At 64.2% G+C, this 112,765-nt stretch carries 106 protein-coding genes, 5 tRNA genes and 3 pseudogenes; 45 read left to right on the top strand and 69 right to left on the bottom strand.

Going from position 1 to position 112,765, the window contains the following annotated elements; genetic code table 11:
- Window positions 1-289 precede the first annotated feature (289 nt).
- The 18 genes from HBF26_RS18205 to HBF26_RS18120 form a co-directional block, all read right to left on the bottom strand.
- Window positions 290-979, bottom strand: a complete 690-nt coding sequence (locus HBF26_RS18205; protein WP_167129484.1) for an SOS response-associated peptidase — start codon at window positions 977-979, stop codon at window positions 290-292.
- 230 nt (window positions 980-1,209) lie between these two features.
- Window positions 1,210-1,857, bottom strand: a complete 648-nt coding sequence (locus HBF26_RS18200) for a hypothetical protein (protein WP_167129482.1) — start codon at window positions 1,855-1,857, stop codon at window positions 1,210-1,212.
- 369 nt (window positions 1,858-2,226) lie between these two features.
- Window positions 2,227-2,718, bottom strand: coding sequence for a helix-turn-helix domain-containing protein (locus HBF26_RS18195; protein WP_167129481.1), 492 nt, complete (start codon window positions 2,716-2,718; stop codon window positions 2,227-2,229).
- Between the two features lie 394 nt (window positions 2,719-3,112).
- Window positions 3,113-3,319 carry a helix-turn-helix transcriptional regulator gene (locus tag HBF26_RS19815; RefSeq protein ID WP_167129480.1) on the bottom strand — a complete coding sequence of 69 codons (207 nt, stop codon included), beginning with the start codon at window positions 3,317-3,319 and terminating at the stop codon, window positions 3,113-3,115.
- A gap of 107 nt (window positions 3,320-3,426) precedes the next feature.
- The gene (locus tag HBF26_RS18185) at window positions 3,427-4,026 is read right to left on the bottom strand and encodes a hypothetical protein (protein WP_167129478.1); all 600 of its coding nucleotides are present in this window, start codon (window positions 4,024-4,026) and stop codon (window positions 3,427-3,429) included.
- 63 nt (window positions 4,027-4,089) lie between these two features.
- Window positions 4,090-4,353, bottom strand: a complete 264-nt coding sequence (locus tag HBF26_RS18180) for a hypothetical protein (RefSeq protein WP_167129477.1) — start codon at window positions 4,351-4,353, stop codon at window positions 4,090-4,092.
- Between the two features lie 307 nt (window positions 4,354-4,660).
- Window positions 4,661-5,887, bottom strand: coding sequence for a tyrosine-type recombinase/integrase (locus tag HBF26_RS18175; RefSeq protein ID WP_167129476.1), 1,227 nt, complete (start codon window positions 5,885-5,887; stop codon window positions 4,661-4,663).
- Between the two features lie 183 nt (window positions 5,888-6,070).
- Window positions 6,071-6,157 (bottom strand) — tRNA-Leu (locus tag HBF26_RS18170).
- A 50-nt stretch (window positions 6,158-6,207) separates the two neighbouring features.
- A tRNA-Cys gene (locus HBF26_RS18165) sits at window positions 6,208-6,281 on the bottom strand.
- Between the two features lie 80 nt (window positions 6,282-6,361).
- Window positions 6,362-6,437: transfer RNA gene (locus HBF26_RS18160), tRNA-Gly, on the bottom strand.
- A 38-nt stretch (window positions 6,438-6,475) separates the two neighbouring features.
- On the bottom strand, window positions 6,476-7,090 hold the full coding sequence (gene pgsA / locus HBF26_RS18155; RefSeq protein WP_167129474.1) for a CDP-diacylglycerol--glycerol-3-phosphate 3-phosphatidyltransferase: 615 nt from the start codon (window positions 7,088-7,090) through the stop codon (window positions 6,476-6,478).
- 49 nt (window positions 7,091-7,139) lie between these two features.
- Window positions 7,140-8,966 (bottom strand): excinuclease ABC subunit UvrC, encoded by a 1,827-nt coding sequence (gene uvrC, locus HBF26_RS18150; RefSeq protein ID WP_167129472.1) that lies wholly within the window; start codon window positions 8,964-8,966, stop codon window positions 7,140-7,142.
- A 212-nt stretch (window positions 8,967-9,178) separates the two neighbouring features.
- Complete coding sequence (gene kdsB / locus HBF26_RS18145) at window positions 9,179-9,970, bottom strand: 3-deoxy-manno-octulosonate cytidylyltransferase (protein ID WP_167129471.1); 792 nt, start codon at window positions 9,968-9,970, stop codon at window positions 9,179-9,181.
- A gap of 92 nt (window positions 9,971-10,062) precedes the next feature.
- Window positions 10,063-11,352 carry a 3-phosphoshikimate 1-carboxyvinyltransferase gene (gene aroA / locus HBF26_RS18140; RefSeq protein ID WP_167129504.1) on the bottom strand — a complete coding sequence of 430 codons (1,290 nt, stop codon included), beginning with the start codon at window positions 11,350-11,352 and terminating at the stop codon, window positions 10,063-10,065.
- Between the two features lie 14 nt (window positions 11,353-11,366).
- Window positions 11,367-12,479 (bottom strand): histidinol-phosphate transaminase, encoded by a 1,113-nt coding sequence (gene hisC / locus HBF26_RS18135; RefSeq protein WP_167129469.1) that lies wholly within the window; start codon window positions 12,477-12,479, stop codon window positions 11,367-11,369.
- The gene (gene pheA, locus HBF26_RS18130; RefSeq protein ID WP_193569962.1) at window positions 12,476-13,633 is read right to left on the bottom strand and encodes a prephenate dehydratase; all 1,158 of its coding nucleotides are present in this window, start codon (window positions 13,631-13,633) and stop codon (window positions 12,476-12,478) included. The genes hisC (HBF26_RS18135) and pheA overlap by 4 nt, the downstream gene beginning before the upstream one ends.
- Before the next feature lie 24 nt (window positions 13,634-13,657).
- Entirely contained in the window at window positions 13,658-14,743 is a 1,086-nt protein-coding gene (gene serC / locus HBF26_RS18125; protein WP_167129467.1) for a 3-phosphoserine/phosphohydroxythreonine transaminase, read from the bottom strand.
- A gap of 123 nt (window positions 14,744-14,866) precedes the next feature.
- Window positions 14,867-15,634, bottom strand: a complete 768-nt coding sequence (locus tag HBF26_RS18120; RefSeq protein ID WP_167129465.1) for an FHA domain-containing protein — start codon at window positions 15,632-15,634, stop codon at window positions 14,867-14,869.
- Between the two features lie 156 nt (window positions 15,635-15,790).
- Between HBF26_RS18120 and HBF26_RS18115 the strand changes: the two genes are divergently transcribed.
- Together HBF26_RS18115 and infA are read left to right on the top strand one after the other, a co-directional pair.
- Window positions 15,791-16,066, top strand: a complete 276-nt coding sequence (locus HBF26_RS18115; protein ID WP_167129464.1) for a polyhydroxyalkanoic acid system family protein — start codon at window positions 15,791-15,793, stop codon at window positions 16,064-16,066.
- Between the two features lie 102 nt (window positions 16,067-16,168).
- Complete coding sequence (infA, locus tag HBF26_RS18110; RefSeq protein ID WP_019466733.1) at window positions 16,169-16,387, top strand: translation initiation factor IF-1; 219 nt, start codon at window positions 16,169-16,171, stop codon at window positions 16,385-16,387.
- 154 nt (window positions 16,388-16,541) lie between these two features.
- Here infA and clpA read toward each other — a convergent pair whose 3' ends face one another.
- Window positions 16,542-18,809, bottom strand: a complete 2,268-nt coding sequence (gene clpA, locus HBF26_RS18105; protein WP_167129463.1) for an ATP-dependent Clp protease ATP-binding subunit ClpA — start codon at window positions 18,807-18,809, stop codon at window positions 16,542-16,544.
- A 78-nt stretch (window positions 18,810-18,887) separates the two neighbouring features.
- On the bottom strand, window positions 18,888-19,220 hold the full coding sequence (gene clpS, locus HBF26_RS18100) for an ATP-dependent Clp protease adapter ClpS (RefSeq protein WP_167022891.1): 333 nt from the start codon (window positions 19,218-19,220) through the stop codon (window positions 18,888-18,890).
- A 118-nt stretch (window positions 19,221-19,338) separates the two neighbouring features.
- On the opposite strand from clpS, the gene HBF26_RS18095 reads away from it, so the two are divergent.
- Genes HBF26_RS18095 through hflD form a run of 3 tightly spaced genes read left to right on the top strand, consistent with a single transcriptional unit; the run spans window position 19,339 to window position 21,588 of the window.
- Window positions 19,339-19,824, top strand: a complete 486-nt coding sequence (locus HBF26_RS18095) for an NUDIX hydrolase (RefSeq protein ID WP_167129461.1) — start codon at window positions 19,339-19,341, stop codon at window positions 19,822-19,824.
- Complete coding sequence (gene mnmA, locus HBF26_RS18090; protein WP_167129460.1) at window positions 19,821-20,918, top strand: tRNA 2-thiouridine(34) synthase MnmA; 1,098 nt, start codon at window positions 19,821-19,823, stop codon at window positions 20,916-20,918. Before HBF26_RS18095 ends, mnmA begins: the two co-directional genes overlap by 4 nt.
- 43 nt (window positions 20,919-20,961) lie before the next feature.
- Entirely contained in the window at window positions 20,962-21,588 is a 627-nt protein-coding gene (gene hflD / locus HBF26_RS18085; protein WP_167129459.1) for a high frequency lysogenization protein HflD, read from the top strand.
- Window positions 21,589-21,693: 105 nt separating this feature from the next.
- On the opposite strand, the gene HBF26_RS18080 is transcribed toward hflD, so the two are convergent.
- Window positions 21,694-22,623, bottom strand: a complete 930-nt coding sequence (locus HBF26_RS18080) for a LysR family transcriptional regulator (protein ID WP_167129457.1) — start codon at window positions 22,621-22,623, stop codon at window positions 21,694-21,696.
- A gap of 224 nt (window positions 22,624-22,847) precedes the next feature.
- Here HBF26_RS18080 and acnA point away from each other — a divergent pair, with 224 nt between their 5' ends.
- On the top strand, window positions 22,848-25,592 hold the full coding sequence (gene acnA, locus HBF26_RS18075) for an aconitate hydratase AcnA (RefSeq protein WP_167129455.1): 2,745 nt from the start codon (window positions 22,848-22,850) through the stop codon (window positions 25,590-25,592).
- Window positions 25,593-25,764: 172 nt separating this feature from the next.
- Here the strand turns inward: acnA and HBF26_RS18070 are convergent, their stop codons facing one another.
- Window positions 25,765-26,175 (bottom strand): nuclear transport factor 2 family protein, encoded by a 411-nt coding sequence (locus HBF26_RS18070; RefSeq protein ID WP_167129453.1) that lies wholly within the window; start codon window positions 26,173-26,175, stop codon window positions 25,765-25,767.
- A 146-nt stretch (window positions 26,176-26,321) separates the two neighbouring features.
- Between HBF26_RS18070 and HBF26_RS18065 the strand changes: the two genes are divergently transcribed.
- Window positions 26,322-28,013 carry an AMP-binding protein gene (locus HBF26_RS18065; protein ID WP_167129452.1) on the top strand — a complete coding sequence of 564 codons (1,692 nt, stop codon included), beginning with the start codon at window positions 26,322-26,324 and terminating at the stop codon, window positions 28,011-28,013.
- Window positions 28,014-28,158: 145 nt separating this feature from the next.
- Here HBF26_RS18065 and HBF26_RS18060 read toward each other — a convergent pair whose 3' ends face one another.
- Together HBF26_RS18060 and dinB are read right to left on the bottom strand one after the other, a co-directional pair.
- Window positions 28,159-28,515 carry a PilZ domain-containing protein gene (locus HBF26_RS18060; RefSeq protein WP_167027593.1) on the bottom strand — a complete coding sequence of 119 codons (357 nt, stop codon included), beginning with the start codon at window positions 28,513-28,515 and terminating at the stop codon, window positions 28,159-28,161.
- A 130-nt stretch (window positions 28,516-28,645) separates the two neighbouring features.
- Window positions 28,646-29,833, bottom strand: coding sequence for a DNA polymerase IV (gene dinB, locus HBF26_RS18055; protein ID WP_167129451.1), 1,188 nt, complete (start codon window positions 29,831-29,833; stop codon window positions 28,646-28,648).
- 391 nt (window positions 29,834-30,224) lie between these two features.
- On the opposite strand from dinB, the gene HBF26_RS18050 reads away from it, so the two are divergent.
- From HBF26_RS18050 to HBF26_RS18040, 3 genes are read left to right on the top strand one after another with little or no spacing between them, the layout of a single operon-like run.
- The gene (locus tag HBF26_RS18050) at window positions 30,225-31,031 is read left to right on the top strand and encodes a segregation and condensation protein A (RefSeq protein ID WP_240151418.1); all 807 of its coding nucleotides are present in this window, start codon (window positions 30,225-30,227) and stop codon (window positions 31,029-31,031) included.
- Window positions 31,032-31,072: 41 nt separating this feature from the next.
- On the top strand, window positions 31,073-31,939 hold the full coding sequence (gene scpB, locus HBF26_RS18045) for an SMC-Scp complex subunit ScpB (RefSeq protein ID WP_167129448.1): 867 nt from the start codon (window positions 31,073-31,075) through the stop codon (window positions 31,937-31,939).
- Window positions 31,936-33,405, top strand: coding sequence for a pseudouridine synthase (locus tag HBF26_RS18040; protein WP_167129447.1), 1,470 nt, complete (start codon window positions 31,936-31,938; stop codon window positions 33,403-33,405). The genes scpB and HBF26_RS18040 overlap by 4 nt, the downstream gene beginning before the upstream one ends.
- Before the next feature lie 22 nt (window positions 33,406-33,427).
- Here HBF26_RS18040 and hisIE read toward each other — a convergent pair whose 3' ends face one another.
- The 9 genes from hisIE to HBF26_RS19675 are packed head-to-tail and all read right to left on the bottom strand — an operon-like array spanning window position 33,428 to window position 40,769.
- Window positions 33,428-34,033, bottom strand: a complete 606-nt coding sequence (gene hisIE, locus HBF26_RS18035; RefSeq protein ID WP_167129446.1) for a bifunctional phosphoribosyl-AMP cyclohydrolase/phosphoribosyl-ATP diphosphatase HisIE — start codon at window positions 34,031-34,033, stop codon at window positions 33,428-33,430.
- Entirely contained in the window at window positions 34,030-34,800 is a 771-nt protein-coding gene (hisF, locus tag HBF26_RS18030; RefSeq protein WP_167129444.1) for an imidazole glycerol phosphate synthase subunit HisF, read from the bottom strand. The genes hisIE and hisF overlap by 4 nt, the downstream gene beginning before the upstream one ends.
- Window positions 34,794-35,546: a 1-(5-phosphoribosyl)-5-[(5-phosphoribosylamino)methylideneamino]imidazole-4-carboxamide isomerase gene (locus HBF26_RS18025; RefSeq protein ID WP_167129443.1), complete on the bottom strand. Its 753-nt coding sequence runs from the start codon at window positions 35,544-35,546 to the stop codon at window positions 34,794-34,796. Before HBF26_RS18025 ends, hisF begins: the two co-directional genes overlap by 7 nt.
- Window positions 35,543-36,133 (bottom strand): imidazole glycerol phosphate synthase subunit HisH, encoded by a 591-nt coding sequence (gene hisH / locus HBF26_RS18020; protein ID WP_167129442.1) that lies wholly within the window; start codon window positions 36,131-36,133, stop codon window positions 35,543-35,545. The genes HBF26_RS18025 and hisH overlap by 4 nt, the downstream gene beginning before the upstream one ends.
- A complete protein-coding gene (gene hisB, locus HBF26_RS18015) occupies window positions 36,133-37,197 on the bottom strand; it encodes a bifunctional histidinol-phosphatase/imidazoleglycerol-phosphate dehydratase HisB (RefSeq protein WP_167129441.1) in 1,065 nt (354 codons plus the stop codon). The genes hisH and hisB overlap by 1 nt, the downstream gene beginning before the upstream one ends.
- Window positions 37,194-38,258 carry a histidinol-phosphate transaminase gene (hisC, locus tag HBF26_RS18010; protein ID WP_167129439.1) on the bottom strand — a complete coding sequence of 355 codons (1,065 nt, stop codon included), beginning with the start codon at window positions 38,256-38,258 and terminating at the stop codon, window positions 37,194-37,196. The genes hisB and hisC (HBF26_RS18010) overlap by 4 nt, the downstream gene beginning before the upstream one ends.
- Entirely contained in the window at window positions 38,255-39,565 is a 1,311-nt protein-coding gene (hisD, locus tag HBF26_RS18005) for a histidinol dehydrogenase (RefSeq protein ID WP_167129437.1), read from the bottom strand. Before hisD ends, hisC (HBF26_RS18010) begins: the two co-directional genes overlap by 4 nt.
- Window positions 39,562-40,425, bottom strand: a complete 864-nt coding sequence (gene hisG, locus HBF26_RS18000) for an ATP phosphoribosyltransferase (RefSeq protein ID WP_240151417.1) — start codon at window positions 40,423-40,425, stop codon at window positions 39,562-39,564. The genes hisD and hisG overlap by 4 nt, the downstream gene beginning before the upstream one ends.
- Window positions 40,426-40,451: 26 nt before the next feature.
- Entirely contained in the window at window positions 40,452-40,769 is a 318-nt protein-coding gene (locus HBF26_RS19675; protein WP_167129434.1) for a YerC/YecD family TrpR-related protein, read from the bottom strand.
- A 147-nt stretch (window positions 40,770-40,916) separates the two neighbouring features.
- Here HBF26_RS19675 and HBF26_RS17990 point away from each other — a divergent pair, with 147 nt between their 5' ends.
- Window positions 40,917-41,627: a response regulator gene (locus tag HBF26_RS17990; RefSeq protein WP_167129433.1), complete on the top strand. Its 711-nt coding sequence runs from the start codon at window positions 40,917-40,919 to the stop codon at window positions 41,625-41,627.
- On the opposite strand, the gene HBF26_RS17985 is transcribed toward HBF26_RS17990, so the two are convergent.
- Both HBF26_RS17985 and hisS read right to left on the bottom strand, forming a co-directional pair.
- The gene (locus tag HBF26_RS17985) at window positions 41,624-43,513 is read right to left on the bottom strand and encodes an HAL/PAL/TAL family ammonia-lyase (protein ID WP_167129431.1); all 1,890 of its coding nucleotides are present in this window, start codon (window positions 43,511-43,513) and stop codon (window positions 41,624-41,626) included. The two genes, HBF26_RS17990 and HBF26_RS17985, sit on opposite strands and share 4 nt — an antisense overlap.
- Before the next feature lie 34 nt (window positions 43,514-43,547).
- Window positions 43,548-44,933, bottom strand: a complete 1,386-nt coding sequence (gene hisS / locus HBF26_RS17980; protein ID WP_167129430.1) for a histidine--tRNA ligase — start codon at window positions 44,931-44,933, stop codon at window positions 43,548-43,550.
- Window positions 44,934-45,087: 154 nt separating this feature from the next.
- Between hisS and HBF26_RS17975 the strand changes: the two genes are divergently transcribed.
- Window positions 45,088-45,164: transfer RNA gene (locus HBF26_RS17975), tRNA-Pro, on the top strand.
- Window positions 45,165-45,287: 123 nt separating this feature from the next.
- On the opposite strand, the gene HBF26_RS17970 is transcribed toward HBF26_RS17975, so the two are convergent.
- Window positions 45,288-45,545, bottom strand: a complete 258-nt coding sequence (locus HBF26_RS17970; protein ID WP_167129429.1) for a hypothetical protein — start codon at window positions 45,543-45,545, stop codon at window positions 45,288-45,290.
- Between the two features lie 10 nt (window positions 45,546-45,555).
- Window positions 45,556-46,404, bottom strand: a complete 849-nt coding sequence (locus tag HBF26_RS17965; protein WP_205287670.1) for an MlaA family lipoprotein — start codon at window positions 46,402-46,404, stop codon at window positions 45,556-45,558.
- A 161-nt stretch (window positions 46,405-46,565) separates the two neighbouring features.
- Between HBF26_RS17965 and HBF26_RS17960 the strand changes: the two genes are divergently transcribed.
- The 3 genes from HBF26_RS17960 (at window position 46,566) to HBF26_RS17950 (ending at window position 50,747) form a co-directional block, all read left to right on the top strand.
- Window positions 46,566-47,273 carry a response regulator gene (locus HBF26_RS17960; RefSeq protein WP_167129427.1) on the top strand — a complete coding sequence of 236 codons (708 nt, stop codon included), beginning with the start codon at window positions 46,566-46,568 and terminating at the stop codon, window positions 47,271-47,273.
- Complete coding sequence (locus tag HBF26_RS17955) at window positions 47,273-48,643, top strand: sensor histidine kinase (RefSeq protein ID WP_167129426.1); 1,371 nt, start codon at window positions 47,273-47,275, stop codon at window positions 48,641-48,643. Before HBF26_RS17960 ends, HBF26_RS17955 begins: the two co-directional genes overlap by 1 nt.
- 112 nt (window positions 48,644-48,755) lie before the next feature.
- Complete coding sequence (locus HBF26_RS17950) at window positions 48,756-50,747, top strand: beta-L-arabinofuranosidase domain-containing protein (RefSeq protein WP_167129425.1); 1,992 nt, start codon at window positions 48,756-48,758, stop codon at window positions 50,745-50,747.
- A gap of 49 nt (window positions 50,748-50,796) precedes the next feature.
- Here HBF26_RS17950 and HBF26_RS17945 read toward each other — a convergent pair.
- The 6 genes from HBF26_RS17945 to HBF26_RS17920 form a co-directional block, all read right to left on the bottom strand.
- Window positions 50,797-50,889, bottom strand: a tRNA-Ser gene (locus tag HBF26_RS17945).
- 49 nt (window positions 50,890-50,938) lie between these two features.
- Window positions 50,939-51,136 carry a carbon storage regulator CsrA gene (gene csrA, locus HBF26_RS17940; protein ID WP_167022805.1) on the bottom strand — a complete coding sequence of 66 codons (198 nt, stop codon included), beginning with the start codon at window positions 51,134-51,136 and terminating at the stop codon, window positions 50,939-50,941.
- A 303-nt stretch (window positions 51,137-51,439) separates the two neighbouring features.
- The gene (gene alaS / locus HBF26_RS17935) at window positions 51,440-54,073 is read right to left on the bottom strand and encodes an alanine--tRNA ligase (RefSeq protein ID WP_167129424.1); all 2,634 of its coding nucleotides are present in this window, start codon (window positions 54,071-54,073) and stop codon (window positions 51,440-51,442) included.
- 71 nt (window positions 54,074-54,144) lie between these two features.
- On the bottom strand, window positions 54,145-54,657 hold the full coding sequence (locus HBF26_RS17930; RefSeq protein WP_167129422.1) for a regulatory protein RecX: 513 nt from the start codon (window positions 54,655-54,657) through the stop codon (window positions 54,145-54,147).
- Entirely contained in the window at window positions 54,638-55,684 is a 1,047-nt protein-coding gene (recA, locus tag HBF26_RS17925; protein ID WP_167129420.1) for a recombinase RecA, read from the bottom strand. Before recA ends, HBF26_RS17930 begins: the two co-directional genes overlap by 20 nt.
- 97 nt (window positions 55,685-55,781) lie before the next feature.
- A complete protein-coding gene (locus tag HBF26_RS17920) occupies window positions 55,782-56,291 on the bottom strand; it encodes a CinA family protein (RefSeq protein ID WP_167129418.1) in 510 nt (169 codons plus the stop codon).
- A gap of 1,042 nt (window positions 56,292-57,333) precedes the next feature.
- Here HBF26_RS17920 and HBF26_RS17915 point away from each other — a divergent pair.
- From HBF26_RS17915 to HBF26_RS17855, 13 genes and pseudogenes are all read left to right on the top strand, one after another.
- A pseudogene (locus HBF26_RS17915) lies at window positions 57,334-57,720 on the top strand (hypothetical protein); the annotation flags it as partial.
- Window positions 57,721-57,869: 149 nt separating this feature from the next.
- Entirely contained in the window at window positions 57,870-58,922 is a 1,053-nt protein-coding gene (locus tag HBF26_RS17910) for a VirB8 family type IV secretion system protein (RefSeq protein ID WP_167129417.1), read from the top strand.
- Between the two features lie 95 nt (window positions 58,923-59,017).
- The gene (locus tag HBF26_RS17905; RefSeq protein WP_167027590.1) at window positions 59,018-59,728 is read left to right on the top strand and encodes a TrbG/VirB9 family P-type conjugative transfer protein; all 711 of its coding nucleotides are present in this window, start codon (window positions 59,018-59,020) and stop codon (window positions 59,726-59,728) included.
- Entirely contained in the window at window positions 59,725-60,993 is a 1,269-nt protein-coding gene (locus HBF26_RS17900; protein WP_167129416.1) for a TrbI/VirB10 family protein, read from the top strand. The genes HBF26_RS17905 and HBF26_RS17900 overlap by 4 nt, the downstream gene beginning before the upstream one ends.
- 7 nt (window positions 60,994-61,000) lie before the next feature.
- On the top strand, window positions 61,001-62,044 hold the full coding sequence (virB11, locus tag HBF26_RS17895) for a P-type DNA transfer ATPase VirB11 (protein ID WP_167129414.1): 1,044 nt from the start codon (window positions 61,001-61,003) through the stop codon (window positions 62,042-62,044).
- A gap of 41 nt (window positions 62,045-62,085) precedes the next feature.
- A pseudogene (locus tag HBF26_RS19670) lies at window positions 62,086-62,500 on the top strand (lytic transglycosylase domain-containing protein); the annotation flags it as partial.
- 824 nt (window positions 62,501-63,324) lie between these two features.
- A complete protein-coding gene (locus HBF26_RS17885) occupies window positions 63,325-63,750 on the top strand; it encodes a TrbC/VirB2 family protein (protein WP_167129412.1) in 426 nt (141 codons plus the stop codon).
- Window positions 63,743-64,054, top strand: coding sequence for a VirB3 family type IV secretion system protein (locus HBF26_RS17880; RefSeq protein ID WP_167129410.1), 312 nt, complete (start codon window positions 63,743-63,745; stop codon window positions 64,052-64,054). Before HBF26_RS17885 ends, HBF26_RS17880 begins: the two co-directional genes overlap by 8 nt.
- A 58-nt stretch (window positions 64,055-64,112) precedes the next feature.
- On the top strand, window positions 64,113-66,578 hold the full coding sequence (locus HBF26_RS17875; RefSeq protein ID WP_167129409.1) for a VirB4 family type IV secretion/conjugal transfer ATPase: 2,466 nt from the start codon (window positions 64,113-64,115) through the stop codon (window positions 66,576-66,578).
- 36 nt (window positions 66,579-66,614) lie between these two features.
- The gene (locus HBF26_RS17870) at window positions 66,615-67,412 is read left to right on the top strand and encodes a hypothetical protein (protein ID WP_167129408.1); all 798 of its coding nucleotides are present in this window, start codon (window positions 66,615-66,617) and stop codon (window positions 67,410-67,412) included.
- 56 nt (window positions 67,413-67,468) lie between these two features.
- Complete coding sequence (locus HBF26_RS17865) at window positions 67,469-68,560, top strand: TrbL/VirB6 family protein (RefSeq protein WP_167129406.1); 1,092 nt, start codon at window positions 67,469-67,471, stop codon at window positions 68,558-68,560.
- A 2-nt stretch (window positions 68,561-68,562) separates the two neighbouring features.
- Complete coding sequence (locus tag HBF26_RS19985; RefSeq protein WP_167129405.1) at window positions 68,563-69,063, top strand: DUF4189 domain-containing protein; 501 nt, start codon at window positions 68,563-68,565, stop codon at window positions 69,061-69,063.
- A 198-nt stretch (window positions 69,064-69,261) separates the two neighbouring features.
- Entirely contained in the window at window positions 69,262-69,759 is a 498-nt protein-coding gene (locus HBF26_RS17855) for a DUF4189 domain-containing protein (protein ID WP_167129403.1), read from the top strand.
- Window positions 69,760-69,772: 13 nt separating this feature from the next.
- Here HBF26_RS17855 and HBF26_RS17850 read toward each other — a convergent pair whose 3' ends face one another.
- The gene (locus tag HBF26_RS17850) at window positions 69,773-69,976 is read right to left on the bottom strand and encodes a hypothetical protein (protein WP_167129401.1); all 204 of its coding nucleotides are present in this window, start codon (window positions 69,974-69,976) and stop codon (window positions 69,773-69,775) included.
- A gap of 321 nt (window positions 69,977-70,297) precedes the next feature.
- Between HBF26_RS17850 and HBF26_RS19980 the strand changes: the two genes are divergently transcribed.
- From HBF26_RS19980 to HBF26_RS17795, 11 genes are all read left to right on the top strand, one after another.
- Window positions 70,298-70,798 (top strand): DUF4189 domain-containing protein, encoded by a 501-nt coding sequence (locus HBF26_RS19980; RefSeq protein WP_167129400.1) that lies wholly within the window; start codon window positions 70,298-70,300, stop codon window positions 70,796-70,798.
- A gap of 85 nt (window positions 70,799-70,883) precedes the next feature.
- Window positions 70,884-71,477, top strand: coding sequence for a DUF4189 domain-containing protein (locus tag HBF26_RS19975; protein ID WP_167129399.1), 594 nt, complete (start codon window positions 70,884-70,886; stop codon window positions 71,475-71,477).
- Between the two features lie 61 nt (window positions 71,478-71,538).
- Window positions 71,539-72,189: a hypothetical protein gene (locus HBF26_RS17835; RefSeq protein WP_167129397.1), complete on the top strand. Its 651-nt coding sequence runs from the start codon at window positions 71,539-71,541 to the stop codon at window positions 72,187-72,189.
- Window positions 72,190-72,265: 76 nt separating this feature from the next.
- Window positions 72,266-73,549 (top strand): XVIPCD domain-containing protein, encoded by a 1,284-nt coding sequence (locus HBF26_RS17830; RefSeq protein WP_167129396.1) that lies wholly within the window; start codon window positions 72,266-72,268, stop codon window positions 73,547-73,549.
- A 109-nt stretch (window positions 73,550-73,658) separates the two neighbouring features.
- On the top strand, window positions 73,659-74,195 hold the full coding sequence (locus tag HBF26_RS17825; protein ID WP_167129395.1) for a hypothetical protein: 537 nt from the start codon (window positions 73,659-73,661) through the stop codon (window positions 74,193-74,195).
- A gap of 166 nt (window positions 74,196-74,361) precedes the next feature.
- Complete coding sequence (locus HBF26_RS17820) at window positions 74,362-74,949, top strand: hypothetical protein (protein ID WP_167129393.1); 588 nt, start codon at window positions 74,362-74,364, stop codon at window positions 74,947-74,949.
- A 229-nt stretch (window positions 74,950-75,178) separates the two neighbouring features.
- Entirely contained in the window at window positions 75,179-75,658 is a 480-nt protein-coding gene (locus HBF26_RS17815; RefSeq protein ID WP_167129392.1) for a hypothetical protein, read from the top strand.
- A 68-nt stretch (window positions 75,659-75,726) separates the two neighbouring features.
- Window positions 75,727-76,245 carry a hypothetical protein gene (locus HBF26_RS17810; RefSeq protein WP_167129391.1) on the top strand — a complete coding sequence of 173 codons (519 nt, stop codon included), beginning with the start codon at window positions 75,727-75,729 and terminating at the stop codon, window positions 76,243-76,245.
- Between the two features lie 2 nt (window positions 76,246-76,247).
- The gene (locus tag HBF26_RS17805) at window positions 76,248-77,690 is read left to right on the top strand and encodes an XVIPCD domain-containing protein (protein ID WP_240151416.1); all 1,443 of its coding nucleotides are present in this window, start codon (window positions 76,248-76,250) and stop codon (window positions 77,688-77,690) included.
- A gap of 106 nt (window positions 77,691-77,796) precedes the next feature.
- Window positions 77,797-79,485: a type IV secretory system conjugative DNA transfer family protein gene (locus HBF26_RS17800; RefSeq protein WP_167129387.1), complete on the top strand. Its 1,689-nt coding sequence runs from the start codon at window positions 77,797-77,799 to the stop codon at window positions 79,483-79,485.
- Window positions 79,486-79,536: 51 nt separating this feature from the next.
- Window positions 79,537-80,076 carry a hypothetical protein gene (locus HBF26_RS17795; protein ID WP_167129386.1) on the top strand — a complete coding sequence of 180 codons (540 nt, stop codon included), beginning with the start codon at window positions 79,537-79,539 and terminating at the stop codon, window positions 80,074-80,076.
- Window positions 80,077-80,124: 48 nt separating this feature from the next.
- Here the strand turns inward: HBF26_RS17795 and HBF26_RS17790 are convergent, their stop codons facing one another.
- On the bottom strand, window positions 80,125-81,912 hold the full coding sequence (locus HBF26_RS17790; protein WP_167129385.1) for an XVIPCD domain-containing protein: 1,788 nt from the start codon (window positions 81,910-81,912) through the stop codon (window positions 80,125-80,127).
- Between the two features lie 27 nt (window positions 81,913-81,939).
- A complete protein-coding gene (locus HBF26_RS17785; protein ID WP_167129383.1) occupies window positions 81,940-82,602 on the bottom strand; it encodes a lysozyme inhibitor LprI family protein in 663 nt (220 codons plus the stop codon).
- Window positions 82,603-82,852: 250 nt separating this feature from the next.
- Here HBF26_RS17785 and mutS point away from each other — a divergent pair, with 250 nt between their 5' ends.
- A complete protein-coding gene (mutS, locus tag HBF26_RS17780) occupies window positions 82,853-85,438 on the top strand; it encodes a DNA mismatch repair protein MutS (RefSeq protein ID WP_240151413.1) in 2,586 nt (861 codons plus the stop codon).
- Window positions 85,439-85,604: 166 nt separating this feature from the next.
- Here mutS and hslR read toward each other — a convergent pair whose 3' ends face one another.
- The 4 genes from hslR to htpX all read right to left on the bottom strand — a co-directional run bounded on the left by hslR (window position 85,605) and on the right by htpX (window position 90,032).
- A complete protein-coding gene (gene hslR, locus HBF26_RS17775; RefSeq protein ID WP_167129382.1) occupies window positions 85,605-86,003 on the bottom strand; it encodes an Hsp15 family ribosome-associated heat shock protein in 399 nt (132 codons plus the stop codon).
- A 91-nt stretch (window positions 86,004-86,094) separates the two neighbouring features.
- Window positions 86,095-87,000 carry an AEC family transporter gene (locus tag HBF26_RS17770; protein WP_193569960.1) on the bottom strand — a complete coding sequence of 302 codons (906 nt, stop codon included), beginning with the start codon at window positions 86,998-87,000 and terminating at the stop codon, window positions 86,095-86,097.
- Window positions 87,001-87,150: 150 nt separating this feature from the next.
- On the bottom strand, window positions 87,151-89,016 hold the full coding sequence (gene htpG / locus HBF26_RS17765; RefSeq protein ID WP_167129380.1) for a molecular chaperone HtpG: 1,866 nt from the start codon (window positions 89,014-89,016) through the stop codon (window positions 87,151-87,153).
- 125 nt (window positions 89,017-89,141) lie between these two features.
- Window positions 89,142-90,032 carry a protease HtpX gene (gene htpX / locus HBF26_RS17760; protein WP_167129379.1) on the bottom strand — a complete coding sequence of 297 codons (891 nt, stop codon included), beginning with the start codon at window positions 90,030-90,032 and terminating at the stop codon, window positions 89,142-89,144.
- Between the two features lie 193 nt (window positions 90,033-90,225).
- Between htpX and gluQRS the strand changes: the two genes are divergently transcribed.
- Together gluQRS and phbB are read left to right on the top strand one after the other, a co-directional pair.
- The gene (gene gluQRS, locus HBF26_RS17755; RefSeq protein WP_167129378.1) at window positions 90,226-91,110 is read left to right on the top strand and encodes a tRNA glutamyl-Q(34) synthetase GluQRS; all 885 of its coding nucleotides are present in this window, start codon (window positions 90,226-90,228) and stop codon (window positions 91,108-91,110) included.
- Window positions 91,111-91,165: 55 nt separating this feature from the next.
- Window positions 91,166-91,906, top strand: a complete 741-nt coding sequence (gene phbB, locus HBF26_RS17750) for an acetoacetyl-CoA reductase (protein WP_167129376.1) — start codon at window positions 91,166-91,168, stop codon at window positions 91,904-91,906.
- A 101-nt stretch (window positions 91,907-92,007) separates the two neighbouring features.
- On the opposite strand, the gene HBF26_RS17745 is transcribed toward phbB, so the two are convergent.
- From HBF26_RS17745 to HBF26_RS17675, 15 genes are all read right to left on the bottom strand, one after another.
- Window positions 92,008-93,117: a catalase family protein gene (locus HBF26_RS17745; protein WP_167129375.1), complete on the bottom strand. Its 1,110-nt coding sequence runs from the start codon at window positions 93,115-93,117 to the stop codon at window positions 92,008-92,010.
- Between the two features lie 57 nt (window positions 93,118-93,174).
- Window positions 93,175-94,839: a ShlB/FhaC/HecB family hemolysin secretion/activation protein gene (locus tag HBF26_RS17740; protein ID WP_167129374.1), complete on the bottom strand. Its 1,665-nt coding sequence runs from the start codon at window positions 94,837-94,839 to the stop codon at window positions 93,175-93,177.
- Window positions 94,840-94,908: 69 nt separating this feature from the next.
- Window positions 94,909-96,396, bottom strand: a complete 1,488-nt coding sequence (locus tag HBF26_RS17735) for a collagen-like triple helix repeat-containing protein (RefSeq protein ID WP_167129371.1) — start codon at window positions 96,394-96,396, stop codon at window positions 94,909-94,911.
- A 286-nt stretch (window positions 96,397-96,682) separates the two neighbouring features.
- A complete protein-coding gene (locus HBF26_RS17730; protein WP_193569959.1) occupies window positions 96,683-96,988 on the bottom strand; it encodes an STAS domain-containing protein in 306 nt (101 codons plus the stop codon).
- 11 nt (window positions 96,989-96,999) lie between these two features.
- A complete protein-coding gene (locus HBF26_RS17725; protein WP_167129370.1) occupies window positions 97,000-98,178 on the bottom strand; it encodes a methyl-accepting chemotaxis protein in 1,179 nt (392 codons plus the stop codon).
- Window positions 98,179-98,194: 16 nt separating this feature from the next.
- The gene (locus HBF26_RS17720) at window positions 98,195-99,292 is read right to left on the bottom strand and encodes a protein-glutamate methylesterase/protein-glutamine glutaminase (RefSeq protein ID WP_167129368.1); all 1,098 of its coding nucleotides are present in this window, start codon (window positions 99,290-99,292) and stop codon (window positions 98,195-98,197) included.
- An 83-nt stretch (window positions 99,293-99,375) separates the two neighbouring features.
- Complete coding sequence (cheD, locus tag HBF26_RS17715) at window positions 99,376-100,035, bottom strand: chemoreceptor glutamine deamidase CheD (protein ID WP_167022701.1); 660 nt, start codon at window positions 100,033-100,035, stop codon at window positions 99,376-99,378.
- Window positions 100,032-100,907, bottom strand: coding sequence for a CheR family methyltransferase (locus HBF26_RS17710; RefSeq protein ID WP_167129367.1), 876 nt, complete (start codon window positions 100,905-100,907; stop codon window positions 100,032-100,034). Before HBF26_RS17710 ends, cheD begins: the two co-directional genes overlap by 4 nt.
- Before the next feature lie 3 nt (window positions 100,908-100,910).
- Window positions 100,911-102,623 (bottom strand): methyl-accepting chemotaxis protein, encoded by a 1,713-nt coding sequence (locus HBF26_RS17705; protein WP_167129366.1) that lies wholly within the window; start codon window positions 102,621-102,623, stop codon window positions 100,911-100,913.
- 83 nt (window positions 102,624-102,706) lie between these two features.
- Window positions 102,707-103,222, bottom strand: a complete 516-nt coding sequence (locus tag HBF26_RS17700; protein WP_167129364.1) for a chemotaxis protein CheW — start codon at window positions 103,220-103,222, stop codon at window positions 102,707-102,709.
- A 296-nt stretch (window positions 103,223-103,518) separates the two neighbouring features.
- Window positions 103,519-105,492 (bottom strand): chemotaxis protein CheA, encoded by a 1,974-nt coding sequence (locus tag HBF26_RS17695; protein WP_167129363.1) that lies wholly within the window; start codon window positions 105,490-105,492, stop codon window positions 103,519-103,521.
- Window positions 105,493-105,528: 36 nt separating this feature from the next.
- A complete protein-coding gene (locus HBF26_RS17690; protein ID WP_166697679.1) occupies window positions 105,529-105,891 on the bottom strand; it encodes a response regulator in 363 nt (120 codons plus the stop codon).
- A 10-nt stretch (window positions 105,892-105,901) separates the two neighbouring features.
- Entirely contained in the window at window positions 105,902-106,219 is a 318-nt protein-coding gene (locus tag HBF26_RS17685) for an STAS domain-containing protein (RefSeq protein ID WP_167129362.1), read from the bottom strand.
- Window positions 106,220-106,468: 249 nt separating this feature from the next.
- Complete coding sequence (locus HBF26_RS17680) at window positions 106,469-106,864, bottom strand: hypothetical protein (RefSeq protein WP_167129360.1); 396 nt, start codon at window positions 106,862-106,864, stop codon at window positions 106,469-106,471.
- A 131-nt stretch (window positions 106,865-106,995) separates the two neighbouring features.
- On the bottom strand, window positions 106,996-107,247 hold the full coding sequence (locus tag HBF26_RS17675; protein WP_167129359.1) for a hypothetical protein: 252 nt from the start codon (window positions 107,245-107,247) through the stop codon (window positions 106,996-106,998).
- Window positions 107,248-108,187: 940 nt separating this feature from the next.
- On the opposite strand from HBF26_RS17675, the gene HBF26_RS19970 reads away from it, so the two are divergent.
- Window positions 108,188-108,343 (top strand): GHMP family kinase ATP-binding protein, encoded by a 156-nt coding sequence (locus HBF26_RS19970; protein ID WP_425483009.1) that lies wholly within the window; start codon window positions 108,188-108,190, stop codon window positions 108,341-108,343.
- 463 nt (window positions 108,344-108,806) lie between these two features.
- On the opposite strand, the gene HBF26_RS17670 is transcribed toward HBF26_RS19970, so the two are convergent.
- A complete protein-coding gene (locus HBF26_RS17670; protein WP_167129357.1) occupies window positions 108,807-109,280 on the bottom strand; it encodes a hypothetical protein in 474 nt (157 codons plus the stop codon).
- Between the two features lie 211 nt (window positions 109,281-109,491).
- A complete protein-coding gene (locus tag HBF26_RS17665) occupies window positions 109,492-109,839 on the bottom strand; it encodes a hypothetical protein (protein ID WP_167129355.1) in 348 nt (115 codons plus the stop codon).
- 600 nt (window positions 109,840-110,439) lie between these two features.
- Between HBF26_RS17665 and HBF26_RS17660 the strand changes: the two are divergent.
- Window positions 110,440-110,982 (top strand): annotated as a pseudogene (locus tag HBF26_RS17660) (RNA 2'-phosphotransferase).
- Between the two features lie 48 nt (window positions 110,983-111,030).
- Here the strand turns inward: HBF26_RS17660 and HBF26_RS17655 are convergent.
- The gene (locus HBF26_RS17655; protein WP_167129354.1) at window positions 111,031-111,420 is read right to left on the bottom strand and encodes an SMI1/KNR4 family protein; all 390 of its coding nucleotides are present in this window, start codon (window positions 111,418-111,420) and stop codon (window positions 111,031-111,033) included.
- A 78-nt stretch (window positions 111,421-111,498) separates the two neighbouring features.
- On the opposite strand from HBF26_RS17655, the gene HBF26_RS17650 reads away from it, so the two are divergent.
- Window positions 111,499-111,717, top strand: a complete 219-nt coding sequence (locus tag HBF26_RS17650) for a hypothetical protein (protein WP_167129352.1) — start codon at window positions 111,499-111,501, stop codon at window positions 111,715-111,717.
- Between the two features lie 823 nt (window positions 111,718-112,540).
- Here the strand turns inward: HBF26_RS17650 and HBF26_RS17645 are convergent.
- On the bottom strand, window positions 112,541-112,765 hold a 225-nt coding region (locus HBF26_RS17645), incomplete at its 5' end, for an integrase core domain-containing protein (protein WP_167129351.1).

Genomic DNA, 112,765 nt, shown 5'->3' with positions numbered 1-112,765 from the left:
TGCGCTCGATCGTCATCAAGTTTTGGACGCGTTGCGGGCGCCAGATCTTCGGGCCGTAGATCCAGATCAACTCGTAATGGGCGCCTTGGACGCCCTTCACCATGCGCGCTCGTGCGAACGCCTTGCCGTATGGAGTGAGCCTCGCCTCGTACCCGTAGGCGTAGTGCTTCCAGTAGACCAGAGCGGTATCGCGGCGTGACATGCCGGCTAGGGTACGCGGCCGGAATCTCAGAAATGTGGACGAAGCGCGCGTGCCTCGCGAGGTTTCCCTAGTAACCCGGCAGCCTGTCTACAGTTCGATGGACTCGACCAGTTTGGGGCCATCGTTCTTCGGAGAGCCTACGGCCTTCGGCACGGGGTGGTACACGAGATCTGCCTCGGGAACTGCCGCGAGCACGCCCTCGGCGTCCGCCGGCGGTGCTTCGCACCAGATGGCCCACAGGTCGGGCGGCAGGATGACCGGCTGCCGGTCGTGGATGTCCCCAGAGACCCTTCCGGGCTCGCCGGTGATGACCGCATAGGTGTGGACCCACTCAGCGTCCGGGGACTCGCGCCAGCCCTCCCATAGCCCGGCGAACATGAGCAGGTCGCCGGCGGGGTCGTGGATGAAGTAGGGCTGCTTGTTCGGGGTCTCGCCCTTCCACTCGAAGTAGCCGGACGCCGGCACGAGGCAGCGGCGTTTCTTGAATGCCTCGCGGAAAGAGGGCTTGGTGGCCACCGTGTCGGCACGGGCGTTGATGGTTTTCGCTCCGAACTTCAGATCCTTCGACCAGTGCGGGACAAGCCCCCAGCGGTACGCCCGGACGTGGTAGCCGCCCTCCCCGTGCACGACCACGGGCGCCTTCTGGGTCGGCGCAATGTTGTACTGCGGCTCCCGCTGGTTTATCTCGCTGATGATGTCCAACTCCATCTCTTCCAGGGCTTCACGCGCCTGGCGGGAGACGGTTACTGGTCCGAACGTGGCGTAGCGACCGCACATGGCCGCAGCATACCGCTGGCGCGTGACGGCGGTGTCGCCTAAAGTTGGGCTACCGCTTGAACCAACGGCTTGGCGAACTGCTCCGCTAGGTAAGCCGACAACTCGCCCCACGTACCGAACACGATAGATTCGCTCTCCGGGTCAGCGGGGACACGCTCGACGGTAAAACCATTGCGGTTCCTGACGATGCAAATTGCGTCGCCGGCAGTCCAAATCGGGCCATCCTGCATTTAAGCCGCCTCCGCCGTTTTGTGGCCGACTTCCATTGCGTTCAAGAAGTCCTTAGCGGCCCGTAGTAGCCACCGCCTGAGCATCGCCTCAGCCTCCCTTGTCGCGCCTCGGTATGAGCTGGCCCTAATTCCAAGCTGCTTCGCCCTGTCATCCTGGGCGACTGCTGCCCTCCGGTACATGATTCGTGCCATGGCGTCGTTGAGCGCTTCTGGTGCAAACGCATTGCGAAGGCATGCCAGACCGAACCGTTCCACAACCGGCCAGAACCGTTTCGTGTCGCCAGTGGCGTACAGAAGAAGGATGGCCTCTAGCGGCCCGTCGAGTTTCGCAAAGCTGAGGCAGGCTATTGCCTCATCGTCGCGGCGGAATGCCGGAACTGCTACCACCGCCCTAGACGAAGACCATCGATGCTGGCGTTTGACCTTGCTAGACCCATTGATTGACCAGGCTGCTTGCTCAGCCACCCTGCCCCTGCGAGCCACGGTCAGAGCAGACGCCATCACCCCGTCCTCTCGCGAACAATCGCGAATGTTCTCGACGGTGGTATCGGCGAACCAGCTATGCCCCATACCTAGGGCCTGGGCAAGTCTCCGTGCCGCCCGCTCGATGACCGCGTCGTCATAATCGGCCCGCCTGCCGATTGTCATTAGGCTTCCTTTCGTCGCTGTGCCGCGACCCGCTGCTCGTAGCGACGCCACGCCCAACGGCGGTATGGGACCGCTAGCAGTGTGCAAGCACCCAGCTGCACTCGGTGGATGTCTGGCTTGCGGTTGTTCCAGCCTGGCGAGCGCTGAGTAACGGCGAGGGCGTTACTAACAGCGTTACGCGTTACGTCACTTCCTACACTCGCCCGATTCGACGGGTTCTCTGAGGTCGTCGGGCGGTTTCCGGGGAGATAGTGGATGCTCATAAACCGTAGAGCCCTTGGTAAATATTAAAGGAGCCCGATAGTCGGGGCACCAGGAGCACCAAGACGGGTGAAACTGGCCCGATAGTCGGGGCGATTACGGCGGCGGTCATGCGACTTTCTTCGTAATTGACCCGATGTCCGGGGTAGATTGCCCCGATAGTCGGGGTGGCGCTTCTGTTTTTGGTGTGGCGATCTGAGTTCGCCATTTCCCGGAAGCCACCCTGGTGAATGGCACGTCCAGCGCCACCTTGGTTTCGTGGATCTCGACCCACGTGTATGCGTAGAGACTTGGAGCATGCATCCCGCCTTGGCGAGTAAGTTCGATGATGCCCGCGCTCAATAGCTCTCGGATCGCGCGTTGCAACGTGTCCTTAGATTTCCATCCCTGGAGCTTCATCCACGACCAAGGAAGGGCAAGGTTGCCGTTGTTAAAGCCGTTGTACCGGGCCCCCATGTCGAGAATGAGGGCCTTTGCCTTGTGACTAAGGCCGCGATAGCTGGGTGAGTTCAATACCGCTGCTGGCACAACGAGACGATGCCCCTCGCCGGCCGCTCCCTTCCCTGTTTGCCTGGCTCGCTTGTCGTATCTCGGCTTCATGACGCGCCCCCAGATGCGGTGCTGGCTGGCACTGCATGAGACGAGTGGGAGTTGGGGGATACCGAAGCCAGGGGCGGGCCCTCCGTGCTCGACAGTGAGTCATGGAAATTGGCCCTAGCGCGGTCGATACGTGAACCCGTCTTAGCCGATGCACGCAGCCGTGAACGGACATCACTCCATCGAGCCTCGACCTTCGGCCACTCCCTGACTAGGGTAGCGAGCTGGCCGCTCGACAGTACCCCCTCCAGACGGCGGCTACCGCCGATCTTGACTAGCTCCGAGAGTAGGCCGCAAACCCTTTCACTCTTAAGGTGCTGTGCACGGGGCCACAGCGGGTCCAGGGGGCATATGGGGGCGTTGCAGGAGCCGAAGCGAGGACAACGAGGGGCGGTGCTCATGCAGCCACCCGCGAAGCCGCAATCCGTTCAGCGCACCACTGCTGCACCTCGGTCTCTACCCATACCGTGGTGGCTTCCGAGAGGTGGACCCGCTTCGGAAATCGGCCCTTGGCCTCCATGCGGTAGATATGGGTTCCGCTAAGGCCGGTCCGCTGGCATACATCCTTGAGTCGGAGAAAGGTAATAGGTTCTTGCGTAGACATGACATCACCTCGTGTTGGGTGATGCTTAAGCTATACGCGAGCGGGACTTTTCGCGCTCCTCTCAGCGCAGCAGAAGCCCCGTTCTCCTACGGAGAATCCCCTCTCTGCTAAGCGTGGAGGGAACCTCCTCGGGTCCACTCTATAACCCACCTCTCGGCGGTCTTATAGCTGACATGAAACTCCTTCTCGATTGCCCGTGCCGCATCCGCCTTGAAACGCCATTGACGCGAGAGGAACAAAGCGTGAGCTTCCTCCTTCTTCTGTACATTGCCAATGTGCCTCGCATTCGCAGCGCGTGACGCTTGGTTCTTGCGCCGTTCCTCTGCGACTAAGTCCAAAGCAAGCTCAACCTCGCTGATGACGTCAACCGAGCGGATGAATGCAGAAAAGAAATCGCCTTGGTTCGCGGCCTCTAATGCGAGGTTCAAACTCCGCTCGCTCTTTGCGAGGAACGCCTCTCCAAGCGACATTCCGTTGAAGGGGCCGTCGATATCGAGCTGTTCGATGTCTTCGGGAATTTCGTTGGTTTCCCGAAGGTCTTTTACCTTACGGAGGATCTGATCCAATCCAGCCCCGGCAAGAAGGGCTTGGCGGGCTTGGGGTTCCGTGAGGTTGTGAGCTTCTGAAAACGCTCGAACTTTTCCGGCGAATGCGGCAGCCTCTCGGGCGAGTTCCGCCTTGTATTTCTCAACTTTGTCTTTGTCCATGGCTCCGCCTGCACATGGTGAGCGGGAGGGGTTTGACCTCCCGCATTGTTTAGTCGCCAGGGGTTACTTGAATGCCTTCCGCTCCCCTAGCTCGTCCCAAGCCGCCTTGACCTCATCGAGCATACCGCTCAGTGCCCACATGAACTCGTCGCGGACATCGTGAGAGAGGTTCCGGAAAGACTCCCCCTGATCCGCCCAGGTCATCATGGAGAGCGCCCGTGCCTTGCTGACGTATTCGCCGATACGGTCGCGGAGATCCACGACTTCCAGGCTCGCAAGGTCAGTAAGTTTTCCGGCCGCATTCAATGCAATGTGTTCGTTACCCATGGCGGCGACCCTCAGTGCGTCACGCTTGAGGTACTAAGGAGCGCTGTTGCGGCAAGGGGTGCCAAGGCAGCAAGGATAGCCGCCCTATCTCCCGGGGACAGGCGGCGGTACAAGTCTAGTAATTCGCGCTCCTGGGCCGTTTCAGCGAAAGGCACGAATGAGTCCCCAGGAAGGCTCGCCGCAATGGACGAACGTGCAGCTACAATTTCGTTACCCATGATCTCGACTCCCATCGTCGTGGTTGTGGTTAGGCGGGCGGGGTGCTGCTACACCCTGTCCCGCCGCTTCCGACATAGCGCCGGAATTCTTACGCCGCAGACCCCGCCTGCGGTTTGAATGCAACGACCTTGCCACCAGCCTTGAGACTGTCCAAATAATCCGCCCATGCTTGCATCATCTTCGTGCGCTCCTTGAGGTACTGAGCGGCGTGCGTGTAGGCATCACGGACCTTGTTCGATTCTGCGTGGGCTAGCTGGCGCTCTATGGCGTCCGCATTCCAGCCCATTTCGTTGAGGCGGGTCGCTGCCAGGCTCCGGAACCCGTGGCCTGTCATTTCTTCGCCGGAGTAGCCCAAGCGACGCAACGCAGCGTTGACGGTGTTCTCGCTCATAGGGCGGTGCGCTGACCGGAGGCTCGGGAAGACATAGCGACCGTGGCCGGTGAACTCGTGAAGCTTCCGGAGGATCGAAACTGCCTGTTTCGACAGCGGCACTACGTGAGCCGCTTTCATCTTCATGCGCTCGCCGGGAATTCGCCACACATGCCCATCAAGGTCGAACTCTGCCCACTCAGCCGCCCGAAGTTCGCCGGGACGCACGAATACGAGGGGAGCCAATTGGAGGGCGGACAGCGTAACGAACTGTCCTGAGAACCCGTCGATGGCCCGCAGCAAACCGCCAATCTTCACCGGGTCCACGATGGCCGCGTGGTGTTTCACCTTCGGGGCCTTGAGCGCCCCCCGGAGGGGCTGCGTAGGATCGACGTCCGTAAGGCCCTCAATCACCGCAAAGCGGAATACCTGCCCCACCCTGATTTTCGCGCGACGAGCCGTTTCCAGCATGTCCGCCCCCTCGATCTTCCGGAGGCAGTCCAACACGACGCGGGAGGTGATTTCGCGCAGAGGTAGTTCACCGAGATCCGGATACAGGAACTTGGTGAATATCCAGCGGGACTTGTTAGCCGTGGCTTCGGAAACGTCCTGCCGGGACATCCAAATTTCGGCAACGGAACGGAAGGTAGGAACAGGTGCGAGAGCCAGGGAACGGGAGCGTTTTTCCTCTTGGCGATTCGCACTCGGATCAATGCCATTCGCTAACTGCGCCCTAGCCGCGTCACGCCGCAGGCGGGCCTGCGCAAGAGATACGCTGGGATATGTACCGAGGCTGAGCATCTTCGCTTTGCCGTCGAAGCGGTAGCGGAAGCGCCAGCGGGGAGCGCCAGTTACGGGCACTTCGACCGCAAGACCCGCCGAGTCCGTAACTCGGTAAAGCGTCTCTCGGTGCTTTAGGCCCCTCAATTTGGCGTCGGTGAGCATGGTGAGTAACTACCGCCTCGATGTGAGTAGGTGCAGTTATACTCACAAAGTTACTCACATGCAAGTGGTGATGCCATGTTGATGTGAGTAGGCACCAGCCAGCGCTCCGTGCCTTGAACTAAGGCAGATTACGGAGTTTCGGGGCCGGGAGGGTTGGGCATGTTATGCCCTATCGATGCTAGATGGTGCCCGGAGTGGGACTCGAACCCACATACCCTTTCGGATGAGGGATTTTAAGTCCCTTGCGTCTACCGGTTTCGCCATCCGGGCGGAAAGAAAAAAGGCGCCTCCGCCGTCGGCGGGTGCGCCTTGGAATGCGATGGAGGCCGAGGTCGGAATCGAACCGGCGTACGCGGATTTGCAGTCCGCTGCATGACCACTCTGCCACCCGGCCATCGCTTGCGCAGCGCGAAGAGTATCCGCGAAGCGCTTAAAAAACAAAACCTCGGGTGACCGAGGCTTTGTGGAATTACTTGGAGCGGGAAACGAGACTCGAACTCGCGACCCCGACCTTGGCAAGGTCGTGCTCTACCAACTGAGCTATTCCCGCGTCGTTGTCCGGCTATTTTAGATCAGATGGCGAATGTGTCAACCACTTTGCACCGAATTTTTTTCACTTTCCTTCACTTCGTCTGAATCTCCGCGCAGGCTCGGCCATGCGGCCCGCAGGTAGTCGAGACCGGACCAGATCGTGAGGATGCCGGCCACCACCAGGAGGGCTTCGCCGATGTGGTAGAGCCGCAGGGTTTCGGCGTCGTGCTGGAGCAGCAGCACCACCAGGGCCACCATCTGCATAGCTGTCTTCAGTTTGCCGAGGAAGGCGACCTTAACCTTGGAGCGCGCCCCGATCTGGGCCATCCACTCGCGCAAGGCCGACACGCTGATCTCGCGTCCCACGATGATGGACGCGGTCACCGCCATGAGGATGCCCGGCCATCCACCCCGGTGGGATTCCACCAGCAGGAACAGGGTCACGGCGATCATGAGCTTGTCGGCCACCGGATCCAGGAAGGCACCGAAGGCCGACGTGAGGTTCAACCGGCGGGCCAGGTAACCATCGAGCCAGTCGGTGACCCCGGCTAGGACGAAAACCACCGCCGCCGTGAGGTTCGCGCCACGAAACGGCAGGTAGAAGACGATCACCATGACCGGGAGCAGGAGCACTCGGAACAGGGTGAGCCAAGTAGGAAGATTGATTCGCATAAGTCAGCCGGTGCGGGATGCGAAGCGTGTCGGCCTCGCCTCCTCTCGATCAGGGATGCAGCATGGCATAGATGCGTTCGGCCAGCCCGCGATCAATGCCCTTCACGCTCATCAGTTCCTCGACGCCCGCGGCTTCCACGCCGGTCAGGCCGCCGAAGGCCTTGAGCAGGGCCGCGCGGCGGCGCGCGCCAACGCCTGGCACGTCCTCGAGCGTACTCCGCTCGCGTGCCGCTTCGCGACGGCGGCGATGGCCACTGATGGCGAAACGGTGCGCTTCGTCACGAACCGCCGCCACGAGGTGCAGCGCCGGCGACGACGTTCCCGGGTGCAGCGTCTTGCCGCTGTCGGCGAGGACGAGTGTTTCTTCGCCGGCTCGCCGGCCGGGCCCCTTGGCCACGCCGACCACGCGGATGCCCTCTTCCACACCCAGCTCGCGCAGGACGTCCACCGCCTGGGCCACCTGCCCCATGCCGCCGTCGATCAGCAGGATGTCGGGCCTGGCGCCGCCCTCCACCACCTTCTTGAAGCGACGGGTCAGCGCCTGGTGCATGGCGGCATAGTCGTCGCCGGGGGTGATGCCCGTGATGTTGAAGCGCCGGTAGTGCGACTTCTCGGGCCCCTCAGGCCCGAACACCACGCACGAGGCCACGGTCAGTTCGCCACGCGTGTGGCTGATGTCGAAACACTCGATACGCCGCGGCGTGGTTTCCAGTTCAAGAACCTTCTGCAGGTCGTCGAAGCGCGCCAGCAAGGTGTGCCGGCTGGCCAGCCGCGACGTGAGTGCCGCACTGGCGTTGCGCTGGGCCATCTCCAGGAAGCGCGCACGCTCGCCGCGAACGCTCGGCTTGAGCGACACGACGTATCCCGCATGGTCCGACAGCACGGACGCAAGCACGTCCATGTCCTCCACGGGATCGCTGAGCACCAGCTCGCGCGGCACCTGCCGCTCCAGGTAGTACTGGGCGATGAACTGCGACAGCACGTCGGAGACGGAGGCGTCCGTCGGCAGCCGGGGGAAGAAATCGCGCGACCCCAGGCTCACGCCGTTTCGGAAGAAGAGCACGCTCACGCAGGCCATGCCGCCCTCCATGCAGCACGCGATCACGTCCATGTCCGCGCTGGCACCCTGGACGAAGTGCTGGGCCTGCAACTTGCGCAGCGCCGCCACCTGATCGCGCAGGTTCGCCGCGCGCTCGAAATTCAGGTCGCGCGATGCCTGCTCCATCGACGACGCCAGCTCGTCGATGACGGCACTGCTGCGCCCTTCCAGGAACATCTCGGCGTGGCGCACGTCGCTCTTGTAGTCGTCCACGTCGATGAGGCGAACGCACGGCGCACTGCAACGACCGATCTGATGCTGGAGGCAAGGACGCGAGCGGTTCCGGAAGTAGCTGTCCTCGCACTGGCGCACCTTGAACAGCTTCTGCATCAGGCCGAGGCTTTCGCGCACCGCGAAGGTGCTCGGATACGGGCCGAAGTAGCGGCCCGGCCCCGTCTTGGCGCCACGATGGAACGCCAGCCGCGGATAGTCCTCGCCGCCGGACAGGTAGATATACGGATAACTCTTGTCGTCGCGAAGCACGATGTTGTATCGCGGCTTCAACGACTTGATCAGCTGGGATTCCAGCAGCAGGGCCTCGCCCGCCGTGCGCGTGAGGGTCACCTCCGCGCGGGCGATCTGCGACACCATGGACGCGATGCGCGGATCCATGGGCGGCTTCAGGAAATAGTTGCCTACCCGCTTCTTGAGGTTAGCCGCCTTGCCGACGTACAGAAGCTCGTCTTCCGCATCGAAATAGCGATAGACGCCGGGCGAGGTGGTGAGATGGCGGACGAAGGCCTTGCCGTCGAACGGATGCGACTCGGTGTGCTCCATTCCGGCATTTTACCGCGTCGGCGGATCGCAGACGCGAAGACGCCGGCATGGGATGGGCCATGCCGGCGGGGACCTTCCTTGGGAGTGTCGCCGTCCTGCAGAGGAGTGAAGTTTGGCGACGGAGTTAGATTACGTCGCGGCCCGCGCTCGCGCGCCCGGCCGCTGCCTGCGCGGCCTGTGGGGTTCTCCCGCAGGCCCTTGCAGGGGAACCCTTACGACCGCTCCCCGAGCGTTCCAGCGAGCCAGCGCTCGGCCCGGGCCAGATCGTCCGCGGTGTCGATACCGGGGGGAAAGGGCTCCGGGGTGGGACTCACCGAGATCGCATAACCGTGCTCCAGGGCCCGCAACTGCTCCAGGGACTCCGCCTGCTCCAGGGGCGTCCGAGGAAGGGCCGCCAGGCGGCGCAGGAACCCCGCGCGGTACGCATAGATGCCGATGTGACGCAGGAAAGGCACGCCCGCCGGAAGCGATTCGCGATCCTGCGCGAACGCGTCACGGGCCCACGGCGCTGGGGCTCGCGTGAAGTAGAGGGCGCGGCCGTTTCCACCCCGAACGACCTTCACCACGTTCGGGTCGAAGAGCTCATCCGCGTGCTCGATGGGGGCGGCCAGGGTCGCCATGGGCGCCTCGTCGCCCGCCAGCGTTGCCACCACCGCCCGTATGCCGGCCGCGGGAGCGAAGGGTTCGTCGCCCTGGAGGTTCACCACCACCGTGTCGTCGGGCCAGCCGAAGTGACTCGCGGTCTCGGCGATGCGGTCGCTGCCGGAGGCGTGGTCCGGCCGGGTCATGCAGACCAGGATGTCGCCGCATCCGCGAAGTTCGCGCACCACCCGCTCGTCGTCGGTGGCGACCACCACCTGGGCGGCACCCGCCTCCCCCGCCCTCGCCGCCACGCGGCGGATCATGGATTCCCCGCCGATCTTGAGCAGTGGCTTGCCCGGCAGCCGCGTGGAACCGAAGCGCGCGGGCACGACAACGACGAATGGGGGAAGCTTCACGACCATTGGCTTGTGTCTGGCTCAGGGGACGTGAAGCGTAACGCCTTCCCGGCACGTACGTCATGGCGGAACCCGCCTTGCCGTGACGCGCGATGGAATCAGTTCGCCGGTTCGAGTCGAAAGCCCACGCCGTTGGCCAGTTCCATGAACCCCGGGAACGACGTGGCCACGTTGGCGCAGTCGCCGATGGCGATGGGGCCTTCGGCCACGAGTCCCGCAACGGCAAAACTCATGGCGATGCGGTGGTCGCCATGGCTGTCGATGCTGCCGGAACGAAGCCCGCCGCCGCGGATGACGGCGCCGTCGGGCAATTCATCCACCGACGCGCCGCATGCCTTGAGGCCGTTCGCCATGCTCGCGATGCGGTCCGATTCCTTGACGCGCAGTTCGGCCGCGCCACGGATGGTGGTGGTGCCGTCGGCGACGGCGGCGGCCACGAACAGCGCCGGGAACTCGTCGATCATGTCCGGCACGATCTCCTCGGGCAGCGACACCCCGTGCAGGGGCGCATGCGTCACGACCAGGTCCGCGATGGTTTCGCCGCCGCTCGTGCGTGTGTTTTCCACGGCGATGTCGGCCCCCATCAGCCGAAGCGCGCTCAGCAGGCCCGTGCGACGGGGATTGAGGCCCACGCCGTTGAGGCGCAGCGAGGAGCCCGGCACGATACAGGCCGCCACGATGAAAAAGGCGGCGGATGAAAAGTCCGCCGGCACATCCACGTTGGCGGCGTGCAGCACGTGCCCGCCCTCCAGACGTGCGCGACCGGGGGAATAGTCGATGGGCCACCCGAAGGCCTTCAGCATGCTCTCGGTGTAGTCGCGAGTGGGGTGCGGCTCCACCACCTCCGTGAATCCCTCGGCGTACAGGCCCGCGAGCAGCAGTGCCGACTTGATCTGGGCGCTCGCCACCGGCGGGCGGTAAGTCACGCCATGCAATCGCGCACCGCCATGGATGCGCAACGGCGGCTTTCCGTCGTTCGTGTCGATCGAAGCGCCCATCTGCGCCAGAGGATCGGTCACGCGCCGCATCGGCCGGCGCGACAGCGATTCATCGCCGACGAGTGTCGAATCGAACGCCTGGCCCGCCAGCAGGCCAGCCAGGAGACGCATGCCCGTGCCGGCGTTTCCGCAATCGAGCGCATCCGGGCTGCCGCGCAGGCCGTGCAAGCCGACGCCGTGAACGATGCGCTCGCCCGGCGATGGCGTTTCGAAGCGCACGCCGAGCTTGCCAAGGATCGAGGCAGTAGCAAGAGTGTCTTCGCCTTCCAGGAATCCGCGGATATGCGTCACGCCTTCGGCGATGGCACCGAACATCAGGGCGCGATGCGACACCGACTTGTCGCCCGGCACGGTCACTTCGCCGTGCAACGGTCCGCTCTTGTGGCTCATCCAATCGACACGGTTCACGGCAGGTGCTCCAGCAGACGATCCAGTTCGGCACGGCTGCCGACACTCACGCGCACCGTGTGCGGCAGGCGGTAGCCGACCATCGGGCGCACGATCACGCCGCGCTCGAAAAGATGCGCCTCGAAGGCGGCCGCATCGCGGCCCAGGTCCAGCAGCAGAAAGTTGGTCTGCGAAGGCAGCACACGAAAACCCCGGGCACTCAGCGCATCGGCGAGCCATGCGCGGTCGACGCGGTTCGTCTCGCGCACGCGCGCCAGGTAGTCGCGATCGCCGAGGGCCGCTTCCGCTGCAGCGAGTGCCACGCCGTTCACGTTGAACGATTCGCGCAGGCGCTCGCAGACGGCTGCCACGGAGGGGTGGCTCAGCATGTAACCGATGCGAAGGCCGGCGAGCGCATAGGCCTTCGAAAACGTACGCGTCACCACGAGGTTCGGGAAGCGATCGAGGAAACGCACGGCCGTGCTCAAACCGCTCGCGTCGACGTACTCGTGGTAAGCCTCGTCCACAACCACGATCGTGTCCGCCGGCATCTTGCCCAGGAAGGTCTCCAGTGCGGCATCGCCGAACCATGTGCCGGTGGGATTGTTCGGGTTGGCGAGGTACACCAGCCGGGTGTTCGCGGTGACCGCCGAAGCGAGCGCGTCGAGATCGTGGCCGTAGGGGGCTTCGGGATGATCCGCCGGAAGAGCGGGCACGGCCAGGGACGGCGCGCCGGCTGCCGCCGCGGCGATCGGGAATACCGCGAAGCCGAACTGCGAATGGACCACGGGATGCTCGGCATCCGCAAAGCACTGCGCGAGCAGCATGAGGAGCTCATGCGAACCGTTGCCGAGCGTGATGCCCGACACGGGCACGCCTTCCGCGGCCGACAGCGCACGCTTCAGCGACGCGCCCAGCGGGTCGGGATAACGCCACACCTCGTCCAGCGCGCTGGCTGCCGCGGCCCTGGCGCGCGGGCTCGGACCCAACGGGTTTTCATTGGAACCGAGTTCGGCGATGACGGCGCCGAAGCGTCGGCGCAGCGCGGGAAGGTCGTGGCCGGGGTCGTAGGCACGGAGCGCCGACGTCGCCCTGTTGGCGAGCGCGGCTGCATCGAATGAGAAGGTCATGGAAGGGCTACGGGGTAAGAGCCGAGCACGCGCACTTCGGCGGCGGCGGGTTTCATTTCTTCGAGGGCGGCCTGCAAGGCCGGATCGTCCACATGGCCGGACACGTCGATGAAGAATGCGTACTGCCACTTTCCCGTGTGTGCCGGGCGGGACTCGATACGGTTCATGCTGATGTCGTGTTTCGCCAGCGGGCTCAGCACGTCGTACAACGCGCCCGGCTTGTCGCGCACCGACACCAGCAGCGAGGTGCGATCGTTGCCCGAGGGCGGGAAGATCGAGCGGCCGATGACGAGGAAGCGGGTGGTGTTGTCGGAACGGTCTTCGATGGGGCCGGCCACGGTTTTCAGGCCATAGACACGCCCGGCGGTCTCGCCGGCGATGGCCGCGGATTCCGGCGAGAGCCGTGCCGTGCGCGCGGCCTCGGCATTGCTCGAAACCGGCACGCGCTCCACGTGCGGCAGGTTCACGCGCAACCAGCCCTGGCATTGCTGCAACGACTGCGGGTGGGAGTACACACGCTTCACGTCTTTCAGCTCGCCGCTCAACGAAAGCAGGTTCTGGTGCACGCGCAGTTCGACTTCGCCACAGATGGTGGCCTTCGACACGAGGAACATGTCCAGCGTCATCTGGATCATGCCCTGCCCGGAGTTCTCCACCGGCACCACACCGAAGTCGGCGTTGCCGGCGGCCACCTCCTGGAACACCTCTTCGATGCTGCCCAGCGGCAGTCCATACGCGGCATGGCCGAAATGCTTGCGCACCGCCTGCTCGCTGAAGGTGCCCTCGGGACCGAGGAAGCCGATCTTCAGCGGCTGCTGCTGCGACAGGCACGACGACATGATCTCGCGGAACAACCGCACCAGTTCCGCATTGGGCAGCGGACCGTCGTTACGGTCGATGACGCCACGCAACACCTGCGCCTCGCGCTCGGGTCGGTAATACTCCACCGCCGCCTTCAGCGGGCCCTTGGCCCGCCCGACCTGCTGCGCCCAACGGGCGCGCTCGCTGATGAGCGATTGCAGTTGCTGGTCGATGCTGTCGATGCGCGTACGCGCCTCGGCGAGCGTGGCTTGTTTGTCGGCGGGGGTCTTGCTCATGGACTTCCAGGCGGCTAAGTGGTTGCAGTTGAAACGTTTCTTTCGCGCGCGAGGCATGTTGCAGCGCGGCGACCTCCGACTTTAACCGTGCCGCGCCGCAAAGTCCCGCATGAATTGCACCAGTGCCTCCACCGCGGGCTGCGACACCGCGTTGTACAAGGAAGCACGCATGCCGCCGACGGCCTTGTGCCCCTTGAGGCCGATGAAACCCGCCGCCTCGGATTCCGCCAGGAAGACGCTGTCGAGCGCGCTATCGTGCAAGACGAACGACACGTTCATGCGCGAACGCGCGGCGCGTTCCACATCGTTGCGATAGAAACCATCCGAGCCGTCGATGGCGTCGTACACCATGGCCGACTTGCGCGCGTTACGCTCGCCCATCGCGGCGAGGCCACCCTGCCCCTCGATCCATTCGAAGGTCAGGCCGGCGACGTACCAGCCCCAGGTATTCGGCGTGTTGAGCATCGAGTCGTTCGCCGCCTGCTCGGCATAACGCAGGATCCGCGCGATCGACCGCGGCGGACGCGCCAGCAGGTCGTCGCGAACGATCATGAGCACGAGGCCCGACGGGCCGATGTTTTTCTGCGCACCCGCGTAGATGAGGCCAAAGCGCGACACGTCCAGCGGCGCACCGAGGATGTTCGACGACATGTCCGCCACGAGCGGCACCTCACCCACGTCCGGTATCTCGTGGAATTCGAGGCCCCGGATCGTCTCGTTCGGCGTGTAGTGTACGTACGATGCCTCCGGATTCAGCTGCCAACCGGCGCGCGGGGGGAGCGTGAGAAAGTCGGTGGCTTCGGACGTGGCTGCCACGCGCGCGTCGACATGAAACGCCGCTTCGCTCACGGCCTTCTTGCTGAACACGCCAGTGACGATGTAATCGGCCGAGCCGCCTTCCGGCGCCAGGTTCATCGGGATCTGTGCGAAGTGCTGCGTCGCGCCGCCCTGGAGGAACAGCACCTTGTAGTTCGACGGGATGGCAAGCAGCTGGCGCAGGCGCTGTTCCGCCGCCGCGGCCAGCTGCATGAAGGGCTTGCCACGATGGGAAAGCTCCATCACCGACGCCCCGGTTCCGTTCCAGTCGAGCATCTCCGCCTGCGCCCGCTTCAACACGGCTTCCGGCAGCGCCGCGGGACCGGCGCTGAAATTCCACGCTCTGCTCACTTCGTTCTCTCGCTCGATGGAGGTAGGCGCATTATGCCCGCAGCCAACACGGGCAAGACGCTCCGTGGGGTGCGTGCGGCAAGCTTGCCCGCTATCGCGGGATCGCCAACTCCCACACTGGCGTCAGAACTGAACGAAGAGGACGGCGGCGATGCCGAGCGCCAGCAGCGCGGCAGTGAGGATCAGCCACCAGACGTCGCCGCGCGGTGCCTCCGCCACCTGCGGCACCGGCTCCGCCTCCGGCTCGGGAGGGGCCAGCACGGGCTCGGCTGCCCAGCCCGGCCCTTCCACGACAAAGCGGTGCGTCGCAATGCCGATCTGGTCGCCGGGCTGCAGGGGGGCGCGAACCGTCTTCACCCCGTTGACGCGAACCGCGTGACGCGCAGGCACGCGGGACGCATCGAGCATCAACTCGCCGTCGGTCCATGTGAGCGTGAGCAGGGCTGCATCGTTGCCGGGCAATTCCAGCGGCAATGCGCCGTGCGTGGAGCCGAGCTCCAGGCGTTCGCCGATGGCGATCACGCGGCCCGACAAGGGCCCCGCCACGGGACGCAAGGCCACCGTGCAGCGCGATTCGGTCGGCGGAACGAGTTCCCGCGCGTCCAGGTCGGCATCGTCCCGAACCAACATGCGGCAATCGCCCAGGGAAAGGCTGTCGCCGGCGCGCAGCAAGGCGCGTTCCCGGACCGGGCGTGCGTTGACATACACGCGGCCCGCCTCGGGCGCCACCTCCAGCACCAGACCGCGGCGGTCCCGGTGGATGGTGACGTGACGACTGGCCACCTGGGCTTCGGACACGACGAGATCGTTGTCCTCCGCGCGACCGATTGTGAGCACGGGTCGTGACCAGTGGAAATCACCGCGAGCCGAGCTGACGAATTCGATGCGCATGGAGGAACCGGGACGTTGACGACGCGACTTTAGCAGAGTGCGGTATCTATTTGAACGGAAAGGAGCTGTGAAGAGTGAAGCGTAAACCGTGAGCTGCCGCGCCGGGTTGCGACCGGGCGCTGCTAGACTGCCCTGCTTTGGAACAAGGAGCCGCTCATGGCGAAGATCGATATACGCCGTCCCCACGGCACCACGATGGAGAACGCCCGGGCCGTGGTCGAGAAGGTGGCCGGCCGCATGCGCGAGAAATTCGGCACCGAGGGCACCTGGCAGGGCGATACGCTTACCTTTGCGCGCTCCGGGGTGAAGGGAGCCATCGCCGTCTCCCCCACCGATGTGCACGTGACCGCCGAACTGGGCATGCTCCTCTCGCCGCTGCGAGGCACCATCGAGGACGAAATCCGGAAGAAACTGGACGAGCACTTTGGCTGACCAGGGTACGTCTCCGGCGCGGCTTGCTGGCCGGGGCCGCTCCTCTGTGGCATACTAAGGGACTTATGCGGCCATTCCGGCCGTCATGCCGACCCGGGACACATGGCAAAAGACGACGTCATCGAAATGGAAGGCACGGTCCAGGAGACCCTGCCCAACACCATGTTCCGCGTGCAGCTCGAGAACGGGCACGTCATTACCGCCCATATCTCCGGCCGTATGCGCAAGCACTACATCCGCATCCTCACAGGCGACAAGGTGAAGGTCGAAATGACCCCTTACGACCTGACCAAGGGGCGCATCACGTATCGCATGAAGTAAGGCGCCTGGCGCCGCTTCATGGGCAATGAAAAAAGCCGCGGCTCGCGCCGCGGCTTTTTTTGCTTTGTGTGGGAGCCGCTTCAGCGGCGACGGGTGCTTGCGGCACCCTTGCCCGCTGCCGCGGGATCGCCGGCATAGCCGGCTCCCACAGTTCTTACGCCTCGGCCGTCGCCGGCTCCGCCGACTCCGTTTCCACATGCAGCTCGTCGTCGGCCACCGAAAGGGTGACCTTGCCGCCCTCCGCCAGCTTGCCGAACAGCAGTTCGTCGGCCAGCGCGCGCTTCACCTTGTCCTGGATCACGCGGGCCATCGGGCGGGCGCCCATCTGCGGGTCGAAACCATGCTCGGCCAACCAGCGGCGGGCATCCGGTGTCACGTCCACGCTCACCTTCTTCTCGGCCAGCTGGGCCTCGAGCTCGATGAGGAACTTGTCCACCACGCGCAGGATGTGGTCGAAGTCCAGGGCGTTGAACTGGATGATCGCGTCGAGGCGGTTGCGGAACTCCGGCGTGAACATGCGGCGAATGGTCTCCATCGCGTCCAGCGAGTGGTTCTGCTTCACGAACCCGATGCCGCGACGCGAGGCCAGCTGCGCGCCGGCGTTCGTGGTCATCACGATGATCACGTTCTTGAAGTTCGCCTCGCGCCCGTTCGTATCCGTGAGCACGCCCCGATCCATGACCTGGAGCAGGATGTTGTAGACGTCCGGATGGGCCTTCTCGATCTCGTCCAGCAGCAGCACGCAATGCGGATGCTTGGTGATCTGCTCGGTGAGCAGCCCACCCTGGTCGAAGCCGACATACCCCGGAGGCGCACCGACCAGACGCGACACCGAATGGGCTTCCATGTACTCGGACATGTCGAAGCGAACCATCTCGATGCCCAGCTGCATGGCGAGCTGGCGGGTCACTTCCGTCTTGCCGACGCCCGTGGGGCCGGCGAGCAGGAAGCTGCCGATCGGCTTGGACGGATCGCCCAGGCCCGAGCGCGCCATCTTGATCGACGAGGCCAGGGCCTCGATGGCCGCGTCCTGACCGAACACCACCATTTTCAGGTTGCGCTCCAGGTTGCGCAGCACGTCGCGATCCGACGCCGAAACCTGCTTGGCCGGAATGCGCGCCATCTTGGCCACGATGTATTCGATCTCGGGGACGTCCACCTTGCCGGTGCGCTCTTCCTCGGGAAGCAGGCGCTGGCGGGCGCCGGCCTCGTCGATGACGTCGATGGCCTTGTCCGGCAGCAGGCGGTCGGGAATGTGCTTCACCGAGAGATCCACGGCCGCACGCAGGGCCTCGCCGGTGTATTCCACCGAGTGGTGTTCCTCGAACCGGCTCTTCAGACCGCGCAGGATCTCGATGGAATCGGCCACCGTGGGCTCGACGACGTCGATTTTCTGGAAGCGACGAGCCAGCGCGCGGTCCTTCTCGAACACGCCGCGGAATTCCTGGAACGTGGTGGAGCCGATGCAGCGCAACTCACCCGATGCCAGCATGGGCTTGATCAGGTTCGAGGCGTCCATGGTGCCGCCCGACGCCGAGCCCGCACCGATGATGGTGTGGATCTCATCGATGAAGAGGATGGCGTTCGGCTGCTTCTTGAGCTGGCCGATCACGGCCTTGAGGCGCTTCTCGAAGTCGCCGCGGTACTTGGTGCCCGCCACCAGCGCGCCGAGGTCCAGCGACCAGATTGTGCAGTCTTCCAGCACCTCCGGCACCTGGCCTTCCACGATGCGCTTGGCCAGGCCCTCGGCCAGGGCCGTCTTGCCCACGCCGGCCTCGCCCACGTAAAGCGGGTTGTTCTTGCGGCGGCGGCAGAGCACCTGGATGGTGCGCTCCACCTCGTCCTGGCGCCCGATGAGCGGGTCGATCTTGCCCTGGATGGCCAGTTCGTTCAGGTTCGAGGCGTATTCGCTGAGAGGGTTGCCCTTGCCTTCGCCGCCTTCTTCCCCGTCGCGCTCGGCATTCGGCGCCGCCGCGGCGGATTCGTCGCCGATCTTGGCGATGCCGTGCGAGATGTAGTTGACGACGTCGAGGCGGGTGATCTCCTGCTGGTGCAGGAAATACACGGCGTGGGAGTCCTTCTCGCCGAAGATGGCCACGAGCACGTTCGCGCCGGTGACTTCCTTACGGCCCGACGACTGCACGTGGTACACGGCGCGTTGGAGCACGCGCTGGAAGCCCAGCGTGGGCTGGGTGTCGCGCTCGTCGCCCGCCGGCAGCACCGGCACGGTTTCGGCGATGATCCGCTGCAGGTCCGCGGCCAGGCGCGGGAGATCCACCCCGCAGGCACGCAAGGCGGCCAGGGCGGACGTGTTTTCCGTGAGGGCGAGCAGCAGGTGCTCCACGGTCATGAATTCGTGGCGCTGCTCACGGGCCTGCTTGTAGCAGTGCCCGATGGTGACTTCTAGATCCTTGCTGAACATACGGACCGTCTCCGATAGCTGTGGGCGGCGGGGACCAGCCCCTTGTCAATGCCGCATGAACTCCAGATGGGGGATCGGCTACATCTTTTCCATAGTGCACAACAGCGGGTGCTGATGAGACCGTGAGTACTCGTTGACCTGGGTCACCTTCGTTTCTGCCACCTCCCGGGTGAACACACCGCAGACGCCCTTTCCCCTCGTATGGACATGGAGCATCACCTGCACCGCCCGCTCCTGATCCATGCCGAAGAAACTGCGCAGCACCTCGATCACGAAATCCATCGGCGTGAAGTCGTCGTTCAGCAGGACGACCTGGAACAAGGGCGGCCTTGCCGTCTCCGGACGGGAGGTTTCGATGGCAAGGCCATGGCCGCGGTCGCTTTCCTGATCGTGTTCGTGTTCTTGGGACATTAATTCGGAGCCTTCGATACGCGATTCGTTTATACACCGGATTCCGGCGCACTTTCGGGTCGCAACCACAAGTGATGGCACAATATGCCTTTTTCCAGAGCGCTATTCCCTTAAGCCGATGCCGCAGACAACTCCCAACGGAACCGTGTGGTGCCCCCGGGTCACGGTGGCCTCCGTCATAGCCCAGGGCGACCGGTTCCTCATCGTGGAGGAAGAAGCGCTGGGCCGCCTCGCGTACAACCAGCCCGCCGGACACCTCGACCCGGGCGAGACGCTGCAGGCCGCCGCCGTGCGCGAAACATGGGAGGAAACGGGGCACCGCGTGGCCCTGGACGCGTTCATCGGCGTCTGGCAGTGGACCAGTTCGGAGCACGGCGAACAGGTACTTCGCTTTGCCTTTGCCGGACACGTGCTTTCGCACGATCCGTCCCTGCCCCTCGACGAGGGCATTCACCGCGCGCTGTGGCTGCGCCGCGACGAGATCGAGGCGCTGGGCGATCGCCTGCGCACGCCGCTCGTGCTGCACGCCATCGATGCCTGGCTGGACGGGCGCCGCCTGCCCCTGGATACCGTGTCCAGCCTGCTTCCGGAGGCACGCTCGTGAAAGTGGTTCTCGGCGTCTCCGGCGGCGTCGATTCCTCGGTCGCGGCCCTCCTGCTCCAGCAGGCCGGACACGAGGTCGAAGGCATGTTCATGCAGAACTGGGAAGAAGACGACCGTTCCGGCCCCTGCACCACCGACCAGGATCGCAAGGACGCCGTCGCCGTGTGCGGCCGTCTGGGCATCCCCTTCCATGCGCGAAATTTTGCGGGGGAGTACTGGGACGGCGTGTTCGCCTATTTCCTGGCCGAATACGCGGCAGGGCGCACGCCGAACCCCGACGTGCTGTGCAACCGGGAGATCAAGTTCAAGACGTTCCTGGAGCACGCGCAGGCCCTCGGCGCGGAGAAGATCGCCACCGGCCATTACGCGCGCGTGGATTTTCGCGACGGACGTTACCGCCTGCTGCGTGCCGTCGATACCGCCAAGGACCAGAGCTACTTCCTTCACGCACTGGGCCAGCGCCAGCTCGCGGCCACCTTGTTTCCCGTGGGGGAGATCGAAAAGCCCCGCGTGCGGGAGATGGCACGCGAGGCCGCCCTGCCCACGCACGCGAAGAAGGATTCCACGGGCATCTGCTTCATCGGCGAGCGCGATTTCCGAGCGTTCCTCGCGCAGTACCTGCCTGCGAAGGCGGGGCTCATGGTCGACCCGGAAGGGCGCACGATCGGCGAACACCAGGGCGTGATGTATTACACGCTGGGCCAGCGCAACGGGCTCGGGATCGGCGGCCGCGCCGACGCGCCGAACGAACCGTGGTACGTGGTGGGTAAGGACGTCCCCACGAACACGCTGATCGTGGCGCAGGGCGGCGAGAACCGCTGGCTGCAATCCACCCGCCTGGAAGCCACGGACGTCACCTGGGTCGCAGGCGAACCGCCCGCCCCGGCCTTTCGTTGCACCGCCAAGACGCGTTACCGGCAGTCCGACCAGGTGTGCACGGTCGAGGTCCGGGGCGACCGCCTGCACGTCGTGTTCGACGAACCGCAGCGCGCCGTGACACCGGGCCAGTCGGTGGTGCTGTACGACGGCGAGGCCTGCCTTGGCGGCGCGGTCATCGCGGCCACCGATGCGCCCTACGGCGGCCTCGCGTCATGACATCGCTCCTCCCCATTCCCCTGTTCTCCCCCGAGCCCTACGCATGAACGAAGAACGTGTCCTCGCCCTGGCAGGCGTTTTCCAGGGTGCCGCGCTGGCCCAGCAACTGGCCACCGATGGCCGCTGCGACGAGGCGGCGTTCGAAAGCAGCCTGGCCAGCGTGTTCCGCATCGACGCGGACTCGGTGGCTTCCGTGTATGGCGGGGTGTCCGGCGTGCGTCGCGGGTTGCGAACGCTGGTGGCGCAATTCGAAGACCAGACGCGCGATGTCGCCGTGATGCGCATGGCGGTCACGGTCCTGCGCCTCGAGCGATCGCTGTCGCGTAACCGGCCCCTGCTCGACCGCCTGCGCGAAGGCATCGTGTCCGCGCAGCGGCAGGTGGAGCATTTCGGGCTGGCGCATCCGAACGTGACGGCCCGGCTCGCCGAGCTGTACGCGTCCACGCTTTCGACGCTGAAGCCGCGCGTCATGGTGACCGGTACGCCTGCCTACCTGCAGCAGAAGGCCAACGTGGACCGGGTGCGCGCCGCGCTGCTTGCGTCGGTGCGCTCCGCGGTGCTTTGGCATCAGCTGGGTGGCCGTCAGTGGCAACTGCTCATTCACCGCAAGCAATGCGCGATGCTGGCGCGTGGGCTGCTGACGGGCTCTACCCTGGACGACGGCGGCTGATGCGGGGCCTTTTGTGGGAGCCGGCTATGCCGGCGATCCCGCGGGAGCGGGCAATCGTGTCGCGAGCACCCATCGCCGCTGAAGCGGCTCCCACATAAAGCGCCATCAAATACGCGCGGCGTCCAGGCCCGGGATCTTTTCCGCCAGGGTGCGCAGCAGTTCGCCGAAGCCCTCGAGGTCGTCGCGCCAGGGCGTGGCGCTGCGCCAGTACAGCGAGATGTGTCGCCCGGGACGGGCGCCCTCCACTGCGGCGAGCACTACGTTCGGAATGGACCCCAGCCGCTCGTGCGCGAGGATCGGCACCAGCGTGTAGCCGCCGCGCAGGGCCACCAGCGTGGCAAGGCTTTCGATGCTGAGATCCTGGATGCGCTCCGGTCGCGCCGGGCCCTTCATGCCCAGGTCGGACACGCCGCTGCCGTGGCTTTCGGCCATGAGCGTGGCCTCCGCCGCATCCAACTCGCCGAGTGCGATCGATGCCCGACCCGCCAGGGGATGAGCCGCGTGGAGCATCAGCTCGTAGGGCTCGAAGAACAGCGCGGAGGCCTCCAGGCCCGTGACCGTCGCCGCCGGCGGCGCCAGCACGGCATCGAGTTCGCCCTCGTGCAGCCGCCGCAGGAGCCCCCGGGGCTTGCCTTCGGAAATGGTCAGCCGCGCCCCGGGAAACCGCTGCGGGAACGGTTCGATGAAGTGGGGAAGGAGGTAGGGACCCAAGGTGGAGGGAACGCCCAGCCGCAACTCTCCACCGAAGGCGACCTCGCCCGCCCGCGCGGCATGTTCGAGATGCTCCGCGGACGCCAGCACGTCTTCGATGTAGCCGAGCAGCCGCTGCCCGCTGGCGGTGGGCACGACACGCCGGCCACCCCGCTCGAAGAGCGGCGTACCCAGGGCCTGCTCCACCTTCTGCACCTGGTGCGACAGCCCCGAGGGGCTGATGTACATGGCCCGGGCCGCACTGTTGAAGCTGCCCTCCCGGGCCACGGCCTGCACCAGCGCGAGGTCGCGAAGCGAGACGGACGACAGGGCCATCGAAATCATCGAACGCTGCGTGCCATCAAATGCGTTTGCGCCCACGATCCGCCGCCCTCATCCTTTTCGCGCCCAGAATTCCCGCGACATTCGCCGCGGACCGGCCATTCTAGCCACAGCCGGTCTCATGGCGGTCGCACACGAACGGCAGACTGCGCGATAATCGACGCCTTTGGCGGCCCGCAAAGGCCGGCCCGGCCTCCCCAGCTCAAGAACCACGCCAGGAGTACAGCATGAAAGACTCGTTCTCAGTCCGAGACAGTATCGAAGTCAACGGCAAGCGCCACACCATCGCCAGCCTGGCCAAGTTCGGCAACACTTTCGACATCAAGCGCCTGCCCTACTCCATGAAGATCCTGCTGGAGAACCTTCTCCGCCAGGAAGACGGCGTGAACGTCACGGCGAAGGAAATCGAGGCGGTCGCCAAGTGGGACGCCAAGGCCGAGCCCGACACCGAAATATCCTTCATGCCCGCCCGCGTGGTCCTGCAGGACTTCACCGGCGTTCCCTGTGTGGTCGACCTGGCCGCCATGCGCGACGCCGTGGCCCGCCTCGGCGGCGACCCGAACAAGATCAACCCGCTGGCGCCGGCCGAACTGGTCATCGACCACTCGGTGCAGGTGGACGCCTTCGGTTCGGAAAGCTCGCTCGAGCAGAACGTCGCCATCGAGTTCGAACGCAACCAGGAGCGCTATTCGTTCCTGCGCTGGGGCCAGAAGGCCTTCAACAACTTCAAGGTCGTGCCGCCGCGCACGGGCATCGTGCATCAGGTGAACCTGGAAAACCTCGCCCGCGTCGTCTTCACCAACGAAGTGGACGGCGAATCCTTCGCCTATCCGGACACCGTGTTCGGCACCGACTCGCACACCACGATGATCAACGGCATCGGCGTGCTGGGCTGGGGCGTGGGTGGCATCGAGGCCGAGGCGGCCATGCTTGGCCAGCCCTCGTCCATGTTGATCCCGCAGGTCGTAGGCTTCCGTCTCACCGGCAAGCTGTCGGAAGGCGTGACCGCCACCGATCTCGTGCTCACCGTCACGCAGATGCTGCGCAAGCTCGGTGTCGTGGGCAAGTTCGTCGAATTCTTCGGCAGCGGCCTGCAGAACCTGCCGCTGGCCGACCGCGCCACCATCGCCAACATGGCTCCGGAATACGGCGCCACCTGCGGCATCTTCCCGATCGACCAGGAAGCGCTGAACTACATGCGCCTTTCCGGCCGCGAAGAGACTCACATCGCCCTGGTCGAAACCTATGCCAAGGCCCAGGGCCTGTGGCACGACGCCAACACGCCGGAGCCGGAATTCACTACTGTGCTCGAACTGGACCTCGCCGACGTGCGTCCTTCGCTCGCCGGCCCGAAGCGCCCGCAGGACCGCGTCCTGCTGGAAGGCGTGCAGCAGAGCTTCCACGACGCCGTGGGCCCGCTCACCGCCAACCGCAAGCCGAAGAACGGCGACGTGTCGCGCTTCAACAACGAAGGCGGCGGCACGGCCGTGGGCAACGAAGGCAACAAGCTCGACGACGACGGCGTACTGGTGGAGAAAGACGGCAAGTCCTTCCGCCTCAATGATGGCTCGGTGGTCATCGCTGCCATCACCTCGTGCACCAATACCTCCAACCCGGCCGTGATGCTGGCCGCCGGCCTCGTGGCCAAGAAGGCCGCGGCGCGCGGCCTCACCTCCAAGCCGTGGGTGAAGCCCTCGCTCGGCCCGGGCTCGCTCGTGGTCACCGAATACCTGAAGAAGACGGGCCTGCTCGAGGAACTCGAGAAGGTGAACTTCTACGTGGTCGGCTACGGCTGCACCACCTGTATCGGCAACTCCGGTCCGCTGCCGGCCGAGATCAGCAAGGGCATCGCCGATGGCGACCTCGCCGTGGCATCCGTGCTCTCGGGCAACCGCAACTTCGAAGGCCGCGTGCATCCCGAAGTGAAGATGAACTACCTGGCGTCGCCGCCGCTGGTGGTCGCCTACGCGCTGGCCGGCACGCTCGACATCGACCTGACGAAGGATCCCATCGCCAACGGCAGCGACGGCAAGCCCGTGTACCTGAAGGACATCTGGCCGACCAACCAGGAAGTGTCCGATGCCATCGCCGGCGCCATCAGCCCGCAGATGTTCAAGGACAGCTACGCCGACGTCTTCAAGGGCGACAGCCGCTGGAACGCCATCGCCTCGCCGGACGGCAAGACCTACGCGTGGGACGATTCCACCTATATCAAGAACCCGCCCTACTTCGACGGCATGACCGCCGAGGCCGGCACCATCGAGGACATCCACGGTGCGCGCGCCATGGGCATCTTCGGCGACTCGATCACCACCGACCACATCTCGCCGGCCGGCTCGATCAAGAAGGACAGCCCGGCTGGCCGCTTCCTGATCTCCAAGGGCGTCGAGCCGAAGGACTTCAACTCCTACGGCTCGCGTCGCGGCAACGACGACGTGATGGTGCGCGGCACCTTCGCCAACATCCGCATCAAGAACCTGATGCTGGACGGTGTCGAGGGCGGCTACACCAAGTACATCCCCACCGGCGAGCAGATGGCCATCTACGATGCCGCCATGAAGTACAAGGCCGACGGCACGCCGCTGGTGGTTCTGGCCGGCAAGGAATACGGCACGGGCTCGTCGCGCGACTGGGCGGCCAAGGGCACGCTGCTCCTGGGCGTGAAGGCCGTGATCGCCGAGAGCTTCGAACGCATCCATCGTTCCAACCTGGTCGGCATGGGCGTGCTGCCCTGCCAGTTCATGGATGGCGAAAATGCACAGACGCTCGGCCTCAAGGGCGACGAAGTGTTCGACATCACCGGCCTGGAGGGCGGCGAGTCGAAGCGCGCCACGGTCACGGCCAAGCGTCCCGACGGCTCGGTCAAGACCTTCACCGTGAAGGTGCTGCTGCTGACGCCGAAGGAGCGCGAGTTCTTCCGCCACGGCGGCATCCTGCAGTACGTGCTTCGCCAGCTGGCGAAGGCGGCCTGATAAGCCACCGAAGAACGCCCCGGGAAACCGGGGCGTTTTTTTGTGTCTACAGGGGCGATACCCCGCCTCGTAGGAGCGCGCCCTGCGCGCGACATGTTTTGAGGCCGGGCTCCGGAGCTGGCGCGCAAGATTCGGAACTGGTCCGATAACCTGTCGCGCGCAGGGCGCGCTCCTACAGCGCATGCTTCCACGTGGCGGTGTAGCAGCGCCACTCGCCACCCTCTTTGCGCCAGCCCGTCTCCACCATATAGGCGCCCGCGTTGTCCGGAAGCACGCCCGCCCCTGCCGTGAGCGTGACGGTGAAGGTGGCCGTTATCCGGTCTCCCCGCCGGGATACCTCGGTCGGCCCCATCAGCACGTGCACTTTCTGCCCGCGGAGCGCGTACGCGCGTACGAGGTTGGCGAGTGCCCGACGGTCGAGCGCGCCGGCGTTCCCGTCGAAATCGTCGCTGAGCGCCGCCACGGTGTCGCCGGCCTTCCCTGCCTCGGCGGCTTCGGCGGTCGCCGCAATGGCGTCGCGCACCCGTTCCTCGTCCGGCGCGTGACGGCAGCCTGTCAGCAGCGCCAAGAGCAGGCAAAGCATCGTCGTTCCCAGCTTTCCCATAAGCCTTTTCCTCGCTGCTGCATGCGCTGCGGCGCGGCTTGCCGCTATACGCACGCGTATGCTCCAATGCCTCGCGACCGCACGAATGACCGTGCCAGCGCCCTTTTCTGGAGTCCGTCCGATTCATGAGCATCGAGCGTCCGTGGCTTGACCACTACCCGGCCGGCGTTCCCGCCGACATCGACGTCAACGCATTCCGCTCCATTGCGGCCGTTCTCGAAGAATCCTTTCAGAAATTTCGTAATCGCCCCGCGTTCAAGAACTTCGGCAAGGTTCTCACCTACGGGCAGATCGACGAGCTTTCCCAAGCTTTCGCAGGCTTTCTGTCCGGCGAACTCGGCCTGAAGAAGGGCGACCGCCTGGCGATCATGCTGCCGAACCTGCTGCAGTATCCCATCGCGCTGTTCGGCGCCCTGCGGCTTGGCCTGACCGTAGTGAACACGAATCCGCTTTACACCACCCGCGAACTGCATCACCAACTGGAAGATTCGGGCGCGAAGGCCCTCCTGGTGCTGGACAATTTCGCGGCCACCGCCCAGCACGCACTGGACGGCACCAAGGTGCAGCACGTGATCACCACCGCCGTCGGCGACATGGTGGGTTTCCCGAAGGGAAACATCATCAACTTCGTGGTGAAGAACATTCGCAAGGAAGTGCCGGCCTTCAACCTGCCCGGCGCCGTGCGCTTCCGCACCGCGCTGGAGCGTGGCAAGGCGCATCCCATGCCGGCTGTGGACATCGGGCACGACGACATCGCCTTCCTGCAATACACCGGCGGCACCACGGGCGTGGCCAAGGGCGCCATGCTCACCCATCGCAACATGATCGCGAACATGCTCCAGGCGGACGCCTGGATCAGCGGTTCCGCGACGGCGGGCGAAGAGATCATCGTCACGGCGCTGCCGCTGTACCACATCTTCTCGTTGACGGCGAACGGCCTCGTCTTCACGCGCCTGGGCGCGATGAACCTGCTGATCACCAATCCGCGCGACATGAAGGGCTTCGTGAAGGAGCTTTCGAAAGAGAAGTTCACGGCCATCACGGGCGTCAACACGCTCTTCAACGGCCTGCTCAACACACCCGGCTTCGCCGACCTCGACTTCTCGCGCCTGCACCTGTCACTGGGCGGCGGCATGGCGGTGCAGCGGAGCGTCGCCGAGCGCTGGAAGAAGACCACCGGTGTCACGCTCGCCGAGGCCTACGGCCTCACCGAGACCTCGCCCGCCGCGTGCATCAATCCGCTCGACCTCAAGGAATACAACGGCTCGATCGGCCTGCCGATTTCGTCGACTTACGTGCAGATCAGGGCCGAAGACGGCACCGTGCTGCCGATTGGCGAAGCCGGTGAACTCTGCATCAAGGGCCCGCAGGTGATGAAGGGCTACTGGGGCCAGCCGGAAGAAACCGCGAAAGTGCTCGACGCCGAAGGGTGGCTGCGCACCGGCGACATCGCGAAGATGGATGCCAACGGCTATGTCTACATCGTCGACCGCAAGAAGGACATGATCCTAGTCTCCGGTTTCAACGTGTACCCCAATGAGATCGAAGACATCGTCATGCACCACCCCGGCGTGGCCGAGGTCGCGGCCGTGGGCGTCGACGACGAACACTCGGGCGAGGTGGTGAAGCTCTTCGTGGTCCGGAGGGACCCGTCGCTGACGGTCGAGGCACTGAAGGAGTATTGCCGCGAAAACCTCACCGGCTACAAGCGGCCGAAGCACATCGAGTTCCGCGACGCCCTGCCGAAGACAAACGTGGGCAAGATCCTGCGCCGCGAACTGCGCGACGAAGAGCGGAAGAAGAAGCAGGCGGCCTGACGGGGCTGTCCGTTGGCGCGGCTTCCTGTGGGAGCCGCTTCAGCGGCGATGGGTGCTCGCGCCAAGGTTGCCCGCTGCCGCGGGATCGCCGGCGTAGCCGGCTCCCACAGATGTCAGCAACCTCTCGCGGCCGGCTCCTACAGACTCAATCGTCCTTCCAGGTTTCCAGCGTATCCGCGTACCCGCCGAGCAGCTCCCATAGCGAGGCCTGCTTGTCTTCCGGGATGAGCGTGTATTCCATGCCGATCTGCCGTGCGGACACCCGGGCCACCGAAGCCTCGAGGTGAATGTGCAGGTCGTGCCCGAAGATCATGTCGAGGATCCAGGTCTGGCCCGGTTCGCCCCGCCAGCCCAGGGGGCGACGCAGCAGCGCCCCGGTGGCCGAGATGTCCACCAGATCGGTCGGGTGCGCCTCGCCGCCGCGGCTCATCAGAACCGCGGTCTGCACCCGCATCCGCGCATGGCGATAACGGGTATTGGGATCGTCCCTATCGTTCGACATCAGCTTCTCCACCCATCCCGATACTTCGTCCTTGCCCGTCGTGATCGGCATGACGCACCTCGCCACTTACCTACCGTGTCACAAACGGACACATTAGCGCAGCCTGGATGACGCATGCACAGGACTGCTGTCACTCGTTTCCGCGCGTTTTCAGTACACCGGCCCGAACCAGCGCCCCAGCCCCGAAGCGGCTGTTGATCAGGTCCTGAACGCCGTCGGACAGCTTGTCCGAGACCGGCGCGGCGAACATGTCCTGCTGCTCGTCGCCATGCCTGGCATCGAAACCCGACAGCGTCACACCCAGCAAACGCAGCCTGGGCCGGGGATGCTGGTTCCACCAAATCTGAAGCAAGCGTCGTGCCACGGCATAGATATCGGGCGTGGCATTGCCGGGAACGGGCAGCTGCGCCTGCCGGCTATGGGTGGTGAACGGCGGCTCGCGCAACTTCACCGATACCGTTCGGGCGTTCACACCCCGGGACCGGGCCCGGGCACCCACCTTTTCGCACTGCCGAAGCAGCCAGGCCTCGGCGATGGGCAACTCCTCCAGGTCGTATTCGAAGGTCCATTCCGCGCCGATCGAGACCTCGGGCGCATCGGTGACCACCGGCCGGCGGTCCTCGCCCCTGCAAAGCTCCCGCAGGACCGCCGCATGGCGTTCGCCCACGGCCTTGTTCAATCGCCAGGCATCCGCCCGAACGATATCGCCGATGGTGCGGATACCGACCCGATGCAGGGCCTCCTCGGCCACCTTCCCCACCGTCCACATGCGGCCCACCGGCAGGGGATCGAGGTAGCCCCGGACCTCCTCGGGCGCGATGCGCAGGAAGCCGTTCGGCTTCGACAGCTCGCTGGCCAGCTTGGCCAGGAGCTTGTTATGGGCCATGCCGACGGAGGCGTTGAGGCCGGTCCTCGCCCGGATATCCTCCTTCACGCGGCGCCCGATGGCCTCGATCGATGAGAACAATCTCAGGCTGGCGGTGACATCCAGGAAGGCCTCGTCCAGCGAAAGCCCCTCGATCATCGGCGTGACCTCGGCGAAGACGCCAAAGACCACGTTCGAGATCTCCTGGTAGCGAGCATGGCGCGGGAAGATATAGACGCCGCCTGGACAGCGCCGGCGCGCCTCCGAGGTGGCCATGGCGGAACGCACCCCGTACTTGCGCGCCTCGTAATTCGCCGTGGAAACCACGCCCCGGCGCCCCAGGCCGGCCACGATCACCGGTTTTCCCACCAGCGACGGGTCGTCCAGCTCCTCCACGGACGCGTAGAAGGCGTCCATGTCGACATGGATGATGGCGCGCTGGGCAGGCTGCATGGACCTATTGTGCCGCAAGCCCCGGCCGCGCTGGCGCCCGCCGCTGGACTTGCATGGGCACAGGCGATACCCTGTACGGCAATCGGGTGAACTTATTCGGGCGTCGCGCCTTCATCGGTCCGTTGCTGGGACCGGCCGCGCTCTGCTCCCGACGTTCCTTCACAGACGGTGACCCTCCTGGGGTGTCCAGCGGCCATGCCTATCGCTCGTCGGCGACGATGCGTGGCATGCCGGGCGAGGTGGCGGTACGGCCGCCGGACGGCATCGATTGTTGCGCTACCGGTCGCCCAAGCGACCCTTCTGACGTGTGCCGATGACTAACGAGACAACCGAAGTCCAGGTGGTCGAAAAAGCCCAGGATGCCTTCGCGGGCATACCGCTGCAGCAGGAAATGCCCCTGGCGCTGGTGCGCGGGCAGCCGGTGCTGCAGATGCCGCAGGACCTGTACATCCCGCCGGACGCGCTCGAAGTCATCCTCGAATCGTTCGAAGGTCCGCTGGACCTGTTGCTTTACCTGATCCGCCGGCAGAACCTCGACATTCTCGATATCCCCGTGGCCGAAATCACCCGGCAGTACATGGACTACATCGAGATGATGCGCGAGGTGATGCGCCTGGAGCTGGCGGCGGAATACCTGCTGATGGCCGCCATCCTGGCGGAGATCAAGTCCAGGTTGCTGCTTCCCCGGCCGCCGGCCGAGGAAGGCGTGGAGGAGGATCCCCGCGCCGAGCTGGTCCGGCGGCTCCAGGAGTACGAACGCTTCAAGAAGGCCGCGGCGGATATCGACGAACTGCCGCGCCTGGAACGCGACACCACGGTGGTTCATGCCTTCGTGGGCGAGCACAACGTGGTGCGCGTACCACCGCCGCTCGACCTCAGGGAGCTCCTGCTCGCGCTCAAGGACGTGCTCAACCGCGCCGATCTGTTCACGCACCATGCGATCCAGCGCGAACCGCTCAGCGTGCGCCAGCGCATGGGCGACCTCCTCGGCACGCTCAGCGAGGGCGGCGGTTTCCACCGCTTCGAAACATTGTTCGACGTGAGCGAAGGCCGCCTCGGCGTGGTGGTCACCTTCCTGGCCATGCTCGAACTGGCCAAGGAAATGCTCATCGAGATCGTGCAGGAAGAGGCCCTCGGGCCGATCTACCTGAAGACGAAGGCACACACCGAGGCCGAGCCGGAAGAAGCGCTCGCCTGACGGCTCCCACCCGGGGGCCAGCAACCATCACCCAAGGGCCTATGCATCCCGAACAGCTCAAACCCATCGTGGAAGCGGCGTTGCTGGCGTCGACCCAGCCGATGACCATCGCACAGCTCAAGGCGATCTTCGGCGAGGACGAGGAGATCGGCACCGACGAACTCACGCAGGTCCTGGCGGCGCTCGGCGCCGACTGCGAGGGCCGCGGCGTGGAACTGGTGGAAGTGGCCTCCGGCTGGCGCTACCAGGTGCGACGGGAAGTGCACGGCTGGGTCTCGCGCATGTGGGCGGAAAAGCCCAGCCGGTACTCGCGCGCCCTGCTGGAAACCCTGGCCCTCATCGCCTACCGCCAGCCGATCACCCGGCCGGAGATCGAACAGATTCGCGGTGTGGTGGTGTCGTCGAACATCATCAAGACGCTCGAAGAACGCGAATGGATCCGCGTGGTGGGCCACCGCGACGTGCCCGGCAAGCCGGCGCTTTTCGGCACCACCCGCGCCTTCCTCGACTATTTCAACCTCAAGTCGCTGGACGCCCTTCCGCCGCTGTCGGAAATCCGCGACCTCGAGGAACTCAATCCGCAGATGCGGCTCGAAGGCGATGCGGAACCCGCGGCGGCTCGCGCCGCGTTGCCGGAAGATGCCGAGGGTGAAACTGCCGCTGAAGGCGAAGACACCCTTACCACCGAGAACACCCCGAACACCGACGATGCCGTGGCAGACGCCCCGGCCGCCGAAAGTGCTGCCGAGACCACGCCCGACGAAGGCAATGCGATCGACGCGGCGAACCAGCTGCCTGCCGGCGACGATGTCGCCGCGGCTTCCCCCACTGCCGACGAGGCAGAGAACCCAGCGGGCGACGTCGAAGACGACGACGCCGAGAAAGATACCGAGGAGTCACGCGCATGAATGCGCCACAGCGTTCCCTGCTCACCTTGAAGCGCGGCGGCAACGACGCCGCCGATACCACACAGCAACTCGAGGAGCGCCTGCACAAGGTTCTCGCCAACGCCGGACTCGGCTCGCGCCGGATGCTCGAACAGCGCATCCAGGCTGGCGAGGTCGAGGTCAACGGCACCGTCGCCACCATCGGCGCCAGCGTTCACGCCGGCGACCGCGTGGTTCTCGACGGCAAACAGTTCGTGGTCGCCACGGACAACCGCACCGACGCGGAAGTGCTGGTCTACCACAAGCCGGAAGGCGTGGTGACCACCCGCGAGGACACCGAAGGCCGCCCCACCGTGTTCGAGCAGCTTCCGCGCCTTCGCGGCGCGCGCTGGGTCGCCGTGGGCCGTCTCGACATCAACACCACCGGCCTGCTGCTGCTGACGACCGACGGCGAACTCGCCAACGCGCTGATGCATCCGAAGAGCGGGCTCGAACGCGAGTATCTCTGCCGCGTGCACGGCGAAGTGCCCGACGAGATCATCGAACGTCTCAAGGCGGGCGTGGAGCTGGAAGACGGCCCGGCACGCTTCGACGAGATCGGCGTGATCAGCCGCGGCGGCAGCCATAGCTGGTTCCGCGTGACCATTCGCGAGGGACGCAACCGCGAGGTTCGCCGCCTGTGGGATTCGCAGGGCTTCCTCGTGAGCCGCCTGAAGCGTATCCGTTACGGCTCGGTGGAATTGCCGCGTGCGCTGCGCCGCGGCGACTGCGAATCGCTCGACGAAACCGCGATCAAGGAACTGCGCGAGCGCGCCGGACTGGGCGCGCCAGCCCCCGTGCTCACCCTGAGCGCCGTGGTACACCAGCGCCGCGCCCCCCGCCACGTCACCGAATATCGTCCCGATACCCGCACCACCGGTGCGTGGAGTTCGGCACGGCATGACGAGGCGCGCGAACTCACCGCCTTCGACCGCATTCGCGACGACAACCCGCGTGGCGGGCGTGGCGGCCGCGGCGGCCGTAGCCAGGGCGCCGGCGGCGGTCAGCGCCGCGAGGTGAACGGCAACGTCGCACGTCCGGAACGCGCCGGCGGCGGTGGCCAGCGCAAGTCGCGCCGCGTCGCTCCCGGCCAGGAACTGCCGTCCATCCGGACCTGGTTCGCCGGCGACACTCGCACAGGTGGCGGCAATACGGCCGGCAACACCGCCGGCAACCGTGGGCCGCGTCCCGGCGGACGTCCGAGCAATGCCGGCGGAAACCGCGCGGCGGGCCAGGGTCCGGCACGCAATGAAGGAAATCGCGCCTCCGGTAGCCGCTTCGAAGGCGGCGGCAATCGCGGTGGCCGCCCGGGCGGCGGCAATCGCACCGGTGGTCCGGGTGCCGGCGGCAACCGCGCAGGCGGCCCGCGTCCGGGTGGCAATCGCGGCGGGCGCCCCGGTGGCGGCAATCGCGGTGGTGGCGGCGGCAACCGCGGCGGGAACCGCTAAGGCGGCCACCGGCCGCCCGATCCTACTTGCGGTGCCGTGAGGCCAGCTTCGCGGCCACGGCACCGAAACCGATACCGCGTGCGCGCAGCGCCACCATGAGATGGAACACGAGGTCGGCCGCTTCGCCGACCAGCGCGTCGTCGTCCTGGGCGACGACCGCCAGGGCCGTTTCGACGCCCTCCTCGCCCACTTTCTGCGCCATGCGGCGAAGGCCTTCTTCGAACAGTTTCGTCGTGTAGCTGCCGGCCGGACGCTCGTCATGCCGCGACGCCACCAACGCATCGAGTTCGGCGAGGAACGCCAGCGGGGGCGCCACGTCGTCGCCGAAGCAACTCGACGTGCCGTTGTGGCAGGTAGGTCCGGCGGGAAGCGCACGCACAAGGATGGTGTCGGCGTCGCAATCGAGCCGGACGTCCACCACCGCCAGCGTATGGCCGGACGTTTCGCCCTTGGTCCACAGCCGTTGCTTGCTGCGGCTGAAGAACGTGACGAAGCGCTGGTCCTGCGTTGCCTGCAGGGCCGCCTCGTCCATGTATCCCAGCATCAGCACCTCGCCGGTTCGTGCATGCTGCACGATCGCCGGCAGCAATCCGTCGCCCTTCACGAAATCCGCGTTCGCGCCGCTCATAGCCTCACCTTGATGCCTTGCGCCCGCAGTTCTTTCTTCAACGCGGGGATGCCTATGTCGCCGGAATGGAACACGCTGGCCGCGAGCGCCGCATCGACGTCCGCTTCGCGGAACACGTCGACGAAATGGACCGGCGTACCCGCGCCGCCCGATGCCACCAGCGGCACGCGGCTCACCGCGCGGGCCGCTTTCAGCTGTTCGATGTCGTAACCGCGGCGAACGCCATCGGTGCCCATGCAATTGAGCACGATCTCGCCCGCTCCGAGCTGCTGCACTTCGTCGATCCATTCGAGCGTGGGTTTGCGCAAGGCGCGCGTGCGCGAAGGATCGCCAGTGTATTGCCGCACGCGCCACTCGCCGTCGTCGTCGCGCAGGCTGTCCACGCCCACCACCACGCACTGCACCCCAAAGGCGTCGGCCAGTTCGCCCACCAGTGCCGGCCGCTCCAGCGCGGGCGAGTTGATCGACACTTTGTCGGCGCCGGCGTGCAGCACGTCGCGCGCATCGTCCACGCTGCGGATGCCGCCCGCCACGCAGAACGGGATGTCGATCTCGCGGGCCACGCGCTCAATCCACTCGCGATCGACACGGCGTCCTTCCGGGCTTGCCGTGATGTCGTAGAACACGAGTTCGTCGGCACCTTCGTCGCGGTAACGCAGAGCCAGTTCCACGATCTCGCCCACGACCACGTGGTCGCGGAAACGGACGCCCTTGACCACCTGCCCGTCCCTCACGTCCAGGCATGGCACGATGCGCCGGCTCAGCATGACGCGTTCGCCTTCTCCGCCACGGCGAAGGCATCGGAAAGGGAAAAGGCGCCTTCCAGCAGGGCGCGACCGAGGATCACGCCTGCAGTGCCCTGCAACGCGAGGGCGGCGATATCGTCGAGGGAGCGGACGCCCCCGGAGGCCTGCACCGCCATCGACGGCGCAAGGCTGCCCAGGTGCCGATAGAGTGCGACGTTCGGACCGCTCATGGTCCCATCGCGGTCGATGTCCGTGCACAGGAGGTGCCGCGCCCCTGCCGCCTCGTACAGGGGAAGCAGCTCGTCCAGCGTGCGCGCCTCGTAGGCCGTCCAGCCGGCACTGGGGAGCCGCCATTCGCCGTCGAGGAAGCGCGTGTCCAGCGCGAGCACGATCCGCTCCGCGCCGTAGCGGGCGATCCAGGAGGCGACGGTCTTGGGATCGCGCATGGCCACACTACCTACCACGACACGGTGGACACCGGCTTCCAGCAACCGGAGCACGCCGTCCTCGTTGCGAACGCCACCGCCGGCCTGCACGCGCAGCCGTCCGCTCGACGCGATGCCCGCGACGGTGGCCAGGTTTTCGAAGCGTCCCGAGCGCGCACCGTCGAGATCCACGACATGCAGCCACTCGGCCCCCTCGTCCGCATAGCGGGCCGCGAGAGCTTCCGGCTCGAAGGCGAACGTGGTCTGCCGGGCGTAGTCGCCCTTGTAGAGGCGCACGACCTTGCCGTCGCGCAGATCGATGGCGGGTATGGGAAGCGTCATAGCGAAAGAAAATTCCGGAGAAGCTGGGCACCCAATGCCCCCGATCGTTCGGGGTGGAACTGCATGCCCATGAAATTGCCGGCGGCGATCACGGCAGCGAAGGACGTTCCGTGCTCGCTGGCCGCGAGCGCATAGTCGCCGTCGGGCACGGCATAGCTATGGACGAAATAGGCCGCGTCGCCTTCGCGCACACCGGCGACCAACGGATGGCAGCGGGTCAGCCGCAACCCGTTCCACCCCATGTGCGGCACACGGAATCCCGGAATGTCGGCGAACCGCCGCACCGTCGCCGGAACGACGCCGAGGCACTCGGTGTCGCCCTCCTCCGAACGCTCGCAAAGGAGCTGCATGCCGAGACACACGCCGAGCACCGGCTGGGTGAGCCCGCGTATGACGTCGACGAGGCCTGCCTCCCGCAGCATGCGCATGCCCGGACCAGCCGCGCCGACACCGGGAAGGATCACGTGGCTCGCCGCGCGAATGCGCGCCGCGTCCGAAGTGAGTTCGGCATCGGCCCCCAGACGTTGCAGCGCGTAACGAACGGAGCCGATGTTGGTGCCGCCGGCATCGACCAGTACCGCGCGCATCAGAGGCTCCCCTTCGTGCTGGGAAGATCCGCGCCTTCCCGGCGCATGGCCTGGCGAAGGGTGCGCGCGACGACCTTGAAACAGCCTTCCACCATGTGGTGCGCATTGTCGCCGTGCACGGTCAGGTGCAGGTTGGCGCCCAGCGTCTCGCACAGCGACCGGAAGAAGTGCGGCACGAGTTCCGTCGGCACGTCGCCCACGCGCTCGCGTGGGAACGAACCCTCGAAAACGAAGTAAGGACGGCCCGAGAGGTCGAGTTCCGCGCGCGCGGCGCTTTCGTCCATGGGCAACGCGAAGCCGTAACGGGTAATGCCGCGCTTGTCCCCTAGCGCCTGACGCAGGGCCTGCCCCAGCGCGAGCGCGGCGTCTTCGATCGTGTGGTGCTCGTCGACGTGGGTGTCGCCGTCGCAGCGCAACTCGAGCGCGAAACCGCCATGCTTGCCGATCTGCTCCAGCATGTGGTCGAAAAACCCCAAACCGGTATGCACCACGGGCTCGGCCACGCGGTCGAGATCCACGGCGACTTGGATGGACGTTTCGCGGGTGCCGCGGCGCACCTCCGCCGTGCGCGGCGCATCGAGCAGCAGGTGTGCGAAGTCGTTCCAGGCCATGCCGCCCTGGCCCACCCGGAAACCGCGCACGCCCATGTTGGCCGCGAAGGCCAGGTCGGTGTCGCGATCGCCCACCATGGCCGACCGCGCGCGGCTCCAGCTGTCGTCGGCAAGCCAGTGCCGGGCCAGACCGGTGCCCGGTTTGCGCGTGTCCAGGTTCTCGTGCGGAAAACTGCGGTCGATGAGCTGCTCGCGGAACACGATGCCCTGCGATGCGAAGATGCGCAGCAGCAATTCATGCGGACCGTCGAACGCCTCCTGCGGGAACGACGGCGTGCCCAGGCCATCCTGGTTGGTGACCATCACCAGTTCGTAACCCGCGCCGATGCAGCGCTGCAACGCGGCGATCACGCCAGGCATCAGCGCCAGCTTCTCGTAGCTGTCGATCTGCTCGTCCGCCGGCTCCTCGATCAGGCAACCGTCGCGATCGACGAAGAGGATCTTCCGGTTCATGCGACCTCACCCGCACGAAGCACGGCCAGCACGCGGTCGTTCTCATTACCCGTGCCAATGGTGATGCGTAGCGCATCGCCCAGGCCGGGATACTTCGTGATGTCTCGCACTACCACTCCCGCGGCCAGAAGGCGGTGGTACGTGCCGGCGGCATCGTCGAAACGCACCGCGAGAAAATTGGCGTGGGAAGGCAGCACCTCGCGCACGCCTAGCACACCGGGCAGCTCCGCCAGCATCCGGGCGCGCTCGGTCAGTATCTCGTTTACGTGGTGCCGCTGCACGCGCCGGCCCTCGTAGGAAAGCGCACCCAGCGCGGCATCCACGCAGGGAGACGGCAGCGGGTACGGCGGGATGATGCGACGCAGGAGGCCGACGACATCCGGGCGCGCGATCAGCGCACCGACGCGCGCACCCGCAAGCGACCAGGCCTTGGACAACGTGCGCAGCACGGCCACATTGTCGTAGGTATCGATGAGGGTCGCGGCACTGGGCAGGCCGCTGAACTCGGCATAGGCCTCGTCCACCACCAGCACGGCGCGGCCGGCAAGTTCCCCGGCGAGCCGCGCCAGCACGTCCAACGGCACGATGTTGCCTGTGGGGTTGTTCGGCGTGCACACGAAAACCAGCTTGACCGCGGGCGTTACCGCGGCGAGCAGCGCGTCCGGCAGCAGTGCGCCCGACGCGTCCAGCGGCGACTCGATCACCGCGGCATCCTGAATCCTGGCGCAGACGGCGTACATGCCGAACGTGGGTGGCAAGACGATCACGGCGTCGTGTCCCGCGCGGCAAAACGCCCTGACCAGCAGGTCGATGGCTTCGTCGCTGCCGCGCGTGACGAGCACGCGGTCGCTGTCGCATCCGTACAGCTCCGCCAGCGTTTCGATGAGCGCGCGAGGTTGCGGGTCCGGATAACGGTTCAACCCGTCGCCGCCGGGAATGTTCGGCGGCCGCGACGATTCGTTTGCGTTGAGAAGTACCGTGCCTCCCTGCGCCTCCATGCGGGCACTGGAGTAAGGCGCCAGGGCGCGAATGTCCGGGCGGGCAAGATCGAGCACGCTCATGCGGTGGCCCTCAGGGCGGCCAGGCGGAGCGACACCGCGCGCCGATGGGCTTCCAGCTGTTCGGCCTCGGCGAGTATTTCCGCGCACGGTCCGATGCCGCGCAGGCCGTCGGCGGACAACTGCTGTACCGTGACCTGCTTCTGAAAGCTGGCGACGGACACGCCGCTGAAGCTGCGCGCGTAGCCATACGTCGGCAGCACGTGGTTGCTGCCGCTGCAATAGTCGCCGATGGACTCCGGCGTCCATTCGCCCAGGAAGACGGACCCGGCGGATTCGATGTCGTCGAGCAGTGCGCGCGGTTCGGCCGTCTGCACGATCAGGTGCTCCGGCGCGTAGCGATTGCTGACCGCAACCGCCTCGGCAAGATCGCCCACCAGCACCAGCCGGCTTTCGCTCAGCGCGGTCGCCGCGATCTCGGCGCGCGGCAATTGTGCGCGCTGCCGCTCCACTTCGGTCTCCACCGCGTCGAGCAGTTCGCGCGACGGGCTGACGAGCAGCACCTGGGAATCGGGGCCATGTTCCGCCTGCGACAGCAGGTCGGCGGCGACGAAGCGCGGATCGGCCGTGTCATCGGCGATCACCAACACTTCGGATGGGCCGGCGGGCATATCGATGGCGGCACCCGCGGGATCGGCGGCCACCTGCAGCTTCGCCTCGGTGACCCACGCGTTGCCGGGACCGAACAGCTTGTCGCAACGGGGCACGGAGGCCGTGCCGTATGCCATGGCGGCAATGGCCTGCGCGCCGCCCAGCTTGTACACGCGGTGCACGCCGACGGCGCGCGCCGCAAACAGCACCGCATCGTCGCATCGCCCGTTCGCCTGCACAGGCGTGCACAGCAGTACCTCCGGGCATCCCGCGATGGCCGCCGGCACGCCGAGCATGATCGCGGTGGACGGAAGAGGCGCACCGCCTGCGGGCACGTACAATCCCACGCGGCGAACGGGACGCAGCACACGCTCCACACGCACTCCGGGCGCCGTGTCGATCGCGACCGGTACCGGGGCAGCAGCACGATGGAAGGTTTCGATGCGGCCCGCTGCTTCGAGGATGGCCGCCTTCAGTGTCTCCGGCAGGCGCGATTCGGCATCGGCGAACTCCTGCTCCGATACCGCGAGCTCTTCCATCGCCACCCCGTCGTAGCGGGCGGTGAGCTCGAACAGCGCGGCGTCGCCGCGGGCGCGCACCTCGGCGATGATCCCTTCCACACCCTGGCGCAGGCCGGGGGCGCGTGCCTGAGCGGGCCGCGCCAGCGCCGCGTCGCGAGCGGCGTCGTCATCGAGGGTCTTCCAATCGATCCGGTTCATGCCAGCATCTTCTCCACGGGCAGCACCAGCATGTCGCGCGCACCGGCGCGCTTCATGTCTTCCAGTTGGCGCCAGCTCACCGAGCCGGCGCAAAGGGCCTGCAGCACCACGTGGTCGGGAGCGCCGTCGATCGGCGTGAGCGTCGGCACGGGGGCGCCCGGCAGCAGGCGTGTGATGGCGGCCAGCGCGTCGCGCGGCGCCTGCATCAGGATGAGGCGCGAATCGCGCACCTGGATCACGCCGTCGAGCCGGCGCAACAGCAGTTCGGCGATCTCGCCGCGCTCGTCGGCGGGCAGCTCGCGTCGCCCGGCGAGCACCGCTTCGCTTTCGACCACGACCGCCGCCTCGCGCAGTTGGTTCGCGACGAGCGTGGCGCCACTGGAAACCAGATCGCATATCGCATCCGCGGTGCCCAGGCGCGGTGCGATCTCCACCGAACCGGCCAGCATCACCACCTTCGCGTCTACCCCGCTGGCACGCAGCCATTCGCCAAGAAGGCCGGGATACGACGTGGCGATACGCTGCCCTGCCAGCTGCGAGGGCCCCTCATAGGCATCTTCCTGGGGCACCGCGATGGAGAGCCGGCAGTGACCGAAGCCGAGCGAACGCAGTTCGTCCAGACCCGAGCCGGCTTCCTCGTTCGACAGCTGGAACTCGCGCAGTACGTTCCTGCCCACGATGCCCAGGTCGCACACGCCTTCCGCAATGAGGCCGGGAATGTCGTCGTCGCGGACCAGCAGCAGGTCCACCGGTTCGCCTTCGCCGAAACAGAAGAGCTTGTCGCGGCTCTGCCGGAACTTGAGGCCGCAGCGCGCCAGGAGTTCCTGCGCCGGCTCGGTGAGCCGGCCGGATTTCTGCATGGCGATGCGCAGTCGGTCGCGCGGCTTCACGAAGCACCCCCGAGGTTGCGACGGGCGGCAGCGGCCATGTAGCCACCATTGCCCTGGTTGAGATAGCGCGCGACCCGGCCGATGGTGGTGATGCTCACCGCGGTGCGCTCGTGGATTTCCCGATACGAGCGCCCTTCGAGCAGGTGCGGCACCACGCGCCAGCGGTCGACCATGACTTCGATTTCCGCCGGCGTGCAGAGGTCGTGCAGGAAGGCACGCATCTCCTCCACCGTGGTGAGCGCGGCCAGGGCCTCGCAAAGGCTGGTTTCGGCGGAGTCGGCCGGGGTTTCCGGATCGAGGAAGCGACGCTTCATAATGTACTAACGCGTTAATACGATAACCCATACTAACTGTGCAACCGGCCCGTGGCAAGCGCCTCCGGATGCAATTGCGCTTTTCTTCCATATATTTCGCGGCGGTCGCTCGCCACCATGGCGCCCTGCCATGCCACGAGCCCGACCATGCCGAGCACCGTGATCATCGCCGACGATCACCCGGTCGTCGTTGCGGGGGTCGAAACCATTCTCAAGGCGCACCGATACGAGGTCATCGCCCGCGCGCACGATACCGACACCCTGTTCGAAGCCCTTGCCGACCACCCCTGCGACGTCGTGGTCACCGACTATTCCCTACCCGAGGGCAACCAGCCCGACGGCCTGCCGATGATGCGCCGCATCCGCGCCATGCGTCCGGATATCGGGATCGTCGTGCTCACCATGCTTTCGAACCCGTCCCTGCTGCGCAGCCTGCTCGACATGGGCGTGGCGGCCCTCTTCGACAAGCGCACCAACCTTCGCGACATCCCGTCGGCCGTACACGCGGCCGATGTCGGGCGCTCCTATCTGAGTCCGGCCATCCAGCGCCTGTTCCACGAGGCCGACTGCGCGGCCGGGCATGAAGACCTCTCCACGCGCCTGTCGCCGCGCGAGGTGGACGTGCTCCGCGCCTACGCGGAAGGCCACGGCCTTTCCGACATCGCGGCGCTCATGGGCCGCAGCTTCAAGACGATCAGCCGGCAAAAGCGTTCGGCCATGGCAAAACTGGGCCTCGCGAACGACGCCCAGCTCTATCAGTATCTTGCCGGCGTGCGCGCCGGCATGCTCGACGATTGGGTGCCCGGCAAAAAGCCAGGCGCGGCATCGCCGCACCCGCCGGAGGGCAAGGCTCCTTAGGCCACCAAGCGTCCGGACGCCACCAGTTCGCACACGGCGCGCACGTCGCCGTCCATCGCCCGATCGCGCTGCATGAACGCCACGTGCTCGCGCAACGCGGCCAAGGCCCCGCGCACGGCCTTACCGCCGTGGAAGTCGTCGGCGGATGCCAGTGCCTTCATCAGCGCGCGCACCTCGACCTCGAAGCGCGGGTAATGCGGCGAATCCGCGCGCGGCGCGCCGGAGATCTTCGAGGCGAACGCCGCCAGATCGCCGCGATGCGCGAGGGAGCGGGCCGCGTTGAGCATGTCCTGACGGTATTCGAGCGCCTGGGCCGCGGTGTACAGCTCCATCGCCAGCACGTGGCCGAGGTCTTCGGTCATTTCCAGCACGTGTCGCGCTTCGTTCGCCCCCATGGAAACGTGATCTTCCGCATTGGCGCTGGTCGGCACCGAGTACACCGAAGCCGGATGCGCGCGCGTGGCCAGATCGTTCACCAGCGCCGCCGCGGTGTACTGCACGATCATGAAGCCGGAGTCCGTGGCGTCCTCGTTGCCGATGAGGAACGCGGGCAGGCCGTCGTTGTTGGCCGGGTCCACGAGCTTGGCCGTGCGCCGCTCCGAAATCGATGCGAGCACGGGGATGGCGGCCTTCACGTAGCTCATGGCAAGCGCAAGCGGCATGCCGTGGAAGTGCCCGGCGGAGATCACCTGATCCTCGATGACTTCCGCGTTCTCCGCGTCCGGGAAAACCAGCGGGTTGTCGGTGACGGCATTGAGTTCGACGTCGAACACCCGGCAGGCCTGCTCCCAGGCATCGCGCACCGCACCGTGCACCTGCGGTGCGCAACGAAGGCAATAGGCGTCCTGCGGCTGGTGTTTCTTGCCACCCTTGAACGGCAGGAACCGCGAATAGAACGCTTCCTTGCCGTGGCGCTGCGTCGCCGGCACCCAGTCCCAACCGATGTCGAAACGGTAGGCCTGCTCCGCCGGTTCCGACCAGGAATCGGACAGCCACGGGCGGAATCGCGGCACGAGGTGGTAAGGAATATCGGCGAGCGTGGAACCTTCGAGCAGGTTCCGGATGTTGCGCGCCGCCTCGACCTGGCCCGGATGCGGACGAAGCGCGTGAACCTCTTCGGCATAGGCACCGGTACGGCCCGCGAAGGCGTCCAGGGTCATGGCCGCGGCGAGATCGGCGGTGCGGATCAGCATGTCCAGCGTATCGAGCGCCAGCACGCCCGTGGCGAGCATCTGCGTCGTGCCGTTGTTCAGCGCCAGACCTTCCTTGAACGAGAGGCGCACCGGCTCGAGGCCGGCCGCGGCCAGCGCCTTCGCGCCGGGCATCCGCTCGCCCTTGTAGAACGCTTCGCCACCGCCGAGCAGCACGATGGCCAGGTGCGAGAGCGGCGCGAGGTCGCCACTGGCGCCGACCGAACCTTTCTCCGGCACCACCGGAATCACGTCCCGATTCAGCAGCTCGGCCAGTGCGCGCAGCGTTTCCACGCGAATGCCGGAATGGCCCTTCATCAGGGTGTTCACGCGGATGGCGAGCATGGCGCGCACGACTTCCACCGAGAACGGCTTACCGACGCAAACGGCGTGGGTGATGATGAGGTTGTGCTGCAACTCTTCCAGCAAGGTGCCTTCGCGCGGCTCCGGGTTCCCGCCCGGCAACTCGTCGCGCACGCGATGCGCGCCCAGCAGCTTGTCGGCGTTGCTGCCGAAGCCTGTGGTGACCCCATAGATCGGCTCGCCGCCACCCACCTTCTCGGCCAGGAAGTCGGCGGCCCGCTTCACCTTCGTGAGCTGCGCCTCGTCCAGGCGAATGGTGGCGCCGTGGCGCGCGATGGCGGCGACCTGCGCGCGCGTGAGGCTGCGGCCGTCGAGGAGGATGCTGCTGGTCATGGGTTGGGCCGTGGGACGTCGATGAGAGGGAGGGTCAGCGGCCGATTTCGGCCTGGGCCAATTCGACGCGCAGCGTCTTCACCAGATCGGCGCGCGACACCTCGAACTGGTCTTCGCGGCGCAGATCCTTCACGGTGACCACGCCCTTGGCGATTTCGTCCTCACCGATGACGACCACGAAGCGGATGCCGGCACGATCGGCATACTTGAACTGCTTGCCCAGCTTGCCGCCTTCCAGCACCACCTCGGTGGCGATGCCCGCGTTGCGCAGCTCGCCGGCCACCGCGAGGTAGGTGGGCAACTGGGCCGCGTCCATCTGTGTGACAAGCACATCGACCGTGCTCTGCGCGGTGGACACGAGCCCGGCGTCGCGCAGCTGCCAGTACAGGCGGGTGAGGCCGATGGAGATGCCCACGCCCGGCAGGTGCGACTTGGTGTACTGGCCGGCAAGGTTCTCGTAGCGCCCGCCCGAACAGATGGAACCGATGCCCGGATGGTCGTTGAGCGTCGTCTCGTAAACGGTACCCGTGTAGTAGTCCAGGCCGCGCGCGATCGACAGGTTGAGCGCGAAATGCGTCTCCGGCACGCCGAAGTCACGGATCATGGCAAGCACTTCCTTGAGCTCCGCCCTGCCCTGCTCGAACGTGTCCGAACCCGTGCCCAGGGCGTCGAGCTTCGCGAATGCATCCGCCACCGAGGTGGAGCGCACCTGGACGAAGTCGAGGATCCTGGTCGCCACCTCCGACGACAGCCCGAATGCCTCGCCCGTGAGGGTGTCGCGCACGTAGTCCGGGCCGCGCTTGTCGAGCTTGTCCACCTCGCGCAGCACGAGCATCTGCTGCTCGGCGTCGGCGATGCCCAGGTTCTCGAAGTAACCGCGCATCAGCTTGCGGTTGTTCAGCTGGATGGTGAACGGGCCGATGTTCAGGTCGCGAAAGACGCTGTAGATCACCGCCGGAATCTCGGCGTCATACCGTACCGACAAGGAGTCCTTGCCGATGACGTCGATGTCGCACTGGTAGAACTCGCGGAAGCGCCCGCGCTGCGCGCGCTCGCCGCGATAGACGCGCTGCATCTGGTAGCGGCGGAACGGAAAGCTGAGATCGTGCTCGTGCTCGGCCACGTACCGGGCCAGGGGCACGGTCAGGTCGAAGCGCAGGGCCAGCTCCGGCACCCCGCCCTTCTCCGCCGCCGCCCCAAGGGCCCCGGTGGACTGGACGAAGTAGACCTGGCGCTCGGTCTCGCCACCCGTCTTCGTCAGCAGCACGTCGCTGTATTCGATGACCGGGGTTTCGATCGGCAGGAAGCCGAAGCGCTCGTAATTGCGGCGAATCGTGTCCAGCATGCGCTGGAACGCGATCTGGTCGAGCGGCAGAAGCTCGAGAACACCGGGCATGGTGCGGGCCGGGGTGAGTGCCATGCAATTCCTCTTCGGACAGGCTGTACGGACGCCGCCATGCGGCAGCCGCATAGATTAGCAGATGGGCCATGCCCGGCCCCCGGCGGCCATGTAAAAAAAGTGCGAGGACCTGTTGCCAAGGCACCGCCCCACGGCTAATATACGCGGCTCCCGTCGGGGTGTAGCTCAGCCTGGTAGAGCGCTACGTTCGGGACGTAGAAGTCGCAGGTTCGAATCCTGTCTCCCCGACCAATATTTCAAGTGCTGTCCGGCTTGACGATGAAAGGCCCGCCTCGAAAGGTGGGCCTTTTTCGTTGCGCCGAGCCAGAACCCTGCCGGGCTGTAAGACTGTCCTCGGCATCGGATTCGCTTTGCTCAATGCCCTGCACGCTCCATCCTGTCGATAGCGCGGATCAGCGCGATAAGCCGCGCTGCTTCGCCTTCGCCGACGAGTTCCTCGGCAGTGCGCGATCCCAGTGCAACAATGGGATCTTCCCGGTACCAGGCCAACCGACGTGCGCGGTTCGGCTCTATGCGACTCGCAGCGGTCAGCACGAGCCATGTGTCGCGAAGCAGCCGTGCGGGCGATTGTGCCGCAGGGACGTGCCAGGGAGTTGCGAGCTTCCAGATCATGGCCATGTCCTCAAGGATTCATCGGCAACCCGGTCGCCGCGCGGCCATCGCCACGCTGCTCCGGCTGGTGTACGGCGCCTTCGCGCCCTTCTTCCACGAAACGTGCGCGACGCTCCGCTGAAACGTCGCGCAGCGCGGCGTAGTAGTCGTCGGAGCGTTCCAGCTTGTCGGTGAGCGGAAGTGCGCGCGCACGCCCGTCCACGATGCCTCCCACGGTGCCGACGGTATTCACTGTCGAGACCGTGTCCGAGTTGTCGCCGAGGTTGTACAGGCTCATGGACAGGATGCGTCCCACCGCATCGCGAACGTTCGACGATCCGAACACCGGCAGTTCCACGGTGTGCCCCGGACCCATGCCCCATACGCCGAAGGTCTGTCCCAGGTCGGCGCTGTGATGCGGCATGTTCCAGTGGCCGGCCACGTCGAAGATGCCGACGACACCGATCGTGCTGTTGATCAGGAACCTGCCCGCGGTATTGAGGGAGCGAAGGAAATTCGCCTGTAGCAGGTCGTTGGCGAACACCAGTGGCTCGCGCAGGTTCTGGGAGAAATTGTGCACGCCACCCTTCACCGGTGCCGGCAGGTGCGAATACCCGCGTGCCACCGGGCGGATGATCGCGTGATCCAGACCCTTGTTGAAGGCGAACACGGCACGATTGATCGGTTCTTCCTTCCTTGTGGAGGCCGAGGGCTCCGATGCCGGATCGTTGAGTCTGACGCGATGCGAGCAGCCGGTCAGGATGGTCGCGGACATCGCCGCCGCAACGGCCATCCGGCGGGCGCCGGAGCGGCGGCGTAGGGGCCTCCGCGCGCGGCTGTTCGTGAGCGAGGGAAACGGTGGGGTGGACTGGCGAGACATGGAGGACTCCGGCGAAGGTTTGTCCAAGCCTGCCCCTCGATTGCGTACGCCGTTTCTCCTGTTTGCGTCTGGGCCGACATATTGTTTCCGCGCAGAAATAAATGACAAAACGCCCTGGGGAGCCCTATATAGGTGCTTTCCGCACCGGGATGGCCCCTTCCATGCAGCGAATTCTCATCGTGGACGACGACGAGGAAATTCGTTCCCTCCTGCAGCTGTTCTTCCAGAAGCATGGCTTCGAAGCCGACACCGCCGGCTCCGGGGCCGCCATGGACGCACGGCTTGCGCGGACCACCTATGACCTGGTGATCCTCGACGTCATGCTTCCCGGCGAAGATGGATTCAGCCTGTGCAAGCGGCTGCGTGGTGGCGGGAAGCTGCCGGTCATCATGGTGACCGGCGTCACTGACCCCACCGACAGGATCGTGGGCCTCGAACTCGGTGCCGACGACTACGTGACGAAGCCCTTCGACGCACGCGAACTCCTGGCACGCGTGCGCGCCGTGCTCCGTCGCAGCGAAGCACCCCAGGCATCCGACGCACACGCCACACCGGTGTTCCGCTTCAGTGGATGGCGGCTGGATATCCTGCGGCGCGAATTGCGATCGTCGGACATGACGCTCACACCGCTGTCCAGTGGCGAGTTCGACCTGCTGGTGGCGTTCGCCCAACACCCGCAACGCATCCTTACGCGTGAGCAGCTGATCGACCTGTCCCGCGGGCCTGCGCACGACGCGTTCGATCGCAGCATCGACGTACAGGTGAGTCGCTTGCGACGGAAGATCGAGGAAGACCCTGGCGATCCGGAGATCATCCGCACCGTGCGCAATGTAGGTTACATCTTCGCGTCCGCCGTGGAGCGTCAGTGATGCTCCGCCGACGCTGGGCGGCGGACACCCTCAGCCGCTGGTTTGCCATGAACATCATGATGGCGTTGCTCGTCGCCGCGGCGATGAACGCCGCCTTCGTGCAGTTCGCCGGCGTCTGGGCGAAACCCGGCATCAAGGACATCGGCATCGTGGAACAGGCGGCGGCTGTGGTGCGCTTGATCGACAGCGCCCCGCGCGACATGCGCCCACGGTTGGCGCGCGCCGCGCGAGGGGATGTCTATTCCGTGGAATGGTTTCCGAACGACGATGCCTTGCCGATGCGCCGCGACGATACCTACGTCGGCGTCACGGCCAGGCTCCGCGACCTGATCGGCCGGCAGAACGTCCGCGTGCTCGGCTCCGAACCGGGCGACCCGGGCGTCGACGGAACACCTACCACCAAATATGCATTGGCCATCGACCTTTCCGATGGTTCGTGGTTGCTGTTCGTCGCACCCGAGCGCAGTTGGGGCCTCAATCCATGGGCGCGTAACGTGCTCACCGGCATCTTCGCACTGGCCGGGAGCGTCGCCGTGGGTGCGCTTGCCAGCCGCCGCCTCGCACGCCCGATGGAGAAATTCGCGCGCCAGGCACAACGCTTCGGTGCCGACGTCAATGCGCCGCCCATGGAGTCGGCCGGGCCGCTGGAATTCCGTATGGCTGCCCACGCCTTCAACGACATGCAGGCGCGAGTAAAACGTTACGTCGCCGATCGCACATACATGCTGGCGGCCATCTCGCACGACCTGAGGGCCCCGTTGACCCGCATGCGCCTCAGGGGCGAGTTCGTCGAAGACGAGGAGCAGCAGCGCAGGCTCTTCCGCGACGTGGACGACATGCGGGCCATGGTGGATTCGGCGCTCGCCTTCTTTCGCGACGACAGCGAGCAGGAGGAAGCCACGCGTTTCAACCTCTCCGAACTGGTGAACACCGTCGTGGACAACTTCCGCGACGCCGGGAGCGATGTGGCATTCCATCACGCCGGGAGCGTCGCGTACACGGGCCGCCCCTTGAGTCTCAGGCGCACCTTTTCCAACCTCGTGGAGAATGCCGTCAAGTACGGCACGCGGGCCGCCGTGACCATGCAGGAGACAGAAGATGGTATCGAGGTGACCATCGACGACGATGGCGCTGGCATTCCCGAAAAGCTTCATGAGGCCGTCTTTCGTCCGTTCTACAGGATCGAGGCGTCGCGCAACCGTCAGACCGGCGGAGTCGGTCTTGGCCTGGCCGCCGCCCGTTCCGCGGTACGCGGCCACGGCGGCGATATCGTCCTGGAAAACCGAGCGGAAGGCGGTTTGACCGTACGCGTGCGTTTGCCCGTGTTCGACAGCGTGCAAGCGCTCGCTGCGTGCCATCCTCGTGCGTAACGATCGAGACGAAGCCGACGAGTGCAACGCAAGGCATCCCGATTCTCACTTTCCCCGAAGCGAAAAGTAGTACATATTCAGGCTGAGGCAGGCAGCGAGAGGGGAATGACGAATGCACGATCCGATCCGTCCGGGGCGCCGGGGTTTTCTTCAGGCGTCCGCTCTCGGCGCGCTGGCATCCTGGATTCCCGTGGAAAGCGGTGCAACGACGAGGCCGGCCTCTACGGCCGTATTCCCTCCCGCCACTCTCGCACCGCAACCGTTCCAGTTGCTTCCGGCCGGCTCCATCCGCCCCGCCGGCTGGCTGAAGCGCCAGCTGGAAGTGCAAGCGGAAGGGCTCGGCGGCCGGGTGGACGAGACATGGCCGGACCTCGGTCCGAACAGCGGATGGCTCGGCGGCAAGGGCGAATCGTGGGAGCGCGGGCCTTATTTCGTGGACGGACTGCTGCCCCTGGCGTGGCAGCTCGATTCACCGGCATTGAAAGCGAAAGCGCATCGCTTCATCGAGTGGACGCTCGAAAATCCCTGGCCCAACGGCATGTTCGGTCCGAAGAGCAACGACGACTGGTGGCCACGCATGGTCATGCTCAAGGTGCTGACGCAGTACCAGGAGCTGACCGGAGACGCGCGTGTCGTTCCCTTCATGACGCGGTATTTCCATTACCAGCTCGGTGCCCTGCCAGGGCGCCCGTTGCGCGACTGGGGCCGCATGCGCTGGCAGGACGAAGTGGCCTCGATCCTCTGGCTGTATTCACGCACGCAGGACCCGAAGCTCCTCGAACTGGCCGCGCTGCTGAAGAAGCAGGGCTACGACTGGCAGGCCATGTACGTGAACTACCCGTTCAAGGAAAAGACCGATGCCAAGATGGTCGAAGCCAAGAACAAGAATGCCTTCATGGAAGACGACGGATTGCAGGTGCATGGCGTCAACGTCGCGCAGGCACTGAAGGCATCGCCGGTATGGTCGCTGATCTCGCGCAGTGCGGACGACCGCGCCGCCATTCATCACCAGCTCGAGCAGCTGGATCGTTATCACGGCCTTCCGAACGGCATGTTCTCCGGCGACGAACACCTTGCCGGCCGTAGCCCCTCGCAGGGCATCGAACTGTGCGCGGTGGTGGAAGCCATGTATTCGCTGGAAACGGCGCTGGCGATCACCGGCGACGCCGTGCTCGGCGACCGCATCGAACGCATCGCCTTCAACGCGTTGCCGGCCGCCTTCACCGACGACATGTGGGCTCATCAGTACGATCAGCAGCCCAACCAGGTGGAATGCAGCCTGCATCGCCGGCCCTGGACCACGAACGGGCCGGAAGCGAATCTCTTCGGCCTCGATCCTCACTTCGGATGCTGCACGGCCAACTTCCACCAGGGCTGGCCGAAGCTGACGGCAAGCCTGTGGATGGCCTGCGCGGACGGCGGTCTTGCCGCGGCCGTCTATGCGCCCTGCCATGTCCGCACAATGGCGCGCGGCGTACCGATCGAGATCGAACAGGAAACCGACTATCCGTTCCGCGACAACATCGCCATCACGCTGCGGCCGGCGTCACCCGTTGCCTTCCCGGTGCGCCTGCGCCTGCCAGGCTGGTGTCGTGCGCCGTCGGTGAAGGTCAACGGCGAAACCGTGCAAGCCTCCGCCGGGGCCGGCTTCGTCACCGTGGAACGGCAATGGTCGGCCGGGGACCGAATCGAACTCTCCTTCCCCGCCGATGTGGTGACCGAGACCGGATTCAACGATTCGGTCAGCTTCACCCGCGGCGCACTCGTGTTTTCCCTGCCTGTCGGCGAAGCATGGGTCAAATGGCGCAAGCGCGGCCTCACCAACGATTGGCAGGTGTATCCGACGTCGCAGTGGAACTATGCGGCAGGCGAGCCGGGCAAGGTCGAGCAACATGCCGTCGGGCCGCGCCCGTTCGCCGGTGCAACCCCTGCGATGACGCTCTCCGTGCGAGGGCGCCTCGTTGCATGGAAGGCGGAAGAAGGAGCGGCCGATCCAGTGCCCGCGAAACCGGCGCCGGAGGACGAGCCTTACACGACGCTTAGGCTCGTGCCCTATGCCGGAGCCAAGCTGCGGATCACGTCGTTCCCGAAGCTCGCTTCCTGACGAGGGTCTTACAAACGCAAAACGCCCCTGACGGGGCGCTTTGCGTAACTGGCGGAGAGTGAGGGATTCGAACCCTCGATAAGGCTTTTGACCCTATACTCCCTTAGCAGGGGAGCCCCTTCGGCCTCTCGGGCAACTCTCCGTGTAACGAGCCAGCAAGGATACTTGCCCTTGCATCGGCCGTAAAGTCTTTACTGGTCGTCCCCGGAGTGGCCGGTGGGATCGTTCTCGTTCTTGATGCGCTGGTAAATTTCTTCGCGATGAACCGCGACGTTCTTCGGCGCATTGATGCCGATGCGCACCTGGTTACCCTTCACACCCAGAACGGTGACGGTCACCTCGTCGCCGATCATCAGGGTTTCACCGACCCGGCGGGTCAGAATCAGCATGATTGATACTCCATAAAATCAGGTATTGGCTTCCCCACCAACGACAACCTCACCCCGAGTGCTTGCCGTCAATGGATCGACGTTTCGACCATCGAAGGCCGATTGCCTTCCCCGGCTCTAGTTGTGTGTGTCGCTGACCAGCTGTCCTGCCATCGCGATCCGAAGGGACCGATGCCGAAGGATGCTTCTCGACATTCGGATGATACTAGCCGAGCCAAACAGGGGTGCGCAACGCACGAAGCCGTGAATACGTGCGCCAGGGCGCGGTTGCGACACCTGGCGACCGCTTCGGCTACCTCCCGTTCAGCGCAGGCGCGCCTCCACCCAGGCGGGGATACCGGCAAGGATGCCTGGCAGCGCCGGGGTATCCAGGCCGCCGCCCTGGGCCATGTCGGGGCGACCGCCGCCCTTGCCTTCGATGTGGGACGCCACTTCGGCCACCAGATCGCCGGCCTTCACCTTGCCCAGTGCGGCGCCACCCACGCCCGCGACGAGCGAGACGCGGCCATCCACTGCACCGGCCAGGACGATGGCGCAGTCGCCAAGTCGCTGTTTCAGAACGTCCATGCTGTCGCGCAGCGACTTCGCGTCCAGACCTTCGAGGCGGGCGGCGACGACCTTGATGCCGGCGACGTCGACGGCGCTCGACGCGAGGTCGGCGGAGGCGGACGTGGCGGCCTTGGCCTTGAACGATTCGATCTCACGCTCGAGCTTCTTCTGGCGGTCGAAGAGCTGGCGCAGCTTCTCGACCACGTCGTCGCCGGTGGCGGCCAGAAGGCCGGAGACCTCGCCCAGGATGCGTTCTTCCTCGGCCACACGGGCCATGGCCCCCGCACCTGTCACGGCTTCGATACGACGCACGCCCGCGGCCACGCCCGATTCCGAAACGATCTTGAACAGGCCTATGTCGCCCGTGCGGCTCACATGCGTGCCGCCGCAGAGCTCCGTGGAGAAGCCGCCCATCTTCAGCACGCGCACCTCGGCGCCGTACTTCTCGCCAAACAGGGCGATGGCTCCGAAATCGATCGCCTCGTCGTAGCCCATGTGGTGCACTTCCGCTTCCGCGTTGCGCCGGATCTCCTCATTGACCATGCGCTCGACCTGGGCAAGCTCCTCGGGAGTCACCGCCTTCAGGTGCGAGAAGTCGAAACGCAGGCGCTCCGGCGCCACCAGCGAGCCCTTCTGCGCCACGTGGTCGCCCAGAACCTGGCGAAGCGCGGCGTGAAGCAGGTGCGTTGCGGAGTGGTTGAGGACCGTGGCCTGGCGCTGTGCCGCATCGACCGAAGCCGACACCGCAGCGCCCTTTTCCAGCGGCGCGGAGCCTTGCCAGGTGCCGAAGTGCGCGAAGAAGGCGCCACCCACCTTCTGTGTATCGGTCACCGCAAAGGCGCCCGAAGGATTGCGCAGCGTGCCGGTGTCCCCGACCTGACCGCCGGACTCGGCGTAGAAAGGCGTGCGATCCAGCAGGACGAAGGCGTCTTCGCCATCGGCAAGGCGGTCGACCGCCTTGCCGTCACGGACGATGGCCAGCACCTTGGCGTCGGCCAGCTCCAGATCGTCGTAACCGGTGAAGACGGTAGGTGCCAGCGCGCTGGCGACCTCGGCAGGAAGCTGCGCCTTGCTGGAGAAGTTGCTGGCGGCGCGGGCGCGCGCCCGCTGTTCGCCCATGGCGCGTTCGAAGCCTTCCATGTCCACCGTCATGTCGCGCTCGCGAGCGATGTCTGCGGTGAGGTCGACCGGGAAGCCATAGGTATCGTAAAGGCGGAAGGCATCCGCGCCGGGAATGATCTGGCCCGACTTTGCGGCGATGTCGTCGAAAAGCCGCATGCCGGTTTCCAGCGTTTCGCCGAAGCGCTCTTCCTCGGTCTTGAGGGCCTGCTCAACGAAAGCTTTCTTCGCGGCGAGTTCCGGATAGGCATCGCCCATCTCGGCGACCAGCGGCGCCACCATCTTCCAGAAGAAGTCGCCGCGCACGCCGAGCATCCAGCCGTGGCGAAGCGCACGACGGATGATGCGGCGAAGCACGTAGCCACGTCCCTCGTTGGACGGCAGCACGCCGTCGACGATAAGGAAGGAGCAGGCGCGGATATGGTCCGCGATGACGCGGAGCGATTTGTTCGCGAGATCGGCGGTGCTCGTGAGGCGCGACGCCTCCGCGATCAGGTGCGCGAACAGGTCGATCTCGTAGTTCGAGTGCACATGCTGCAGCACCGCCGCGAGCCGCTCCAGGCCCATGCCGGTATCGACACACGGTGCCGGCAGCGGGGAAAGCGTGCCGTCCGGAGCACGGTCGAACTGCATGAACACGAGGTTCCAGATCTCGATGTAGCGGTCGCCGTCCTCATCCGGCGAACCGGGCGGACCACCCGCCACTTCGGGGCCATGGTCGTAGAAGATCTCGGTACACGGGCCGCAGGGGCCGGTATCGGCCATCTGCCAGAAGTTGTCCGATGCAAAGGGAGCGCCCTTGTTGTCGCCGATGCGCACGATGCGCTCCGCGGGCATGCCTACCTCGTTCCGCCAGATGCCATAGGCCTCGTCGTCGGTGTGGTACACCGTGACCCACAGGCGCTCGGCCGGCAGCTTGTAGACCGCCGTGAGAAGTTCCCAGGCATAGCGGATGGCGTCGCGCTTGAAGTAGTCGCCGAACGACCAGTTGCCCAGCATCTCGAAGAACGTATGGTGGCGGGCCGTATAGCCCACGGCGTCGAGATCGTTATGCTTGCCGCCGGCGCGCAGGCAACGCTGCACGTCGGCCGCACGCACATAACCCGGCTTCTCGCTGCCCAGGAACACGTTCTTGAAGGGCACCATGCCCGAATTGGTGAACAGCAGCGTGGGGTCGTTCGACGGCACCAGCGATGCCGAGGGCACGATGGTGTGGTCCTTGGAGCGGAAGAAATCGAGGAAGGTCGAACGGATGTCGGCAGTTTTCATGAGCGATCGTGGCTTCGGAGCTGCGAGGCGAGTCGCGGGGACGCTCCGTCCAGAATCAAGGCTGGCTGCCTTCAGTCGTCGTCGGCGTCTTCCGCATCGGCGTGGGTAAGAACACGTACTGTGGCGGCGACGAAGCCACGACGCAAGAGGAATTGCGCCCTGCGCGCCCTTTCCGCGGGATCGGCAGTCGGTGCGCCGTACCGCCGACGGAGCTGGCGGGCACCGAGATCCTCCCAATCGACGGCCGCCGCCTCGATCAATTGGCGAATGGTGGCGTCGCCCACGCCCTGGCTACGCAGTTCGGCCCTGATCCGGGCCGGGCCATAGCCCTGCCCCACGCGGCTTCGAACCAGCGCCTCGGCGAAACGGGTGTCGTCCTGGTAGCCCTGGTCGCCCAGCCGCTCGACCGCAGCGGCGGATTCGTCACGCGCGAAACCGCCGCGCTCGAGCTTTTGCGCGAGTTCGCGGCGGGAATGTTCACGCCGGGCCAACAGCCCGAGCGCCTTGTCGTAAGCGCTGCGGGAAGGGCGATCGGCTTTACCGTCACCCTTCCGCGTGCCCGGATCAGACTTCCTCGAGCGCATCCTGCTCGGTGTCGTTGCCCGCGGTGTCGCCCTTGCCCGGCTTCACGAGAAGGCGGGCGCGGAGTTCCGTGTCGATTTCGTTGGCAATGGCCGGGTTGTCGCGGAGGAACTGACGGACGTTCTCCTTGCCCTGGCCGATGCGGTCGCCCTTGTAGCTGTACCAGGCACCCGACTTGTCGATCAGGTTCTCGCGCACGCCGAGCTCGATGATCTCGCCCTCGCGCGAGGTGCCCTCGCCGTAGAGGATCTCGAACTCGGTCTGGCGGAACGGCGGCGCCACCTTGTTCTTCACCACCTTCACGCGGGTTTCCGAACCGATGACTTCCTCACCCTTCTTCACCGCGCCAATGCGGCGGATGTCGAGGCGAACCGAGGCGTAGAACTTCAGTGCGTTACCGCCGGTGGTGGTTTCCGGGCTGCCGAACATCACGCCGATCTTCATGCGGATCTGGTTGATGAAGATGACCAGGCAGTTCGACTTCTTGATGTTGGCCGTGAGCTTGCGCAGCGCCTGGCTCATGAGGCGAGCGTGCAGGCCGACGTGGGAGTCGCCCATTTCGCCTTCGATTTCGGCCTTCGGGGTGAGCGCCGCCACGGAGTCGACCACCACCATGTCCACCGCGCCCGAGCGCACCAGCATGTCGGCGATTTCCAGGGCCTGCTCGCCGGTGTCCGGCTGGCTGACCAGGAGGTCGGCAACATTGACGCCGAGCTTTTCGGCGTAGGTGGGGTCGAGCGCGTGCTCGGCGTCGACGAAGGCGGCCGTGCCGCCGGCGCGCTGACAGGACGCGATGGCCTGCAATGTCAGCGTGGTCTTGCCCGACGATTCCGGACCGTAGATTTCGACGATACGGCCGCGCGGAAGGCCGCCGATGCCGAGGGCGATGTCGAGGCCGAGCGAGCCGGTCGACACGGTGTCGATCTGGTCGTCGACACGGTCGCCAAGACGCATCACGGCACCCTTGCCGAACTGCTTTTCGATCTGGCCGAGCGCGCTCGCCAGCGCCTTGCGCTTATTGTCGTCCATCGTGAATTCCGGTCTCGTGTGTAGGTGAGTATCTTGCCCGACCGTGGTCTCAGGGACTGCGATCCGCAATCCCCAAGTTTGCCATAGCCCGCCGGGTTCAGCCCTTCAGTTCGGCGGTCATTCCAGCAAGCGCGGCGGCGACCGTCTGCCGCCTCACCGCCTCGCGATCCCCGTCGAAATGATAGAGCTGCGCGTGGGCGTAGCCCCCGCGCCGCTTCCAGCCAATCCAAACGGTACCGACGGGCTTCTCGGGCGTGCCGCCGGAGGGGCCCGCGATGCCCGTGACGGCGACGGCCACGCCCGCGCCGTACCTCGCCAGGGCACCCGACACCATTTCCAGTACGGTCTCCTCGCTGACGGCGCCCGTGCGCTCGAGCGTGCGGGGGTTCACGCCGAGCAGCGCCTCCTTGGCGCTATAGCTATAGGAAACCACGCCCGCCTCGAACCAGGCCGAGCTGCCGGGCAGATCGGTGAGCGTCTTGGCGATCCAGCCGCCGGTACAGGATTCGGCCGTGGCCACCATGACCCGCTTCTCTTGTGCGACCTCGGCAACCTGCCGGGCAAGCTCGTCCAGATCCGCGTCGGTTGGCGTGGGGGCGGCGGCCATGGAAGCTCCTTGGATAAAAGGGGAAGTTCTACTCCCGGTGTCGGGGTATGTCGATGGCTTTGGCATAAATCATTGCACACGCAACGAATCGTCTATACCATGCCACCCCTCGGTTGCCCGCATGGGCTCGTTACGGGTGCCACTTTGTCGCGACGACATAGGCGGCGCCTTCAAGGAATAAAAGGATGAATCAAGTCTGCACGGTGGCGGCAGCCTCCACACCATCGGCGCGCACCGCATTCGGAACGCCGTCGCACCTGTAATGGACAAGTGGGCGGCCCCGTGTGCTGCCCGGCGAGAAGGACGCACGTAAACGGTGGCTCCATGCCCCTGCGCGCTCTCACCACGATCGGTCAGCATTTACGGAATGTCGCTCGCAATGCCCGAAAGGTTGGCGTCGCGCGGCTGACATCGTCGCGTGAGAAGTTCGCCGAACAAGGAAAGAAAACGATGCTTACAATCGCAACCTTCACGAGTCATACACATCTGCGGCAAATCTCAGCCGCAGTTCGCACTCGTGCTGCGACGTGCGTCAAGGCCTTCACGAGTTGCACGCATATTACATGCCCACAATGTGTGATATTGATCGCAAAAACAGTCACATCGCGCAGTAGTCAGAAAACCGTTGTTGCGTTATCTTTACGTCGCGGACAGGGGTCCGCTAAGGGGTGGGGAAATCCAGGGCTTGAGTTCACGCAACTCTGAGTAGGCGATCTTTCATCGCCTCGCTCCACGCACGACCATTTTTTGCTGGCACGCAATGCAGGGGCGCCGTGGCGCCTCTTACAGGATGTTGTATGGATGATTTGCATGTGGCGCGCACCTTCGTTGGTACGGGGCTCCAGCCGCAATTAGGACATCCGCGGGCGACCATGCCGCAGCGGCTCTGCCATCGGGGCGTCCCAGCCTCGACTCCAAGACTCAAATTTCAAACGCTGCGTTTAAAACGCTGGACGACAGAACGCCTGGCGCGGATCCCTGCGCCTGCCGTCGTCCGTGCTTGATCGTTGTGACCACTTCCCAGCCTTACGTGAAATCACACATGCCTTCGAAGCTCTCAATCTGTGTCCTGGTCTCATTTGCCGCCTTGCTTTCCGCTTGTGGCACTCCTGCCCCCAAGGACTTTGGCGGCTCGTGGAAGCCTGTAAACCGCTTCGAGGACAAGACCACCGAAATTCCGCTGGCGGTCCCCTACACCTACTACGCCGCGCCGATGGACGGCACATTGAAAACCATGCTGTCGCGGTGGACCTCGGACAACGGCATGAAGCTCAAGTACAAGCTGCGCTCGGACTTCACCCTGACGAAGGCCGCTTCGGCGATCCACACTTCCGAATTGCGTGACGCCGCGTCGCAGTTGAGCTCGATCTACGGACCGCAGGGCGTGGCTGTGCTGATCTCCGGACCGGATCTGGTAGTAGAAGAAGTGAGTGCCATCACGGCGCCGCCCGCGGCCGCGCCGGCCGCTTCCCAAGCGCCTGTCACAACGGCTCCGGCTGCGCCTACCCAGCCCGTCGCCGCGACCGCGGTCGCCCAATAACAGACCGCGAACGCACTGACGAACAGGCAACCGTCCCCATGCTGAAGAAAAAGAATTCGCCCAAGATCGACGAAACCGTTTCAAGAGGTGTCGATTTCGAAGTCACGATCGCCGACATGGCAAGGCGCAGCGAAAAGCGCGCCTGGATAGTGGCGGGCTGCGCGACCGTCAGTGCGCTGATCCTTCTCGGCGGCTATTTCTACATGCTGCCGCTGAAAGAGAAAGTGCCGTACGTCGTGCTCGCCGATCCGTATTCCGGCGTGAGTTCCATCGCGCGTCTGACCGACGACCTCGTGAATCGCCGGATCACGTCGAGCGAGGCGGTCAATCGCAGCAACATTGCGCATTTCGTGCTCGCCCGGGAATCGTACGATCTGGCCCTCACCAATATGCGTGACTGGCCGACGGTCATGACCATGGCCGCGCCAAACGTCTCCGGACCCTACCGAGCATTGCACTCGCCCGCGAACCAGTACAGCCCGTACAAGATGTACGGAGCGAACAAGGCCATCCGCGTCAAGATCCTGAGCATCGTGCTGGTCGGCGGGGGTGTGAACAGCACCCCGAAGGGCGCGACCGTGCGCTTCCAGCGCAGCGTGTTCGACAAGGCCAACGGCGGAACCACCCCGCTCGACAGCAAGATCGCAACGATGGAGTTCGTCTACAAGACGAATCTGCAAATGGACGACCAGAGCCGAATCGAAAACCCGCTGGGCTTTCAGGTAACGAGCTACCGCGTGGACAACGACTATGGCGATGCCGTGCCCGTAGAGGTGCCGCAGGCCCCTGCCAGCGGCAACGCAGCCAGTACCGGCACCCAGGTGCCGGCAGCGACGGGTCCGGCGACGGCGCCCGCCGCCCAGAGCATGGACCCGGACGACATGCCGGCGACGGGACCGACGGGGCTTGCACCGGCAGCCGCTCCGGTACAAGGCGCACAGGGCTCCCTGCAAAACGGCGCGGTTCCGCCCTCCCCTATTCCACCCGCTTATCCAGACGCGAACGCGGGTACGCCAGTTGCAGCACCTAACCCAGCCGCACCAGCGGTCCGTTCAACTGCCCGAAGCGCCGCCAATGGAGGGCGCCGTTGATGAATCGATTCCGCAAGCCCAAGCTGCGATGGCTACTCGGGGCGACAGTCCTGACCGTCGCCCACGCCACGTTCGCAGAGACCGCACAGACGTCGATGCCGCCTTCGGCGTCGGTCTCCACCCTGACCACGTACGAGTACTCGGCGGATCGCATCTATCAGGTCCGTACCGGCCTGGGCATTACCACCCAGATCGAGTTGAGCCCCAGCGAGAAGATTCTCGACTACAGCACCGGCTTCAGCAGTGGGTGGGACCTCACCCGCCGCGACAACGTTTTCTATGTGAAGCCGAAAAACGTCGACGTCGACACGAACATGATGATTCGTACGGCGACGCACTCCTACATCTTCGAACTGAAAGTGGTCGCCACCGACTGGAAGACCTTGGAGCAGGCACGCAGGGCTGGCGTTCAGTACAAGATCGTCTTCAGCTACCCCGCTGACACGAGCTTCATGGCCGAGACGAAGAAGGTCGAGGAAGCACCCATGCTCGATACCGAGCTGGTGAAGGGACGTGACTACAACTTCGACTACGACTACGCGAAGAAGCGTCGTACTGCCCCATGGCTGGTACCCATCAACGTGTACGACGACGGTCGGTTCACGTACATCAAGATGCCCGACCTCAAGCAATTCCCGACGGGTAATTTCCCGACGGTCTACATGCGCGAAAAGGAACACGGCGAGGACTCCGTCGTGAACACGACCGTGGAAGGCAACACGATCGTTGTCCACGGTACGTATCCCTACCTGGTTATTCGTCACGACAACAACGTCGTGGGTCTGCGAAGGAACACCAAGAAGTGAGCCCCAACACGCCACATCACCCGGAAGATGAAGCCGGTGCCGGCAAAGAGGCACCGCGGGAAAACCACGAGAACCAGCGTGACCCGCTGGCAGGGAATCCGTACGCGTCGCAAGCGCGACAGCAGGCCCAGCCAGACCTCGACAGCAATGCACCGCAATTGACGTCGAACGACATGCGGCGCATGAACCGTCGCGCGCTGGGTCTGCTCGCCAGCATCGCCCTGCTTCTGGTCGTCATCGCCGTATGGGCGTTCGGAGGCCTGGGAGCAGAGAAACCGAAGCCGGTGCAGCGCGAGGAAAAGGTCACCGTACCCGACGCTCCCATTGCCGCGACACCGCCGCCGGCGCCGTTGCCGACGCCGACGCCCGCGCCGGCAGAGCCGATCCGACTCGCCGCGGCCCCGCTGCCGCGCGAGGCACCGCCGCCGTCCGAGGGGCCTGAGCGTCCGCGCGGCCCAACCCTGCTCGAACGCCGTATTGCAGCGGCCAGCCAAGGCACGACCGGTGTCGCGAACGGCGTATCGGGAATGGGTGCCGGAGGTAATCCGATGCAGGGGTACATCCTCCCCGATCCCAATGGAGGCGTTCCGGCCCAGGCGCCGCGGATGAGCAACAACAACAACCTGGCCTACTCGGCGGCCAGCCTCCCGGATGTTTCGAGCGCCGCTCCGCTCACGCATCCGGACACGCTGATGCTGCGTGGGACGTTCATTCGCTGCGTTCTCGAGACCCGCATCATCACCGACATACCCGGCTTCACGTCGTGCGTGGTCACCGAGCCCGTCTATTCCTTCACCGGCAAGCGTCTGCTGTTGCCGAAGGGCTCGAAGGTGCTCGGCAAATACGAGATGGAGCCGGATGGTCCGCGTGTCGCGGTCATCTGGGACCGGATCGTCACGCCGACGGGTATCGACGTGAACATGGCCAGCCCCGGCATCGACACGCTCGGCGGCGCCGGGCATCCCGGCCATTACAACGCCCACTGGGGCAGCCGCATCGGCGCGGCCCTTCTGATCAGCATGCTCAGCGATGCGTTCAAGTATGAAGCCGCCGAGCACGGACCGAGGCAGACCACCATCAGCAACGGCGTGGTCACGCAAACGCCGTTCGAAAGCAACACGGCGGCCACCATTCAGCAGCTTGCGAACCAGGCCGTGCAGCGCGCGGCCAACCGGCCTGCCACGGTGACGATCAACCAGGGCACCGTGCTGGCCATCTATGTCGCAAAGGACGTGGACTTCGCCGGCGTGGTGGCGAGGTACTGAGGCGGACATGAGCGAGAGCGCACTGGCCAGCGTCAGCAACGACTTCCTTGACTACCAGTACGAGGTGCTGGGGGTGAAGGGCTTCCTTGCCGAGCCGGACGTCACGGAAATCTGCATCAATCGTCCCGGCGAGCTGTATCTCGAACGCCGGGACGGTTGGCAGCGCGTGGAGGTGCCCTCGCTCACCTTCGAGCGTGCCCGTCAGTTCTGCACCGCCGTGGTCAATGAAAGCAACACGGGCCAGCGCATCACGGATACCGACCCCGTGGTGTCGCTCACCTTTCCGACCGGGCAGCGCGCGCAGTTCGTGATTCCCCCGGCCTGCGAGGCCGGCCGTATATCGATCACCATTCGCCTGCCATCCAAACAGACCCGGACCCTCGCCCAGTACGATCAGGACGGGTTCTTTTCCGAGATCCTGGAAGGCGAGCACACGATCAGCCAGGCCGACCGCGAACTGCTCGAACTGCGCTCGGAGCGACGCTACGCGGATTTCTTCCGTCATGCGGTGCTCAACAAGAAGAACATCGTGGTCGCTGGTGCCACCGGCAGCGGCAAGACCACCTTCATGAAGTCGCTGGTCAACCACATACCGCCGGACGAGCGGCTGGTGACGATCGAGGATGCGCGGGAACTGTTCATCGATCAGCCCAACGTCGTGCACCTGCTCTACTCCAAGGGCGGCCAGAGCACGAGCAACGTCACGGCCAAGAGCTGCATGGAAGCATGCCTGCGAATGAAGCCCGACCGGATCATCCTCGCCGAATTGCGCGGTGACGAATCGTTCTACTTCATTCGCAACTGCGCGTCCGGCCACCCCGGTTCCATCACAAGCTGCCACGCGGGCAGCGTGGAGCAGACCTGGGACCAGTTGGGACTGATGGTAAAGGCCTCGACGGAAGGAGCCGGCCTGGAGTTCTCCACGATCAAACGCCTCTTGATGCTGACGATCGACATCGTGGTTCACATCAAGGCACACGCTGGCCGTCGGTACATCACCGGCATCGATTTCAACCCGGCTCGCGCACTGAGCGGCGCGGGCGGGGGGTAACTCTCTTCACGACAACAGGTCATTAGACAGGAGTTGTAAAGGTGATACCAGGATTGGAAATGATGAGCTGCCAGAACCTTGCCGTGCCGGCCGAGGTGATGAAGCACGTCGTCAACGTCGAATCGAGCAAGAACCCCTTCGCCATCGGCGTCGTGGGCGGGCAGCTTGTGCGCCAGCCGCAGAACCTCCCGGAGGCCGTCGCCACCGCTCGCATGCTCGAGTCGCGTGGCTACAACTATTCGCTCGGTATCGCGCAGGTCAACCGCTCCAATCTGGGCAAATACGGCCTGGACACCTACGAGAAAGCCTTCGAGTACTGCCCCAACCTCGTGGCCGGCTCGCGCATTCTCGCGCAGTGCTACGCCAGCGCGGGCAAGGACTGGGGCAAAGCGTTCAGCTGCTACTACTCCGGCAATTTCACTACCGGCTACGAACATGGCTATGTCCAGCGCGTGTTCGACTCGATGTCCCGCGATGCCACCTTCACGGGCACGCAACCGATTCCCCTCGTGACGAAGACGCCCGTGAGGGTTGCGCGAGTCACCGGAAAGTCGCCGGAAGGACTCAAGCCGGATAGCCCCGCCTATAGGGTGGCCATGCGGAGCGTCGTCGACTCGGCGGTCGCTGCCGTTGTGGGGCCTGCCATCGCCGGCGCCACCGGAGCCAGCGGCACCGGCGGGGCCCCACAATCGGCCGGCTACCCCGATTCCAATGCCGCGCATCCTGCCGGCATGGACCCGCAGACGCTGCAAGCCTTGCAGGCACTTCAGCGCGCGAATAACGGCATGCCGGGAGCGGTTCCCATCACCAACCCCGCGCTAAACAACACGCCCGCCCCGCCTCCTGGGCCAATCCCCACCGATCCGGCCACTGCCGCGGTCATGAGGCAAATCGGCGCGCAGCTTCCACCGAGCGCTCCGATGCAGCCGGGGATGATTCGCACCGATCCCGCCACTTCCGCGGTGATGTCCCAGATCGGCGTATCAGCATCGTCGCCGGCCGGCAACGATGTCTTCGTGCCTCAGGTGCGAGGGCCCAACGATCCCGTCCAGGGCGCGACGCTGCCGCCCGCGGCGGCACCCGCCCGGCCGGCGGTAGACAACGCGGATGTCCGCAACGGAGGTACCGACGATGCCTTCGTTTTCTGATTTGCAGGCGCGTGCCGGACGGATTCCGGGCGATGCCACCGCACCGCTGGCTGCGCGGAAAGCAGCTCTCACAAATCGGACGGCCAAGCATGCCGTCCTTTCCCGATCCAACCGAAATGAAGGAACTGAATGATGTCCCTGTCCGCCATCAGCACCGCCATCGCCAAATCCAGGCATCCGCTGCTCAACACGATTGCCCTCTTCGCAGTGCTCGCCTTGCTTGTCATGCCCGAACTCGCCTTCGCGCAGACCACCCAAGATAAGGTCTGCGGATTCTTCTCGAACATCAAGGGCATCCTCAACGCCGCTTCGATCGTCGTGGTGACGGTCGCAGTGATCTTCTCCGGCTACCAGATTGCCTTCGCCCACAAGCGCATCTCTGATGTGACCCCGGCCCTCATTGGCGGCGTGCTCATCGGTGCCGCCGCCCAGATCGCCAAGACAGTTGTCCAGGGCGACGATGCCGGCGCCAGCGGCCAGTGCACGGAAGCAGGCAACGTGGGTATGCTCATCGACGCAATGCAGACGGCCATGCATTTCCTGCATTTCCATGCATAAGAACGTACTGTTCCGGGGTTGCACGCGCCCCCCCATGTTCATGGGCGTGCCTTACGTCCCTTTTTTCATGGGTGCGGGCTCGTGCTTGCTGCTGGCCATGTACTTCAACTACTGGTACCTGCTCCTTATGCCGGTCGTGATCTTCATCATGCGAATGATGGCGAAGCGCGACGAGATGATCTTCCGTCTTCTTGGACTGCGGCTGCAGTTCAAGACGCGGATGAGGAACGTGCAGGAACACGGTGGTATGTGGGTGTTCACCCCCAACAACTACCGCGACCCCAAGAACAAGCGCAAGAAGTAGGTCTCCCGCCCTGGCATCCATTGCCAGGGCCTTTCGTGCTCCATACGGTGAAACCGCCATGTTTACGCCCGACGCACCCATAGCCACACATATCACGCTTTCGAGCCATGTCTCGCCGACGGTCGTCAAGACCACCGGCGGGGACTACCTATTGGTGTGGCGCCTGGACGGCCTGCCCTTCGTCGGCAGGGAGGAATGGGAGATCGAGCACCGGCACAATACCTTCAACCGCATGCTGCAGACGCTGCGTGCGCCGGACTACCCGAACGTGGCCTTCTGGGTTCACGACATCCGTCGGCGCAGGCCGATCAAGGACAGTTCAAAGTTCGAACAGCCTTTCAACCAGGCACTCTCCGACGCCTACTACAGCTCACTGTCAGGGCAAAAGCTCATGCAGAATGAGCTGTACCTGACCATGATCTATCGCCCGGTGGTCGAGGGTAAGCGCTGGGTGGAAAAGAGCGCCAACATCGAACGGCTCCAACAAGAGCAGGCACAGGCCATCGCCACCGTGCTCGAACTCGCCGGCAACGTCGAGGCTGTGCTCAAGGACTACGCGCCCTACCGTCTTGGCCTCTATGAGGCACCTAATGGCGTGGTCTTCTCGGAGGTTCTCGAGCTCTACGGATACATTCTCAACCGTATCGACGAACCCGTGCCGTCGCTACAGGCGCCAATTTATGATTACCTCCCGGTGAGCCGGCAACGCTTCTCGGCGAAGACCGGCGATTACGTGCTCACGACACCGGATGGAAAGAATCACTTCGGCGCGATACTCAACCTCAAGGAGTATGTCGAGGCGACTTACCCCGGCATCCTCAATGGCTTGAAGTACCTCGACTTCGAGTACGTCATCACCCATTCGTTCTCGCCCATGGGACGGCAGAATGCGCTGTCGGCGCTAGAGCGGACCAAGGGCATGATGATCTCGTCGGGCGACAAGGCCGTGAGCCAGATCGTGGAACTGGACCATGCCATGGACCAGCTCGCGTCCGGCAACTTCGTGCTTGGTGAGTACCACTTCACCATTGCGATATACGCGCCTAGCCAGGATCTGCTCTCACAGCAGATTGCTGCCACGCGGGCCGAGCTGTCCAATGCAGGATTTGTCACTGTCAAGGAAGACCTGGCCGTCACCGCGGCGTTCTACGCTCAGTTTCCGGGCAACTGGAAATACCGAACCCGCCTGGCCAATGTCAGTTCGCTCAATTTCCTCGGCCTCTCGCCGCTGCACAATTTCGCCACCGGCAAGAAGGAAAACAATCCGTGGGGCAACTGCGTTACCACGCTGCAGACGACGAATGGGCAGCCCTACTACTTCAATTTCCACGCCACGCACCCGGCTGAGAACTCGCTAGGCGAGAAAGCCATCGCCAACACCATGGTGATCGGAAAGTCCGGTACCGGTAAGACCGCGCTCATCAACTTCCTGCTGAGCCAGGTTCAGAAGCTTTCCCCCTCCCCCACGATCTTCTTCTTCGACAAGGATCGCGGCGCCGAGATCTTCGTGCGTGCCTGTGGTGGCAACTATCTCGCCCTGGAAAACGGTAAGCCGACCGGCTTCAACCCGTTCCAATGCGAGCGAAACGAGGCGAACGTGCAGTTCCTCGCCGACCTGATCAAGGTGCTGGCCGGCAAGAGCGTCTACAGCTCGCGGGAAGAGGAAGACATCTTCCGGGCCGTGGAGAGCATGCTCGACACGCCCATGCATCTGCGCACCATGACGAACTTCCAGAAGAGTTTGCCGAACCTCGGAGACGACGGCCTCTTCATTCGCATGCGCAAATGGACGGCCGGCAATTCGCTGGGTTGGGTTTTCGACAACCCCCGTGACACCGTCGACCTGACGAAGGCCAACATCATCGGCTTCGATTACACGGACATCATCGACAACCCCGAAGTCCGGGCACCCGTCATCAACTATCTTCTGCACCGGCTCGAGGCGCTCATCGACGGCCGGCGTCTCATCTATGTGATGGACGAGTTCTGGAAGATTCTCGACGGCAAGGGTGGCCTCAAGGAATTCGCCAAGAACAAGCAGAAGACCATTCGAAAGCAGAACGGACTTGGCATCTTCGCGACCCAGAGTCCGGAAGATGCGCTGGCCAGCGATATCTCGGCCGCGCTCATCGAGCAGACGGCCACCATGATCCTGCTCCCGAATCCCAATGCCAGTCGCGAAGACTATGTCGACGGCCTGAAACTGACGGAGGCGGAGTACCAGGTCGTGGTGAGCCTCGACGAGCGCTCTCGCTGCTTCCTCGTGAAGCAAGGCCACGCGTCCGCTGTCTGCCAGTTGAATCTGCGCGGACTGGACGACGCTCTGGCCGTCATCTCTGCATCGACGGACAACATCGAAATCATGCACGAAATTCTTGCTGCACGCGCCGAAACCGAAGGCGTATCGCCGGACGATCTTCGCCCGGAGCAGTGGCTAGACGCGTTCTACGAGAACCGCAAGGGCAGCGGCAAGGGCCGGCCATCCCCTCGTCCTACACCCACCTCGTCCCAACGTGTCGCGTAACTGACAACCATCGTCGACTCAGGATAGGAGACCATCATGAGCACAACTACTCAATTCAAGTCCGTTCGCAGCCCACTTCTCAAGATCGTGCTCGGCGCGGCCTTGACCGTGACCTGCGGCATGCATAGCGAACCTGCTCGCGCGGGTTGGCCGGTCATCGACTACACGGCGATCGCCAACTCGCTGCAGAATTACTATGACCAGTACGGTCGCTGGATTGAAACGGCGCAGCATTACCAAAGCGTCATCCAGCATTACGCCGACCAAGCCACCTTCTGGCAGACACAGCTCAACAAACTTCAGCACCTCAACTTCACCTTGTTCACACTCAAGCATCAGTTCACGGAAGTGGCTGAGGATTTCGGCGTGGATGTCGAGTGCCCAGGACGAGTAGCAAACGGAGGGCTCGCCGGCGTCCTCGATACGGCGCTCGACAAGTTGATTCCTGACATGAATGGCGATGTACTGCAGCAGCAGCAAAATATCTGCGCGATGATCGTCCAGGCCAAGAACCTCAAGTACAACGACACTGTTCGCTATCTCAACTATGTGGCCCAAAAGGGCACTGAGATGGCGACCGCTCAGAGCACGCTCATCAGCAAGATTGGCGAATCCAACGGCAATACGGCGAACTTTACTGCCCAGTTGACCGAGTTCGGTCAGACATTGGATACGGCCCGCGCCCAGTGGGAATCCAATCAAAAGCAAGCTGACGCCCAAATCGACATGCTCCTCACGATGCAGGCCAACCTCTCGCGGCGAGCCATGGCTGGGTCGCCGAGCGTCCTGGGAACAGTGGTGAACACCGTGGCGCTGAAAGCCGCTTTCAATTGATACCCGAACCGCAAGGATCATGCGGATTGGTAACACACATTCAGGAATAAGGCGACATGCCAAATATTACGGATTACATATACTTCCGACTGGTCTACGACTATCTCAACGAGCAGATCAGCAAGTTCGGCATGGAGCTTATGGGCCGCATGATGTCGTGGGCGAGCGCCCTGGCACTCGTGCTCGTGACCTTGTGGATACTCCTTCAGGGTTACCGAATCCTTAGCGGTCAGTCACGTGAACCGCTGATGGCCACCGTACTCAACATGGGTCGCATCGCGGTCATCGTGGGCGCGGCGACGACCATGGCAGTGGCGGGCACGGACTTGCACAACTTCCTCACGGTGGATCTTGACAAGGCGGTGCACGGCATCTTCACCGGCAGCGACAAGGAAACGACGGCGGACTCCATCGACGGGAACCTCGCCTGGACACAGCTCGCACTGAGTACGATCAACTCAGTGCAGGTAGTCCCGAGCGATGCCGAAATGCTTGCCAACAAGCAGCGCGCGTCCTGGATAGCCGCATTCGGCACCGCCAGCCCTCCCATGGCTGCAGGTGTCATGCTTCTTCTCTACCAGTTCGCCATGGCCCTGTTCATTGGCCTCGGCCCGCTGTTCATCCTTTGCCTGATCTTCGACCAGACCAAGGAACTGTTCCGGCGCTGGATCATGTACGGCATCGGCACCATCTTCTCCATGGCGCTGCTGAGCGTCGTATGCAGCATCGTTCTTCGCCTCACGATCAAGATCAACGAAGCCATGTGGGGCGCCAAGATCGTGAACAAACTTCTGGGCAGCAGCACCGAGGGCCTGAACAGCATCGCCATGCAGCAAGGCGGCATCGGCCTGTTGCTTACTGCCCTCATCGTCTCCGTACCGCCCATGGCGGCCATGTTCTTCCAGGGCACCCTCGGCAACTTCCTCACCTATTCCGCCTTCGGTGGCGCCGGCAGCAGCATTGGGCCGAGTGGGCAGCCTCCGGGGTCTTGGTCGGCGCATAGGCTTTCCGGCGGAGATAGTGCGGCAGCTACTCGCGGAAGAGACTCGGAGGACATTGGCGCGCTGGGCGTGCGAACAATGCCTTCCGTGCCAGTGCTACCGCAGCAAGATGTCGTTAAGTCAGTGCCTGCAAGGGATCGGATGTAGTCATGCCGCTCATCAAATTAATCGTGGCTCTAACACTTATGTGGCTTTCCTGCCCCGTGTTCGCCGAGGATGGCTGTCCCCCTGGGCAGGTGCCCCAGTCTGGACATGGTTGGAAAGCCTGTGTACCGATGGGAAGTTCGCCGCAACCAACAGGCCCAGGCGATACCTTTCGCGGCCCGTCGAGAGTGGCCCGCTGGACCGCTCTCGCATTCGGCAAATCGAAGGGCATTCTTGGGGGAGGACTCAACAAAGCCTCCGAAGATGAGGCGATTTTGGGAGCCATGTCTGACTGCGCCACTCAAGGCGGGACTGACTGCAAGATCATAGGAGCAGTAAAGAACCAGTGCATAGCTGTGGCCGTCGGAACCACGCGACTCGCAACGGCAGAGGGACCTACGCAGATGACTGCAGAGAACCAAGCGGTCACTGAATGTAATAAGAGCGACTCGACTGGATGCAAGCCGTATTATTCGACTTGTACTGACATCGCATACGGGAACTAGACGTGGGCGCTTTCAGAACCACACTCGGGATATTGCAGTCACAACCTCAAGACCAGACAAGTGGACCAGAAGCCAACTGATGCAGCTGCGATTTAAGTTCGGCCTCGCCTGCGCCACAGACCTCTTTGTAACGGGATGGGCCCACGTGCAGAGCAGCGTGACGAAGTTGAGACAACGGCGCCCAACAGCAGGTAGCTCATGAAATCGCTGATGCTTATACTGATTGCAGTGTGTCTGGCCCTCGGTGTGACTGGTGCGCACGCTGAAAATGGCTGCCCGCCTGGCATGATCCCTTATTCCGGGACCGACGTACGGTCCTGCGGCCCACTTCCGCCCGGTTACCAACAGCAGCAGGCAACTCGTCCGAAAGCACGTTGGGTATCGCAGTGGCAGGCTATTGCCGGCGATAGCGAGCTCGGGATTCTCGGCACATCCACTGGAAAGCTCGTTGAAGATGATGCGATCTCCGCAGCGATAAGCGACTGCAAAGCAAACGGCGGGAAGAACTGCACCTTCAAGATCTCTGCGGCGAATGGATGCATCGCCATGGCGGTGGGATCCGAACGAGTATCGTACCGATCAGGAACGACAAAAGGCGCCGCGGAGTCGGCAGCACTCGGGGAGTGCAGCGAAGTGAGCAAAGATTGTCGCATGTACTACTCATCGTGCGACATGGCGAAGCTTGTGGAACTTTGATGAGTATTCCTTCTCATCGATGGCGGCCACGTTTTTCCAGGGCACGCTCAACAACTTCTTCACTCATTCTGCATTTGGCGGTGCCGGCAGCAGCATCGGTGGTCATCGCACCGCTGATGATCTGCCACACCTCATTCGCAATAGCGCGGTGCGCACTTAGAATTCCTTCCGCGGGCAATCCAGGGTGCATTACCGAAGGCCTGAACAGCATCGCCATGCAGCAAGGCGGTATCGGCCTGCTGCTTACGGCCCTCATCGTCTCCGTACCGCCCATGGCGGCCATGTTCTTCCAGGGCACACTGGGCAACTTCCTCACCTATTCCGCCTTCGGTGGCGCCGGCAGCAGCATTGGGCCGAGTGGGCAGCCTCCGGGGTCGTGGTCGGCGCACAGGCTCTCCGGTGGCGATACTCAGGCCTCAACCGCCGCCATGACAACCCAGGGTGCCGGTGGTTACAGAACACGGTCGATGCCTGCCACACTCCCATCACCGCAGCCTGACGAAGTAAAAACTGCGCCGGCCAGAGAACGGGTTTAAACATGTATCGTGCCAGACTCATCACTCTGCTCCTCCTTTGCTTCTTCTCGTTGAATGCAGTGGCTGAAGGTGGCTGCCCCCAAGGTCAGTATCCTCAGCAAGGGAATGGGTGGCGTGCGTGCGTGCCAATTAATAATCCATCCCGCACGGACGGGTCTGCGGACACGTTCCGCGGCCCAGTGTGGGTTGCGCGCTGGATCGCTCTAGCGTCAGACACCCCGAAAGGAATCTTAGGCAAGGGCATCAATGGCGCTTCCGAACTGGAAGCAACACAAGCAGCCAAGAACGATTGCTCAGCGCACGGGGGCACCGACTGCCAAATCATCGGCATAGTGAAGAATCAATGCATCGCTATGGCGGTCGGATCGAAGCAGCTCGCAACATCGGAAGGACCGACGCAAATGACCGCCGAGAGACTCGCAATCGGAAAATGCCAGAAAAACGGCCCGTCCGATTGCACCACGTATTACTCAGCCTGTGCGCAGCCTACGTTGGCGAATTGAGTGTCCTCCTTCCAAGTCCTTCCATCAGAGATCGGTGGTCAATGATGAGATTCCCGGCGCAGGCATTGCTGCTCGCAAAGTGAATATGAAGACAGCCGCAGCATTCGTGCTTCTCTTGATCTCTAGCCCTTTATTCGCTGAAGGGGGCTGCCCGCCTGGGCAAGTCCCGCAGCAGGGAAACGGATGGCGCGCTTGCGTTCCAAACAACAACTCGAGCGCAACGCAAGGTCCATCCGACACTTTCGTTGGACCGCAGGCCGTCGCCAGCTGGATATCTCTCAGCGCTGATCCTGATAAGGGTGTACTGGGAGAATCTGCGGACGCCAGAACTAGAGCAGACGCCGACCACACCGCAATGGCTGATTGTGCAGCTAAGGGCGGGGTCAACTGTCGTGTCGTGGTGTCCGCAAAGAACGGTTGCGTTGCGATGGCTGTGAGCTCCGACATATTCGCGACCGCGTCGGGGCCCACCCAGGGAACTGCCAACGCCAGCGCCGTCGAAAATTGCAAGCGCGGGAAAGACCCGGCTTGTCCGGTCATTTATTCCAAATGCGTAAAACCGGTGTACCAATTAGTGCGTATCCCATGGAGCAACCACGCATCAGCTATCGTGACCGTAAAGGGATGCACCGACGAGTGGGATGCCAATCACCGTGTCTATTATTCGGCATGCCTCTAACCAGCACCCGAATAGCACCATCGCAACCCCAGGACCAAACAAGCGGATCAGGAGCCAACTGATGCAACTGCGACTTAAGTTCGGCCTCGCGTGTGCCACCGCCCTACTTGTATCCGGGTGGGTGCACGCGCAGACGGCAAACCCCTATGCACGTCCAACACCGTCCAGCACGTCCGCCATGCAGGGTAAAGGAATGAAGATGGATGACCTCAAATCGTTTGCGACGGATGGGGCGCGGGTTCTCGAGTACAAATCAGGGGCCCTCGCTGGCGAGGGAAGCCAGGGCGTCATCCTGGTGCTCGACCCGCCCAGGACCGGGCATGAAAAGCTGGGGGAAGGCCCAAGCCGCAACGTGCTCCTGCTGATGCGCGACGGCTCCGGTCAGCTCCGCAAGGTGGCGTCCAATGGGCGCATCGTGCCCTGCTCCACCTGCGGCGGCGTGTCTGGCGACCCCTTCGGCTATACGCGGATCATCGCTCCCGGGCAGTTCCTCATCGCCACCGGCGGCGGGAGCCGCGAACGCTGGTCGGACGAATACACCTTTACATGGTCCGCATCCCGAAGGGGCTGGCTGGTAACCCGAGTGGTTCGCCAGGTCACCGACAGCGAGACGGGTAAGGAAAAACAGATAGACCTCACGGCCAAGGACCTTGGCGAAACATCCTTCCAAGACTTCGATCCATCGAGTATTCCGGAAGTGACCCTTCCATGAGTTTCAATCCTTCGCCACGGAGGCGAGGCGCAACTGGTAAGGACACCGCGACAGACTAGTCAAACAGGAGCTACACATGGCGACCGATCGCGAAACACAAGTCCTGACCGATGCGTATGCAGCAGGCATCAGAAGCCCGCGGGAACTGGCCAACTTCATGGCCCAGGTCACCCACGAATCCAACGGCCTGAACCGGCTTGAGGAAAGCTTCCGATATACGAGGAACATTTCCCAAATTCCCGTCAAGTCCGCCTGGCGCGAAGGCGCCGAGGCACTCGAAGCTGCTCGCCTCGAAGCGCTCAAAGGCCACCCTGAGAAACTTGCGGAACTGATGTACGGCGGACGCAACGGCAACGACCAGCCCGGCGATGGCTGGACCTATCGCGGACGCGGATATATCCAACTCACAGGCAAGGACAATTATCGTGCCGCTGGCGACGCGCTTGGCCTCGATCTCGTCGGCCACCCCGACTTGGCCGCCAAGCCAGAGAACGCATCGCGAATTGCCGTGTGGTATTGGGAGAACCGCGTGCCGGAGGCGGCGCGCGAAGATGTTCGGGCTGCGACCATCGCCGTCAACGGCAAGCTGAACGGGTTTGAAGATCGCGAAAACCGCTTCGCGGACTGGCAACGCCGGCTCACGCCCGACGTGATGCAACGCCTTGGCGACGGGTCGGTTGGCTTGCCCGTGTCTCCGACGGCCGTGCGACACACGGATGTGCATCAGCGCAATCTCAAGGAGGGCGCCCATGGCGAAGACGTGCGCGAACTCCAGAAGACCCTCGCACAGCTCGGGTACACCGATTCGCACCACCGGCCCCTGCGGCCTGACGGCGACTTCGGCCCCGGTACCCGCTCGGCGCTCGAAGCGTTCCAGCGCGACCACCACCTGAAGACCGACGGCATCGCGGGGCCAAGCACCATGGCGGCCATTGCGGCCGTCCACCCGTCACGCACAAACGTGCTGCGTCTCGATGATCCGTCGCATCCCGACCATGCGCTCTACGAACAAGCGCGCGCGGCGGTTCACCGTCTCGATGCACAACATCAGCGCACACCCGATCAGCAGAGCGACAATCTGGCCGCCGCATTGACTGTTGCGGCACGTCGCGAGGGCATGACCTCGATCGACCACGTGGTGCTGAGCGACGACGCAAGTCGCGCCTATGCCGTGGCAGGCGACGCCAACTCGCCTCACAAGCGTGTGGCAGATGTAGCGACCACGCAGGCGGTGAATACACCTGTGGAGCAGAGCGCATCGGCACTGGCCAAGCCCCTGCCGCAGGAGCCTTCGTCGCACCATGTGCAACGCCAGGCGGCCTCGTCGCCCGAAGCGCCCCCTCCCGTCATGAATCTGTAGTTCGCGCGCGAGGCCGTCACCCCCGGCCCCGCTCCATGCGCCCCCATTTGCGGGCGCGAACTCACCACCGGTGCGTGGCGTGTTCCAGGATGCCACGGCGGAGAATGTCATGAATCGCTACAAACCCTACGACGCAAACGCAACCGCAAACCTTGTTCAATCGGAGCGCCTGGGACGCATGACGGCCCTGCCCCTCTTGCTCGCCATGCTCGTCCTGACAGGCTGCGACAAGTCAGCCGCGCCGACGGCAACACCGGCCGCCGCCGCTTCCTCGCCGACAGCGGCAACGAGTGTGCCCAACTGCCCCGCCGAAGCTTTCGACCGCTTCCTTCCGCTGTTCGAAAACGACGTCGCCGTTCAGAAGGCGTATGTCACCGATCCCCTGCAAAGCGACTCGGTGGACCCCAACGCCGATCCCGAGCCGAAGCCCGTCTCCAAGTCCATACCCAGGGCCGAAGTGGCATTCCCCGTGATGCCCAGTCAGGCGCAGCAGACGAAAGACGGATTGGTCGCGACCCAGACCGCGGGCGGTCCGACTGAGATCTCCGTGAAACTCGTCAAGCCGGACACCGACTACCAGATGACGTTCTTCTTCCGGAAGGACGACTGCTGGCACCTCTATCGCGTCAAAGACGATTCGCTCTGAGGGAGGACGCACACATGCCATACCAAGACATCATGAACATGATCCCGCCCGGGAAAGGCCATCGCCCGGCACATATCACAGGCCACGATGGCAAGCGCAGGAGCAAGGGTCCGCACGGCGGTTCCGGCCTCAATAACGAGGAGGCTGCATCTGGAGTGCACCCGTGATGGCAGCTAAAAGCGCGTCCTCTGCCCTCCTCCTGCTCCTGTCAACACACGCCTACGGTGCCGCCACGAAACAACCCGACATCAAGATCAACCCGAATCCGCGGATGCGCTATGAGATCACTGTCGAAGTGAAAGGGGCGCCCGGCCCATTCGACCGCGTCGAGGGTGTGGTCGATTATCGCGTTGCCAACGAAGCTTGTGTGCCGTTGACGCCCGTGACCGGCGCAACGGTGCCGCCGGAGAAGCGCGTGCCCATCTCGCTGACTGCTATCGGCAATGGCACCTATAAGGGCGAAGTCTTCGCCGACCTTCTTCAGGACGAAAATTACTTCGGTAAGGGCGTCTGTCATTGGTCTGTGGTTGCCACCAGCGCAAACCTGTTCGTAAAGAGCGTGGACTTCAGCGCGCCGCTTTTTCATGACGACCTGCTGAAAGGCAAGTCCACCACGCGCTATTACTCGCACCGTTCTTACGCCACAACGCACCTCGATCGCGTCGATGTCGGCGAGGACGATCGGGCGAAGTATCAGGATGAAGCGAACGCCACGTTCTCGATCACTGTCCGTTCCGAGGAGAAGCGTCAATGACTCTTTTCTCCACCGACTATACGTCACTCGCCGAGCATTCCTCCCAGGATCGGGCACCGGCCGAACGGCGACAGCATCAGGCCCAACGACAGTTCGCCAGGACTGCACTTGGAGAAGGCCCATGAAGTTAGCTAAGAGCGTGTCTTCCGCCTTCCTGCTGCTCCTGTGCACACACGCATACGGTGCCACCAGGAAACAGCCCGAGATCAGACTCAACCAGAGTCCGAGCATGCGCTATGAGATCATCGCCACAGTCGAAGGCGCACCAGGCGCCTTCGAACGGATCGAGGGACACATCGATTACAAGGTGGTCAACGGATCCTGCGTGCCCCTCACGCCTATATCCGGCGCCACAGTGGAACCGCAGACACAGCTGCCCGTGGTCTTCGAACGAGCCGGCGAGAATACCTTCAAAGGTGAGATCTACGTCGATCGAATTCAGGACCAAGACTACTTTGGCATTGGTGTCTGCCACTGGTCGGTGGTCGGCGCGTCCGCCGACTTTCACCATGGCAAGGTGAATTTCAGCCCGGCGATCTACCATGACGACATTATCGGCCAGAGGAGCGTAGTCCGTTATTTCTCCGAGCGGTCGTATGAAAGGGCGTCCCGTTCCCGAATCGATATAGGTTCACCCAGCAAGTCCGATTTCACCGACGCGGGCAGGGTGTTCTCCATCACGCTGAAGTCAATGGAGAAGCCCAGGTGAGAAGTTCACTCAAACGCACGTCTTTCATCCTCATGATGCTCCTTTCCACCTACGCATGCGATGCCACCATGAAAAAGCCCGACGTCAAGCTTAATCCGAATCCGCGCATGCGCTATGAAATTACGATGCGCGTGGAAGGCGCGCCGGGAGAATTCGACCATATAGACGGATACGCGGACTATGAGGTGATTAACCCCGCTAGCGTTCCGCTGACACCCTTCTCCGGCGCCACTCTTGAGCCCCAGAGGCACGAGCTTATCGAGTTCAGGCGTGTAAGCGACAATGTCTACAAGGCCGAGGTGTACCTTGATCGGTTCATGGATGAAGACTATTTCGGACAGGGCATATGCCGCTGGTCAATCGTTTCCGTCGGGGCGGGGCTGCGCCACGGGCCGGTCACTTTCTCTCCGGGGATCTCAAAGAAGGAAATTCTTGCAGGTTCCGCCATCAAGCGGCATTTTGCTAATGCGTCCTACGCGGACGAAAGCATGGAGCGAATCGATATTGGAGTTGACGACCCCAGAAAATATAAGCGACCCGAAGACACCTTCACGGTTACTCTGGAATCCGCGGAGAAATTCCCGTGAGCATGCGATCGACTGACTATGCCTTGCTGGCGAAAGAGAGCTATCACGACCCGGTCCTGCAAAAGGAGTTCGATCGGGATGGGGTAACATATAAGGCGATCGATACATTCAACGATCCACGCACCGGCTTCCAGGCCACTGCGTATCAACGAACGGACACGCAAGAAATCATTATTGCGTACAGGGGTACTGAATTCGACCGCGAGCCATTGCATGATGGCGTCGTGGATGCCGGCATGGTGTTCAACGGCATCAACGCGCAGGAGGCAGAGGCGGCCGCTTTCACCAAGCGCGTGCTTAAATTGGCTGCCAACGAATCGGAGCGCTCCGGGAGCCCCATCGATGTCACGGTCACCGGACATTCGCTTGGCGGCACGCTTGCCGAGATCAACGCGGCAAAGTTTGGGTTGCGCGGCGAAACCTTCAACGCGTACGGCGGGGGTAGCCTCTTTGGAGTACCCAGCGGAGGAAGCCAGGTTATCGACCACGTCCGAGCTGGCGACCTTGTCAGTGCCGCCAGTCCCCACTTTGGCGAGGTTCGCATTTACGCGGCGCAGCGGGACATCGACACGCTGTCGAAAGCCGGTTATCGCGACGACAGCGGCATCCTGTCTCCGCGCAACCCGATCAAGGCAACGGACTTCGACGCCCATGCGATCGATAACTTCGTGCCGGACAGCAAGCTGCTCGGGCAATCGATCATCAGCCCTGAGAGCCAGGCCCGGTACCGTGCACACGAAGGCATGATCGATCGCTACCGAAGCGACGTGATGGACATCCGCAAGGGGCTGTCGGCGACCTGGGAGGTGCCCAAAGAGATCGGCGAACGAGCGCACGCGCTGGGTCGCGAGGTTGCGCAGGATATGGCAGAGGCTGGACAAGCGATTGGGCATGCTGCCCATGAGGTAGCCGACGCCGCGAAGCGTGCCGGCCGCGAGATGGCCAAGGATGTCGGCGACGCTGCCCACGCCATTGGCGACAGAGTGTCCGACGCCTGGGATACCCTTAGCCATCCTGGTTCATGGTTCGATGGTGATAAGCCGGCGCCGCGCCTGGACGACAAGTCCCACCCGGATCATGCGCTCTTCCAGCAAGCTCGCGAAGGAGTGCATCGCCTCGACGCTCGCCAAGAGCGCACACCCGACGAGCGCAGCGATCGCCTCGCTGCGTCGCTGACTGTCGCGGTCCGGCAAGGTGGTATGCAGCGCATCGACGATGTCGGCCTCAGCGCGGATGCCAGTCGCACCTACGCCGTGCAAGGCGACGTCCACTCGCCATTCAAGCAGGTTGCGGAAGTGGATACGCAGCGGGCCGTCAGCACTTCTATCGAGGAAAGCAGTCGCGCCTGGCAGGAAGCAACGCAGCGAGCTCAGTTGGTCACCGACCGTCAGCAGAACACGCAACAACAGCAGCCCGGCCACTCGATACCCGGCGCAGGCCCATGAGCATCATAAATGACATGGCCTTCGAGAAGGCCGGCCGCACTGCGCTCCATATGGACATAAATTTCACCATGTGTGCGAGTTCACAACCAAAGGAAGAAAGTAAGGCATGACAAGGATCAGGGGATATTGGGCAGGCGGCCTCTTCGTTGCGGCTCTAATCGTGGGCTACGTCTTGGCGGGATACTTGACCCTCGCGTTCCTTGGGTTGAGGGACGTTCCGCTCAGAGTCGGAACATACTTCGATTACATGCGGGCGCTTGGACTCGGCCTGAAGCAGTACCTGCCATACGCCTGGAAGATCAAGCTGGCAGGCGGCATTGGCTTTGGCTTTCCGTTGCTGCTTTGGCTTGTCGCGCTCATTTTCCTGTTCAGGCGCACAAAGCAATCCATGCACGGCGACGCCCGCTTCGCCACCGCATCGGACCTGCGCAAGCAGAACATGCTCTCGCCGGCGCCCAACGGCATCCTGGTAGGCAAGTTCAAAGGCAACCTCGTGCGCCTTCCCGGCCAGCAGTTCGTGATCCTCGCCGCGCCGACGCGCTCGGGCAAAGGTGTGGGCGTGGTGATCCCCAACCTGCTCGACTACCAGGAATCGGTGGTAGTCCTGGACATCAAGCAGGAAAACTTCGACCTGACGAGTGGTTGGCGCAAGTCGCAGGGGCAGGAAATTTATCTGTTCAACCCCTTCGCCGAAGACCGCCGCACGCATCGATGGAACCCACTTAGCTACGTGTCCAAGGACCCGGCATTCCGTGTTTCGGACCTTATGAGCATCGCCTCGATGCTCTACCCGGACATATCCGACGACCAGAAGTTTTGGGTGAGCCAGGCTCGTAACGCATTCATGGCGTTTTCGCTGTATCTCTGCGAGAAGTGGGAGGACGACGAGAAGAAAGGCCGGCCGGAAATCATTCGCAGCAAGCCCACGCTCGGCATGATCTATCGCCTGTCGTCGGGCGATGGCACCGATCTGCGCGAGCTGTATACGCGACTCTCGAAGGAGCCGTTCCTCAGCGCCAACGCTCAGTCGGCCTTTGCCAACCTGCTCTCGCAGGCCAACGAGACCTTCGCGTCCATCCTCGGCACGTTCAAGGAACCCTTGAACGCCTGGATCAATCCTGTGCTGGATGCGGCCACGAGCGACGACGACTTCCTGCTCACAGACGTGCGCAAGAAGAAGATGACCATCTATATCGGCATCCAGCCGAACAAGCTGGCCGAGAGCAAGCTGATCGTGAACCTCTTCTTCAGCCAGCTCATCAACCTCAACACCAAGGTGTTGCCGCAGAACGATCCGAGCCTGAAGCACCAGTGCCTGCTGCTCATGGACGAGTTCACCTCGATCGGCAAGGTGGAGATCATTGCCTCGGCGGTGTCGTACATGGCGGGTTACAACATTCGTCTTCTGCCGATCATCCAGAGCATGGCCCAGCTCGATGCCACCTACGGCAAGGATGTCTCGCGCACCGTCATCACCAACCACGCCTTGCAGATCGTGTACGCGCCACGCGAGCAGCAGGACGCCAACGACTATTCCGACATGCTCGGCTACACGACGGTACGTCGCGAGAACATCACCAAGAGCAAGAAGGGTGACGTGTCGAAGAGCCACACCGAAGAGAAGCGTGCGCTCATGCTCCCCCAGGAACTGAAGGCCATGGGTACGGAAAAGGAAGTTTTCCTCTACGAGGGAATCCCTCACCCTGTGATGTGCGAAAAAATCCGCTACTACCAGGACAAGTACTTCACGTCACGATTGATGGAGAAGGTGACGATCGCGCCGCTTTCCATCTGACGATGCTCCAAGGGCACCTACTGTTTTCCTTCCGCTGAAGAGAAGCACTCCATGAACACTGCCGCAAGATCATTCCTACTGATGGTGACGACCACCGCCCTGCCGATAGCCTCCCTGGCGGCCACCGCGTCGCCGAGCATGTGCGGCAAGTCGGACCATGTCGTGTTTTCCTGCCCCTTGGCAGAGAGCGCTAAGACCGTTTCCATGTGCGCTGCTGGTGACGACGCCAACGGTGGACGTCGCTTTTACTACGCGTATGGCCGCCCGGAAAAACCTGAGTTGACCTATCCGGCGGCGGGAAGCGAGGGTGATTTCACCCGCACGCACCTCACCTTCGCAGGCAATACCGGCGGCTATGCCTATGCATTCACGAATGCAGGCTTCAAGTACGTCGTCTATTCCGTCTCCGGTGCCAACAACCTGCAGGACGGCGGACTGGTGGTCTTGAAGGACGGCCAGGCAAAGCCCGTGAAGCAAAGCACCTGTCAGGCCGGCAAGGTGACAGACACGGATGAAGACACACTGATAGACGCGACGCTCAAATGGAAGAGCGACCCCGTGATCGAGAAGAACGGCATTCCTTCGCGCTGACCGACTGCGAAGTCGAAGGAGCGCACCGAGGTGCGCTCCTTCGACGAATCAGCGATGCATCTCAGGCTGTTGTTGCTGCTGCTGTTGCGTATGCGAGGGCACCGGTTGCTGGGTCTGGGCCGGGGCCTGCTGCCACTCCGCACTGCTCTGGGCCACGGTCTTGCCCACCGACTGGCCCACATCCACTTCCGCGATCTGCTTGAACGGGGAGTTCAGTTCGCCCTGGACGGCATAGGCACGGCGCGCATCGTCGCTGAGCACCACGTGGTCCACGCGCGATAGCCCTTGCGCATGCGCTGCCACCGCCAGGGACGCGGCCAGGTTGCTGCTCATCTGGTCCGGAGTCCGTCCCTGCTGCGCATCCACGGCGTGTACGCCGTCCAGTGCCTGGCGATACATGGCATTGCCAGGATGGGAGGGACTGTCGAGTTCCGTGGCCGGCCGTTGCGAGGCCTGATTCAATGCCGCCATGGTCTTGGCTCCCGCAATGCCGTCGTCGCCGAGGCCGTGATCGCGCTGGAAGGCTTTCAATGCCGCGGTTGTATTTGCACCGAAGTCGTTGTCGGGACGCAGCGGCCGGCCATCGGCACCGTTGTAGCCAAGCTGCGCCAGCTGGCGTTGCAAGTCTCCCACCGCGGGCGCGTGATCGTGTTCCCGCAGCGTGCCCGGCCGTTGCACATGGTCGCCGGTGGCGTGATTCGGCGCCTGCGCCCGTACGTGCCCCGGATGGGTCACGTGCAGCAGACGCTCCTCGACACCGTTGCGGCGCACGTTCACGTCCAGCGTGCGATCGGCGTTCACGTGCGTGGACACGTCGCGGCTGTTCACCGCCTGCCATTGGCCATTGACGAGGGCCGCGCCGTGCCCGGAACGGTCCCAGGTAACGAGGTCGCGCCCTTCGGCGTAGAAACCTCGATGGTTGGCCGTCTGCGCATAGGAGCCGCCCTGCCCCAGCGCCTGCACCATGGCCCGTGAGTGCGCCGGGTCCGTGAATGCATCGCGAATGGCGGCGTACTCGTGTGGCAGGTTGGGATGCGTGGGATCGTTGCCAAGCTGGGTCGGATTCACCAGCGGATTGCTTACCACGTTGTCCCATGCTGGCCGCAGCGGATGATCGGGACCGGTGGCGCGCATATCGTTGAACAAGGCCGCACCGGCCAACGCGTGATCGCGCCCGTCGGTCACGTAATTCGGATAGCGGTCGATGGAGTGCCGCACATCGTCCACGCTGTGGTGCTGTCCATGCTGGAGCTCGCCGATCAAGCGATTTCCGTAGGTTTCGCTCTGGTTATAGAGCTTGGCCGTCATGGTAATGAGGCGGGCCTGATCCGCTTCCGACGCATGTCGGTACAGATCGGTCTGCTGCAACGGCGCAATGGCGTTCGTCATCAGCTTGTTCACCTGCGCGGTGTCGTGCCGGTGCACGAAATCCACGCCCGCCTCGCTCGCCATGAAGGCGTCGAGGTGCGACTTCACCGTGGCATCGAGCGGCCGGCCATGCTGCGCTTCGATCTGGTGACCGGTGCGCCCGAGGTCGGCAATGGTCTGGGTGCGCTGCGCAGGGGTGAGCGCCCAGTCCGGATGCGCCGTGCGTGCCCAGTTCTGGTAAGCGTCGGTCAGCTCCGTCGCGACTTCGGGATGTTGCCCCAGATCGGTCTGGAGCGTGCCGATGGAGAACCCGCTGTTGCCGATGGGATCCATCCGGGGATGGCCCTGGGCGTCATTGCGAATGTTGCCCGCGAAACTCAGCCGGTAGGCCACGTCGCCACCTTCGGAGCTCACGCCGATGGCGAAATAGGAAAGTGCACGTGCTTCGTTATCAGTCAATCCTGGCATGCTGTAACTCCTGGTTGATGGGCGCTGTTACATGTCGTCCTTGCACGTCGTGTCCAGCGGCGCCTTGCCGCCTTTCGCCACGCGTTCCAGCGAGACGTATTTCTCGTCGGCCCGATACCAGGCCAGCCGTTTGCCTTCCGGCGTCACGTATCCGTTCACGTCGCCGAAAGCGGGGCACACGGGATAACCGCCGCGCTCGGCTTCCTCGGCGCAAAACCGCATGTAGAGCTTGCCGTCGCGCCATTCGCCCTTGAAGCGGCCCGAGCTCCCCATGGACCGGGTGCCGTCCGCCCATGTGCCTTCAGGCGCTGCACCTTCCGGAATGTGCAGCTCTACCGCATGTCCGAGGTTGCAATCGGTTCGATATCCCCAGTCGCCCGCGACGGCCGATGCGCCCGCTTCCTTAACCCCTGCCCCTCGCGCACGCTTCTCCAGTTCGTCAGCCCGGAAGCTCGTCTGGGTCGTGGTGCAAGCGTTCTTGACGACCGTGCCGGGCTTGACGCCACACGCCTTGTCGCGACCGGCAATCCACTGGCGCTCTTCCTCGCGAAGGGCCTTCCGGCCTGCGTCGTCCAGCGATGCCGAGAGCTTCTTGTAGACGGCGTTCAGCCGCGCGTCCTGGGCGTCGTAGTCGTGCGAGCCGGCCTCCTGCGCCGCGACGCCCGTCGCGCATGCCAAGCCCACGGCCATGGCGGCCAGCCATCGCACCCGGGCGCTCGCCCGCGCCCTATCCATTCGCCTGCCGAGCATTGGAACTCCTGGTTCTGAACTGTACGGATACCCTCTCGCGGGACGGTAGCAGCCCCGCATGAGAAAAAAACGTGCAGGGGTCGCGCCTCGGGCATGGGAGGCAACCGGCGCGATACCCGACCCATCCGTTATCATGTCCGACCGGCGTGCCGCGGGTGGCACGCCTTCGGCATGGAACCCACGGAAAATCATGGCTTTGGCAGAAGACATCTCGGCCGCCGCGGGGCATACGCCCTTCATGCGCCAGTACCTGGCGGCAAAGGCGGAGCACCCGGACATCCTTCTGTTCTTCCGCATGGGCGACTTCTACGAGTTGTTCTATGACGACGCGCGCAAGGCCGCCCGCCTGCTCGACATCACCCTGACCCAGCGCGGCCAGTCCGCCGGGGCACCGATCCCGATGGCGGGCGTGCCGTACCACGCGGTGGAGAACTACCTGGGCCGCCTGGTGAAGCTGGGCGAATCGGTGGCACTGTGCGAGCAGATCGGCGATCCCGCCACGTCGAAAGGCCCCGTGAAGCGAGAGGTGGTGCGCATCGTCACCCCCGGCACGGTGACTGACGCGGCACTGATGGAAGAGCGCCGCGACAACCTGCTGCTTTCCATCGCGGCCGGCCCGAAGGGCTATGGTCTGGCCTGGGTCGATCTCTCCACCGGCCGCTTCCTCCTTACCGAAGTGGGTACAGCCGAAGGGCTGGCCGCCGAACTGGCGCGATTGCAGCCGGCGGAAACCCTGGTCGGGGAGGACGTGGCCTGGCCCAAGCTCGTTTCGTCGCTGCCCGGCCTGCGGAAGCGCCAGCCGTGGCATTTCGACGGCGACGCCGCCACGCGCGAGCTGTGCCGCTTCTTCAAGACGCGCGACCTCCTCGGGTTCGGCGTGGACGGCATGCCCCTGGCCATCGCCGCGGCGGGCTGTCTGCTCGGGTACGTGGAAGAGACCCAGAAAAGCGCTCTGCCCCATCTCACCGGCCTCGCCGTGGAGAACGCGGGCGAGACGATCGCCATGGACGCTTCGACGCGACGCAATCTGGAGATCGACACGCACCAGAGCGGCAACGTCGAGAACACCTTGCTTGGCGTGCTCGACGAAACGGTAACGCCGATGGGTGCGCGCCTGCTGCGCCGCTGGCTGAACCGGCCGTTGCGCGATCGCCAGGTGTTGCGCGGGCGCCACCAGGCGATCGGCAGCCTGATCGATGCGCGCCGCCATGTGAGCCTGCGCGAGCGACTGCGCGGTGTGGGCGACCTAGAGCGCATCCTTGCACGCGTGGCCTTGCGTTCGGCACGTCCGCGCGACCTTTCCACGCTGCGCGACGGCCTGGCCGCCGCACCCGGCCTGCGCGAGGACATCGATGGCCTCGACAGCCCGCTGATCCATGCGCTCGTGGAGCGCATCGGCGATCACGCGGAAACCGCGGCGCTGCTTGCCGCCGCCATCGTCCCGCAGCCGCCCGTGCTGCTGCGCGATGGCGGCGTGCTCGCCGAGGGCTACGACGACGAACTGGACGAACTGCGCCGCCTGTCCACGAACGCGGACCAGTTCCTCGTGGACATGGAGGAACGCGAGAAAGCCGCGAGCGGCATTCCCACGCTGAAGGTCGGCTACAACCGCGTACACGGTTATTACATCGAGATCACCAAGGCCCAGGCCGACAAGGCACCGCAGCACTACACGCGCCGGCAGACGACGAAGAATGCCGAGCGATACATCACGGAAGAATTGAAGCAGTTCGAAGACAAGGTGCTTTCCGCCAAGGAGCGTTCGCTGATGCGCGAACGCGCACTGTACGAACTGCTGCTGGATAAACTGATCGAGCGCTTGCCGGAACTCAAGGTCGCCGCGGCTGCCATGGCGGAGCTCGACGTCCTGGCGAACCTCGCCGACCGCGCGGAAGCGCTGGACTGGACAGCGCCGCAGCTCACCGACGTACCGGGCATTCATATCGAACGCGGGCGCCATCCGGTCGTCGAGAAGGTTCGCGACGAACCCTTCGAACCGAACGACCTCGTGCTGGATAAAGGCCGACGGATGCTGGTGATCACCGGCCCGAACATGGGCGGTAAGTCCACCTACATGCGGCAGAACGCATTGATCGTGCTGCTGGCGCATATCGGCAGCTACGTGCCGGCGTCCTCAGCCACCATCGGGCCGATCGATCGCATCTTCACCCGCATCGGTGCGGGGGACGACCTCTCGCGGGGCCAGTCGACCTTCATGGTCGAGATGAGTGAAACGGCCAACATCCTGCACAACGCCACGGATTGCAGCCTGGTGCTCATGGACGAAGTGGGCCGCGGCACGAGCACCTACGACGGCTTGTCGCTGGCGCGCGCCGCCGCGGTGCACCTTGCCGCCACGAGTTGCGCGTTCACGCTTTTCGCCACGCACTACTTCGAACTGACCGAGCTGGCGGGCGAGTTCCGCACCATTGCGAACGTGCACCTCGACGCCGTGGAATATGGCGAGCAGCTGGTCTTCATGCACACGGTGAAGGACGGCCCGGCGAATCGCAGTTTCGGCCTGCAGGTGGCCGCCCTGGCCGGCTTGCCGAAGAGCGTCATCGCCGATGCGCGTCGTTACCTGTCCGCGCTGGAGCAGGGGCACGAAGTGACGGCCGCGGTGGCGGCACCGCCAGCGGCCGCGCCGCAGATGGGACTGTTCGCACCCCCGCTGCCGTCGCCGGTGGAGGAAGCGTTGCGTGCCCTGGACCCCGACGATCTGGCACCGCGCGAGGCGCTGGAGCAGTTGTACAAGCTGCGGAAGATGCTTCGCTGACCGCAATCCCGTAGGAGCCGCTATAGCGGCGATGGGTGCTGGCGACGACTTCCCACAAGCAAGCTTTGTGTGGGAGCCGCTTCAGCGGCGATGGGTGCTCGCGGCAAGCGTGCCCGCTGCCGCGGGATCGCCGGCATAGCCGGCTCCCACAGAAAGCGCTCGGAGCCTACAACGTCTTCTTCAAGTCCTGGATCAGGCGGCGGTCGCGCTTGTCCGGCCGTGCATCGGGACGCAGCAGCGCTCCGCCGGTCAGGCGGCGATCTTCGCGGCGACGCTCGCGCTCAGCCACGCTTTCTTCGGTTTCGCTGTAGAGCTTCCGTGCTTCCGGCGCCGGCCCGCGTTTTTCCGACAGCGCCACGACCACGCAGGCGATCCGCTCTTCACCGCGGGTGATGCGGAAGGTATCGCCCACGTGCACCGGCTTGGCCGGTTTGCAGGCGGCGTCGTTCAACTCCACCTTGCCGCCGTCGATCGCCTGCTTCGCGAGGCTGCGGGTCTTGAAGAAGCGGGCGGCCCAAAGCCATACGTCGGCACGGACGCCGGCATTAGTCGATGAATCGGTCATGGTGTGAAGGATAAGGTCGGCAGAGGGGATTCCAAGGATGGGGAAGCCCTGAACACGCAATCGCAAACGCCATGACGTGTTCTGAGCATCCCTAGCCGGCGGGCAGGAACAGATTACCCAGGGGAATCGTCACGAGCGACAGGAGGATGCCGGCACCGAGCACGGTATTGGCAAGTTGCGGCTCGAGTTCGTATTGATCCGCGAGGATGGCCGCCGAGATCATGGGCGCCATGGCCGCCTGCAGCACGCCCACCGTGAGCGTCAGGCCTGACACGCCTGCCGCTACCCCCAGGCCCAGCACAAGCAGTGGCGCCAGGAGCAGCTTCCAGCCCAGCCCGGCCACCAGCGCGCCCATCTGCTCGCGGCGCAAGTGCAAGCGAAACTGCAGTCCCACCGAGAAAAGCGCCAGCGGCGTGAGCGTCTGGCCGATCTGCAGCAGCGGCGTTTCGAGCGCCGCCGGCAGACCGCCCGCCATGCCGATGACGATACCCACCAGCAAGGCGATGAAAGCCGGAAACGTGAGGAGCCGCCGCACGATGGTAGATGCGCTGGCGCCCCGCCCCGAATAAAGCGAGGCCACCACGATGCCTCCGGCCGCGAGCATCGGGAAGCATCCCAATTGATCGGCGATCACGGCCACGGAAAGGCCGGCCTTTCCGTGAAGTGCCTCGACCAGCGGGTACCCCATGAAGGACGTGTTGCCCAGGCCGCAGACCAGCGTGAGACAGCCGATGCGCCGTGGCGACCATCCGAGGGCCTTCCCCATGGCGGCGAACAGCGCCCACGCGCCAAGGAAGGTCACGTACATGCCCACGACCGGAAACCACAGGCGGGTGTCGATCGTGACGTGTGGCACCAGCGCCAGCACCAGCGCGGGCAAGGCGATGTTCAGCACCCACCAGTTGATGCCCGGAACGATGCCTTCCGGAAGGGGCGCGTAACGGCGGCAGAGAATGCCGAGGGCGAGGCAGAGGAAGAGGATGAGCAGCGCGGACATTGCGCGGACGATAGCAGCGTGCGTAATGAAGCGTCACGCGCCCATGCGGGCATTAGGCACTGGGCCCCTGCTTTCGCAGGGGCGACGGCGGGTCCATCGGGTGCCGCATGCCGTCGTTCCCGCGAAGGCGGGAACCCAGCGCCTTGTGCGTCAGCCCAGCAGCACCCGGTTCATGCGCTGCACGAACCCGGCCGGATCGGCCAGTTGCGCACCCGCGGTGATTTCCGCCTGTTCGAACAGCAGGCCGGCCAGGTCAGCCGCCTTCGCGTCGTCGGTCTCGCTCGCCAGACGCTTCACCAACGGGTGGTCCGGGTTGAGTTCGAGCACCGGCTTCGCGTCCGGCACGTCCTGCCCCGCTTCGCGCAACAGGCGAGCGAGGTGTGGCGCCAGATCGAAGTCGGCCAGCGCCAGGCACGACGGCGAATCGGTGAGGCGGGCCGAAACGCGAACCTCCTTGACGCGATCGCCGAGCAACGTCTTCGTGCGTTCGAGCAGCGGCTTCGCCGCCTCGGCCGCCGCTTCCTGCTTCGCCTTGTCGGCCTCGTCCAGCGGGAATTCGCCCTTGGCGACATTGCGCAACCGCTTGCCGCCGTATTCGGTGAGGTAACCGAGCATCCACTCGTCCACCCGGTCGGACATCAGCAGCACTTCGATGTCCTTGGCCTTCAACGCTTCCAGTTGCGGGCTGCCGGCGGCCGCGGCGTAGCTGTCGGCCGTGACGTACCAGATGGTGTCCTGCCCGACCGCCATGCGCCCGATGTAGTCATCGAGCGAGACCGTTTTCGCCGGGCCGTCGCCCTTCGTGGAGGCGAAGCGCAGAAGCTTGGCGATGCGCTCGCGATTGGCCGTGTCCTCGACGATGCCTTCCTTCAGCGTGTTGCCGAAACCGGTGAGGAAGGTCGCGAACTTTTCCGGCTCGTCGCGTGCAATGCGCTCGAGCAGGTCGAGCACGCCCTTCACGCAGCGCGCCTTGATCTGCTCCAGTTGGCGGTTGTGCTGGAGGATTTCGCGGCTGACGTTCAGCGGCAGATCGTCGGCATCCACCACGCCACGCACGAAGCGCAGGTAGTTCGGCAGCAGCTCTTCGGCGGCGTCCATGATGAAGACGCGCTTGATGTAGAGCTTCAGGCCCTTGCGCTCGTCACGGCCGCCCATCATCAGGTCGAAGGGCGGCTGCTCGGGCACGTAGAGCAGCGTCGTGAAGCTCTGGTTGCCCTCGACCCGATTGTGCGTCCAGGCCAGCGCGTCGTTGAAATCGTGGCCCAGCGCCTTGTAGAAGTTCTGGTATTCCTCGTCGGTGATCTCGCTCTTGGCGCGCGACCACAGTGCCGATGCGGAGTTGACCGTGGTCCACTCCGTCGGATCCGGCTTGCCGTCCTTTTCGGCGGGCATGCGGATCGGGAATGCGACGTGGTCGGAGTACTTCGTGATGGCGCCGCGCAGCGTCCACGGCTTGAGGAATTCGTCCTCGTCGGCCTTCAGGTGCAGCACCACCGTGGTGCCGCGCTCGCTGACGTTGGTGTCCTCCAGCGTGTATTCGCCCTTGCCGTCGCTTTCCCAGCGCACGCCGGCCACGGCGGGCTGGCCGGCACGGCGGGTGATCACGGTGACCTTGTCGGCGACGACGAAGGCCGAGTAGAAGCCCACGCCGAACTGGCCGATGAGGCGGGCGTCGGCCTTCTGTTCGCCGGAGAGCGCCTCGAGGTAGCGGCGCGTCCCCGAGCTGGCGATGGTGCCGATGTTGGCGACCACTTCCTCCCGGCTCATGCCGATGCCGTTGTCGCGCACGCTGATGGTCCGCGCGTCCGGATCCCACGTGACCTGGATGCGCAGATCCGCATCGCCGTCGGTCAGGGAGGGATCGGCCAGCGCTTCGAAACGCAGCTTGTCGCAGGCGTCGGAGGCGTTGGAGATCAGCTCGCGCAGGAAGATTTCCTTGTGCGAGTAGAGGGAATGGGTCACCAGGTGGAGTACCTGGGCGACCTCGGCTTCGAACTTACGGGTTTCCTGGCTCACGGTGCCGTTCCTTCAGGGTGGGACAGGCCCCGGAGTATGGGGATTGGCTCAAGACGAAAAAAGGCCCCGGCGGGTGGCCGGGGCCCTTAGGAAGGTGAGGGACCCTGCGTTTCGCAGGGTCGCCCTCAGCGTGCGGCCTGAAGGGCGGCGATGCGCTCCTCGATGGGCGGGTGGCTCATGAAGAGGCGCTTCAGACCCGTGGCCAGGTGACCGGAGATGCCGAACGCCTGGATCGACTGCGGCAGCGACGTGTCGCCGTGGTTGCCGGACAGGCGCTGCAGGGCCGAGATCATCGAGCCCCGGCCGGCCAGCTGGGCGCCCGCGGCGTCGGCGCGGAACTCGCGCCAGCGCGAGAACCACATGACGATCATGGAGGCGAACAGGCCGAACACGATCTGCAGCACCATCACCACGACGAAATAGCCGATGCCGCCCTCGCCGTCGCGCTCGCGACCGCCGCTCAGCCAGCTGTCCACCACCCGGCCCACGATGCGGGCCAGCACGATCACCAGGGTGTTGAGCACGCCCTGGATCAGGGTCAGCGTGACCATGTCGCCGTTGGCGACGTGGCCGATCTCGTGGCCCAGCACGGCGGACACCTGTTCCCGGTCCATCTGCTGGAGCAGACCCGTGCTGACCGCCACCAGGGCGTTGTTGCGCGTCATGCCGGTGGCGAAGGCGTTCATCTCGGGCGCGTCGTAGACGGCCACCTCCGGCATGCCGATGCCCGCCTTCTCGGCATGGCGGCGCACGGTCTCGAGCAGCCAGCGCTCGGACTCGTTGCGCGGCTCGGTGATTACCTTGGCGCCGGTGGACATCTTCGCGGTCCACTTCGAGATGGCCAGCGAGATGAAGGCGCCGCCCATGCCGAAGACCGAGGCGAAAACGATGAGGCCCCCGATGCCCATGCCGCGCTGCGCGGCCCACTGGTCGATGCCGAGAACGTGCACGACGCAGGTAAGCAGGAATATGACGGCCAGGTTGGTGGCGACGAACAGGGCGATGCGTTTGAACATGATCTGTCTCTCTCATGGCGGCTGGCGATGGCGCCGCCTGGTGCAAGTTTTCGGGGCGAAGGGTTAACGATTCAATGCCGGAAGCCGTTACCGGGCGCGGGGCGCAGGTTCCGTGCGGTTCTGCGCCGAAGGCTTCGCCTACACTTGTCCGCCTCCGGCTTCAGCAAGCATGAGAAACGTCTCAATCCTTCCCATGACGACCAGGCCACGCTACCGCGGACGCTTCGCGCCCTCGCCCACCGGCGCCCTCCACTTCGGCTCCCTCGTGGCCGCGGTGGGAAGCTGGCTGGTGGCGCGGCATGCCGGAGGCGAATGGCTCGTGCGCATCGAAGACATCGACCCGCCCCGGGAGGTTCCCGGGTCGGCGGCGTCCATCCTGGCTACCCTGTATGCCTTTGGCTTGTCGGCGGACGCGCCGCCGGTCTACCAGTCGCAGCGGCAACCCCTTTACGCCGCGGCCTTCGAGCGCCTGCGGAACGAGGGCCGGCTCTTTCCGTGCTGGTGCAGCCGCACCGACCTGGCCGCCGCGGGGGGCTTCCATCGCGACGGCCTCTGCGTAGCGCCGCCCGATCCGTCCCGACCGCCCGCATGGCGCCTGCTCACGCCGGACCTCACCCTCCGCTGGACCGACGACCTGCAAGGCCCACAGGCCGAGAACCTCCGCGAGGCCGCGGGAGACTTCGTGATCCGGCGTGTGGAGGGGCTCTGGTCCTATCAGCTGGCCTGCGTGGTCGACGACGCCGACCAGGGCGTTACCCACGTCGTGAGGGGGGCCGACCTGCTCGATTCCACCGCCAGGCAGATCCACCTGCAGCACCTGCTCGGACTGCCCACCCCGGGATACCTCCACCTTCCGCTGGTGCTCGACGCCGAGGGGCGGAAGCTCTCCAAATCCACGGCCGCCCTGCCCGTCGACGCCCACGATCCCCTGCCCGCATTGCGCGCGGCGCTCGACCGGCTGGGGGTGACGGCGCAGTCCGCCGCGACCACGCCCGACGGGCTTCTTCGTGACGCGCTGCTCGCGTTCAAGCCTGCGTCGCTTCGCCGCAGTAGTCTTGGCGCCGCGGCGACGCTATAAGAATCGTTTGCCCGGCGACGGGCCACCACGGGATTGCGCGAGGATGAAGCAAGGCATGACGCAGCGAACGGCACTGGTGACCGGCGGCACGGGCGGCATCGGAACGGCGATCGTGCGCTACCTTGCCCGCCAGGGCCACCGGGTCGCCACCAATTTCCGCGACGAAGCCCGGGCGGCCGCGTGGCGCGAAGACATGATCCGCGACGGCATCGACGTCGTGATGGTGCCGGGCGACGTCTCCGATCCCGTCTCGGCGGAGACAATGGTGCGCGCGGTGGAAGACCTGGCCGGGCCCGTCGAGATCCTGGTGAACAACGCCGGCATCACCCGCGACACCACCTTCCACAAGATGGACTACCAGCAGTGGACCGAGGTGGTGAACACCAACCTCAACGCCTGCTTCAACGTCACCCGCCCGGTGATCGAGGGCATGCGCTCCCGACAGTGGGGGCGCATCGTCCAGATCAGTTCGATCAACGGTCAGAAGGGCCAGTATGGCCAGGCCAACTACGCCGCGGCGAAAGCCGGCGTGCACGGCTTCACCATCTCGCTGGCGCAGGAGAACGCGCGCTTCGGCATCACGGTGAACACCGTCTCGCCCGGTTACGTCGGCACCGATCTGGTCATGGCCGTCCCCGAGGACATCCGCGCAAAGATCATCGCGCAGATCCCGGTCGGCCGCCTCGGCAGACCCGAAGAGATCGCGCATGCCGTCGCGTTCCTCACCTCGGAGGATTCCAGCTGGATCACCGGCTCCAACCTCGCGATCAACGGCGGCCACTACATGGGGTGGTAGGAGCGCACTGTGGGAGCCGGCTATGCCGGCGATCCCGCGGCAACGGGCAAGTCTGCCGCGAGCAGCCATCGCCGCTGAAGCGGCTCCCACAAAGGGCGCTCCTAAGTCAGATCCAGCTCCGTTATGGAACGCGGCTCGCTGATAACGACGTTGTTGTGGTGCGCGCGAAACTTCGCCATCACCTTGTAGGCCACGCGACGCGCGCGCATCACGGAGCCGAGCGGCCGATGCGCGGCCAGCCCGTGCCAGGGACTGAAGGCCATGCCGTCGTCGATGGCAGCGCGGCGCGCGGCGTTCCACGCAGGCTGCGGCGGCACGACGATACGGGCAACGTCGATGTAAGGACTCTTCTCCTCCGGCCAACGCACCGAGGCGTCCTCGATCGGCATCGTGTCCAGGTCCGTGCAGAACTGCACGCGCAGATCCCACTCACCGCCCTGCTCGGCGAAATGGTTCACCATCGCTTCGCGCAAGCCATTCGGCTTGCCGTTGACGTTGAGTTCGGCATCGGTGAGCGCCGTGAGGTTCGGCGACCGCGGCGCCACGGATACCTTCACCACGTACTCGCCGAAACGGATGGGTGCCTGGCTGTAATAGGTGTCGCCGAGCGGATGCGTTTCGGGCTGGCCGCCAAGGCTGAGAAGCGTCGCGCTCTTGCCTCCGAATGCTTCGATAACGCGTTCCGTGCCACGAAGCACGGCCGACAGCGCTTTCTTCGCGCCTTCCGCACGATCGGTCGTCGCGGCCACCAGTTTCAGTGATGCCGAAAAGCGCTTCGCGTTAGGCGTGGAGAACACCGGCCCGTTCACCAGCACGAAATCCTGCGTGAGGTCGCCGTCGCTGCCGGGGAGCCGTTCGCCCTCCACGCCGATGATTTTCAGGGCCATGCCGCGCGGGGTCGACACGCTGTCGTCCAGCAGGTCGCCCGGAACGGTGGACATGCGCATCACCAGGGGATAAGTCCCAGGACGCGCGAACAATCCTTGCGCCAACTCCCGAGGCAGGTCGTCGGGCACGATCAACTCGCCGGTCAACAGCGCGTGGCTCTTCGCATGCACCGAGCGGTGGGCATGCTTTTCGTGCTCCAGGGTGGTCTGGTTGATCCGCGTGAGTGTCTCGATCAGCTGCTCCGCCGTCTCGGCCTCGTCGGGCTCCACATGTTCCAGGGACTCGTCGAAGCGGATCGGCGGGGGGACCAGGGACAGGGGCATGACAGGGCTCGGTGCTTGCGGTCGCAAGATGTTGCCGCCGAGTCCGTGAAGGACGGGTCACATGAGTTTGTAGCTGAACGTAAGGTTCCAGCGCATGTCGCGATCCTTGCTTTCGGGTGGTTTGTCGGCCGTCGGCCAGGCCAGCGCGAAGTCGATCGCATAGTGCTTCTTGTCAGAAGCGCGCACACCGACCACCGCCGAGTCCAGTCGATCGACGAAGGGCCGCGCGCCGTTCAGATACACGCGTGCCGCTTGATAGGCCACATACGGCGTCACAGAGTCGATCCACCCCGCACCCGGTGCGAAGGCACGGTTCAGTTCCCCCGAGGCGGCCCAGCCACTGTCCCCCGCCGCGTCGCCAGGATCGTAGGCGAGCGCGAAATTCTGTCCGCCAAAGTTGATCTGCTCCGTCGACGGCAAGGCGTCGTGGCTGTACTGGCCCGTGGCTCGCAGTACCGTTCCGAGCTTGTGCGCCCACTGCCGCGACCAGCTCGCGTTCGCCGTGTAACGGGTGAATGCCAGGTCGGGCATCGCCAGGCCCACCGCACCAACGTTGCTCACGACGCGCGAGTACGCGCCCAGTCCGCCGAAGCCATGTGCCAGCGCAAAAGCGAACTGGAGTGTGTGCCCGGCCTCCACGCTCAGCGAAGACAGCTCCGCGTTGAGTACACGCACACTGGAACGCAGGGCAATAGACGCGCCCGTATCCACGTTCCGGTATCTGTCGTCCTGGCGGGAGGCATAGGCGCCCATCGCCAGGTTCACCCTCCGCGTGTTGGCGAGCACCAGCGGATACAGCGCCGTCAGCGCCAGCCGGTCCTGCTCGAGCCTGTGGTCGAGGTACGACGACAATTGCTCGTCGGTATCGGGCTGCCCCCAGTAGCGGCTCGCGTCCACCTTGGCCTGCCACCCGCGGGAGCCGATGGGCTGCACATAGGCCGCGGAATAGAAGCGCTGCCCTCCGCCGTTGGGGAACAGCGTCGACACGCTCAGCTGTTCGCCCAAGGGCGAGAGACCATTCTCGATGAGGGAAAACACGCCCTGCGTTCCCGGATGATTGAAATCGAGCCCGTAACTCATGTCGTAGCGCTGTCGCGACACGTCGAGATCCAACCGGGTGGCACCGTCCGTCGTTGTGGGCGGTGGCACGTTCGCCGCCACCTTCAGACCGGGCAGGAGTCCGAGTAATTGGGTGTAGCGCTCGAAGGTGGCCTGACGCAACGGCCGTTCGCCGACGATGTGGGCCGCCATTGCCTTGATGCGCGGTTCGAGGTTGCCGGCGTCGCCGCGTATCGCCACGTTCGCGACGTATCCTTCCACCACCTGGATCTTCACGATGCCGCCGGCGAGCGTCTGATTGGGAACGAATGCGAAGGACAGCGCGTAACCGCGGGCCTTGTACATGGCGGTGACGCGATCGGCCGCGGCGACCAGATCGCGAACCGTCGATTCCATTCCACGCATGGGCGCGAAGATGGCCGCGACGTCGGCGAAGGGAATGGACTTCACCCCTACCACATCGAAACGCGAGGGCGTCACACGGGTAGCCAGCAAGGCTTCGAGTGCGGGGTTCGGCGCCTTCACGTTCACGGTCACCGACGGCGCCTGCCGAGGTGTCTCGGCGCGCGGAAGGGTCTGTAGCGGGTTGGCTGGCGCACGAACCTGCGCCGGGGTGGAACACACGACGGTCATGCCCAGAAGGCACCCGAGCCATCGATTCATGAACTCTCCTTGGGGGTGGCGCGGATATCGCGAAGGCGGCGCGCGTGCGCCGCCTTCGCCTTGGCCGCCTTAGCGGCGCGAACCAAACAGGCCCTTGAGTGGCCGGTTGTCCGCTTCGGTCGTGCCGCCCGTGATGCCGCCGACGAGCCCGCCGACGACTCCACCCACGGTGTTGGTCACGCCGCCGACGACGCCGGCGATGCCCGGACTACCGGAGCCAGCGGTACCACCGGTTCCGGTGGCACCGGCCACACCGTTGACCACGGTGCTGGCGGCGCCCGTCACGCCCGACAGTGCCCCACCCGAACCGACGGCCGCCGTCGCGCCGTTGCCGATGCCGCTCACGGTATTGCCCACGGCGGACGTCAACGGCGAAAGCGGTGCCAGAGGCCCGGATCCCACCGCCGTCACGGTGCTGCCGAGCGCTGCCACGGTCGTCGTCGCGCCGGCGAGGGTGGCACCGACGGTATCTCCCGCACCCGGCCCGGCACTACCGAGGCCGCTGTGCAGGCCCGTGCTCAGCGGCGCAAGCGCGTTGCCCGCGTTCTGCACCGTCGTACCAAGCGACGCCGTGAGATTGCCCGCCCCACCCGGCACCGAGGCACCGGCAATGTTGGCGCCGAGACCGGCAACCGCCGCGCTGCCGCCACCCGCGAGGCTGCCTGCCGCATTGCCCGCAGCAGCCACCAGGTTGCCGGACGCGATGGGCGAGGTGCTGTCACCGAGCGCGCCTGCCAAAGGCGAGACGACGTCGCTTACGGCCTGGGTCAAGCTGTCGGCGGTGGAGGATTCCAAGGCACCGTCGAGCCGCGCGCCGATCTGCTCCACACCGCTGCCTACGAGCGACACGGTCGTTCCCACGGCAGCCGTGATGGGTGTGATGGGCGTTCCCGCACCGACGGTGCTGACGCCGCCACCCAGATCGTTCACCGCCCCGCCCACCTGCGTCACCACGTTGCCCAGGCTGTCCGTGGTCGTGCCCACAGGGTTGGCGATGTTGCCCGTCTGACCAAGCCCGTCGCTGAGACCATCGCCAAGCGTCGTGATGGCGTTGCCCAGACCGTCGACGGCACTGCCCGCGCCTTCGGCGAGACCGCTCGTGCCGCCGAGTACCGTCGTGGCCGGCAGTTGCGCGCCCACGCCGGACACCGCGCCGCCGACGGCGGAGATGATGTTGCCGGCACCGGTGGTCACGGCTCCGACGGCGTTGCTGGGCGCGGGCGTACCGCCGCCGGTGCCTCCGCCGCCGTTGTCGCCCCCGCCGTTGTCGCCGCCACCCGCGCCGCCGCCTCCGCTACCGCCCCCCGTACCGCCGGTGCCACCTGTTCCACCCGAGCCTCCGCCCGTGCCGCCGGTGCCTCCCCCCGTACCGCCGTCGCCCGCGCCGCCCCCGCCGCCGGTATCGCCGGCTCCACCCGGCTGGACCGTGCCGCCCGAACCGCCGCCCGAGCGGGTGGATCCGTGACCACTGCATGCCGTGACCGATACCGCGGCAGCTGCGATGCATGTAGCAAGCAACGTGCGCGTAAGGATTCTTCCGAACTGCTGTTCGCTCATGATGAACACTCCTCCGACGATGCCCTCTGGGCAAAGCCCCCTGCCAGTGGGAGCGAATCCTTGGACGTGACCCACGTCACATCCACGGTTTCATGAGACGCGGAGACCGCAGTTTGCGTTACGCAGAACCGGCAAATTGGATTCCTGACGACACGCAGTTTCGGCAGGATGTCAAAGGCATGTCAAAAGTGCGCCGACCTCGCATAAGGCTGACGATGCCGCGCAAAAAAAAAACGCCCCGGTAATCCGAGGCGTTCCGTGAAACCGTATCGGTCGAAGTGCCGTATCAGTGCACGGTGAAGAGCTTGTCGAAACCGGCGATGCGCAGCGTGTTGCGCAGATCGGCGCTGGCGTTGACGATGCGTATTTCCGCGCGGTCGCCGCCGGCATGTTCGCGCAGCAGCATCAGCATGCCGAGGGCGGAACTGTCCATGCCCACGACCTGCTCGAGGTCGAGCACGTAGCTGCGCGCCGGCGGAATGTCACCGAGGCAGGCATCGTGGAAGGCGCGATGGATGGAGAAATCGAAGCGGTCGCCCAGGTGCAGTGTGAGGCAACCCTGTTCCGAATCGTGGTGGACGTTGATAGGCATGGACGTTTTCCTCAGAACAGGTCGATGTCGCCGGCAGCCATCGACTGCTGCAGGGCGGGACCACGCGAGCGCAGGCGGGCCCGCTCGCGCTGCTCGGCCAGACGGGAGCGCACGCGCTGGGCGCGGGCACCCAGTTCGGCCGCATCAGCGGGCACGCAGGCCAGCTCTTCGATGTCGCGCGTGCAGTCGGCGGTGATTTCCTGAAGCTCGACGAGGCGCGAGCGGGTCTGATGCAGCAACTGGCTCAGGATGTCCTCGAACTGCAGCGACCGGATCGTGGTGGACACGTCATTGCCCAGGCCGCGATTGATGGATGCCGCCTCATCGGCCGCCGCGCTGGTGCGCGCGTTCGATTCGGTGATCGTCGCCATCATCTCGTCGATGCCGCCCTTGGTGGAGAGCGCCACGTTCATGTCCTGCGAGGCCATGTGGCCAACGAGTTCGCGTAGCTGTTCCATGGCGGTGCGCGAGCGCTCCACGTGCGTGCCGATCTTCTCGTTGAACTGGTTGCTGTGCTGGGCCAGGTTGCGGATCTCGCCCGCCACTACCGCGAAGCCTCGGCCGGATTCGCCGGCGCGCGCCGCTTCGATCGCCGCGTTGAGGGCCAGGAGGTTGGTTTCCTCGGCGATGGTGTTCACGTTCTTCAGCAGCGCGAACACGGCATCCATTTCCTTCGCCATGCCGTCGATGCGGTACACGATGCGCAGGCTTTCGCGCGAGAGCTGCACGATCAGGCCGACGAAGTGCTCCAGCAGGCTGGCCGTGCGGTCCGCGAAGTCCTGAACCGAAATGCCCTTGCCACCGGCCTCGATGATCTCGCTCAGCAGTTTCTGCTGCTTGCCGGTCTTGTGCGACAGGCCGTTGAAGCCGCCACCGAGTTCGGCGACGGCATCGCGCAGCAGATCCAGCGCCTGGTTGAGCTCGCGGCTGGCATGTCCCAGCTCGTCGACGATGGCGCTGCGAACGTCTTCCATCGCCTCGCGCACCGATGCTTCGTCGCTGGTCGTGGAGTTGACGACCACTTCCACCTCGGGCAACGGCGCGGGACGCAAGCTGATCGCGATCCAGGTCGCCGTCAGCAGGGCCACGACGACCGGGGCGACCCAGGCCGAGTGGAACACCAGCACCAGCACCAGCGCGATGGCGCTGGCAGCGAAGCCGACGATGCGTTCGTTTTTGGGGATCAGCATGATGACGTCTCGATAATCAGGTGCCGACGCGGGCAGCGGCGGGCACGGGGGTGTTGGCTAGCGCAAGCAGACGCGCCGCGATGGCATCCAGCGGAAGCATTTCACCGGCGGCACCCGCCTTCCAGGCAGCGCCGGGCATGCCCCATACGACGGAGCTGGCCTCGTCCTGGACGAGCGTGGGAGCACCGGCTTCTTTCAGTTCGCCGAGGCCGCGCGCGCCGTCGTCGCCCATGCCCGTGAGCAGGCAACCGATGGTGGCAGCGCCGACGCTGGCGGCCATGGAACGGAACAGCACGTCCACGGACGGCTTGTGCCGGTTCACGGGCGGGCCGTCGTGGAGTCGGCAGACGTGGCGCGCACCGTCCCACATCACCAGAAGATGCTGGCTGCCGGGCGCGATATAAGCGTGGCCAGGCTGGATCGGCTGGCCGTCACGTGCTTCGCACACGCGCATGGCCGAGCACGAATCCATGCGGGCGGCGAACGGACCGCTGAAGGCGGCGGGAATATGTTGGGTGATGACGATCGGCGGCGCGGTGGGCGGCATGGCCTCCAGCACCACGCGAATGGCTTCGGTGCCGCCCGTGGAGGCACCGATGGCGATGATCCGCGTGCCACCGCGGCTGCCGGCGGTCTGCGCGCGCGGCAGCACGGCATCGGCGGAAAGACGCGGCGCCACATCGAGCCTGGTGACGTTGGCGCGCTCGCGCGGCTTCGCGCCGGCGGCAAGGCGAACCTTGGCGCAGATTTCCGGCGCGTGCTCCATGAAGGTGTTGGCGAGATCCGCGGACGGCTTGGTGAAGAAATCCACCGCACCCAGTTCCAGCGCACGAAGCGTGACGTCGGCGCCCTTTTCGGTCAGCGTGGATACCATCACCACCGGCATGGGGCGCAGGCGCATGAGATTGTCGAGGAAGGTCAGGCCATCCATCCGCGGCATCTCCACGTCGAGCGTGAGGACATCCGGATTGAGCTGCTTGATCTTGTCGCGCGCGATCAGCGGGTCCGCGGCGGTGCCCACCACCTCGATGCCCGGATCGGACTCGAGCATGGCGGTCAGCACCTTACGCACCAGGGCCGAATCGTCGACGATAAGAACGCGTACTTTCTGCATGGGTTCTGGCAACTCGGGTGACTTGACGTCCCTGTCGGCGAACCGACCGGATACGGTAACGAGGTGAACTCCCGACGAGGGCGTCAGAAAAGTTCCACCTCTCCCTTTATCGGATCATCTGCCAATCGCTTGAGGTACCGCTTCTCGCGATCGGCCAGGCTGTGGTCGTGCATGGAGCGCATCTGGCGCACGCGCACCTTGCCGCTTACCGGGAAGAACTGCACCTGGCGCGGATAGATATCGCCCACGTCGGCCGCGCAGAGCTTCAGCTTTTCGGTGGCGATGTAACGCTGTACAAAAGCGATGTTGCGCTGACCGATATCGGTCATGGTAGCCAGCACGCGGCCGCCACCGAAGATCTTCACCTCGAGGTCGTCGCGCTTGCCGCCGGCCTTGAGGATGGCGTTGATCAGCTGTTCCATGGCGTCGTTGCCGTAACGCGCCGCGCGGCCCACGGTGGAACTCCACCCGTCGCGCTCGCCGGTGGGCTCGGGCAACATGAAGTGGTTCATGCCGCCGATTCGGCGGCGGGCGTCGCGCACGCACGCCGACACGCACGAACCCAGCACCGTGGAGATCATTTCTTCCTGCACGCTGACGTAGAACTCGCCGGGCAGGATCTTCACCGTGACCACTTCCTGCGCCGGGTCCCAGAAGCGACGCACGTGCTCGAAGCCGGGCAGCACGCTCTTAGGATCAAAACCGGCGAAGGTCCGTGGTTGCAGGACGTACGCATCGCTCATGTGCGCTTCCGGTAGACCGTGCGGCCGATCAGGTCGAAGTCTTCGGACAGTCCGTACATGGATTCCGAATGACCGAGGAACAGATAGCCGCGGCTTTCCAGCATGCCGGCGTAACGGGCAAAGAGGCGCTGCTTCGTGGGTTTGTCGAAATAGATGACCACGTTGCGGCAGAAGATCGCGTCGAACCGGCCCTGCATGGGCCATTCGTGCAGCAGGTTGAGCGGCTGGATCGTGACCAGCTCGCGCAGGCGCGGGTGGATCTGGGCATAGCCGTCGTAGCTGCCCTCGCCGCGCAGGAACCAGCGCTTGCGCCGTTCGTCGCTCACCCCGCCCAGGCGGTCGACGGGGTAGACGCCCTTGCGCGCCGCGGCCAGGGCCTGCGGCGAAAGGTCGGTGGCGAGGATTTTCGCGTCCACGTCGGCACGCGTACGTTCCAAAGCCTCGGCCAGCACCATGGCAATGGCGTAAGGCTCCTCACCGGTGGAGCAGCCGGCCGACCAGATGCGCAGGCGGCCGCCGCCGCGTTTCTCTTCCAGCCAGCGCGGCAGCAACTCGTCCACGAGCATGTCGTAGTGGTGCATCTCGCGGAAGAACGAGGTGACGTTCGTGCTGATGCAGCTGGCCAGTTCGCCCAGTTCGGATTCGGGATCGCGCTTCAGCAAGTCGCAGTAGGCCGCGAAGCCCGGAAGCGCGAGCGCCCTCAACCGGCGCAGGAGCCGTCCCTGCACCAGCTGCCGCTTGTGCTCGCCCAGCGATATGCCGCAATGCTGCAGCACGAAATCTCGCAGGAAGGCGAATTCGGCCTCCCCGAGGGTTGGGCCCGCCGCGCCCGCCGGGCCGACGGCATCACCGCTGTCGACGAGCGCGTTCATGGCTCAGAACTCCTTCCACACACCGGCGTCGGCGGGTTCCGCCGAACGCTGGGCACGCGGGGCCGGCGCGCTGCGCACGGCCGCGAACACGGTTTCCATCTCTTCCTGCGCGGCGTCCTTGCGCTTGGCCTTCGAGGCCGGCGTGGCGGACGCGTTGCCCGTGATCTGGAAGAACGCGACCTGACGGCTCAGTTCGGTGGCCTGCTCGTGCATGGCACGCGCTGCAGCGGCCGATTCCTCGACCAGCGCTGCGTTCTGCTGGGTCATCTCGTCCATCTGCAGCACGGCGTGGTTCACCTGGTCGATGCCGGCCGACTGCTCCGAGCTGGCGGCAGCGATCTCGGCGACGATGTCGGTGACCTTCTTCACGCTCTCCACGATCTCGGCCAGCGCCTTGCCGGACTGGTCGACGAGTTCGGAGCCCGTGCGCACCTTGTCGGCGCTGTCGTTGATGAGGCCCTTGATCTCCTTGGCCGCATTGGCGGAGCGACCGGCGAGGTTGCGCACCTCGGTGGCCACCACCGCGAAGCCGCGACCCTGCTCGCCGGCACGTGCCGCTTCCACCGCCGCGTTGAGCGCCAGCAGGTTGGTCTGGAAAGCGATTTCGTCGATGAGGCTGACGATGTCGGAAATCTTCTTGCTGGACGAATTGATCTCGCGCATCGCCACGACCGTCTGGGCAACCACTTCGCCGCCCTTCTCGGCCTGCTCGCGTGCACCGCGGGCCAGCTGGTTCGCGTGGCTGGCGTTCTCGGCGTTCTGCTTCACCGTGGAGGTCATTTCCTCCATCGACGAGGCGGTCTCCTCCAGGCTGGAGGCCTGCTCCTGCGTACGCTGCGAGAGGTCGTCGTTGCCGCGCGAGATCTCCTGCGCGGCCGTGCTGACCGAGCCGGCGCCGTGGCGCACTTCCGAAACGATGCTGCTCAGGCGCTCGTCCATGGCGCGGAAGGCTGCCTGCAGCTGGCCGAGTTCGTCGTTGCGGGTCACCTGCACGTCATGACCGAGCTTGCCCTCGGCGATGAGGTGGGCGACGGCAACCGTCTGCGCCAGCGTGCGCAGGATGGAGCGCACCACGAGCACGGCGATGAACAGGCTGATGATGAGGCCGATCGCGAGGGCAGCGATGCACAGCGCGCGGATCGTCTTGTACTGCGCGGTTTCCTTGTTGAAGATCGTTTCGGCTTCCGCGCGCTTGGCTTCGATGAGCTTGCCGAGCTGGGTCTGGCGATCCATCAGCAGCGGCCGCACTTGCAGCTCCAGGATATCGGAAGCGCCCTGGTCGCCCTGGTTGAGGGCATCGACGATGTCGGTCTTCGCCTGGTTGTAATCCTCGTTGGTGGCCTGCCACTTGTCGTAGAGCTTCTTGACGTCGGCGGACATCGGCACCTTCAGGAACGCCGCCTTCGTCGCGCCCATCTCGTCCTGATACTTCTGGAACTCCGCGACCTTCTGCTTCACCTGGTCGGGGCTTCCCACCTTCGCCGCGGCCTCGCCGAGGACGACGAACGACATGAGCGACTGCGAGTTGATGCGTGTGAGCATTTCCGACGGCACGAGTTCTTCCTCGTACACCTGGCGCAAGCCTTCGTTCTGGAAATGCATGGCGCCGAGACCGACGGCGGCACCGCCGAAGAGCATGAGCGTGAGCAGGCCAAGCACGCCGTAGAGGCGGCCTCGGACGGTCAGGGCGGGCATCTTGAACTTGAACTTCTTCATCACGATTCCAATCGGCAAAGGTGCGGCAAGGGCGAACCGGTCGCGCCCGGAAGGGCCGATGCCCTCCCCCGGGCGTGGACGGCTCACGCGACGGCTTTCACATCCGAGGAGGCCAGCGCGGCCTCCAGCATCTGGGCATCCTGCGGCTGGAGCAGGCGGTCCACGTCGAGAAGCAGCACCATGCGCTCGCCGACGGAGGTAAGGCCCTTCAGGTATTCGGTATCGACGGTGGTGCCCATGTCGGGCACGGGACGGATGCCGCCCGGCGAGACATCGACCACGTCGGAGACGGCATCGACCACCACGCCGAACTGGCGGCCCGCGACCATGACGATCACGCATACGGTGGTGGCGGTGTATTCCTCGCGGGCGAGCCCGAAGCGCAGGCGCAGGTCCAGCACAGGGACGATGGCGCCGCGGAGGTTCAGCACGCCCAGGACGTAGGACGGGGCCTGCGGGATACGGGTGACCGGCGTCCAGCCGCGAATTTCACGGACGGCGAGGATATCGACGCCGTATTCCTCGTTCCCGAGGTTGACGGTGAGGTACTGCGCGGCCTCGTCGGACGCGGCGCTGGCGGTGCTGGCTTGCTCGTTCATGTCGTTCCCACGGCGGATCGGATCGGCGGTTCGGGACCCCTTCTCAAGGGGTATCGGCCGCGGCCACGGGGACTTGAGGGGGAATTCGACGCGGCTGACGGGCCCTTGCGGGAGCCGGCTATGCCGGCGATCCCGCGGCAGCGGGCCCGTTTACCGCGAGCATCCATCGCCGCTGAAGCGGCTCCCACACAAAGCTCGCACGCTTTTGGGGAAACCTCTGTGCCTGGTGAGGGCTACTGTGGGAGCCGGCTATGCCGGCGATCCCGCGGCAGCGGGCAACCTTGCCGCGAGCCTTATCAGGCCGCCTTGCGACGCCCCTGCATGCGCACCAGGCCGGTGACATCGGCGATCAGGGCCACCGAACCGTCGGCCAGGATCGTGGCGCCGGAAATGCCCGCCACACGGCGGTAGTTGGCCTCCAGCGATTTCACCACCGCCTGCTGCTGGCCGATCAGTTCGTCCACGAACAGGCCGATGCGGGTGCCCTCGCCTTCCACCACGATGACGATGCCCTCGTCGACGGAGCGGCGACGGCCCTCGCAGCCGAAGACGTCGAACAACCGCACAATCGGCAGCCACTGGTCGCGGAAGCGGAACAACTCGCCGCCACCGACCACGCTGCGCACGGCGTCTGGCTTCACCTGCACCGATTCCACGATGGAAACCAGCGGCACGATATAGGTTTCCTCGCCCACCGCGGCCGTGAGGCCGTCGATGATGGCGAGCGTGAGGGGCAGCGTGATGGTGAACGTTGTGCCGCTGCCCTGCGTGCTGCGGATGCCGACGGTGCCGCCCAGATCCATGACGTTGCGGCGGACCACGTCCATGCCGACGCCGCGGCCCGACAGGTCGGTGGTGGCGGCGGCCGTGGAGAAGCCGGCCTCGAAGATCAGTTCGGCCACGGCGTCGTCGGACATGCCGTCGCCCGAGGCGATGATGCCGCGCTGCACGGCCTTGGCCACGATGGCGTCGCGGTTGAGGCCCGCGCCGTCGTCGGCCACTTCCACGACGATGGAACCGCCACGATGGAAGGCTTCCATGCGCAGCGTGCCCGTGTCGCCCTTGCCGGCGGCAAGACGCTTCGCGGGAACTTCCAGGCCGTGGTCGATGGCGTTGCGCACGAGGTGGACCAGCGGATCGCCGATCTTCTCGAGCACGGTCTTGTCCAGCTCGGTGGTCTCGCCGCGCAGGTCGAGCACCACCTTCTTGTCGAGCTTCTGCGCCAGGTCGCGGACCAGGCGCGGGAAGCGGTTGAACACCGTGCTGATGGGCAGCATGCGGATGCTCATGACGCTTTCCTGCAACTCGCGCGTATGGCGCGCCAGCTGGGCCAGGCCATGGCGAAGCATTTCCAGCTGCGAGGCATCCACACCGTCGTGGAACTGGCTGAGCATCGACTGGGTGATGACCAGTTCGCCGACGAGGTTGATCAGCGTATCGATTTTCTCGATGCCGACACGGACGGAGCTGGCTTCGCTGTTCGTGGCCACGTCGCGCACCGCACGCGGGGCGGACGGCGCCGCGGGTGCAGCAGCGGGCGCGGCCGGTGCCGGTGCGGCAACGCGCGGCGTGAGGGTGAGGTCGCAATCGCCGTCCACCCAGTCGAATACGCCCTCGACGGCGGCGCGCTTGGCGCCCGCATCGAGGTGAAGCGTCCAGCCGAGATAGGACGACGAGGCGTCCATGTCGGCGAGCGCGGGAAGCTTGCCGGCATCGCACTCGACGCGAAGCGGACCCAGGGCGCCGAGTTCGCGGAACATGCGTGCCGGATCGTTGCCGGTCTTCAGCAGGTAATCGAAGGGGCGGAACGCGATGTCCCAGCCTTCGATCGTTTCGGCGGGCGCGGCCGCCTTCGCGGCAGCGGGCACAGCGGCCGTGCCGCCGGACACCATGGCCGAAAGCTCGGCCAGCAGTGCCTGGCTTTCCGCCGTGGCCGCCGGCTGGCCGGCCATCGACAGGGCCAGCATGTCGCGCACGGTATCGCCCGAGCGCAACAGCAGTTCCACCACGGCCTTTTCCATCGGACGGCGGCCGCTGCGGACCTCGTCCATCAGGTTCTCGGCCACGTGCGTGAAGGCAGCCACGTCGGTGAAACCGAACGTGGCCGCGCCGCCCTTGATCGAGTGGGCGGCACGAAACACCACGTTGATGAGTTCCGGATCTTCAGCCCCTTCGTCCAGGGCGAGGAGCGCCTGCTCCATGGCGTCGAGGCCGTCGAGGCTCTCTTCGTGGAACGCCTTGTGGAATTGCGCCAGATCGACTTTGGACATGGTGGATCCTGAATTACCGGAACGTCTTGGTACGGATTAACCGAGCACGCGGGCCACGGTGGCCAGCAGCTGGTCGGGGTCGAACGGCTTCACCAGCCAGCCGGTGGCACCGGCGGCCTTGCCTTCCATCTTCTTTTCCGGGTTGGACTCAGTGGTGAGCATGAGGATGGGCACGCCGCTGTAACCGGCCATCGTGCGCATCTCGCGAACCATGGAGATGCCGTCCATCACCGGCATGTTCACGTCGGCCAGCACCAGGTCGAACTTCGTGCCGCGCGCCGTATCCAGCGCCGCCTGGCCGTTGTCGGCCTCGTCCACGTCGTGGCCCGCGCCACGCAGGGTGAAGGCCACCATGCTGCGCATGGAGGCCGAGTCGTCTACCGCGAGAATCTTTGCCATCGGAGCACCTTCAGTTCACGCCGGCGTGGGCCGGCAGTTCGATCAAAGCTTCAAGGCCCAGCACGGACACGCCGCGCCGGAGGGAGTCGCTGACACCGGTCCAGGCGACGGGGAGGCCCGCTGCGCGGGCGTCGCGCGAAAATGCCGCGAGCACCTGCAAGGCCGCCGTGTCGACCTGGGCCACCGCCGCGCCGTCGAATTCGACGGGCTTGCCGGCTGCCAGGACACCCAGCAGCGTATCGCGGAGCGCGGGGGCCGCGCCGATACGCAGGTCCGCTTCCAGCGCCAGCGGGGCGCGGGGGGCGTCTTTGGAGGATTTCTTCGCCATCGTCCGTACCGTTGGGACCCTTGGCGCACATCGCCCGGGGGGTCGTTCGATGGTCTTATCGGCGTTCTTGGGGAAAGCTTTAGCCGGGGCGGCTACCCCTCCGCTGCTTCCTGACGCCGGCCACCGGGGACAAGCGCTGCTACCAAGGTTCGTGCGCTTCCGGCCGATACCCGTTTTTCTATGCGTTCAGCGACGACCTTTGCCCAGTTGGCAACAAGCGTTCGTGCAGCATTCCCCGGCAATCCAATACTAGGTTGCAACCCCAGACTTCAGAAAACGCAGACCGTTTGCATCCCTTACTGCATAGATTGAGTCATATCCGAACGAAAGGACGAATCGCTGACTGAAATGCTCGGCAAGCGCCCTTATGAATCGCTCAAGCTCATACCAGCAAGCATCGTAGCTTCTCGGACGCATGACAGCGATACAACGTGCTCCGACCTGCCATGTTAGCGCCGGATCTTCGGCTCCAACGTCGGGGTCCCCGTAATTGTCACCAATAAACAGATTAAGTTCCGACCGCTCAAACCATACGTACCTGTCATAAACCTGGCCACCCATGGACTCGGCCAATCCGAACAACGAGGGGATCGCAATCCCCTCCTCTATCTCTAGAGAAAAATCAAGAGACATCAGCAACGACACTCCGGAATCCGCTCGATCTTTACGTAAATCCAAGAACTAACGGCAGCCAACCCGTACAAGGGGCGCCAACCCCTGATACTTCCACCCCGTAACACAAGCAGGCCCTTCGGAGCGTCGGCAACCAGATTACGTCATTCGTTCTCACACAGTCCGATATTGTCCGCCAACACCTTAACGAACGACGACTTTTTGGCATCGTATGAAGCCGCCAGCCTTGACATCTCCGCGCGCAGCGACCTTTGAACTGATGGGTCAGCGGACTGAAGCGTAGCCGATAAATCCTCAAATACCTTCATCGCAGCATCAGGATCAATCACGTCGTCAGTTGAGAACTCCAGAAATACGCACACATCGACTAACGCGCGCACCAACGACTCATTCATTGTCAATCTCCTTTAAGACGACGCCAATCCTGAGTCGCACGGCTATTTGTAATCCAATCCTTCGACCAGCGGAGACCAAGTCAAGGCCATGCACCCAGCCTGGCCTGCGGGACTTGAGCTAAGTCCGAGCACGAACCAAACGCACGCGGTCACCGTCGGCTTCCCAAAAACCAGAAGGGCGACGTTCCCATAATCCCACCTAGCAGCGGAGGACCCCATCCCAACGGGGTGAAAAACTTTTCGACCATCAATGAGAAGGCTCTTCCGAAACCGACGGAAGACCCTACCGACAAAAACAGCGCCAGCTCGGCAAACACCGCGCCGCCCAGGAAGGCCACGAGGTAAATAAGGGGTGTCGGATGCTCGAACTTCCTGACTGATGTCAGCGCCCCAAAAATCCCAGCCCAGAACCCATCAAACATTTTTCCGCCCTAGTGATCCGAAGAATCAAAGTAAGCCTACGTGGCTCTGCCAGCTCAGCGCTGAATCGCCGCCCGCGGTAGCCGCCAGCGCGCCTAGCTCACCTGCCGCTGCGCCCCCGCGCCTACTCCGCCTCCAAGTGCCCATAAATGGAACGCTACGCCCGGACTTCCCGGTATTTCCGAGCCGCCGCCTTGACAAACCATTTGACTATGCGATGTCCGACGACCACATGCACCCACGGGCCTCGCCAAGCGCGTCCCCTTCGATCTTCGACCAATCGCGAAGCTCGTCCAAGCGCCGAAGATATCCGAAAGGGCCCATGTACTGCGACGTGGGGGCGTCTGGAAAACCCGGAAGGGGCGGAACAAGATCCATCGAGTTCCATGTCAACACGAATTCGTCTAGCCGAATCAAACCGTACATCGGAGCCTCTTCAGGACCCTGCAGCATTTCATTCAGCAGTCCCCACCGCCAGCAACGAAGTCCTAGTGCTTGATCGGTCCCAGTCCGCTCACAGATTCGCTCCACCATCGCCAGGAGCTCGACGGTGGGGAGCTCCGGTTCAGTAGCCATCGCCACAATCTGGGTGAGAAACGAACTTTTCAGACTCAGAGTCTCCAACCTAGCCATGGCGAAGCTTGCGACGCAACTGGCCGAAAGGACAACAGATTGACCTGGAACGTTCGTCAAACCCAGGCGAACTACTTCCCAATCGGCAAGTCGTCGCAGCATCAGGTTCTCGAAGACGCTATCAATCATAGTTTGTCAGGTTACCTCGCGACCAGGGTCCGAATCTCTCCGGCAACAATCAGGACACGCAGTAATGTTCCTCCCAGTGGTGCACGAGTCTCCCAGAGACTCATATCTGGGACACCAACGTGACCATGAATCCGCACCAAGCGGGTCGATCGATGTTTACGTCAAAAAAGTCCTCAAGATAATTGTGCCCGAGTTCCTCAAGGCGACGAATGAATTCTCGCTGTGCGTCGATCCCAAAGGACGGGCCAAACGTGACCATATCGTCGCTTATCCCTGCCCCCCAATTCCCGGGCCATCAGCCGGTAGAGATTCCGACCCGTTTTGGCGCCTGCGACTTCACTTGGGCCCCGCATTCACGGGCGAATTCGGCAGGGGCTTCAGTATCGCTCCTGAAGCACTTTTGCGTTTGCTGCTAAAAGTATCTGTTTAAAAGCCTCAACCCTTCCAGGAACATTCGTTATCTCTAAGAGTACGGTTGCCCGGCTCCCAGAAACTTCAGCTCCCCACCATTTCCATCCTCGCTCACGCACGGCATCGATCCAGGATCCAAACTGCCAAGGCAGAGTGCTCCACTTTTCCCTTGGAGTCTCTGCCATAAGTCGCGCGCACTCTTCCTGGGATAGATCAGGCATTGACGAAGTCAACCAACCTGGAAGCACTTTCTTCCAATAGTCATCGTCAGGCCAGGATGTTTCTTGGTGCTTCGCGATTTCCCTAACCACACCGCGAATACGGTTCATCACTCCATCGGAATCTCTTCCAAGGTCAAGGTCAAACTCCCACACTGCAGGCGGCAAAGGCCCAACATCGCCATCACTATCGATTCGCTCAATTTCTGCTTGGTGGGACATTTTTTCCGCTTCCCTGGTAGATCGAGTCCAATCGATTCCGAAGGCCTAATCGGGACACTGCCAGACCCATGCCCCCACAGTCACAGCCTGCGCAATCATATCCGCCAGTTGCTTCGCCGCAAAAGCATTCTGCTGCAACATTGTGAATCCACATGCAACTCTCCGTCACACTTGGCTCCGTTCAAGGCCGGCCTGATCCGAGCCACCAACCCTAGACGACGATATGCACCTCCGCATCGCGCTCAAGTATCAACCTGCGGATACGGGAGAGTGCTAGCTGCTGGGCTCGTGTAGTGGCTTCGCTCAACAGCCCACTGATCTCGACCGCATCAAAATATGATGTCTGCCCGCCGACCCACCCCCCGACACGGGAATCAAGGAGCTTTTCGAGTCCCGGAAAGAATATCTCAACACCGGAACCGACGTCAGCCGAGCCAAAGCCCGGAACGACGACAGCTCGCCCTTCGCGAATGACCAGCACTCCTCGAGTTGAAATCACCTGTCCTAAGTAAGCATGGGCGTCTTGAGTGAACACATTAACGAATGGAATGCTGCTCATAACGACCTCGATGTGTAGGATCTTTCGATTCCTCCCAGCCATAGCGGCGCCGGCCTAGGTGGTAAGGACATTCACTGAGGCGACTAAAACCTTCGGAAAGTGCGCTGTCCGTAGTTTGCGAGTCTCTCGGCCACTCATCTCGCGGGATCCAACGTGACCATAAATCCGCACCAGGCAGGTCGATCGATGTTGACGTCAAAAAAGTCCTCAAAATAATTGAGCCCGAGTTCCTCAAGGCGATGAACGAATTCTCGCTGTGCATCGCTTCCAAAGGATGGGCCAAACGTGACCATATCGTCGCTGATACCGCGCGGCACTGGGGTCCCCATGCACTGATACACTTGCTCTAGTTCTAAACCCCGCTCAGCCAGAGCGGCGCGCCTGAGAATTATTCCAAATTCAGCGGATGCAGGTATTGCTGTCATCATGTAATCCTTAGTTCGAGGGAGGCGCGCGTCACGGGCTACCTATGTTGCACGGCTCTTGGAGTCGAGACGATATGCTCCTCCGTGAACTTTTATATGCGCATGGCACTCCTGACCTGGTAACAATGCCAGAAGGTTCTGCTTATGATACGTCCGTCAGATGGTGGATCTCACGATGGCTAATCCGAAGCTGATCGAAACAAGCAAGTTCCTGAGCTACGTGCTACGGCATCAGCCGGAGGCCATCGGCCTGAAGCTCGATGAGCAAGGCTGGGCAAGCGTCGACGAACTGATTCAACGGGCCGCTATTTCCGGTCAATATCTAGATGAAGCGTTGGTCGAGGAGGTCGTGCGGACCAGCGACAAGAAGCGATTTACCCTATCCTAAGACGGCCTGCGTATCCGTGCCGCTCAGGGGCATTCGACGACCTCGGTAAACATCGACCATATCGAGGCAGTTCCCCCTGTTGTGCTCTACCACGGAACGGCGGCACGAAACCTTGACTCGATTCGGCGGGAAGGGCTTAGAGCCGGTAAGAGGCATCACGTGCACCTGTCAGGCGATGAGGCGACCGCGCTCCGAGTAGGGGCCAGACATGGCAAGCCCGGGGTTCTCTTGGTACAGGCGGACCGGATGCACGCCGCAGGATTCAAGTTCTTCCGGTCCGACAACGGTATTTGGCTGACAGCCTCTGTGCCTCCTCAATTTCTCGAGTGAGCAGACACGTGGAAAAGTGCGGCCGCTCTGCTACCGAGACGGCCTGAACTAACCAGCAGAATCCTTCACGAATTCAGCGTGATCTTCGGCGGCCAACGCCAACCACGCTGAAAAATTCGCAAGTTCGCCCCTCATCTCCCACCCAGGCGAAGCAAACGCATGGATGTAGAGCACTTTCGGGGAGGGCGAAAGGTCTTTGCCGTCAAAGCATGCTAGATCGTCGGTGTCTCCGAATTTTGCAAATGGGACTAGCGCGCTCTCGGGATACTGCTCTCGAAGCTGGTCGAACCAGAAGTCAGCAGAGGACGGGAAGTCGCACAAAAGCCACCAAGGACTCAGGTCCGGCCTGTCCTGCGCCCGCGCGAAGTCAACAAATTCGAGCGGCATTGAGAACGCTCTGGGTAGTCTGCGTTCGTCGTAGAAGTAGTAGTCGTACATCTGGCCTTCCGCCGTCCCTTTCCAATCACACTGAAGACCGAAACGCCATTGGAGCGAAGCACCGGTGCGTCAAGGATAATGAACGAGTCGCTGATTGAAATGTTCGGCGAGCAAACTTACGAAGCGCTCGACATCGCGCCAACCATTATCGGTCGTACCCCGATCACCAGGCAAAGGCAGACAAAACTCGCGACCGATCTCTGCGCCTCACTGCTGATGATTCCGCCGAAGAAGCTGAAAGTGCGGTGGCAAAAGCTGAGCAATTGGACTCAGATCTTCCATGGAATTCAGGTATAGGAGAACCGCAAAGTCAGGAAACGCTTGTTCCGCCGGCTCGTCGTCGTATGGATCGACGTTCATCTTTAGCATCAAGCTCCCGCCGGATTCATACTTATGCGAGTAATACAGTCCGCCGTGGTAGTCGCTGTCCCTCTCCTCGAGGGTTATGCCCAGACACCGCTCAACATCACTCCTGGCTTCAAGAAGAGATTCGTTGTGACATCCGTAAAGAATGGAGTGGTTCATGTGCTACATCTTAGGTCGAGAGATACACGGAGCAGGTCAACAGGTATTGCCCCATCGGCTTAGCGGTCTTACCAAAATCAACGTGAAACACATCGAACTATTGCCCACGACATGCGCTATCACAAACACCGTTACCCGTGGACGTAATTCGGATCAAATCGTGGATCCTGCCGAAGAAATCCAAGCAGCCCATTCCAGGTATTAACGATCACTTCAACGCATGACTGAGGATCGACACCCCTACCCCTCGGAGTGCCCGGAAAATTCGCCATTGCCTGACGACACATCTCATAGAAATAGTTAAAACAATCCTTGTCGGCGTTGCTCAATTCAATGAACACCTGCCCCTCCACGTCAAGAGGTCTATAGATATCAAGGACGCACCCATGAAATCTTTCATAGCCGAACTGCTCTATGTGCGCACGCGTGCACTCTATGATGCAGCTCACGGTAGGCGTTTGGCCGAACCATGAAGTTTTGGGATCTGTAAAAACGAACATACTCATTTTGAGATCACCTAATAGTAATCTTGTCTTTCTTGTCAGCGCGACGTCCCCCCGCTTTCAGTAGCGGAGCGAATTAGAGTCCGGGGGGGTTACTTTAGCTGCTCGGCGTAGGCGGCGGGAGTCAGTCCGCCCAACGCCTTCTTCGGCCGCTCCTCGTTGTATTCCCTGCGCCAGTTTTCGATCTCGGTGCGTCCGTGAAGCAGACTCGGGAACCAGTGTTCATTGAGGCACTCGTCGCGCAAGCGACCGTTGAACGATTCGATGTAGGCATTCTGGTTCGGCTTGCCCGGTTCGATCAGGCGCAGCTGCACGCC

Source organism: Luteibacter jiangsuensis (assembly GCF_011742555.1).
Lineage (GTDB): Bacteria > Pseudomonadota > Gammaproteobacteria > Xanthomonadales > Rhodanobacteraceae > Luteibacter > Luteibacter jiangsuensis.
This window is presented reverse-complemented; position numbering and strand designations above follow the sequence as displayed.

Coding starts and splice junctions, on each gene's coding strand:
- hisH (WP_167129442.1), bottom strand. CDS start 36,133: ATGCGCGCGGTACTGGTCGATGCCGGCGGCACCAACATCGGCTCCGTT.
- HBF26_RS17800 (WP_167129387.1), top strand. CDS start 77,797: ATGACAAGGATCAGGGGATATTGGGCAGGCGGCCTCTTCGTTGCGGCT.
- HBF26_RS18070 (WP_167129453.1), bottom strand. CDS start 26,175: ATGCTTTGCCTGCTCTTGGCGCTGCTGACAGGCTGCCGTCACGCGCCG.
- hslR (WP_167129382.1), bottom strand. CDS start 86,003: ATGACCGATTCATCGACTAATGCCGGCGTCCGTGCCGACGTATGGCTT.
- HBF26_RS17850 (WP_167129401.1), bottom strand. CDS start 69,976: ATGGCGATGCTGTTCAGGCCTTCGGTAATGCACCCTGGATTGCCCGCG.
- cheD (WP_167022701.1), bottom strand. CDS start 100,035: ATGAGCGATGCGTACGTCCTGCAACCACGGACCTTCGCCGGTTTTGAT.
- HBF26_RS17730 (WP_193569959.1), bottom strand. CDS start 96,988: ATGCCTATCAACGTCCACCACGATTCGGAACAGGGTTGCCTCACACTG.
- uvrC (WP_167129472.1), bottom strand. CDS start 8,966: ATGGAGCACACCGAGTCGCATCCGTTCGACGGCAAGGCCTTCGTCCGC.
- HBF26_RS17650 (WP_167129352.1), top strand. CDS start 111,499: ATGAACGAGTCGCTGATTGAAATGTTCGGCGAGCAAACTTACGAAGCG.
- HBF26_RS17675 (WP_167129359.1), bottom strand. CDS start 107,247: ATGAATGAGTCGTTGGTGCGCGCGTTAGTCGATGTGTGCGTATTTCTG.
- HBF26_RS18040 (WP_167129447.1), top strand. CDS start 31,936: ATGAATGCGCCACAGCGTTCCCTGCTCACCTTGAAGCGCGGCGGCAAC.
- HBF26_RS18115 (WP_167129464.1), top strand. CDS start 15,791: ATGGCGAAGATCGATATACGCCGTCCCCACGGCACCACGATGGAGAAC.
- virB11 (WP_167129414.1), top strand. CDS start 61,001: ATGAGCGAGAGCGCACTGGCCAGCGTCAGCAACGACTTCCTTGACTAC.
- HBF26_RS17985 (WP_167129431.1), bottom strand. CDS start 43,513: ATGACCAGCAGCATCCTCCTCGACGGCCGCAGCCTCACGCGCGCGCAG.
- HBF26_RS17770 (WP_193569960.1), bottom strand. CDS start 87,000: ATGTCCGCGCTGCTCATCCTCTTCCTCTGCCTCGCCCTCGGCATTCTC.
- HBF26_RS17790 (WP_167129385.1), bottom strand. CDS start 81,912: ATGCCAGGATTGACTGATAACGAAGCACGTGCACTTTCCTATTTCGCC.
- HBF26_RS17830 (WP_167129396.1), top strand. CDS start 72,266: ATGGCGACCGATCGCGAAACACAAGTCCTGACCGATGCGTATGCAGCA.
- HBF26_RS17885 (WP_167129412.1), top strand. CDS start 63,325: ATGTCCCTGTCCGCCATCAGCACCGCCATCGCCAAATCCAGGCATCCG.
- pgsA (WP_167129474.1), bottom strand. CDS start 7,090: ATGCGAATCAATCTTCCTACTTGGCTCACCCTGTTCCGAGTGCTCCTG.
- scpB (WP_167129448.1), top strand. CDS start 31,073: ATGCATCCCGAACAGCTCAAACCCATCGTGGAAGCGGCGTTGCTGGCG.
- HBF26_RS17870 (WP_167129408.1), top strand. CDS start 66,615: ATGAGCACAACTACTCAATTCAAGTCCGTTCGCAGCCCACTTCTCAAG.
- HBF26_RS17795 (WP_167129386.1), top strand. CDS start 79,537: ATGAACACTGCCGCAAGATCATTCCTACTGATGGTGACGACCACCGCC.
- HBF26_RS17695 (WP_167129363.1), bottom strand. CDS start 105,492: ATGTCCAAAGTCGATCTGGCGCAATTCCACAAGGCGTTCCACGAAGAG.
- hisB (WP_167129441.1), bottom strand. CDS start 37,197: ATGAACCGGAAGATCCTCTTCGTCGATCGCGACGGTTGCCTGATCGAG.
- HBF26_RS17745 (WP_167129375.1), bottom strand. CDS start 93,117: ATGCCCCTGTCCCTGGTCCCCCCGCCGATCCGCTTCGACGAGTCCCTG.
- HBF26_RS18065 (WP_167129452.1), top strand. CDS start 26,322: ATGAGCATCGAGCGTCCGTGGCTTGACCACTACCCGGCCGGCGTTCCC.
- HBF26_RS17705 (WP_167129366.1), bottom strand. CDS start 102,623: ATGAAGAAGTTCAAGTTCAAGATGCCCGCCCTGACCGTCCGAGGCCGC.
- pheA (WP_193569962.1), bottom strand. CDS start 13,633: ATGCCTCGCGCGCGAAAGAAACGTTTCAACTGCAACCACTTAGCCGCC.
- HBF26_RS19815 (WP_167129480.1), bottom strand. CDS start 3,319: ATGTCTACGCAAGAACCTATTACCTTTCTCCGACTCAAGGATGTATGC.
- clpS (WP_167022891.1), bottom strand. CDS start 19,220: ATGTCCCAAGAACACGAACACGATCAGGAAAGCGACCGCGGCCATGGC.
- HBF26_RS17805 (WP_240151416.1), top strand. CDS start 76,248: ATGCGATCGACTGACTATGCCTTGCTGGCGAAAGAGAGCTATCACGAC.
- HBF26_RS17710 (WP_167129367.1), bottom strand. CDS start 100,907: ATGAACGCGCTCGTCGACAGCGGTGATGCCGTCGGCCCGGCGGGCGCG.
- hisC (WP_167129469.1), bottom strand. CDS start 12,479: ATGACCTTCTCATTCGATGCAGCCGCGCTCGCCAACAGGGCGACGTCG.
- hisD (WP_167129437.1), bottom strand. CDS start 39,565: ATGAACCGGATCGATTGGAAGACCCTCGATGACGACGCCGCTCGCGAC.
- HBF26_RS17735 (WP_167129371.1), bottom strand. CDS start 96,396: ATGAGCGAACAGCAGTTCGGAAGAATCCTTACGCGCACGTTGCTTGCT.
- hisS (WP_167129430.1), bottom strand. CDS start 44,933: ATGGCACTCACCCCGGCCCGCACCATGCCCGGTGTTCTCGAGCTTCTG.
- clpA (WP_167129463.1), bottom strand. CDS start 18,809: ATGTTCAGCAAGGATCTAGAAGTCACCATCGGGCACTGCTACAAGCAG.
- HBF26_RS18195 (WP_167129481.1), bottom strand. CDS start 2,718: ATGAAGCCGAGATACGACAAGCGAGCCAGGCAAACAGGGAAGGGAGCG.
- HBF26_RS17820 (WP_167129393.1), top strand. CDS start 74,362: ATGGCAGCTAAAAGCGCGTCCTCTGCCCTCCTCCTGCTCCTGTCAACA.
- HBF26_RS17720 (WP_167129368.1), bottom strand. CDS start 99,292: ATGCAGAAAGTACGCGTTCTTATCGTCGACGATTCGGCCCTGGTGCGT.
- HBF26_RS17855 (WP_167129403.1), top strand. CDS start 69,262: ATGAAATCGCTGATGCTTATACTGATTGCAGTGTGTCTGGCCCTCGGT.
- HBF26_RS18205 (WP_167129484.1), bottom strand. CDS start 979: ATGTGCGGTCGCTACGCCACGTTCGGACCAGTAACCGTCTCCCGCCAG.
- HBF26_RS17670 (WP_167129357.1), bottom strand. CDS start 109,280: ATGTCCCACCAAGCAGAAATTGAGCGAATCGATAGTGATGGCGATGTT.
- hisF (WP_167129444.1), bottom strand. CDS start 34,800: ATGCTGAGCCGGCGCATCGTGCCATGCCTGGACGTGAGGGACGGGCAG.
- hisIE (WP_167129446.1), bottom strand. CDS start 34,033: ATGAGCGGCGCGAACGCGGATTTCGTGAAGGGCGACGGATTGCTGCCG.
- HBF26_RS18060 (WP_167027593.1), bottom strand. CDS start 28,515: ATGTCGAACGATAGGGACGATCCCAATACCCGTTATCGCCATGCGCGG.
- HBF26_RS17910 (WP_167129417.1), top strand. CDS start 57,870: ATGCTGAAGAAAAAGAATTCGCCCAAGATCGACGAAACCGTTTCAAGA.
- HBF26_RS17865 (WP_167129406.1), top strand. CDS start 67,469: ATGCCAAATATTACGGATTACATATACTTCCGACTGGTCTACGACTAT.
- HBF26_RS17810 (WP_167129391.1), top strand. CDS start 75,727: ATGAAAAAGCCCGACGTCAAGCTTAATCCGAATCCGCGCATGCGCTAT.
- HBF26_RS17880 (WP_167129410.1), top strand. CDS start 63,743: ATGCATAAGAACGTACTGTTCCGGGGTTGCACGCGCCCCCCCATGTTC.
- HBF26_RS17690 (WP_166697679.1), bottom strand. CDS start 105,891: ATGGCAAAGATTCTCGCGGTAGACGACTCGGCCTCCATGCGCAGCATG.
- HBF26_RS18095 (WP_167129461.1), top strand. CDS start 19,339: ATGCCGCAGACAACTCCCAACGGAACCGTGTGGTGCCCCCGGGTCACG.
- alaS (WP_167129424.1), bottom strand. CDS start 54,073: ATGAAAACTGCCGACATCCGTTCGACCTTCCTCGATTTCTTCCGCTCC.
- HBF26_RS17950 (WP_167129425.1), top strand. CDS start 48,756: ATGCACGATCCGATCCGTCCGGGGCGCCGGGGTTTTCTTCAGGCGTCC.
- HBF26_RS18175 (WP_167129476.1), bottom strand. CDS start 5,887: ATGCTCACCGACGCCAAATTGAGGGGCCTAAAGCACCGAGAGACGCTT.
- HBF26_RS17655 (WP_167129354.1), bottom strand. CDS start 111,420: ATGTACGACTACTACTTCTACGACGAACGCAGACTACCCAGAGCGTTC.
- HBF26_RS18025 (WP_167129443.1), bottom strand. CDS start 35,546: ATGACGCTTCCCATACCCGCCATCGATCTGCGCGACGGCAAGGTCGTG.
- HBF26_RS17740 (WP_167129374.1), bottom strand. CDS start 94,839: ATGAATCGATGGCTCGGGTGCCTTCTGGGCATGACCGTCGTGTGTTCC.
- HBF26_RS17685 (WP_167129362.1), bottom strand. CDS start 106,219: ATGGCGAAGAAATCCTCCAAAGACGCCCCCCGCGCCCCGCTGGCGCTG.
- HBF26_RS17875 (WP_167129409.1), top strand. CDS start 64,113: ATGTTTACGCCCGACGCACCCATAGCCACACATATCACGCTTTCGAGC.
- HBF26_RS17965 (WP_205287670.1), bottom strand. CDS start 46,404: ATGTCTCGCCAGTCCACCCCACCGTTTCCCTCGCTCACGAACAGCCGC.
- gluQRS (WP_167129378.1), top strand. CDS start 90,226: ATGACGACCAGGCCACGCTACCGCGGACGCTTCGCGCCCTCGCCCACC.
- infA (WP_019466733.1), top strand. CDS start 16,169: ATGGCAAAAGACGACGTCATCGAAATGGAAGGCACGGTCCAGGAGACC.
- kdsB (WP_167129471.1), bottom strand. CDS start 9,970: ATGGTCGTGAAGCTTCCCCCATTCGTCGTTGTCGTGCCCGCGCGCTTC.
- HBF26_RS18120 (WP_167129465.1), bottom strand. CDS start 15,634: ATGCGCATCGAATTCGTCAGCTCGGCTCGCGGTGATTTCCACTGGTCA.
- HBF26_RS17920 (WP_167129418.1), bottom strand. CDS start 56,291: ATGGCCGCCGCCCCCACGCCAACCGACGCGGATCTGGACGAGCTTGCC.
- htpX (WP_167129379.1), bottom strand. CDS start 90,032: ATGTTCAAACGCATCGCCCTGTTCGTCGCCACCAACCTGGCCGTCATA.
- csrA (WP_167022805.1), bottom strand. CDS start 51,136: ATGCTGATTCTGACCCGCCGGGTCGGTGAAACCCTGATGATCGGCGAC.
- HBF26_RS17725 (WP_167129370.1), bottom strand. CDS start 98,178: ATGCTGATCCCCAAAAACGAACGCATCGTCGGCTTCGCTGCCAGCGCC.
- HBF26_RS18080 (WP_167129457.1), bottom strand. CDS start 22,623: ATGATTTCGATGGCCCTGTCGTCCGTCTCGCTTCGCGACCTCGCGCTG.
- hisC (WP_167129439.1), bottom strand. CDS start 38,258: ATGAGCGTGCTCGATCTTGCCCGCCCGGACATTCGCGCCCTGGCGCCT.
- HBF26_RS17905 (WP_167027590.1), top strand. CDS start 59,018: ATGCCGCCTTCGGCGTCGGTCTCCACCCTGACCACGTACGAGTACTCG.
- recA (WP_167129420.1), bottom strand. CDS start 55,684: ATGGACGACAATAAGCGCAAGGCGCTGGCGAGCGCGCTCGGCCAGATC.
- HBF26_RS18200 (WP_167129482.1), bottom strand. CDS start 1,857: ATGACAATCGGCAGGCGGGCCGATTATGACGACGCGGTCATCGAGCGG.
- HBF26_RS17825 (WP_167129395.1), top strand. CDS start 73,659: ATGAATCGCTACAAACCCTACGACGCAAACGCAACCGCAAACCTTGTT.
- HBF26_RS19975 (WP_167129399.1), top strand. CDS start 70,884: ATGAAGACAGCCGCAGCATTCGTGCTTCTCTTGATCTCTAGCCCTTTA.
- HBF26_RS17970 (WP_167129429.1), bottom strand. CDS start 45,545: ATGATCTGGAAGCTCGCAACTCCCTGGCACGTCCCTGCGGCACAATCG.
- HBF26_RS17835 (WP_167129397.1), top strand. CDS start 71,539: ATGCAACTGCGACTTAAGTTCGGCCTCGCGTGTGCCACCGCCCTACTT.
- dinB (WP_167129451.1), bottom strand. CDS start 29,833: ATGCAGCCTGCCCAGCGCGCCATCATCCATGTCGACATGGACGCCTTC.
- hflD (WP_167129459.1), top strand. CDS start 20,962: ATGAACGAAGAACGTGTCCTCGCCCTGGCAGGCGTTTTCCAGGGTGCC.
- HBF26_RS19985 (WP_167129405.1), top strand. CDS start 68,563: ATGCCGCTCATCAAATTAATCGTGGCTCTAACACTTATGTGGCTTTCC.
- HBF26_RS17785 (WP_167129383.1), bottom strand. CDS start 82,602: ATGGCCGTGGGCTTGGCATGCGCGACGGGCGTCGCGGCGCAGGAGGCC.
- HBF26_RS19675 (WP_167129434.1), bottom strand. CDS start 40,769: ATGAAGCGTCGCTTCCTCGATCCGGAAACCCCGGCCGACTCCGCCGAA.
- HBF26_RS18180 (WP_167129477.1), bottom strand. CDS start 4,353: ATGGGTAACGAACACATTGCATTGAATGCGGCCGGAAAACTTACTGAC.
- HBF26_RS18050 (WP_240151418.1), top strand. CDS start 30,225: ATGCCCCTGGCGCTGGTGCGCGGGCAGCCGGTGCTGCAGATGCCGCAG.
- aroA (WP_167129504.1), bottom strand. CDS start 11,352: ATGAGCCACAAGAGCGGACCGTTGCACGGCGAAGTGACCGTGCCGGGC.
- HBF26_RS17665 (WP_167129355.1), bottom strand. CDS start 109,839: ATGAGCAGCATTCCATTCGTTAATGTGTTCACTCAAGACGCCCATGCT.
- HBF26_RS17930 (WP_167129422.1), bottom strand. CDS start 54,657: ATGCGCTCGAGGAAGTCTGATCCGGGCACGCGGAAGGGTGACGGTAAA.
- HBF26_RS17815 (WP_167129392.1), top strand. CDS start 75,179: ATGCGCTATGAGATCATCGCCACAGTCGAAGGCGCACCAGGCGCCTTC.
- HBF26_RS17960 (WP_167129427.1), top strand. CDS start 46,566: ATGCAGCGAATTCTCATCGTGGACGACGACGAGGAAATTCGTTCCCTC.
- HBF26_RS19980 (WP_167129400.1), top strand. CDS start 70,298: ATGTATCGTGCCAGACTCATCACTCTGCTCCTCCTTTGCTTCTTCTCG.
- HBF26_RS17955 (WP_167129426.1), top strand. CDS start 47,273: ATGCTCCGCCGACGCTGGGCGGCGGACACCCTCAGCCGCTGGTTTGCC.
- acnA (WP_167129455.1), top strand. CDS start 22,848: ATGAAAGACTCGTTCTCAGTCCGAGACAGTATCGAAGTCAACGGCAAG.
- HBF26_RS17700 (WP_167129364.1), bottom strand. CDS start 103,222: ATGAACGAGCAAGCCAGCACCGCCAGCGCCGCGTCCGACGAGGCCGCG.
- hisG (WP_240151417.1), bottom strand. CDS start 40,425: ATGCAGAAATCCGGCCGGCTCACCGAGCCGGCGCAGGAACTCCTGGCG.
- HBF26_RS17990 (WP_167129433.1), top strand. CDS start 40,917: ATGCCGAGCACCGTGATCATCGCCGACGATCACCCGGTCGTCGTTGCG.
- mutS (WP_240151413.1), top strand. CDS start 82,853: ATGGCTTTGGCAGAAGACATCTCGGCCGCCGCGGGGCATACGCCCTTC.
- HBF26_RS18185 (WP_167129478.1), bottom strand. CDS start 4,026: ATGGACAAAGACAAAGTTGAGAAATACAAGGCGGAACTCGCCCGAGAG.
- phbB (WP_167129376.1), top strand. CDS start 91,166: ATGACGCAGCGAACGGCACTGGTGACCGGCGGCACGGGCGGCATCGGA.